The sequence below is a fragment of the Candidatus Odyssella thessalonicensis L13 genome (assembly GCF_000190415.1).
GTDB lineage: Bacteria > Pseudomonadota > Alphaproteobacteria > Paracaedibacterales > Paracaedibacteraceae > Paracaedibacter > Paracaedibacter thessalonicensis.
Genome location: NZ_AEWF01000004.1, coordinates 288,358 through 382,682 on the forward strand (window position 1 = coordinate 288,358; position 94,325 = coordinate 382,682).

The 94,325-nt window shown below is 42.8% G+C and carries 70 protein-coding genes, 4 tRNA genes and 1 pseudogene (1 of these 75 running past the window's edge); 39 read left to right on the top strand and 36 right to left on the bottom strand.

The features are described from left to right. A protein-coding gene (acnA, locus tag HMO_RS0108440; RefSeq protein WP_010301411.1) for an aconitate hydratase AcnA crosses the window boundary here: on the bottom strand, window positions 1–1,138 show its beginning. Its footprint begins 1,544 nt before the window's first position; 1,138 of the gene's 2,682 nt are visible here — the first part of the coding sequence; it begins with the start codon at window positions 1,136–1,138; the stop codon falls past the left edge of the window. 182 nt (window positions 1,139–1,320) lie between these two features. On the opposite strand from acnA, the gene HMO_RS0108445 reads away from it, so the two are divergent. After that, window positions 1,321–2,127: an RMD1 family protein gene (locus HMO_RS0108445; protein ID WP_010301414.1), complete on the top strand. Its 807-nt coding sequence runs from the start codon at window positions 1,321–1,323 to the stop codon at window positions 2,125–2,127. Window positions 2,128–2,161: 34 nt separating this feature from the next. Here HMO_RS0108445 and HMO_RS0108450 read toward each other — a convergent pair whose 3' ends face one another. Next, window positions 2,162–2,983 (bottom strand): uracil-DNA glycosylase, encoded by an 822-nt coding sequence (locus tag HMO_RS0108450; protein ID WP_010301416.1) that lies wholly within the window; start codon window positions 2,981–2,983, stop codon window positions 2,162–2,164. 123 nt (window positions 2,984–3,106) lie between these two features. Here HMO_RS0108450 and HMO_RS0108455 point away from each other — a divergent pair, with 123 nt between their 5' ends. The 6 genes from HMO_RS0108455 to HMO_RS0108480 all read left to right on the top strand — a co-directional run bounded on the left by HMO_RS0108455 (window position 3,107) and on the right by HMO_RS0108480 (window position 12,289). Then, window positions 3,107–4,708, top strand: coding sequence for an electron transfer flavoprotein-ubiquinone oxidoreductase (locus HMO_RS0108455; protein WP_010301419.1), 1,602 nt, complete (start codon window positions 3,107–3,109; stop codon window positions 4,706–4,708). 332 nt (window positions 4,709–5,040) lie between these two features. Continuing rightward, window positions 5,041–6,237: an efflux RND transporter periplasmic adaptor subunit gene (locus HMO_RS0108460; RefSeq protein ID WP_010301423.1), complete on the top strand. Its 1,197-nt coding sequence runs from the start codon at window positions 5,041–5,043 to the stop codon at window positions 6,235–6,237. Between the two features lie 16 nt (window positions 6,238–6,253). Next, on the top strand, window positions 6,254–9,472 hold the full coding sequence (locus HMO_RS0108465) for an efflux RND transporter permease subunit (protein ID WP_010301425.1): 3,219 nt from the start codon (window positions 6,254–6,256) through the stop codon (window positions 9,470–9,472). Between the two features lie 435 nt (window positions 9,473–9,907). Further along, on the top strand, window positions 9,908–10,645 hold the full coding sequence (locus tag HMO_RS0108470; RefSeq protein ID WP_010301427.1) for an NUDIX hydrolase: 738 nt from the start codon (window positions 9,908–9,910) through the stop codon (window positions 10,643–10,645). A 148-nt stretch (window positions 10,646–10,793) separates the two neighbouring features. Then, on the top strand, window positions 10,794–11,678 hold the full coding sequence (locus HMO_RS0108475; protein ID WP_010301428.1) for a 4-(cytidine 5'-diphospho)-2-C-methyl-D-erythritol kinase: 885 nt from the start codon (window positions 10,794–10,796) through the stop codon (window positions 11,676–11,678). Between the two features lie 152 nt (window positions 11,679–11,830). Beyond that, window positions 11,831–12,289, top strand: coding sequence for an OmpA family protein (locus HMO_RS0108480; protein ID WP_010301430.1), 459 nt, complete (start codon window positions 11,831–11,833; stop codon window positions 12,287–12,289). 353 nt (window positions 12,290–12,642) lie between these two features. On the opposite strand, the gene mutS is transcribed toward HMO_RS0108480, so the two are convergent. Next, window positions 12,643–15,300 carry a DNA mismatch repair protein MutS gene (gene mutS, locus HMO_RS0108485; RefSeq protein WP_010301432.1) on the bottom strand — a complete coding sequence of 886 codons (2,658 nt, stop codon included), beginning with the start codon at window positions 15,298–15,300 and terminating at the stop codon, window positions 12,643–12,645. A 375-nt stretch (window positions 15,301–15,675) separates the two neighbouring features. Here mutS and trpS point away from each other — a divergent pair, with 375 nt between their 5' ends. The 7 genes from trpS to HMO_RS0108525 all read left to right on the top strand — a co-directional run bounded on the left by trpS (window position 15,676) and on the right by HMO_RS0108525 (window position 26,674). Further along, on the top strand, window positions 15,676–16,674 hold the full coding sequence (trpS, locus tag HMO_RS0108495) for a tryptophan--tRNA ligase (protein WP_010301436.1): 999 nt from the start codon (window positions 15,676–15,678) through the stop codon (window positions 16,672–16,674). A 299-nt stretch (window positions 16,675–16,973) separates the two neighbouring features. Beyond that, the gene (locus HMO_RS0108500) at window positions 16,974–18,329 is read left to right on the top strand and encodes an MFS transporter (protein WP_010301438.1); all 1,356 of its coding nucleotides are present in this window, start codon (window positions 16,974–16,976) and stop codon (window positions 18,327–18,329) included. Between the two features lie 50 nt (window positions 18,330–18,379). Continuing rightward, window positions 18,380–18,961: a DUF1013 domain-containing protein gene (locus tag HMO_RS0108505; RefSeq protein WP_010301441.1), complete on the top strand. Its 582-nt coding sequence runs from the start codon at window positions 18,380–18,382 to the stop codon at window positions 18,959–18,961. Window positions 18,962–19,164: 203 nt separating this feature from the next. Then, entirely contained in the window at window positions 19,165–20,562 is a 1,398-nt protein-coding gene (locus HMO_RS0108510; RefSeq protein WP_010301445.1) for an NAD(P)H-dependent flavin oxidoreductase, read from the top strand. Further along, the gene (locus HMO_RS0108515; protein WP_010301448.1) at window positions 20,562–21,497 is read left to right on the top strand and encodes an L-threonylcarbamoyladenylate synthase; all 936 of its coding nucleotides are present in this window, start codon (window positions 20,562–20,564) and stop codon (window positions 21,495–21,497) included. The genes HMO_RS0108510 and HMO_RS0108515 overlap by 1 nt, the downstream gene beginning before the upstream one ends. Window positions 21,498–21,499: 2 nt before the next feature. Further along, window positions 21,500–24,343 (top strand): excinuclease ABC subunit UvrA, encoded by a 2,844-nt coding sequence (gene uvrA / locus HMO_RS0108520; RefSeq protein WP_010301451.1) that lies wholly within the window; start codon window positions 21,500–21,502, stop codon window positions 24,341–24,343. 363 nt (window positions 24,344–24,706) lie between these two features. After that, window positions 24,707–26,674 carry a hypothetical protein gene (locus tag HMO_RS0108525; protein WP_010301453.1) on the top strand — a complete coding sequence of 656 codons (1,968 nt, stop codon included), beginning with the start codon at window positions 24,707–24,709 and terminating at the stop codon, window positions 26,672–26,674. Window positions 26,675–26,942: 268 nt separating this feature from the next. Here HMO_RS0108525 and HMO_RS0108530 read toward each other — a convergent pair whose 3' ends face one another. Continuing rightward, complete coding sequence (locus tag HMO_RS0108530) at window positions 26,943–28,130, bottom strand: hypothetical protein (RefSeq protein WP_010301456.1); 1,188 nt, start codon at window positions 28,128–28,130, stop codon at window positions 26,943–26,945. A 151-nt stretch (window positions 28,131–28,281) separates the two neighbouring features. Between HMO_RS0108530 and HMO_RS14420 the strand changes: the two genes are divergently transcribed. Further along, complete coding sequence (locus HMO_RS14420; RefSeq protein WP_010301458.1) at window positions 28,282–29,142, top strand: transporter; 861 nt, start codon at window positions 28,282–28,284, stop codon at window positions 29,140–29,142. A 375-nt stretch (window positions 29,143–29,517) separates the two neighbouring features. Here the strand turns inward: HMO_RS14420 and HMO_RS0108540 are convergent, their stop codons facing one another. From HMO_RS0108540 to HMO_RS0108550, 3 genes are all read right to left on the bottom strand, one after another. Next, the gene (locus HMO_RS0108540) at window positions 29,518–30,114 is read right to left on the bottom strand and encodes a DUF2497 domain-containing protein (protein ID WP_010301460.1); all 597 of its coding nucleotides are present in this window, start codon (window positions 30,112–30,114) and stop codon (window positions 29,518–29,520) included. A 73-nt stretch (window positions 30,115–30,187) separates the two neighbouring features. Further along, a complete protein-coding gene (locus HMO_RS0108545) occupies window positions 30,188–31,867 on the bottom strand; it encodes a TolC family outer membrane protein (RefSeq protein ID WP_010301463.1) in 1,680 nt (559 codons plus the stop codon). 309 nt (window positions 31,868–32,176) lie between these two features. Further along, entirely contained in the window at window positions 32,177–32,497 is a 321-nt protein-coding gene (locus tag HMO_RS0108550; RefSeq protein ID WP_033444620.1) for a rhodanese-like domain-containing protein, read from the bottom strand. 69 nt (window positions 32,498–32,566) lie between these two features. Here HMO_RS0108550 and HMO_RS0108555 point away from each other — a divergent pair. Together HMO_RS0108555 and HMO_RS0108560 are read left to right on the top strand one after the other, a co-directional pair. Continuing rightward, a tRNA-Cys gene (locus HMO_RS0108555) sits at window positions 32,567–32,640 on the top strand. Between the two features lie 100 nt (window positions 32,641–32,740). Next, a tRNA-Glu gene (locus HMO_RS0108560) sits at window positions 32,741–32,816 on the top strand. A 4-nt stretch (window positions 32,817–32,820) separates the two neighbouring features. Here HMO_RS0108560 and HMO_RS0108565 read toward each other — a convergent pair. The 3 genes from HMO_RS0108565 to HMO_RS0108575 all read right to left on the bottom strand — a co-directional run bounded on the left by HMO_RS0108565 (window position 32,821) and on the right by HMO_RS0108575 (window position 34,737). Next, window positions 32,821–33,438: a hypothetical protein gene (locus HMO_RS0108565; RefSeq protein ID WP_010301469.1), complete on the bottom strand. Its 618-nt coding sequence runs from the start codon at window positions 33,436–33,438 to the stop codon at window positions 32,821–32,823. A gap of 553 nt (window positions 33,439–33,991) precedes the next feature. Then, window positions 33,992–34,318, bottom strand: a complete 327-nt coding sequence (locus HMO_RS0108570; protein ID WP_010301473.1) for a hypothetical protein — start codon at window positions 34,316–34,318, stop codon at window positions 33,992–33,994. Then, window positions 34,300–34,737, bottom strand: a complete 438-nt coding sequence (locus HMO_RS0108575; RefSeq protein ID WP_010301477.1) for an NUDIX hydrolase — start codon at window positions 34,735–34,737, stop codon at window positions 34,300–34,302. The genes HMO_RS0108570 and HMO_RS0108575 overlap by 19 nt, the downstream gene beginning before the upstream one ends. 29 nt (window positions 34,738–34,766) lie before the next feature. Here HMO_RS0108575 and HMO_RS0108580 point away from each other — a divergent pair, with 29 nt between their 5' ends. Next, window positions 34,767–35,333 (top strand): leucine-rich repeat domain-containing protein, encoded by a 567-nt coding sequence (locus tag HMO_RS0108580; RefSeq protein ID WP_010301480.1) that lies wholly within the window; start codon window positions 34,767–34,769, stop codon window positions 35,331–35,333. 203 nt (window positions 35,334–35,536) lie between these two features. Here the strand turns inward: HMO_RS0108580 and HMO_RS0108585 are convergent, their stop codons facing one another. From HMO_RS0108585 to aspS, 5 genes are all read right to left on the bottom strand, one after another. Then, window positions 35,537–37,273 (bottom strand): hypothetical protein, encoded by a 1,737-nt coding sequence (locus tag HMO_RS0108585; protein WP_010301482.1) that lies wholly within the window; start codon window positions 37,271–37,273, stop codon window positions 35,537–35,539. A 395-nt stretch (window positions 37,274–37,668) separates the two neighbouring features. After that, window positions 37,669–38,940, bottom strand: coding sequence for an HlyC/CorC family transporter (locus HMO_RS0108595; RefSeq protein ID WP_010301488.1), 1,272 nt, complete (start codon window positions 38,938–38,940; stop codon window positions 37,669–37,671). A gap of 3 nt (window positions 38,941–38,943) precedes the next feature. After that, window positions 38,944–39,537 (bottom strand): hypothetical protein, encoded by a 594-nt coding sequence (locus tag HMO_RS0108600; protein ID WP_010301490.1) that lies wholly within the window; start codon window positions 39,535–39,537, stop codon window positions 38,944–38,946. A gap of 13 nt (window positions 39,538–39,550) precedes the next feature. Continuing rightward, a complete protein-coding gene (locus HMO_RS14425; RefSeq protein ID WP_010301491.1) occupies window positions 39,551–40,600 on the bottom strand; it encodes a 3-dehydroquinate synthase in 1,050 nt (349 codons plus the stop codon). 14 nt (window positions 40,601–40,614) lie between these two features. Next, on the bottom strand, window positions 40,615–42,408 hold the full coding sequence (gene aspS, locus HMO_RS0108610; protein WP_010301493.1) for an aspartate--tRNA ligase: 1,794 nt from the start codon (window positions 42,406–42,408) through the stop codon (window positions 40,615–40,617). A 333-nt stretch (window positions 42,409–42,741) separates the two neighbouring features. Here aspS and HMO_RS0108615 point away from each other — a divergent pair, with 333 nt between their 5' ends. Beyond that, window positions 42,742–43,347 carry a tetratricopeptide repeat protein gene (locus tag HMO_RS0108615; protein WP_010301497.1) on the top strand — a complete coding sequence of 202 codons (606 nt, stop codon included), beginning with the start codon at window positions 42,742–42,744 and terminating at the stop codon, window positions 43,345–43,347. 154 nt (window positions 43,348–43,501) lie between these two features. Here HMO_RS0108615 and HMO_RS0108620 read toward each other — a convergent pair whose 3' ends face one another. Beyond that, entirely contained in the window at window positions 43,502–45,097 is a 1,596-nt protein-coding gene (locus tag HMO_RS0108620; RefSeq protein WP_010301499.1) for a long-chain-fatty-acid--CoA ligase, read from the bottom strand. Window positions 45,098–45,755: 658 nt separating this feature from the next. Here HMO_RS0108620 and HMO_RS14430 point away from each other — a divergent pair. Together HMO_RS14430 and HMO_RS0108635 are read left to right on the top strand one after the other, a co-directional pair. After that, the gene (locus tag HMO_RS14430; protein ID WP_139016863.1) at window positions 45,756–48,218 is read left to right on the top strand and encodes a sensor histidine kinase; all 2,463 of its coding nucleotides are present in this window, start codon (window positions 45,756–45,758) and stop codon (window positions 48,216–48,218) included. A 159-nt stretch (window positions 48,219–48,377) separates the two neighbouring features. Continuing rightward, window positions 48,378–49,091 (top strand): Bax inhibitor-1/YccA family protein, encoded by a 714-nt coding sequence (locus tag HMO_RS0108635; RefSeq protein ID WP_010301508.1) that lies wholly within the window; start codon window positions 48,378–48,380, stop codon window positions 49,089–49,091. Window positions 49,092–49,538: 447 nt separating this feature from the next. Here the strand turns inward: HMO_RS0108635 and HMO_RS0108640 are convergent, their stop codons facing one another. Then, window positions 49,539–50,657: a hypothetical protein gene (locus tag HMO_RS0108640; RefSeq protein ID WP_010301511.1), complete on the bottom strand. Its 1,119-nt coding sequence runs from the start codon at window positions 50,655–50,657 to the stop codon at window positions 49,539–49,541. A gap of 464 nt (window positions 50,658–51,121) precedes the next feature. Between HMO_RS0108640 and dusB the strand changes: the two genes are divergently transcribed. From dusB to HMO_RS0108670, 6 genes are read left to right on the top strand one after another with little or no spacing between them, the layout of a single operon-like run. Then, window positions 51,122–52,093: a tRNA dihydrouridine synthase DusB gene (gene dusB / locus HMO_RS0108645; RefSeq protein WP_010301514.1), complete on the top strand. Its 972-nt coding sequence runs from the start codon at window positions 51,122–51,124 to the stop codon at window positions 52,091–52,093. 9 nt (window positions 52,094–52,102) lie between these two features. Beyond that, window positions 52,103–52,393, top strand: coding sequence for a helix-turn-helix domain-containing protein (locus HMO_RS0108650; protein WP_010301516.1), 291 nt, complete (start codon window positions 52,103–52,105; stop codon window positions 52,391–52,393). Window positions 52,394–52,395: 2 nt separating this feature from the next. Then, complete coding sequence (locus HMO_RS14435; protein ID WP_010301520.1) at window positions 52,396–54,615, top strand: sensor histidine kinase NtrY-like; 2,220 nt, start codon at window positions 52,396–52,398, stop codon at window positions 54,613–54,615. After that, window positions 54,616–56,040, top strand: coding sequence for a nitrogen assimilation response regulator NtrX (gene ntrX / locus HMO_RS0108660; protein ID WP_010301522.1), 1,425 nt, complete (start codon window positions 54,616–54,618; stop codon window positions 56,038–56,040). It abuts the gene before it with no gap. Continuing rightward, window positions 56,037–57,413 (top strand): Trk system potassium transporter TrkA, encoded by a 1,377-nt coding sequence (gene trkA, locus HMO_RS0108665; protein ID WP_010301525.1) that lies wholly within the window; start codon window positions 56,037–56,039, stop codon window positions 57,411–57,413. The genes ntrX and trkA overlap by 4 nt, the downstream gene beginning before the upstream one ends. Continuing rightward, entirely contained in the window at window positions 57,388–57,570 is a 183-nt protein-coding gene (locus HMO_RS0108670) for a hypothetical protein (protein WP_010301526.1), read from the top strand. The genes trkA and HMO_RS0108670 overlap by 26 nt, the downstream gene beginning before the upstream one ends. A gap of 153 nt (window positions 57,571–57,723) precedes the next feature. Here the strand turns inward: HMO_RS0108670 and HMO_RS0108675 are convergent, their stop codons facing one another. The 10 genes and pseudogenes from HMO_RS0108675 to HMO_RS0108720 form a co-directional block, all read right to left on the bottom strand. After that, entirely contained in the window at window positions 57,724–58,515 is a 792-nt protein-coding gene (locus HMO_RS0108675) for a hypothetical protein (RefSeq protein WP_029448743.1), read from the bottom strand. 478 nt (window positions 58,516–58,993) lie between these two features. Beyond that, the gene (locus tag HMO_RS0108680; RefSeq protein WP_029448746.1) at window positions 58,994–60,841 is read right to left on the bottom strand and encodes an acyltransferase family protein; all 1,848 of its coding nucleotides are present in this window, start codon (window positions 60,839–60,841) and stop codon (window positions 58,994–58,996) included. Continuing rightward, window positions 60,838–60,960: a hypothetical protein gene (locus HMO_RS17575; RefSeq protein WP_010301533.1), complete on the bottom strand. Its 123-nt coding sequence runs from the start codon at window positions 60,958–60,960 to the stop codon at window positions 60,838–60,840. Before HMO_RS17575 ends, HMO_RS0108680 begins: the two co-directional genes overlap by 4 nt. A gap of 105 nt (window positions 60,961–61,065) precedes the next feature. Next, window positions 61,066–63,123: pseudogene (gene glyS, locus HMO_RS17345) on the bottom strand (glycine--tRNA ligase subunit beta). After that, window positions 63,090–63,959 carry a glycine--tRNA ligase subunit alpha gene (locus HMO_RS0108695; protein WP_033444622.1) on the bottom strand — a complete coding sequence of 290 codons (870 nt, stop codon included), beginning with the start codon at window positions 63,957–63,959 and terminating at the stop codon, window positions 63,090–63,092. The pseudogene glyS and the gene HMO_RS0108695 overlap by 34 nt, the downstream one beginning before the upstream one ends. 104 nt (window positions 63,960–64,063) lie before the next feature. Further along, window positions 64,064–64,140: transfer RNA gene (locus tag HMO_RS0108700), tRNA-Asp, on the bottom strand. 380 nt (window positions 64,141–64,520) lie between these two features. Next, complete coding sequence (locus HMO_RS0108705) at window positions 64,521–66,566, bottom strand: hypothetical protein (RefSeq protein WP_010301542.1); 2,046 nt, start codon at window positions 66,564–66,566, stop codon at window positions 64,521–64,523. 741 nt (window positions 66,567–67,307) lie between these two features. Beyond that, window positions 67,308–67,922 (bottom strand): 30S ribosomal protein S4, encoded by a 615-nt coding sequence (gene rpsD, locus HMO_RS0108710; protein WP_010301544.1) that lies wholly within the window; start codon window positions 67,920–67,922, stop codon window positions 67,308–67,310. A 69-nt stretch (window positions 67,923–67,991) separates the two neighbouring features. Beyond that, complete coding sequence (locus tag HMO_RS15665; RefSeq protein WP_010301549.1) at window positions 67,992–68,864, bottom strand: DMT family transporter; 873 nt, start codon at window positions 68,862–68,864, stop codon at window positions 67,992–67,994. Between the two features lie 115 nt (window positions 68,865–68,979). Then, window positions 68,980–69,879: a DUF898 family protein gene (locus HMO_RS0108720; protein WP_010301553.1), complete on the bottom strand. Its 900-nt coding sequence runs from the start codon at window positions 69,877–69,879 to the stop codon at window positions 68,980–68,982. Window positions 69,880–70,086: 207 nt separating this feature from the next. Between HMO_RS0108720 and HMO_RS14450 the strand changes: the two genes are divergently transcribed. The 6 genes from HMO_RS14450 (at window position 70,087) to HMO_RS0108755 (ending at window position 78,991) form a co-directional block, all read left to right on the top strand. Further along, entirely contained in the window at window positions 70,087–71,331 is a 1,245-nt protein-coding gene (locus tag HMO_RS14450) for an MFS transporter (RefSeq protein WP_010301558.1), read from the top strand. 234 nt (window positions 71,332–71,565) lie between these two features. After that, window positions 71,566–72,240 (top strand): SEL1-like repeat protein, encoded by a 675-nt coding sequence (locus tag HMO_RS0108730; protein WP_010301561.1) that lies wholly within the window; start codon window positions 71,566–71,568, stop codon window positions 72,238–72,240. Between the two features lie 54 nt (window positions 72,241–72,294). Beyond that, window positions 72,295–73,773: an F-box protein gene (locus HMO_RS0108735; protein WP_010301564.1), complete on the top strand. Its 1,479-nt coding sequence runs from the start codon at window positions 72,295–72,297 to the stop codon at window positions 73,771–73,773. A gap of 173 nt (window positions 73,774–73,946) precedes the next feature. Next, window positions 73,947–75,035, top strand: a complete 1,089-nt coding sequence (gene dprA, locus HMO_RS0108740) for a DNA-processing protein DprA (protein WP_010301567.1) — start codon at window positions 73,947–73,949, stop codon at window positions 75,033–75,035. Window positions 75,036–75,095: 60 nt separating this feature from the next. Then, the gene (gene topA / locus HMO_RS0108745) at window positions 75,096–77,501 is read left to right on the top strand and encodes a type I DNA topoisomerase (protein WP_010301570.1); all 2,406 of its coding nucleotides are present in this window, start codon (window positions 75,096–75,098) and stop codon (window positions 77,499–77,501) included. Window positions 77,502–77,953: 452 nt separating this feature from the next. After that, the gene (locus tag HMO_RS0108755) at window positions 77,954–78,991 is read left to right on the top strand and encodes a hypothetical protein (protein ID WP_010301577.1); all 1,038 of its coding nucleotides are present in this window, start codon (window positions 77,954–77,956) and stop codon (window positions 78,989–78,991) included. Window positions 78,992–79,048: 57 nt separating this feature from the next. Here HMO_RS0108755 and infC read toward each other — a convergent pair whose 3' ends face one another. Next, on the bottom strand, window positions 79,049–79,594 hold the full coding sequence (gene infC / locus HMO_RS0108760) for a translation initiation factor IF-3 (protein ID WP_029448755.1): 546 nt from the start codon (window positions 79,592–79,594) through the stop codon (window positions 79,049–79,051). A gap of 293 nt (window positions 79,595–79,887) precedes the next feature. Between infC and HMO_RS0108765 the strand changes: the two genes are divergently transcribed. Beyond that, the gene (locus HMO_RS0108765) at window positions 79,888–82,110 is read left to right on the top strand and encodes a prolipoprotein diacylglyceryl transferase (protein ID WP_010301583.1); all 2,223 of its coding nucleotides are present in this window, start codon (window positions 79,888–79,890) and stop codon (window positions 82,108–82,110) included. Between the two features lie 183 nt (window positions 82,111–82,293). Here HMO_RS0108765 and HMO_RS0108770 read toward each other — a convergent pair whose 3' ends face one another. Then, complete coding sequence (locus HMO_RS0108770; RefSeq protein ID WP_010301586.1) at window positions 82,294–83,097, bottom strand: undecaprenyl-diphosphate phosphatase; 804 nt, start codon at window positions 83,095–83,097, stop codon at window positions 82,294–82,296. A gap of 72 nt (window positions 83,098–83,169) precedes the next feature. Here HMO_RS0108770 and HMO_RS0108775 point away from each other — a divergent pair, with 72 nt between their 5' ends. Both HMO_RS0108775 and HMO_RS15670 read left to right on the top strand, forming a co-directional pair. Next, window positions 83,170–83,841 carry a glutathione S-transferase family protein gene (locus HMO_RS0108775; RefSeq protein ID WP_010301588.1) on the top strand — a complete coding sequence of 224 codons (672 nt, stop codon included), beginning with the start codon at window positions 83,170–83,172 and terminating at the stop codon, window positions 83,839–83,841. A gap of 168 nt (window positions 83,842–84,009) precedes the next feature. Continuing rightward, window positions 84,010–84,618 carry a WG repeat-containing protein gene (locus HMO_RS15670; protein ID WP_010301591.1) on the top strand — a complete coding sequence of 203 codons (609 nt, stop codon included), beginning with the start codon at window positions 84,010–84,012 and terminating at the stop codon, window positions 84,616–84,618. A gap of 152 nt (window positions 84,619–84,770) precedes the next feature. Here HMO_RS15670 and HMO_RS0108785 read toward each other — a convergent pair whose 3' ends face one another. From HMO_RS0108785 to HMO_RS17660, 4 genes are all read right to left on the bottom strand, one after another. Next, on the bottom strand, window positions 84,771–85,958 hold the full coding sequence (locus HMO_RS0108785) for an FAD-dependent monooxygenase (RefSeq protein WP_010301594.1): 1,188 nt from the start codon (window positions 85,956–85,958) through the stop codon (window positions 84,771–84,773). A gap of 682 nt (window positions 85,959–86,640) precedes the next feature. Beyond that, window positions 86,641–87,900: a hypothetical protein gene (locus HMO_RS0108790; RefSeq protein ID WP_010301600.1), complete on the bottom strand. Its 1,260-nt coding sequence runs from the start codon at window positions 87,898–87,900 to the stop codon at window positions 86,641–86,643. A gap of 63 nt (window positions 87,901–87,963) precedes the next feature. Next, on the bottom strand, window positions 87,964–88,149 hold the full coding sequence (locus HMO_RS0108795; RefSeq protein ID WP_010301605.1) for a hypothetical protein: 186 nt from the start codon (window positions 88,147–88,149) through the stop codon (window positions 87,964–87,966). Between the two features lie 278 nt (window positions 88,150–88,427). After that, window positions 88,428–88,802, bottom strand: a complete 375-nt coding sequence (locus HMO_RS17660; RefSeq protein WP_425358520.1) for a tetratricopeptide repeat protein — start codon at window positions 88,800–88,802, stop codon at window positions 88,428–88,430. Between the two features lie 861 nt (window positions 88,803–89,663). Here HMO_RS17660 and HMO_RS0108805 point away from each other — a divergent pair. Beyond that, on the top strand, window positions 89,664–89,921 hold the full coding sequence (locus HMO_RS0108805) for a hypothetical protein (RefSeq protein WP_010301611.1): 258 nt from the start codon (window positions 89,664–89,666) through the stop codon (window positions 89,919–89,921). 6 nt (window positions 89,922–89,927) lie between these two features. On the opposite strand, the gene HMO_RS0108810 is transcribed toward HMO_RS0108805, so the two are convergent. From HMO_RS0108810 to HMO_RS0108820, 3 genes are read right to left on the bottom strand one after another with little or no spacing between them, the layout of a single operon-like run. Further along, window positions 89,928–90,608, bottom strand: a complete 681-nt coding sequence (locus HMO_RS0108810) for an RlmE family RNA methyltransferase (RefSeq protein ID WP_010301615.1) — start codon at window positions 90,606–90,608, stop codon at window positions 89,928–89,930. 41 nt (window positions 90,609–90,649) lie between these two features. Beyond that, on the bottom strand, window positions 90,650–91,282 hold the full coding sequence (locus tag HMO_RS0108815) for a DUF2628 domain-containing protein (RefSeq protein WP_010301617.1): 633 nt from the start codon (window positions 91,280–91,282) through the stop codon (window positions 90,650–90,652). Window positions 91,283–91,292: 10 nt separating this feature from the next. Next, window positions 91,293–92,357 carry a Ppx/GppA phosphatase family protein gene (locus tag HMO_RS0108820; protein ID WP_010301620.1) on the bottom strand — a complete coding sequence of 355 codons (1,065 nt, stop codon included), beginning with the start codon at window positions 92,355–92,357 and terminating at the stop codon, window positions 91,293–91,295. Window positions 92,358–92,538: 181 nt separating this feature from the next. Here HMO_RS0108820 and HMO_RS0108825 point away from each other — a divergent pair. Next, window positions 92,539–92,612, top strand: a tRNA-Gln gene (locus tag HMO_RS0108825). Between the two features lie 366 nt (window positions 92,613–92,978). Next, window positions 92,979–93,854 (top strand): DMT family transporter, encoded by an 876-nt coding sequence (locus tag HMO_RS0108830; protein WP_010301626.1) that lies wholly within the window; start codon window positions 92,979–92,981, stop codon window positions 93,852–93,854. Window positions 93,855–94,325 lie beyond the last annotated feature (471 nt).

Genomic DNA, 94,325 nt, shown 5'->3' on the forward strand with positions numbered 1-94,325 from the left:
CGGCAAGAGAGGGCAATACGGTCGCTAAATCTAGTTCCACATATTCATCATACGCGGGGTCAGGGGTGGTGCTATCTCGCCATAGACTTTGGGCCTTGGCATAAGCTTCAACCAGAGCAATGCGTTCTGAGTCGCGGCCGGTAAATTCGAGATAACGCAGGACCTCTTGGTCAATTGGGAAGAATCCGCAGGTTGCCCCATATTCAGGGGCCATATTACCAATTGTTGCCCGATCAGCAAGGCTTAAGTGATCAAGGCCACTGCCATAAAACTCGACAAACTTTCCAACCACGCCCTTGGCCCGCAGGATGTTTGTGACTGTCAGGACCAAATCGGTTGCGGTAATGCCTTCCGCTAACTTGCCGGTTAACTTAAATCCGACAACTTTAGGTAGCAACATACTTAGCGGTTGCCCCAACATCGCAGCTTCTGCTTCAATGCCCCCGACACCCCATCCTAAGACGGCCATGCCATTCACCATGGTGGTATGGCTGTCGGTTCCTACAAGGGAGTCCGGATAAGCTACAATCTCGCCAGCTTCAGTCTCTTGGGTCCATACCACTTGTGAAAGATATTCAAGGTTCACTTGGTGACAAATACCTGTTCCAGGGGGAACGACGCGAAAATTCTTAAAAGCTTGCTGACCCCACTTTAAGAATTTATAGCGCTCAGCATTACGTTGATATTCAAGCTCAACGTTTTTCTGAAAAGCCGTTGAGTTGGCATAATAATCCACCATAACAGAGTGGTCGATCACCAGATCCACGGGGACGAGAGGATTAATTTTCTCAGGATTGCCCCCTAAAGCTTGCATGGCGTCGCGCATGGCGGCTAAGTCAACCACAGCCGGCACCCCGGTAAAATCTTGCATTAAAATACGCGCTGGTGAAAAGGCTATCTCATTGGATGATTTTCCTTCAGCAGGTAATTTTGCTGCCGAACGGATATCATCGACAGTTACGTTCTTACCATTTTCATTTCTCAGTAAATTCTCGATTAAGACTTTAATCGTGTAAGGTAGCTTTGAAATAGGACCCGTCCCAGCTTTTTCCGCTGTAGCTAAGCTGAAATATGTATAGGTTTTATCTCCTACTTTTAGCTGGCTTTTCGCTTTTAGCGAGTCTAAGCAGTGCGTCATTGATCGTCTTCCCCCAAAATTGTCTAAATAGAGCACAGTTAATAATAAGGTATAGCGATTCTGACTCGAACTCAAGTGAGAGCACATATCAGATTAACTTTCTAGGTCATGGTATTTAGGTTGTATTTATGGTAGGGTGAGACAACAAATAACCTTTTATTCTAATATTTTGAGCGTAATAAATGAGTCGCTTATGTGCATCTTACTGTCTTGCTGACCGTTATCAAATAGATGAGCTCGCAAGAATTTTTCGAGCTGAAGGTTTTGATCCAAAATTTTATGATGACGTTATTCATGTCCAATATGGTCAGGACGAAGAAAAAGGTCATGCATTTTTCTTTCCTTATGGCTGTGCCGTATTTTGGGGAATAAACAAAAAGCATATTGCCACTCTGCTAGATTTGGCCACCGCCGCTACCATCAAACCGGTGGCGGGGATAGTCTATGATGAGTGTTATTACCTCTATACAAGTCAGTCTCGCATTATTGAAGAAGAAGATATGATTGAGCTCGATGGCGACGATCCAGTCTTAAAGTTATCTTTATCTTATGGATTGTCGCAGTCTGTTAAGCTCACTGTTTTTGAAAATACCATTGCTGAGGCCATTCAAAAAAGCAAGCATTTACCAGAAGAGTTAGCCGTAAAAGGCAAAACCAGTTTATCACGCCAGCAATTATCCCGTAAAATTGGGGCGCTGTATGCTGAGCGCCATTCCATCAATTTGCATAGTGACCTTTTAGATACGCCGGAATTTTTTTGGCGACGCCCTAAATATGAGAGCTATTATCATATGGCCTCTGACTATCTTGACCTGCATATGCGCACCAATATTCTTAATCAGCGCTTATCAATTCTTCATGAACTCTACGAGATTCTCTCAGATGAGCTTAAGCATTTGCACTCGTCTCGCTTAGAGTGGATCATCATCCTGCTGATTGTCTCAGAAGTCGTCTTGACGCTGCTCAAAGACGTTCTTAAATGGCTGTAACTTAATTGTTTTTACAAACATTTAAATTCTTCTACTATTTTAAGCCAAGGCGCATCAGTTCATCTTCTATCATCAGTAAATCACGCCAGACGGTCGCTTTTTGACCCGGGGAGCGCAGAAGGAAGGCGGGGTGATAAGTAGCCAGGGTCTTGATAGGCTCTTGCATTCGCTCAGTTTTAAACTCATGCCATCTGCCGCGGATTTTCATAATACCTTCATTGGTATTAAGGATCGTCTTTGTGGACGTTCCCCCTACTAGGACCAAGATCTTGGGAGCCACAAGCTCAATGTGGCGCTCAACAAAGGGCTGACAGATAGCCATTTCATGGGGCGTCGGGGTGCGATTGCCCGGGGGGCGCCAGTTGATGATATTGGTAATGTAAACATTGTCTTGCCGGCTTAAGCCAATGGTTTGCAAGGCTCTGTCCAGCAGTTGTCCGGATACTCCAACAAAGGGCCGTCCCTGACGATCCTCATCAGCGCCGGGCGCTTCGCCAATCACCATAATCTTGGCCTCAGGGCTGCCATCACAAAATACTGTGTTGGTCGCCGTGGCTTTTAAATCGCAGCCATCAAAATTGAGAACAGCTTGCCGCAGTTCCTCTAATGTCTGACAAGCAGCGGCAATGGCTTTAGAGTTGCTGGCTTGTTTCGTGTGAGCAGGCTTTTCAGGTAAAGGCTCTACATGGGCTCGTGTTATCGGTGCCGCTGCGACCGTCACCGGAGATGGCTTTGGTCGCGCTTGCTTATGATTGACCGGCTGGTCGCCAATGGCAACTGTCATGCCGATATCCGTATACCATTCCAGAATATCAGAAATGGGGTTGGAGGCGGAATTGTTGTGCTTATCCTTCATGCCCGCAGCTTATCATACTTTATCAGGATAAGTCTTTAATCTTTTTAACCTAATTTTTGTTTTAATTAAAAGGGCTGTTCGCGTAATCTGGGAATAAGTTGCTAAGATTAAGAGGGTAAGCAAATGTCATCAGAGTCGATGAATTATGATGTGGTCATTGTCGGTGGAGGCCCGGCTGGATTATCAGCTGCCATTCGACTAAAACAATTAAACGCAGATATAACAGTTTGCTTGCTCGAAAAGGGATCAGAGATCGGCGCCCACATTTTATCCGGCAATGTCTTTGAGCCGCGGGCCCTGAATGAATTATTGCCCAACTGGAAAGATTTAGGGGCTCCGTTGTCGACCCCTGTTAAAGCAGATCGTTTTTATTTCTTATCTAAGACTAAAAAGTACCGTTTGCCAACGCCGCCGCAAATGCATAACCAAGGAAATTATATCATCTCTCTGGGAGCTTTATGCCGCTGGTTAGCCGAGCAAGCGACTAACTTAGGGGTTGAGATCTATCCTGGCTTCCCAGCCGCTGTTTTACTCAAAGATGATTCCGGTACTGTCATTGGCGTCAGGACGGGGGATATGGGCGTCGACAAGGAAGGCAAGCCCACTGAGTTGTATCAACCCGGCATGGAGATTTTTGCCAAACAAGTTATCCTGGCGGAAGGGTGTCGCGGTTCCTTGTCCGAGCAAGTTATCAAGGACTATCAGCTGCGTGATCCTGAGAATCCGCAAACTTATGGCATTGGCTTTAAAGAAGTCTGGCAAATTGACCCTGAAAAACATCAAGAAGGGTTGACAGAACATGGAATCGGTTGGCCCTTGGATCAAGCGACTTATGGTGGCTCGTTCATTTACCATGCTGAAAATCATCAAGTCTTTGTGGGATATGTGATCGGTCTGGACTACCAGAACCCTTATATGTCCCCTTTCGAAGAATTTCAACGCTTCAAAACTCATCCTAAAATTCGCACTCTCTTTGAAGGCGGGAAGCGCATTGCTTATGGGGCCCGGGCCCTCAATGAAGGTGGATGGCAAGCAATACCTAAGCTGACTTTTCCGGGTGGGGCTTTGGTTGGCTGCAGTGCCGGCTTTGTTAACGTGCCTAAGATTAAGGGCAGCCACACCGCCATGAAATCCGGCATGTTAGCGGCAGAGGGCGTCATCGAGTTCTTTAAAAATGGCCATAATCCTTATAATGAATTATTAGAATCCAGCTGGGTGGCGGAGGAATTAAAAGCAGTGCGCAACATACGCCCAGGTTTCCGTCATGGGCTCATTCCTGGTTTAATCAATGCCGCTTTTGAAACCTATATTAGCCGCGGTAAATCCCCGTGGACACTTAAGAATCACAAGGACAATAAGAGTCTGCGCTTAGCCGCTGCGGCTACCAAAATTGATTATCCTAAAGCTGATGGCAAACTGACCTTTGATCGATTGAGCTCTGTTTATTTATGCAATACCAGCCATGATGAAAACCAACCGGTGCATTTAAAATTGCGCCAGCCAGAGATGGCCATTGCGCATAACTATCAGCTTTATGATTCTCCGGAACAACGCTACTGCCCGGCAGGGGTCTATGAAATTGTGAAAACCGGCCCTGAACCATATTTGCAGATCAACTCAGCCAACTGTATTCACTGCAAAACCTGTGATATTAAGGATCCGCTTCAGAATATTCAATGGGTCCCTCCTGAAGGCGGCAGTGGCCCAAATTATGGGGCAATGTAATTTATTCTTACCTTTATGAGCCAGTGGGACGCCTTGAGCCCGGGCTGCCTGTGATTTCCTGGCGCCCCTTTTTTATTTGGCTTATGTATTAAGTCAGATTGCTGTTAGACAGAAAAGGGACTGTTAACTGAGAGAGACCTAAACCCTTATAATTGGGGGAAAATGAAGGGGCTCTAATTCTTTTTATCCTGTCTATCTGTTGAGAGTAAGACCCCTTAGCCTATTCCAAGCATTAATCTCTAATTTAGCTTTATTTTAATAAAAAATTAGATCATCTCTTTATACCATAAATTACAAGTGAGAAGAGTTTAATCAAAGTTAAAGGATAATTGATGCAGATTAACCACAAAGTAGGCGTCCTGGGTACGGCGCTTATAATTGGAGGCTATTTAATATATGCTAAAATTACCTCAACTATCCCCCCTTCACCCCCTTCTCACGAGGAGAAGAAAGAAGGGAGCCATGAAGAGAGGATGCTGATTATTCTTGATGAGCAGAAAATAAAGAATCTTGATCTTCAAATCCTCAAAGTCGCTGATGCTCACCATCGAAGAAGAATTACTTTTCCGGGGCAAGTTTCCTTAAATGAGAATGAGGTTATCCATGTCAGTACTACTATTCCCGGCATTATTAAGAAAGTTTATAAAAACCTTGGTGAAGAGGTTAAAGTAGGAGATGCCCTTGCGCTTATTGAAAGCCGTGAAATGGCTGAAGCAAAGTCTGCCTATATATCTGTCTACAAAGAGTTGATCCTAAAAAAGGATCTTTTAGAAAGAGAAGAAAGATTATGGAAGATGAAAGTGAAGCCAGAAACAGAGTTCCTTAAAACTCAGAACATGTATGAGATAACTAAAATTGACTTGGAACAGAAAAAACAAAAACTCTTGGCTCTCAACATAAAGGAGTCAGAAATTGAGAAGCTTCCCTTTCAAAGTGCCCCTTTAAACTCCTATGCGATAGAAGCTCCTATCAACGGTAAAGTATTAGAACGTCATGCTTCGCTGGGAGAAATAATAAACAGTGACCGCCAGCTTTTTGTCGTCGCTAATCTTGATAAAGTTTGGATTAATATCTCTATTCCCGCTCAGGATCTATCAACCATAAAGAAAGGTCAGCATGTAGATATATATGCGAGCAATGGAGCGCCTTTCCTATCTTCTACCCTTATGTATGTGAGCCCTGTTATTAGTGAGGAGAGTCGCACCGGACGGGCAATTGTCGAACTCGATAATACTCGCGGAGCCTGGCACCCGGGAGACTTTGTATCGGCGCAAGTTATATCCAATGAAATCTCTCCGTTTATAAGCATTCCGGCAGCAGCGGTACAGAAGATTAAAGGAGAAGCCTATGTCTTTGTTAAAACAGGGGCAACTCAGTTCGAAGCTAAAAAAATAACCATACATGGAACAGAAAACGGTCAATTTTTCGAAGTGAAAGAAGGGGTAAGTCCAGGGGACGAGATTGTTATGACTAACACGTTTTTATTAAAAGCAGAACTTGGCAAAAGCGAAGCAGAACATTCCGATTAATAGATAGGATCCTTAAATGCTCGAAGGAATTGTTAACTATTCGACTCAAAAAAGATATCTCATTATTTTCCTAACTTTCATAGGGGTAAGTTTTGGCATCCTATCTCTTAAGCATCTCCCCATTGATGCCGTTCCCGATATTACAAACAATCAAGTTCAAATTAATACCCTTGTGCCAGGATTTTCTCCCTTTGAGATTGAAAAGCAAGTTACTTTTCCTATTGAGACAGCGCTAGCGGGAATCCCTGGTTTAATATCAACGCGGTCGTTATCTCGAAATGATTTTTCTCAAGTTACCGCCATTTTTGAGGACTCAGTTGATATATATTTTGCCAGACAACAAGTAAGCGAAAAAATTGCAGAGGCAAAAGAAAGTCTTCCTAGGGAGGCTGAGCCCAAGATGGGAGCAATTTCGACTGGTCTGGGTGAGATCTATATGTGGACGCTGCAGTATGCGCACGATGCTTCAAAAAGATTTGAGGATGGTAAGCCGGGATTTCAATCGAATGGGACCTATCTAACGCCAGATGGCCAAGTCTTAAAAACAGAAGTAGAAAAGTTGGGCTACCTGCGGACTGTCCAAGACTGGATTATTAAACCTAAACTCAAAACAGTTTCTGGCATAGCCGGTATCGACTCTATTGGGGGCTATGTTAAGCAATACCATGTTCAGCCCGATCCAAATAAACTTATCGCCTTAGGGGTTACATTTGAAGATATTATCAATGTTGTGGGGAAAAACAATATTAGCTTAGGAGCGGGCTATATCGAAAAGAATGGAGAGTCTTTAACTGTTAGAGTAGATGGGCGTATAAAAACCATCCAACAATTGGAAGATATCGTAATTACCTCTAAACATGGAACACCTGTTTATATTAGGGACATAGCAACTGTTGCTATTGGTAAAGAGCTGCGCACAGGCAGTGGCAGTGAGAATGGTGCAGAGGCGGTAGTGGGGACAGCTCTCATGCTTATTGGCGCGAATAGCCGAGACGTAGCTGCAGCAGTCGAGCAAAAATTTTCAGAAATTACTAAAACGTTGCCTGCCGGAATTATCGCACAAACAGTCTTAAACCGCACTAAGCTCGTGGAAGCAACCATTGCCACAGTTAGTAAGAATCTAACGGAAGGGGCTTTGCTTGTCATTGTTATTCTTTTTTTAATGCTAAAAAATTTTCGGGCCGCTCTTATTACGGCCTCGGTTATCCCTATCACTATGCTCATGACCTGCATAGGTATGCTAACCACAAAGACAAGTGCGAACTTAATGAGCTTAGGTGCCTTAGACTTTGGTCTATTAGTGGATGGAACAGTTATTATCATTGAAAATTATCTAAGACGAATTGCAGAAAGAGCACAGCAGCTAAACAGACCTTTAAACTTGATAGAACGTTTAAAAGAGATCGTAGACTCTACTACAGAAATGAGTCGCCCTACACTGTTCGGCCAAAGCATACTTATCCTTGTCTATCTTCCCTTATTTACTTTTACCGGTGTTGAAGGAAAGATGTTCAAACCCATGGCTATAACAGTGATTATTGCCCTGATTTCAGCCTTTATCTTATCAATTACCTTTATCCCCGCAATGGCAGCCCTACTGATAAAAGGAGGGCATAAGGAAGAGCATGATAGCTTCTTTAAGACAGTCGAAGCCTTTTATCAAAATTGGTTGGTTTATGGGCTGCGTCATCCCAAACAAATTCTTGCTGGGGCTGTAGGCGTTTTTTTAATCTCTGTCCTGACCTTTTTTCAGTTAGGTCAAGAGTTTATCCCAACTCTTGATGAAAAAGATATCGCCCTGCATGCCATGCGTATTCCCAGTACGTCGCTGACTCAATCTCAATCCATGCAATTTGAGGTAGAGAAGACTGTTGCCACCTTTAAAGAGGTGGCCTGCGTTTTTTCTAAAACAGGAACGGCAGAAATGGCCACGGACCCCATGCCCCCCAATGCGTCTGACACATTTATAATCTTTAAACCTCGAACAGAATGGCCTGTTTCAACCCTTCCCAAGCAGGTGCTTATTCAGAAAATTGAAGACGCTGTTCAAAACGTTATCGGGCATAACTATGAATTTACTCAGCCTATACAGATGCGATTCAACGAGCTGATTGCCGGGGTAAGAAGTGATGTCGCTATTAAAGTTAGTGGAGATGATTTCGATACTCTCAATACTTATGCGAATCAAACAGCTGAGCTATTGAAAGCTATCCCGGGAGCTGCAGATGTGAAGGTTGAACAAACAACGGGGCTTCCGATGCTAGAGTTTAAATTAAATCGCAATAAAATCGCCCGCTTAGGCCTCAATGTGAGTGACGTTTTAAATGTTATTAGCATTGCTATTGGCGGAAAAGAAGCAGGCGTTATATTTGAAGGCGATCGACGCTTTGACATCATGGTTAAGCTGCCAGAACCCTATAGGCAAAACCTAGAGATTATTGAGAATCTTCCGATCTTTTTCTCTAAACCCCTTATTAAAGCAGATCTTATCACCAATAAATCAGAAGAAAAGATTGCCTCAATTCCCTTAAAAGAAGTTGCAGAACTTGTTGTGACCGATGGACCTAACCAGATAAGTCGAGAAAATGGTAAGCGGCGGATTGTTGTCCAAGCCAATATTAGAGGAACTGATATGGCTTCCTTTGTTATTAATGCTCAAGCTAAGATAGACCAAGCAGTTAAACTGCCTGCAGGTTATTGGATAGAGTGGGGAGGGCAATTTAAGAACTTAATTGAAGCTAAAGAGAGACTAATGTGGGTGGTGCCCCTATGTTTCCTTATGATTTTTATGTTGCTTTATGCAGCTCTAAATTCAGTTCGAAGTGCATTATTCATATTTACCGCAATTCCCTTAGCTTTCACAGGCGGAATTTTAAGTCTTTGGATTTGTGGAATCCCTTTTTCAATTTCAGCAGCTGTTGGATTTATTGCTCTTTCAGGGATTGCTGTGTTAAATGGGCTAGTTATGGTAACAACAATAAATCAATATCTGCGAAACAAGGCTATGGATAAAGCTATTATTGAGGGGGCACTAACGCGTTTGCGGCCGGTACTGATGACGGCCCTGGTCGCCTCTTTAGGCTTTATTCCAATGGCAATTTCAACAGGAACGGGTGCAGAAGTTCAAAAGCCACTGGCAACGGTTGTAATCGGTGGTTTGATAACCTCGACTCTGTTAACCTTGATGGTCATTCCAACGCTCTATAAGATTTTCAATACTGAAAAAGTTGTTTAGTGCTGAGTAGAATCTATCCGCTTAAGATAAATAAGAGAAAGCATATAAAATGGGTATATGCTCAAAAAACTCGCCAGCATAATTACTTTAAGATTAATTGATTGAACTAATAGTCCTAAATTACTGGATCTCAACTTCAGGCCTTTTTCTTGTGCATATGCTGTTTTTGCAAGTCTTTATTCCTATGTATTCAAAGTCTTTCTCTCTAATTATTATAGTGAAACTTTATCCGCTTTAGACGCTTCTCTGCCTTAGTAACTCCTTTGACAATTCTTGCCTATAAAACGGCCCATTAAGGCTGTTAGATGGTTTGGTCAGACGCACTAAAGTAGAATAGCGATCCTATCCTCCGGTAAATATGGGAAAATTCGCATTGACTTCTGTAATAGGGGTAACCATCTGTAAGTTATGAGTTATAGTTAAGGGTCGTAAGCAATGGGTTTAAGAAAAGTATGGGGCAGTTTAATCTTCCTAGCCAGCCTAGCTACCTCTATGTGCACAGCAATGCAGGTGACCTCTCTTTCGTGTAATGGGGATTATAAACTACCTGGCCAAAAGCCGCAGGGAGTTGCTCACCATGATATAAAGCGGGTTGGGGTCTTACTTGTCAAAGATTATGGACAGGATGACAAACAAACAAATGATCGTTATTCGATTATTCTTGGGCACGATAAAAATCTATCTGTTTATCTTCCTCAAGCAGGTAAAGTTGAAGCTCAAGATAAATATTCTTCTGAGACTGCAGCAAGAGAGCTGGAAGAAGAGACAGGCGGGCTAATCAAATATACGGCTGGCCAAGTTTCTAAGCTTCCTTATCTTTATGCTGGAAGTAAACAATTATTTATTCTGCTTGATCCAACGAATACAAATATCTCTGTTAATGCCATCTCTAAAGCTTGCAAAGGTACCCAGACTCGTAATTTGCCTCAAGCCTTTAAGGAAATAGATTCCACTAATGCGGTCTCTTTGATCGATTTTATGAAACTTGCTGAACAAATCGATAATGGGACGGTGCCGGTTGGTAAAAAGTACACCCTTAAGACTCGCAGTGGGCGCCACAATATTCAGGTCGAGGGATTTTATATGCAAGTTTTTGGCCATCCCCGTGATCGTGGGCGTTATCAACGAGCTCGTTTAATGTTTAATAGCTTGTTAGGGGTTAACCTATTTTAAGAAATTCTTAGAACTGCTCTTTATCACTCTGTAAAGAAAGGCAGGACCCAAAGGTACCAAGAGGAATACCATTAGGTTAGTTTCTCCTTATCAATGAACTTAAACTAAGGTAATCTAAGGATATTCAATATCTGCGAGCAATAAAGCTATGAGTCAGTCTTTTCACTTAACCGCCCACGCTAAAGTTAATTTAATGTTGCATGTGACCGGTAAGGGGCCAGATGGCTACCATAATTTGCAATCAGTATTTGCCTTTACCACCCTTGAAGATCATTTACACATAACACCCACAGCGACCACTTCTGTAAGCTTTGAGGGGGAGTTTGCTGGCGCAGTTAGGTCCGGTAAAGATTCCATCACCCAGGCCTTAAGTTGGTATTTTTCTCACATGAATTTGCCGCCGCGCCATTATCGGGTCATAGTTCACAAGAATATTCCTGTGGCCGCAGGCTTAGGGGGCGGAACCAGTGATGCCGCTGCTGTTCTAGCTTGGTTGTATCGCCAGGATTATCCACAGAGCAGTGAAGCGCAGGCTTGGGAATTTATTAAAAACACCGGAGTTTTAGGAGCGGATGTGCCGGTCAGTTTAGCTTTTCATCTAGGGCTAGGACAGGTTTTTTGGCTGGAAGGGAGCGGCCGCGAAGGAAATTGTACTCCCTTAAAAGCTGAGGGGCTGGGCCGGCAGTTGGTGCTAGTTAATCCAGGAATTGAATTGTCGACCGCCTCTGTTTTTAGTGCCTTAGATGGCCGCTTTGATCCGCCGCTGGAGCGTCCACAGGTTTTAAATCAAAAATTTCTCCAGCATAGCCGTAATATTTTGCAGGGGCCCGCCCTGAAGCTAGCTCCAGAAATAGGGAAAATTTACTTAATGTTTATGTTGGATCAGAGTTTTCACTACTTCCGGTTGAGTGGTTCAGGCTCCTCAAGCTTTGTGGTCTACAAAGATCGTCGTCAGGCAGATGCTATGGCGGAAAAGCTGGCTAAGAATAATCGCGGTTGGTGGATCCAACGGACCGAGCTTATCCTAAGATAGATCCAATCTTTTCACAAATGTTGCAAAAACTCTACAGGTGTGAAAAATCGGTTTTAATCAGTGCTGAAAATATTTCAAAGATTTTATAGGTTTGTTAACCTACAATTGGTTTAATAGACTAGTAATTAACCTATATTTAGAGGCAAATAGTTATGCGTAACAAGTTACTTTCTGCAATCGCATTAGGTGTTCTCCTTGCAGGTTGTGAATGCTCACCAGAAGCTAGCATGGAAGCAGGTTCTGCTCCAGTTCCAGGTTCTGCACAAGACTTCACAGCAAATGTTAAAGATCGCGTTTTCTTTGGATTCAACAAGCACAATGTTTCTGCTGAATCTGATCGCGTTCTTGAAGCTCAAGCTGCTTGGTTCAAAACCTATCCAAATACAACAGCTACCATTGAAGGTCATGCTGACGCTCGCGGAACCCGCGAATACAACTTGGCTCTCGGTAAGCGCCGTGCACACGCCGCTCAACGCAGCCTAGCTAAGCATGGTGTTGATGCAAAGCGTCTGAAGACCGTTTCCTACGGTAAAGATCGCCCATTCGTTGCTGATGCAAGCACAGAAGAAGCACACGCACAAAACCGCGTTGCAGTCACAGTTGTTAACTAATAGCTGCTGTCTTAGCGATTTTAAAAAACCCTGCAACTGCAGGGTTTTTTATTGAGCGATTAACAGCTAGGCTTGCTCTCAACTTTTTGGACGCCAAGTTTATTGCTTAAAAGGCTCTTTAAATCGACTGCTCATCCTTATGATATACCAGATCCTAGGGTGACTTTTGCTGCATCACCTTTTTTGCTATCTATAAATCTTGGTAACCTTTTTCCCTCTTTCCTCTGCTTTTAACCGCGCTAAGTTAAAGCTGTACTTTCCCTCCTTCAATAGTTTAGGAAATAAGCCCTTTAGGATCCTGCCAAGCCTAAGAATAAACTTTGCTCACACAGCGCCGCTGGGGTGCTTCAATCCTAGGCCACTTTGCGCTTCAGTTGATATAAACAATCCAAAGCCTCGCGCGGAGAAAGGCTATCCACATCAAGCGTTAAAAGCTCCCGTTCTACGGGGCTGATGACTGGAACAATAGCTGCTGTCGGCTCGGGAATAGTAAGCTCGGCTCGGTCAGACTCTAAGGAGTGGAGGATGGCTGTGGCCCGTTGGATAACTGGTGCAGGAAGGCCTGCAAGTGCGGCCACGTGAATGCCATAAGATTTATCCGCCGCTCCTTCAATAACTTCATGCATAAAGATGACTTTGCCTTCCCACTCTTTGATGCGCATGGTTAAGCATTTTAAGGTCGGTATTTTTTCTTGCAGTTGCGTGAGCTCATGATAGTGGGTGGCAAAAAGCGTGCGGCATTTATTCTGGTCACAGATATATTCAGTAACCGCCCAAGCGATAGACAGCCCATCAAAGGTTGCGGTGCCGCGGCCAATTTCATCCAGGATGACAAACGATCTTTCGGTGGCTTGATGCAGAATGGCGGCTGTTTCTACCATTTCCACCATAAATGTTGACCGCCCTGAGGCTAAGTCATCGGACGCGCCCACTCGTGAGAATATTCGGTCCACAATTCCAATATGCGCACTTTCAGCAGGCACATAGGAGCCAATTTGCGCTAAAATCGCAATTAAAGCGTTTTGACGCAGATAAGTACTTTTTCCGGCCATATTGGGGCCCGTGATTAGGAACATCTTCGTTTCATTGTCCATATGACAGCCGTTGGAGACAAAAGTATTTTCTCCCCGCTCTTTCAACAGACAGGCGATCACAGGATGAAATCCGCCTGCGATCTTAAAGGTAAGAGAATTGTCAACAATAGGGCGGCAATATCCCTGACTGTAGGCAAGCTCAGCTAAAGCGGCGGCCACATCTAAAGCTGCTAACGCTCGGCAACATCTTAAAATGTCATCAGTTACCAGTTGCACATCATTGACCAAATCATTGAATATTTGGGTTTCCAACTCTAGGACTTGCTGGGCGGCAACGGTAATCTTTCGTTCTAACTCTGCAAGTTCAGGCGTTGAGTATCGGATCGATGAGGCCAGGGTCTGGCGATGGATAAAGTCTTCCGGAACCTTGCTGGCATGACTGGGGGTAATATCAATATGATAGCCAATAATATTGTTATGTTTGATTTTAAGGCTATTAATCCCCGTCCGGGTGATATAGTCAGCTTGTAACTGCTCGATATGTCCTTTGGCATTATCGCGCAGATAGCGATAAGTATCCAATTCACCGTGATACCCTTCAGCAATAAAGTTTCCTTCCCGTGTATAGAAAGGCAGCTCTTCCGCTAAGGCTCGGGTTAACTTATCGATCAGATCTGCATGGTATCCCAGCCGTTGTAAATGCTTGCTCAGCCCAGAAGGTAGTGCTGCGGGTTCACTAAAATGCTGCTTGATACCCATAGCCACCGAAAGGCCGTCGCGTAAACTGGCAAGGTCGCGGGGCGAGCCACGCATCATATTTAAGCGCGAAAGGGCGCGCTCCATATCAGGGGCCTGTTTGAGCGTGCCACGTAAGTATTGGCGGACATCTGGATGATCAACAAAATAGCTAACATTATCTTGGCGTTCCTGAATCATATCCAGCTGTAACAAAGGGGCGGCTAGCTGAAGGCTGAGTAAGCGACTGCCCGCAGAGGTGACGGTCCTATCAATTGTATCCATTAGGGAGCCTTGCCGTTGCCCTGATTGAGTCAAGTGCAGTTCTAAGCTACGGCGGGTAGGTGTATCAATTGTCATAATTGATTGAGGCTTAATCTGCCGCGGACGATCAATTAACCGCAAAGCAGCTTTCTGGGTTACTTGAATATAATCAATTAACGTACCGGCAGCGCGAATTTCCGCGGGACAGAAGTTTCCAAAAGCATCTAAGGTTTTAACCTGATAGGCTGTTTCTAGTCGCAATTTGCCATTTTCATAATCAAACCGCGCTAAAGGCAGCGGCGACAGCTTTCTTTTCCATTGATTGAGAGCTTCGTATAAGGAAGGCTCCATGATCAGCCGGTCGGGCATAATAATTTCTGCCGGGTTAAGGCGAGCTAACACCCCCGGCAAGTTTGCCATGTCGGTTGCTTCTACAAGAAAAGCCCCGGTGGAAAGATCAATACAAGCTATCCCAAGCTGTTGGCTGGTTAACGGCGATACGGCCATTAAGAAATTACTTTGTCGGGCCTCCAGCATGCTTTCTTCAGTGATGGTGCCAGGGGTAACGACGCGGACAACGTCTCGCTTTAATGGCCCTTTAGCACCGCGCTTTTTAGCCTCGCTGGGATCTTCAAGCTGCTCACAAATGGCCACCTTGAAACCCTTTTGAATCAAGCGGGCAAGATAGGACTCATAGGCATGTACCGGAACACCACACATGGGGATGGGCTGCTCCTCATTTTTTCCACGTTTAGTTAAGACAATATCGAGGGCTTTAGCCGCGGTGACTGCATCTTCGAAAAACAGTTCATAAAAATCACCTAAACGGAAGAACAGTAAAGCATCGCCATATTCTTTTTTCATCTCCAGATATTGGGTCATCACCGGCGATAATTTCGCTCCCGAAGGTTGCGGTTGCTCTAAAGGAGAAAGATCAGGTGTGGGTGCTTCAGCAAAGCCTAGGTTTAATTGTGTCATTATTCTTTTCAGTAAACTTATCAACTATGAAACTTTGCTTATTTTTACGACAGCTCTGGCTCATAACGCAAGGCTGAATATTTGCAATGTAAGCGTAAATGAAGAGGTAAGGAAGAGTAAGACACTACAGGATAGAGACGAGGGAAGAGAAAAAGGCTTAAGCGAGCTGAAAGGCAATCTTTAGCGCTCAATTAAGAAATAAGCTTAAAAACATGATAGTATCACCTCTAAGCTGGAAAAATAGTTTGTATATTCGCGCCTTTTATGCAAAGAAGTTTGCATGATTGTGCATAATCTGCAAAGATATTTGCATCATCAGGCCATAATCGGCAAAGAAATTGCATCAGTATTATCAAGGTTATTAGGAAGACAACAATGCAGCGAGTTCTATCGGGTGTCAGACCAACTGGCGGGATACATTTAGGTAATTACTTAGGCGCCATTCGTAACTGGGTTGCGATGCAGCACCAGGCCCAGGAAAGCTTATTTTGCATCGTTGATATGCATGCATTAACAACCTTGGAGGGCACTGATGATCTGGCCGAAAATACCTATACCATTGCAGCTGCTTATCTGGCCGCAGGAATTGATCCAGCTAAGGCTTCAATCTTTGCTCAAAGCCATGTCCCCGCCCATACAGAATTAGCTTGGCTATTTAGCTGCCTGACCCCTTTGGGATGGTTAAATCGCATGACGCAGTTCAAAGAGAAAGCCGGTAAACATAAAGAAATGGCCTGCCTGGGGCTTTATGCCTATCCGGTACTCATGGCAGCGGATATTTTATTGTATAAGGCCACCCATGTGCCTGTCGGCGAAGACCAGAAACAGCATTTGGAGCTTGCCCGTGATATCGCTGGCGCCTTTAACCGTCGCTTTGGCGAGGGGTTGTTGCCTATTCCTGAACCCATGATCCTGGGGGCAGCGACCAGGGTTATGAGTTTGCGCGATGGGTCTTCTAAGATGAGTAAGTCCGATATCTCTGAGTACTCGCGGATCGAATTAATGGATTCGGCCGATACCATTGCCCTTAAGATCCGTAAGGCTAAAACGGATATGGAGCCGCTTCCAGAGAAGTTTAGTGATCTCGAAGGCCGCCCCGAGGCTCAAAACCTGGTCAATATCTTTGCAACATTAGCTGAAATCACCCCCGATGCTGTCTGTCAACAGTTTGTTGGCTCTAACTTTGCGCCATTCAAGCAGCAATTAGCCGATTTGATGGTGGCAACAATTGTGCCCATTGGGGAGCAGATGCGTCAATACTTGGCTGATAAAGCGACCTTGCACGCGACTTTGCAGGCGGGGGCACGCCGGGCTAATGAGTTAGCGCATCTGCATATGAATGATATCCGTCGCGCCATTGGCATGATTCAGTAAAAGAGTAATTTTATTTTTTTTTGGGCTGGAGGTAGAACAAGTCAGTTAGAAATTTTAGGCCAGAGGCACGCTGCTCTGCCTTAATCCCGGAGAGCTTAATATCGGAAAAGCATAATTAGTGCTCCTAAACTGAAGATTTTAAACAATAAAAACACGCTACGAAAATTTTTTTATGAAATCTATTGATCTATAAGTTTAAAATTGGCTACTATCACAAAGAGTAAAAAATTACCTGGTAGTTTATAAAACTGCAAATTGACACCGGTAGTTATTGTTCCTTTTGTTTATGGGAGGTATCCATGGCCCAAGCACATCAAAAATCAGATGCGTCTAAATTGCCAGTTGAATCACCTCCGCAGTTATCCAACCTTAATTCCTGTTTGCCCCAGGATTTTTTTTTATCTAAAGCCATGAAAACTACACATAAAGAAAAAAAATCAATCCCTTCCACCGTTTGGATGATTGGATTGATTATGTGCCTCATCAATATTTCCTATATTGTTATCTATAGCTTATCGGCCTTGTATTTAAATACATCGCTGGGCGTGGATATCCGGTTGATTGGTATCTTGGAAGGAAGCGCTGAAGCCATATCCTTTATTATGAAATTGTTTGCAGGTGTGATCAGTGACTATTTTCGCCGCCGTAAACCTATTATGGTGATCGGATATTTTATGACAGTTATCAGCAAGCCAATGATGGCTATTTCTGCTAACTTTTATAATGTCTTTGCCGCCAGACTGCTAGAGCGAATTGGCAATGGGATTCAAGCAACACCACGTGATGCAATTGTCGGTGATGTGGCACCTGTTGAACAGCGAGGCGCCAGTTTTGGTCTAATGCGCTCCTTAGGAACCGCTGGTTCCTTCTTGGGAGGCGGTCTTGGATTCTTGGCCATGTGGTATACCGCCAATAACTTTCAACAAGTCTTTTGGCTGGCTTCTATTCCGGCCGTTGTCGCCTTTACGTTGCTGGTAATCTATATTAAAGAGCCGCAAACTCACATCGATAATGATGGCAAGGTGGTTGCGCTGAAAAAGTCGCGTCGACCAATTAAAATGGCGGATCTTTTGTCCTTAGGAAAGAATTACTGGACCTTAATGATTATTGTATTCATTTTTATGTCGGCTAGATTTAGTGAAACTTTAATGGTTCTTTATTCTCATAATAGCTTTGGTCTTGATAAGACGTATGCTCCTTTAATTATGAGCTTATACAACTTAACTTATAGCTTTTCTTCTTATCCAAGTGGCGTATTAGCTGATAAATATGGCCGTAAATCAGTTATGATTTTCGGAACAGCAGCTTTAGTCTTGTCGGATTTCTTTATGTATACTGCTTCAGGGTTACCGACCTTCTTTGTTGGTGTCATGATCTGGGGAATTCAATTAGGCATAGTCCATAATATGTTTGTTTCATTGATTACCGATTATGCTCATGAAGACGTACGGGGAACCGCAATTGGAACTTACTATTTAATTGCTGCTATTGGTTCTTTTGCTGCTGGAGCTGGCGGGGGATTTGTTTCCCATTACTTTGGGATTCAAACGATTTTCCTAGGCAGCTTGCTGATAGGACTTTCAGCTTTAGGAGCAATGATGGTGTTGTTGCCGTGGGGTAAAAAACCTGTGGTAATTTCGGCTAAAACCCAGTAGAACTGATAATAAGTTTGAAATAATAATGACTTAAATTGTGGAGAGAGAGTATGACTGCCCCACTAATGCCAAAAGCGACAGCTATTTGGCTAGTTGAAAATACAAGGCTAACCTTTGATCAGATTGCAACATTCTGTGAGTTGCATATTCTGGAGGTTCAAGCTATTGCGGATGGTGAATCCGGAACGAATATGATTGGCTTGAACCCAATCACAAGTGGACAATTATCGGAAGAAGAAATCAAGCGCTGCGAAGAAAATCCTAATGCGCGCTTAATGCTTAACCCAATTGTTACTGCTGATAGTGTTCTTGGAAAGAAAACGCGTAAGTATACACCTGTTTCAAAACGGCAAGATCGTCCAGACGCAATTGCATGGCTGGTTAAGTTCCATCCTGAACTGCCTGATGTGGCAATTGCCCGTTTATTGGGAACGACCAAAAATATGATCAACTCGGTTCGATCAAAAACCCACTGGAATAGTCAGAATATTAAACCGCGTAGTCCGGTTCATTTAGGGCTCTGCCGACAAGTGGAACTAGATGCTGCGATTGCAAAAGCTTTAAAAGATGCTCCAAGAACGGATGCAGCTTTCGGGGAAGCTAATCCTTCAGAAGACGAGCATAATGCTTAAATTATAATTGCAGCTCAATATTTTTCTAAGATTTTAACAATAAAGTGATCTTTTTCACTTTATTGTGAAGATTTTAAAATTGTATAGAGCAATGCAAATACTATAATAAAGAATTAAAGGCAGATGCCAGACTAGTCCTTTAAGAACACCTTAAGAAACGGATAATCGTTTCTAACCATAACTGCATAATAAGAGGAAAAATGATGACGATTCTCACTCCTACACTCATGTCAGGTAAAGAAGTCTACCCACTTGTTGAAGGGGGTAAAGGGATTGCTGTATCGACGGGCCAAAGCGCAGGTGCGTGGGCGGCGGCAGGTGGAATCGGAACTTTTTCAGCAGTTAATGCCGATGCTTATGATGCCCAAGGAAATCTTATTCCTGTCTTTTATAATGGTCGCACCCGCCGTGAGCGTCATCATGAATTGATATCTTATGCCATTAAGGGCGGTATTAGCCAAGCCAAAGTGGCCCATGAGATGGCAAACGGTAATGGGCGTATCCATATGAATGTACTGTGGGAAATGGGGGCAGTAGAGCCGATCCTGCATGGTATTCTCTCACAGGTCAAAGAACTCGTCCACGGCGTCACTTGTGGGGCAGGTATGCCGTATAAGCTAGCTGAAATCTGCAGTCATTATCGAGTTTTCTATTACCCTATTGTTTCATCTGCTCGAGCTTTTTCGATATTATGGAAGCGGGCCTATAACCGCTTTACAGAGTATTTAGGGGGGATCGTGTATGAAGATCCTTGGCTTGCAGGTGGGCATAATGGCTTATCCAATACTGAAAATCCTGCTATCCCTGAGCCACCGTATGATCGGGTGCGTGAGCTGCGAAAAGCTATGGTGGAGGTCGGTATGGCCGCTACTCCCATTATCATGGCGGGCGGTGTCTGGTGGTTAAGTGAGTGGCAAGATTGGATAAATAACCCAGAAATTGGGCCCATTGCTTTTCAATTTGGAACGCGCCCCTTGTTAACTCAGGAAAGTACCATTTCACCTGCTTGGAAACAGAAACTCTTAACTTTGAAAGAGGGCGATATTTATCTTAATAAATTTAGTCCCACGGGCTTTTATTCTTCGGCGGTAGAAAATAGTTTTCTGCGCGATCTAAAGGGACGGTCTGAACGACAAATTCCCTTTACCAGTGAAGCCGTCGGGGATCATACCGAATCATTAGCAATCGGTGCGCGCGGGCGAGTGGTTTATGTAACGGCCCACGATAAAGAAAGCGCTCTTAAGTGGATTCATCAAGGTTTTACGCAGGCAATGCGAACGCCCGATTCTACTTTAGTCTTTGTAACCCCGGAATCGGAACAAACTATTTTAAGGGATCAAATTGATTGTATGGGATGTTTATCCGCCTGTAAGTTTAGCAACTGGGCCCAAAATGAAGCCGGAACCACGGGCCGTAAAGCGGATCCGCGTTCTTTCTGTATCCAAAAAACCCTCCAATCAGTTAGCCATGGCGGGGATCCGGAACATGAGTTACTATTTTCGGGACATCAAGCTTATCGTTTTGCAACAGATCCGTTCTATGCAAATGGCAATATCCCAACTGTTAAACAACTGGTGGATCGAATTTTGACGGGATATTAATGGTGACAATTGCCTCTTTTTCTCCGGAAGTTCTCTCTCAGGCCTGTGAATTATTATCATCAGGTGATGTAGTCGCTATTCCCACTGAAACTGTGTATGGTTTAGCAGCAGATGCCACTAATGATAAAGCGGTGGCTAAAATATATGCAATAAAACAGCGTCCTGAATTTAACCCTTTAATTATTCACTGCCATAGTGCGCAACAAGCCAAAAGCTATGTTCAATTTGATAAACGCGCTGAAAAGCTAGCTGATGCTTTCTGGCCAGGTCCAATTACTTTTGTCTTAAAACGTTATCCAGATTCGGCAATCTCCTTTCTAGCCAGTAGTGGCCTTGAGACCTTAGCGGTACGCATTCCTGCCCATCCCGTTGCTCAAGCATTAATCAAGGCTTACTCAAAACCTTTAGCGGCCCCCAGTGCGAATTTATCGCAAACTATTTCTCCCACATCGGCAATTGATGTGCAAGCCTCCTTAGGGAATCGGGTGCCTCTGATTATCGATGGTGGACAAACCCGCGTTGGCGTGGAATCCACAATTATTGATCTGACGGAAGCAATTCCTCATATATTGCGACCCGGGGGAATCTCCGTTGAACAGATACAAGCTGTGATTGGTACGGTCGATTTATCTAGACGCGCCGGAATAAAGGCTCCCGGTATGATGGCGCGCCATTATGCCCCTTCAGTGCCGATGCGTCTTAATGCAGCCGCCCCCTTGAAGGGAGAATTATTCTTAGGCTTTGGGTCTATGGACTGTGACTATAATTTAAGCCCCTCTGGGAATCTGGAGGAAGCAGCTGCCAATTTATTTCGCATGATGCGGTTGATGGACCGGCAAAATATTGCAGGAATTGCCGTTGCTCCTATCCCTAAGCATGGATTAGGATTGGCTATTAATGATCGATTAATGAGAGCTGCAACACGAGAGGAGTGAGTATGACCTCCATAATTTCTATTCGCGGAGCCAGAGAGCACAATTTAAAAAACATTAACGTTGATATACCGCGCGATAAGCTGGTGGTAATTACCGGGTTAAGTGGATCAGGCAAGTCCTCGCTGGCATTTGACACCTTGTATGCTGAAGGCCAGCGACGTTATGTTGAAAGTTTGTCGGCTTATGCACGGCAATTTCTGCAGCTTATGCAGAAACCGGATGTGGATTCAATTGAAGGGTTAAGCCCTGCTATTTCCATCGAACAAAAGACCACGTCTAAGAATCCCCGTTCTACGGTTGGCACTGTCACAGAACTTTATGATTACTTAAGGTTATTATTTGCCCGCATTGGCATTCCCTATTCACCTGCCACCGGTTTGGCAATTGAGGCCCAAACTGTTACCCAGATGGTCGATCGGATCCTAAATTTACCGGAAAAGACTCGTCTGATGCTGCTGGCTCCTATTGTACGTGGACGAAAAGGCGAGTATAAAAAAGAGATCCTAGAGCTACGCAAAAAAGGCTTTCAACGCATTCGTATTGATGGCACGGTTTATGATATTGAAGACACTCCGGATCTTAATAAGAAGGTTAAGCATGATATTGATGTGGTGGTCGATCGCATCGTGGTCAATCCTGATGTGGCCACACGCCTAGCTGACTCCTTGGAAACAGCCTTAAATCTAAGTGATGGGTTAGTGTATGTAGAAAATGTTGACACTCAAGACAGCTTTACGCTTTCGTCAAAATTTGCTTGCCCCGTATCAGGATTTACTCTTGATGAAATCGAACCCCGTTTATTTTCTTTCAATTCCCCCCATGGGGCTTGTCCCACCTGTGATGGGTTAGGGGTTCAGATCAATTTTGACCCTCGTTTAGTGGTGCCTAACCCTCATCTGAGCTTGCGGCAAGGCGCGATTGCTCCTTGGTCAACCTCTGATAATACGAGTAAGCGCGCCGCTTATGTTTATGAGTGGTATATGCAGACCTTAGCGGCCGTGGCTGAGCATTTTGGGGGCGATATGGATACTCCCTTTGCCGACCTGAGTGAGGCATTGCAGAAAGCGCTTTTGCATGGTTCAGGGCGCCAAGAGATTCCTATGCTTTACGATGATGGGGTTCGCCGTTTTAAAGCAAGTAAACCGTTTGAAGGTGTGATTCCCAATCTAGAGCGGCGTTGGAAAGAAACAGAAAGTGATTGGATGCGAGAGGAGCTGTCTAAGTACCAAACGGCAATTGCTTGCCATTCGTGTCAGGGCTATCGCTTGAAGCCTGAAGCATTGAGTGTTAAAATTGCCGGTAAGTCCATTGGCCAAGTCACCGAGCTTTCGATTCAAGACGCCGCAGAATGGTTTAAAGGCTTAGAATTAACTCAAAAACAGCAAGATATTGCCCATCGTATCCTTAAAGAGATTAATAGTCGTTTACAATTTCTAGTTAACGTCGGTTTAGATTATTTAACGTTGTCGCGCTCAAGTGGGACTTTGTCAGGCGGCGAAAGTCAGCGCATCCGCTTAGCGTCCCAGATTGGTTCTGGCCTTACGGGTGTCCTCTACGTTCTGGATGAGCCTTCCATCGGTCTGCATCAACGGGATAATGATAAGCTTCTCGATACTTTGCGGCACTTACGCGATATTGGCAATACCGTGGTGGTGGTAGAACACGATGAAGACGCAATTCGCCTGGCTGATCATGTGATCGACATGGGGCCGCGCGCAGGGGCTCACGGTGGGCAAATTATTGCGCAAGGTACTCCTCAAGATATCATGGCTAATGGTGAGAGTATAACCGGCGCTTATCTCAAGCATGAAAAGAAGATCCCGGTCCCTACTAGCCGCCGACCCGGTCACGAGAATAAAAAACTCGTGCTTAAGGGGGCGACTGTTAATAATCTAAAAAATGTAAGTATAGAAATTCCTTTAGGGACTTTTACGTGTATTACGGGTGTTTCAGGCGGTGGAAAGTCCTCGCTTACCATCGAGACTTTATATAAAGCTTTAGCCAACAAGTTAAATGGCAGCCGCGACTCAGCTGGCAATTATACAGAGTTGCAAGGTATTGAACATCTAGATAAGGTAATCGATATTGATCAGTCGCCGATTGGCCGCACCCCCCGATCCAACCCTGCTACTTATATTGGGTGTTTTACCCCCATCCGTGAATGGTTTGCAGGTCTACCTGAAAGTAAAGCACGAGGCTACTCGCCGGGACGTTTTTCTTTTAATGTTAAGGGTGGGCGCTGTGAGGCGTGCCAAGGCGATGGCGTCATCAAAATCGAGATGCATTTCTTGCCCGATGTCTATGTTCAATGTGATCAATGTCATGGTAAACGTTATAACCGCGAAACCTTAGAAGTTACCTTTAAAGGGAAGTCGATTGCGGATGTCTTGGATATGACAGTTGAAGAAGCAACAGCATTTTTTGAGGCCCATCCTGCTGTTCGCAATAAACTGGAAACTCTGCAAAGGGTGGGGCTAGGGTATGTTCATGTTGGCCAACAAGCCACCACCTTATCAGGCGGAGAGGCGCAGCGGGTTAAGCTGGCCAAGGAGCTGTCTAGGCGTGCGACCGGCAAGACCATCTATATTCTTGATGAGCCAACCACTGGATTACATTTTGAAGATATTGCCAAGCTTTTGGAAGTATTACATACGCTGGTAGATCAAGGGAACACGGTGATTGTCATTGAGCATAACTTAGAAGTTATTAAGACTGCTGACTATATTATCGATATGGGGCCTGAAGGCGGCCACAAGGGCGGTAAAGTTGTGGCCTGTGGGACCCCTGAAGATATTATTAATGTTCCTAACAGCTACACAGGACACTATTTAAAAGCATACTTGTGAGACAAAAACTAAGGCTTTTTTTAGCCCTCTTACCGAGGGCCTTAAAGTCGTAGTCATCCGATAATTCTGTGCAGAGAGGCTGTAAATTCTTTTCAGCGAGCTCCCTATAGTTTTGACGTTCGTTCTGATGTAAAAAGGCAGGCTGCCTTTAAAGCGTCAAATTAACTGTTATAGCCAGACCTTTCTCTTTTGTAATATTTATGGAGAATATAGTCCGCTTTTAATTTAAATAAGATCTTTGTTGATGTTTAAATTATTTGTTGACCCTTAACATTACTAATATAAAAAGTGATAGTAAGTTGTATTTTACTTATAGGTGGAATATAACTACATTAGCGAAAAAATATAATCAATGGATAAATAATGAAAAAAATATTAAATTTATCAGGGCTTTTAGCTTCTCTTAGCTCTGCCATGGATGCTCCCAGAGAACAGCCTCTTCAACTAGCCGCCTTATCTCAAAGCAGCTCAATCGAGATGGCAACGGCACACAGCTCTCAATATAAAACTTATGTTAGCGATCAAGAATGGGGGCTAATATATTCTTTCATGGAGAATATTTTTGCTGCTCCTCAGATCACTTCAAATCCCGGCGCACGGGCTTTTGCACAACGCGACTTAACCTATGCAAGAGAATATTTTTCTTTATATAAAAAATTATATGGTTGCTTAGATAAAAATTGTCTGTCGGATATTAATCTTAAAGAGCTTATTTCAAAGTTAGGTAATTTCACTCTTATCTTTGAACAACATTTGATTCTGCAGCAGGAGCAACACGATAAGAAGACAGTAGGTGAGGTCTCTAGTATTAGTAATCACCTTTTTCCTATACTTCAAAAGACTTATAATACCTATATGTGGGCCTATGAAAAGCTGACCAACAAACCTTTAGGGAATGTTGGGGATCTTAATTTTACCCAACGGGAAGCAAGTATACCTAAAAACTTTCCCAGACAATATCTGCCGCAAGTAAAGAACCTTATGCATGTAGACAGTTATGCGTATTTATTTTATAGCCGGAATGAGGATGGTTATATAATATGTAATCTAACAACCTCTAATAAAATTGATGATAATCTATATTACAAACAGACTAAACATTATTATGGTGGCGATCAATCAAAAACGAATCTATTGGTGTTTACAGTAACTCCTTCTAATAAGGCCGTTATTATCAATAATAAAGGGTGGAATATTATCAAAGAAGATAATAACTATTATATAACCTTTTACACCGGTAATACAGGTGAGGCTCCTTTTAAAATGAAAGGGGGAATAACCTTTTCTGATCCTCGAGCAAATGAAGTGGATGGTGCTTTCAATAAAAAGTTATCCATTATAAAAGATATAGACCAGCGTATTATTGATATGGTTCGTCACCTTAATCAAGCACCCGATCCAGAAGAAGGAGATAAATTATTAGCTTCCATCACTAGAATGCAAGCTCAGCAAAAGAAAAATAAGGAAAATATTTTGCGGGAGGCCGAAGCTAAAGGGTACGATGTCGATAATCTAGCAGCAACATTAAAACATACTGGCATTACAAGCTCAGGCCAGATAATGGATGTGAGAAAAACATTTTCAGGGGTATTTGCCAAGAACATCTATTCTATAGTGGATAGTCTTTTGGGAAACAAGAAAAGAGCATTTATAGGCTTCCCCACGCTTCCATTAGAAATATTGGAGATAGAGTATCTTTTTATCAGAAGCCTTCTTGAAAATTCAAGTAAAGAAAACTTCGAAACTAATGAATTTTCTCAGCAATATATTGAGGCTTGCTTTCCGGATCAAACATTAGAAGGGCTCGTAGAACAGTATGAAGCAAAACTTTTGGACTATTACGTAGCGGAAGAAAAAGAAAAGTTAGAGGAAAGCTCAAGAGAGCCTGAGGCTTCAGCGTCCTATGAGGAGGAGTGGGCACAAAGAGCTAGAATGGTAGCTCAAGGGGAGCATAATAAAAAGGCACCGCGCAAGAAGAATCATAAAAAACGTCCCCAATCTCAAAAACCCGGAGCAGCAAAGAAAGAAACGCAAAAGAATCTCCACGATCAAGCAGTAAGAGCCGCTAAACAACGATTAGCAGATTTATCAAATAAACCGATAAAATTCAAAAACTATTTAAAGTTGGTCAATAAAGTAACGCAATTATTCAATGAAGCGGGGGTGAAAGTATCCGGTCAATTAAATGCAAGCAGCCATGGTTGTTTGGTTGTGGGGGATAAAAAGATCTCTATTGTAAGGCCCCATGGACGTCATGATACAATTCATCCAAAAGCCTCACACAGTATCTTAGAAGAATTAATTAACAGTTATTTAAGCATTAAAAGCTAAAAATCGAAAACAAGGAGAGGGCATCGCCAACCCTCCCTTTTCCTATAGCTTTAAAATTAAGTGTCACGAGCTTATGATATACGCATTTTGGTTAGCTAACAGATGAGATAATTTAGCGGGGGGCTATTAGTGATGTTTGTCATTTTAAAAATGGGCCCCTTTAACTGTTTGGTTAGGCTTGCTGTTACGCGAGTATTCTCATTACAGGGCATACAATAGCTATTATCACTTTAGCCCTCTTATGGAGGGCTTTAAATTACCAGTAACCTTATAATCTTGTGCGGAGATGCTGCAGGTTCTCTTCAGCGAGCTCCAAATAATATCGGAGCTCTGGCTGAAGTAAGAGAGCTGGGTACTTTTTAAAAATCACATAAATTGTTAGCCACTCGACTGTGGAAATAGATTTCTCATAAGTTATCTTAGTTGGTAAATCTTGTGCAGTTCCTGCTTGCTGAAAGTGATCCACATCATTGATCAGTTGAATAAGAAAGAAAATAAGGTTGTTTGGTGGAAAATTATCGGAGGCTAGGTCTTGAGAGGCTATCGATCTTACGAGAACTACGTTAACAAGGATGCGAGAGGCCTTTGTAAATTCTAAATGTGCTATAAATTCTTCTTTCTTGCGGGAAATCTTGTTTAAGTAAGAAGTAAGGCTTTTATCAAATGCCGTGGCTAATTGTTCAGGAAATTTCTCATGATCTCTTATTAATTGGAGGCTCTTTCTTTCTCCTGACTTATGCTTAAGCTCATCCTCTAAAATTAATAACAGCGATAAATAAATACAGCACACCGTTTTCTTGTCTAGAGTATAGTTGTTAAGGTCTAATTTGAAGAGATCCATATAATCGACTAAGTGTTGGTATTGACGATTAAGGGGATCTATAATCTCTGGTAATGTTTTAATGAGCGTCTGAATGCGGTTTATTTGGTCCCAATGCTGAAAGAGGGGGCCTAACCTTAGATCTCTTGGTTGCTGGCGCGCTTTTGGGCCCAGATAACCGGGAGCTTTGGTAAAATTACTTAAGAGTTGTTTATTATTCTCTATCTTCTCATTTAGAAACAGCAAAGGCGTTACCGCATCCAAGAAATACCTTATAAAGTGATCTGAACATTCCCAACTTATAACTGTACATGTTAACCCTAAAGCACCTAAATAATTAGATTGCAAGAAATTTCCTATAAAGGTCTCTTTCTTGGGGAAGGAGACGGTTGTTAGGCCTTTTGCTTGAAAACATTTCTCAAAGTAATTCTTTAACTTTGAGCGTGCAAAAGAGACATCAGATTCAAATTCAAGCTCTTGTAGCAATCTATTTTCAAGCTCACAAAGAATCTTCTCTTTTTTTTCAGTTTCCCAACTCTTGACCTCTGTTTCCGAATAAAGCTGCAGGGGGAAGGGCAATTCGGTTGCATTGAGAATGGAAAAAGCTGCCATCCATACAATTATCAAAAATTTCATAAAAGGCTCCTTGTCATTTTTAAGGCTAATGGTGAGATGCTTTTCCCCTAACACGCCGCAAATTTTCCGGTTGTATGCTACCTAGTTATAAGAATATGATTGTTTTTAGTTTTAGTAAAATTTATTTAAATATTTTTTAAGGATAAACGTTATGCGTCGAATTGGTCTTTTTCTGACTACCTTAAATTTATTAGGTTCTGGAGCATGGGCTGAAGTAGAACAGATTGATAAGTCTAAATATAGTTTTTTTCGCCCCGTTCCCTCTAAATATTTAAGAGATATGACAACGGATCGTCCGGATAAAACAGAGAGTCCTTTCACTATTGATCCGGGGCATTATCAGCTTGAATTTGATGCCGCAACATGGACCTATGATCGCAATAAACGCGATAACACCCGCACAAGATCTTATACAGTGTTTGCTCCTAATTTTCGAACGGGCTTAACAGATAAATTAGAATTTGATATAGCAATGACCAGTTTTACCTCGGCCAGAACTCAAGACACTCAAACAAGAAAATGGAGTCGCCAACAAGGGTTCGATGATACGCAGCTGCGTTTTAAGTATAATTTCTGGGGCAATGAAGGTAAAGATTCTTCCGCCATAGCAATCATGGTCTTTGCCAAGATTCCAACCAATCAGGACAAGCTTGGGAATTCTTCTTATGATGGCGGCGTGATTGTACCGCTTAAACTTAACTTTACGGATAAGTTAGCGCTCACCTTAATGACTGAGATCGATTATCAGCGCGGCGAGAATGTACGCCGTCATATAGCGAACTTCGTCAACGCTGGCTCCCTTGGCTATGAATTCTCTGATAAAATCTCGGGCTTTATCGAGCTTTATGCGGAGCGGAGCTGGGAGCGAAAATCGCGGTGGAAAGTAACCCTTGATATGGGCGGATGTTACAGTCTAACTGATAACATTCAATTGGATGGCGGGGTTTATATCGGGCTTTCGGAAAAAGCTGATAATGTGACTCCCTTCTTAGGGATGAGCTGGCGATTCTAAAGGGATAATAGAGCTACAGCTTTCTTTTGAGTTGTTCTAAGATTCTACTGCTCAGGAGATAAGTTGCAGACAAATAAAACGTTCGGTCATTAATATTCTAAGTGCTCTTGCATGTGGCTAATTTTTAATAAGCTTTGCATAAAGACAGCAACATACACGGAGCACACCGAAGGTCTATTGTTCTAAAGCTCTTAAGAGGGGAGCGTTCCTCGTACAAATTGCTGTAGTGATGGGGTCAGTTTTAGGGGGATTAAGGTTTATATAGAGAAAACTCACAGGCTAAAAAGGGACCTTGCCGTCCCCGAAAAAAATTTAAATATAAATTAGATGTATTAGTATTAAAGCTGTGTCTTATGGGGCTCTAAAGGCCGTATATTAACGGCCACCTGTCATTTTAGCGATCTCTTCCGCGACCATCTGTTCAACAATTTTAGGCAGATTTTGATCTAGCCAGCGCTGAATCATGGGGCGAGCTAACTCACCAATTAATTGGTCTAGAGTTAAATTTGTCCGTGTCGAAGACGGGGATGTAGAGGTTTGCGCCTCTTTTTTAGTGGCTTCAGCTAGGCGTGCAAAGGGATTCTGAGTCGGCATATCTGACTTTTTCTCAAAGTGAGCACCTTGTTGAGGACGGGGCTTTAAGGTTTCCCGAGTGATCGGATAATCTTCCGGGAGATCCTCTTGACTCGCCGCATTAAATAGAGAGCTGTCCTCAAAGGTATTACGAGGTACAAATACTGACTCCTCATAGGCCTCATTAGAAGAGGCAGAACGCCGGGAAGATCCCATACCTTCTTGGCGGTAAGAAGACTCAGCTTTTGCAAGTGTCTGCTCTACAGGGCGTTCAGTTGTTTCTTTAGCTGTGGTCTCTTCAGAGACATATTTGCGAATGGAGGCAAGGATTTCCTCCATCGACATATCTTCTTCCTCGTGCTGTACTTGTGCTTTTTTGCTGCCCCAACCTAATACCATCTTTTTATCCTTTTCTTGAGCTTAATCTACTCTTAGATTACCTTGAATCAGGTTTCAAGAGAACATTAAAAAATCAAAAACTATTTGTCGTTTCCCTATAATGGATGTCTGGATCATATAGGTCAACTTTCAATCCCAATGATTTTGCTGTCAGCTCGCCCACCGCAGCCATCAGTTCATAGGCCGCTGCCAGATAGTTTTGTTCTGCGCCAATAAGGTTTACCTGAGACTCAACTAAGACTTTAATGGCATTCAACACATCGAGAAGAATTTTCGAGCCCACTAATAATTCTTGCTGGGTTCCATCAAGGCTAATCAGATTTGCTTCAACTTGTTTTCTATATTCAACAACTTGAGCCTCTGCGGTTTTGAATTTGCTCCACGATGCCACTGCTTTTTCCACAATGCTGCGACGGGTTTGCTCAATTCTGATGCGAGCTTGTTCTGCATTTTCTGAGGCTTCACGCCGTTGAGAGCGGGTAATTCCAGCTTCATAGAGCGGAATCGTCATTTTTAGCTGTACAGAGTTATTAACTTGGCGGTCTTTTGCAGGGTTGATCCGATTCGGATTGTCCTGGTTATAGCGGCTTTTAGCTTCTGTTTTAGATGCTGAGCTTGAGGCAATTAAATCTACGGACGGTAATAGTGCCCCGGTTACCCGATCAACCGCATAGCGTGCTGCCCGTTCTGCTTCCATAGCCTTAAGAAGAGCCGGTGCATTCTTGCGAGCTCTTTCTAAAGTTTCTTCAAGGCTAGCTGGTAAGTTTTTAGGTAAGGATGGCCGCGACAGTTTGCCAGGCTTGCGGAAAGTTAATGTTTCAAAGGATGCTTTAAGTTGATCTAACTGATTTTCAGCCGATATGCGCTTGGCAATACCGTCTGCCAGCTGTGCTGCCGCTTGCGCCACGCTGGTGCGTGTTTCTTCGCCGACATCAAACTTGTCCTGTGTCACTTTTAGCGTTTCCTGCAGGTTAGCTTCATTGCGCTTCAGGAGCTCAATTTCCGCATACTTTGACATCAAGGACATATAAGTGGTGGCCACCTTGAGCAATAATTCTTGCTCTGTGTTCGTGAGGTCCGACTTAGCTGCCTTATAGTTGGAGGTTGCTTCTCTGACCTTATTAATTGTTTGTCCACCCGCAAAGATATTCTGTCTTAATTCGACACCCACACTTGCCGATTCGCTTTTCTGTGAAGCAGCGGCATAGGAGCCTGAGCGTTGGTTAGTACTATCCCCTTTATCCTTTTGCTTGGATAAGTTAGACGTTAGAGATCCATTAATGGTTGGACGCCATTCACCTTTCGCTTGAACAGTCTTTTCAACAGAGGCTCTTAAGGCAGCAATCTGCTCTTTGATGACCGGGCTGGTGGTGTACGCGTCAGCCATCGCCTTTGACAGAGAATCTTCCTTAAGGTCTGATCGGTTCTGAAAGATTTTTTGGGCCAAGCTTTCGATATTATAGTCTTTATTTGCCAAAAACCCTTCAGCACCCGTCTGATTAAAATGGCTCCCGATATCTGACGAAGTGGTCGTGTCGTTGTCTTTAAGAGGGGGGTCTTGCTTCTCTGCCTTTAGTGTGTCGGGAGCAGATTTGCCTGAGCGGGACGAGGGGGCATTTAGAATGGGATCGTTAAGCGGATCTTTTTTCTTTGTTTTTGCGCTGCTTGTTGAGAGAGAATCATTGTCAGCCTTGTCTGGTGCTGCACTTATAAGTGATGCTGACGACAAGAGAATTAAAAGTTGTCTAAACACAGTGTACCTCGAGAACATACTGTAATCTGTTCTAAGGCTATAATGTTTTCAAGATATTAACAAGATTATTTCGTTAATAAAGCGTTAAAATCGTGTAAATTAACCACGCAGTCTACTTTTAGCTTAGCAATGACTGGAAAAGGCACTCCATTGTGGAATAAATTATCTTCAAAACTACCCTGAAGCTATCACCTGAGTGCGGCGTATATGCTAATCCTTAACTCATATGTCCTTAAGCCTGCCGTTTAACGACATCTCTTTCATCGTCTTTGTAAGCCGAGTAAGGGCTTGTGAAGCCTTAGGGCGTTGTTAATAACGCTTCATAGACGCATCGACGTCTTTAGCCCAGCTGTCAATGCCCCCTGACAGGCAGAAAACTTTTTGAAAACCACATCCCTTTAAAAAGGCGGCGGCTTGGCGGCTGCGCGAACCATGATGACAAATCATAACAATAGCTTTATCTTCAGGTAGAGCATGCATATGCACGGGAAGCTCTGCCATCGGCACGCTGATACTGCCTTCTATGGCACATAATTGTTGTTCCCAGGAGGGGCGCAGATCGACCAAGGCGATATCTTCTCGCACTTCAAGCATTTTCTTTAATTGCGGGGCTGTAATTTCTTTCATCATGATTAATCCTCCTAACGAATATCTTGACGGTAAGGGTTATTTGCGTCTAATATCACAACATACTTATGAGGCCGGGTGGCAGAGTGGTTATGCAGAGGACTGCAAATCCTTGGACGTCGGTTCGATTCCGGTCCCGGCCTCCACATATCTTTAAATTTCCACACCATTTCCTTGTTCTCCAAAAAAATTAAAAAAATGTGTTGCAACAGTAATCCTTTTTAGGTATATAATCGGTATTATCCAGTCCCCATCGTCTAGAGGCCTAGGACACCGCCCTTTCAAGGCGGCAACACGGGTTCGAATCCCGTTGGGGACGCCATTTTTCATCCAATTATCCACGAATTAATTAGCATTAAATATAAGCTTGCGAGTCTGCCGGCAAACCCCGGATAGCAGCCACCCCCAGTTTCACTATTTTCTCTTAAGCTATGCAGTAAAAATTGACGAGCGGCAGAACTTGTCTCGAAGATATTGCCTGGCGCTCGCCGCTCTTCAAAGCTGCTGAGATACCAGATTCGCGATAACAATTCCTTTACATTCGCCCCTGTCTCGGCTGATTCCACGGGACTATGGCTAAAATGATTCCTTAATATCGTCAAATTTTGGCGCACTGATTGCTGCGCTTGAGGAGACAAATCTTCAAATTCTCGACACCACAAGATACTTTCCGCAATGAGGTCAGGCGCAAAGTTTGGATCAGAATACAAATATTTGTTATCAAACTGATATAGGTCAGCTAATACCTGACGCATATTAAGGGTGCGATTAAAGGCATGGACATCCATGGTGCCTTTTTGCTGCTGTGATAAGCTCAGATAGGCCTGATAATGCTTCTGCACCCTTTCAATATCCTGTAGCGGAATCTGAGTCGTAACGTCCAAACATCTTGAATCGCTGGTAAAAAGAAGTGCTAATGCAACGATCATCGACTGATAGAACATAATATTTATCTCAAATTATACTTATATAATTTAACATTAGGGAAAATGTCGTTAAAAAATAGTTAAAATAGTAATTGTTAAATATTAATTATTAAACCCAATTGGAAGGGTATTAGAGTCTGGGTTAAGTAGAAAACTATTATCAAGCCTTTTTAAAAGAGGAGAGTTAATCGAATTGCTGTTGAAAATTTTTAATTTAACTTCTTACTTTCTGTTGGTTATATAATACTTCGGGGTTGACTAAATAATAAGTTGTTGCCTTACACTTGAATTGGGGTAATCCCTTTGACAAAGGGAGGTCAGGAGCATCTTCTCTATTATAAAATGCTCTAGACTTACAAATCTATTTACAGGGAATTGTTGCTTAGGTTGTTAAATTCAGCACAAACTGCGGATCACTATTTAAAACTGAGACGTATATTCAGACGATTAGTCACCGCAATAAGAGGGAAAATAGTGCCCTGTAGTCATAGCGGCGGCGTATGCAGGCCAATTGTGTATTGAGAGAGAGGACGGCCGAGGCCCCCCTCATCTTCCCTCAGGTTAGCTAAAGTTAGCGCGGAATTGTAAAGTTAGCCCCTGGGCACAGGTTATTAAACTGTTTGACTGCCCATTCTAAGTTATAGGCGAGGGCGAGTACATAGAAAACATCTAAACGCGTTGGCTGGCCTTCACGGCTGTGTATAATATAATTACGGTCACGTGTCGCCGGTCCTGGAAATCCTGCCTTTCTGATGGCAGCCGCAGCATTAATGAGGTTTTGAACTGGAATAGCGCGACAGGCATAAGTTTCTTGTTGATCACGGCGCAAGGCAGGGTTATTGAGAGCAGCCTGCATTGCTTTGGTAATTTCACGAGCACTTACACTATCATCGCGCACAAAGAAGAGTTGGATAGGACTGCCTTGGTTAAGTCCCCTATCGGATATAGGTAAGGCGTCTTATGCGGTGTCACAGGTATAATGATATGGAATTCTTCCTCAGTTTCACGTTGGGCTGTCTCAGCTGAATTTGTATCTTTTTTAAAATCACACTTGCCGCCTGGAAAATTCCATAAAGAGATGCCTCCATTTTGTTTGCAACGCACATGGCTATGCCTGTCCTCGCCAACTAAGACTGCATAATCATTGGGTCCGTATTCTTTAATTAAGAGTAAGCCTGCTCTAGCAACTTCTCCCCCTCGTCCTTGTTCGCCGCCATGATGGCATTTAAAATCAGGTTGTACTTGCATAGCGTTTAGTGAGGTCATCGTGCAAGCAAGAAACGCTCCCACAAGATACAGTTTATTCTTCAAAGACATCCTAGAAATCCTTCCTTTATTTAAATGGAATGCTTTTACATCTTATAGATGGGGTGATTTTTTTTATTTCAAGTAAAAAAGATAAGTATTTTTATACAGTTACATTAATAAGTATATTTTTGCTCTCTTCTTTCTTTAAAAGATCTTGCCATAATGCCTCTTGCAGAGAAGGTAGAAATGATATTAGTAAAGAGTGCGCGACAGCTATAAGCACTTTACTGGCAAATGATCATGGGAGTAGCCTTAAATTTTTATACTTGGATAAGAATCCGTTAGAAGATGGCGTAAGCATGATCGCTGAAGCACTTGTAAACAATACTTGCTTAACTGCTTTATGCTTAATGGGAACTAATCCTGATATATCTTCTTCAAAAGCTTTAGCAAGAGCGTTGGAAAGCAATTCGACTCTTACCTATTTAAGCTTAGGTCAGAATTCTACTGACCATGATCTAGAGGTAGTCGAAGCTTTTCAAAAAGCTTTATCACAAAATTCTACGCTTGAAACTTTAGTGATAGCAGTAAGTACTGAGAATAAAGCCGCAGTTCAAAAGTTAAAGGAGTCTCGCCCGACGTTAACAATAATTCCAAGCGTATAACATCTCATAACGAAGAAGCTTCAGCTTTCCTCTGTTTTAAATAGGAGCTGGTTTCTATCTAAAGCTTCTCTTTACTCCTGGATGCTTATATTTTAACTGTTATCAAGTTGTCTATTTTCTTAATTTAAGGAGAAGCTTATTGCTTCTCCTTCCGTGTTAACCTTGGCGCCAGAGGAAGTTACCTTAAATGTTCAGACCAATAATTAAAAAGAGACTTGCGATTGTATTTGCTGAAGATATTTCTCTACCAGTGCATTGTACTCCTTTTCACCGATAATCTTTGCCAGCCGATAGAGTTGGCTCTCATTTAAGAGGCCTAAATCTATATTGCTGCTAGCTCGCAGAATAAAGTGATGCAAATGAGGATCCTTATTAAACTTAACAATTTCGCGAAAACGAGAGACGAGTTTTGGATCACAATGACGGGATTGGCGCATCTCTTCTCGAATGGTCTCAGTTAAATGCCCCAGACTAATATAGGTAACGGCAAAATTTTTGAGCAATTCCGGACAATGTATGGCAATAAAACTCAAGTGATGCTTGCCTAAGAGAGCAATAAAACTGTCATCTGCTTGGAGCATATTCTGACACATGGCCTCTTCCCTTACAGGACCAAACACAGCTTCGGCTGCTCCACATACTCCCCGCGGGATTTTATTTGAGCGATCATATTGATCAATAGGAACAATTTCGAAGCCTAAAGCGTCGGCAAACTGAATCTTCTGTGTATAAAGATGTGCTCCGACAAAGGGTTGATTGAGAGCTTTTGGCAGCGCCTCATAAAAATGCTGGCCCGGAGCCTCAAATAAAAGTTTGCTAATCCCTAAAGAGCGCGCCAGTTTCATCAACGCCGTAAAGGCTAAGAAATGGGACATTTGATCATGCTCTTCGCCAACAATTAAAGCAAATTTCTTACCGTCAGGAACGGCACTATACTCTGTCAGGATTATCTTCACAATTTCTTGCGAAACGTGATCAATTTCCTGAAATGCATCACAGTAAGCAGCCAAGATAGGGGGGGTGCTGCAGGCTAATGATAAAAATGGATTATTTTGCAAAGGCAAAGGAAAGGGGAAACTGGGACAGGTCCCATTGCGCTGGTAATCTATAATATTGGTATCTAAGCTTCCATCTAAGAGATGATTAAATTTATTGGTCTCAATATAGGAAATGTCTCTGGCTAGAACCTCTGCTGAAACCGTAGTGTCCATTATCCCTCCGGCCGTTAGGCTTAAAAGAGGGGGCTGGAAAGAAGAGAGCCGTGAGGAGACAGCACGTATTTGTGTCCTATTGTCAGATGACTCTGGGAGCAGGGAAGGGATCAACGTATTATAAAGTTGTCCCATTGTTCTCTTGAGATTATTGGCAGTATACCAGCCCGCTTTACGGCAGCAATAATAGGTTAGAGCCTCATACACGTGTTTATGGCTCTTTAAGAGAGGATTATGGGCTGCAATTTGGTCTGCTAACAAGAGGCCTAGAAAGCCGAAACTATAGCTAAGTGCCTGTTCTAAAGGATAAGTATAGCAGTCATACAGATGCAGGAGCGTAATCGCGGTGGTGGTAAGGCTTCTAAAAGCGGGCTTGAGGGCAGCGGGCAAGAAAACCTCACAAGTTTTGAAGATGGCGGTGGGTGCATTATGTTGGGCAATGCGATAAGTCGCATCGCCTAAAACTCCCCACGCTCCCAGAGCAGAATATTTTAATAAACTTGTTGAAGCAATTTCAGTCGCCAGGAGGCTGCGATAAGTCCAAGAATTCTTAATTTCACTTTCACGTTTAAATAGGTCCTGGACGGTGGCGACCACGCCTCTGTCTGAAAGGATTGGCGAGGCAGTGTGCTCGGCTGAGATCGAGGCGCATATTATTGAAAGAGCTATCACAAGAGAGAAAATGATTCTAGTAATTTTAAGCATTGAATTCGTATCTTCTGATTGCATAACTCGATATCCTTTTAATGAATTTAGACTACATTATCTCTCCTTGAGACATTTAAGAGGAGATAAATCTGAAGTAGAATTGGCTAAACATATACGCCTAAGTATCAAGTGTGATCTAGGTGATAATTTTGCAAGTTATTTTTTGCATTGTTACTAAGGTGAAGAGCCAATAAAAGCACGGGGTTTAAAATTCTGGCGGGCAATACTTGGGGCGGCAGAGGAGATAAAGTTATTTCTACGACAAGAAGGATATTGGGCTAGCCGCTTTCCTATAAAACATGGCTGTTCCTTATTTAAGGAGCACGGCCTCATGCTTGCTTGCAGCCTCAGCGATAGCAGATCCTACCTCACTCCCTCAAAGCGATGGTCAGAGAGGTACGCTATGCAGTCACAAATCAATTCTTAGGATTATTATCTTTAACCTTTAAGAGCGTAATTTGATTGCGATGACGGCGAAGAATTTCAAAATAATATCCATGAATATTGAAGGATTGGCTGACCTCGGGGATGGCACGAATCTCATAAAGAATTAAGCCTGCCATGGTTGAAGCTTCCTCATCGGGCAAGTCCCAGTTAAGTTGACGGTTTACGTCTCTAATCGTAACTGTACCATCAATAATGAAGGAGCCATCTTCTTGGGGGCGGATACCGCGCACCGCAATATCATGTTCATCCGTAATATCACCAACAATTTCTTCCAGAATATCCTCAAGCGTTACAATACCATTGAACGCACCATATTCATCAACGACGATGGCAAAATGCTCCCGTCTGGCCTTGAAAGCTTGTAACTGTTCAATAAGGTCAGCTGTTTCAGGAATAAACCAAGGCGTTGAGGCCACGGACATAATGTTAAGTTTATCAAGGCTGCCTTTATGAGAATTAACTGATCTCAATAGAGCTTTGGCATGAATGACACCGACGATGTTATCGGGATTATCCTTATAAAGGGGAACACGCGTAAACGGGCTTTCAAGGACTTGCTTAACAATTTCGGACGGTTTGTCATCGGCATTAATCATAGTAACATTTTTGCGGTGCGTCATAATTTCTTCAACGGTTACTTCACGCAGATCAAGAATACTTTTAAGCATCGCCCGTTCATTATTAGCATCGGGCTTGGCATCGGCAAAATGCATGTCTATGGCGCCTCTGAGCTCTTCTAAGGCGGCATATTCATCATCGGCGCTTGATTTTATGCCAAACAATCTTAAATGGGCGCGCGCAAAATTGTTAATAGCAAGGGTAAGGGGGCGGAACGTCTTATACACAATCCATAAAGGTCGAATAAGGAGCATGAGGACTTTTTCGGGACTGTTGACAGCAATAATCTTGGGTAAGGTTTCGGCGTAGACTGTGATAATAACTGTCATGCCGATAGAGACAAAAATGATAGCCTCTTTACCAAATAAGTCGGCAGCTATATCACCAATATTATTGTTAACGATGGTCAGACATAAAGTATTAAAAAGTAAGATTGTCGACAAAGATAAGCCAACGTTTTTTTGTAACTCAAGCACCAGTTTAGCTTTCGAATCACCTTTTTTGGCTAAACTGTGCAGTTTGGCTTTTGATACTGCAGTTACCGACGTCTCTGCCGAGGATAATAAGCTTGCCAAGATGACGAGCAATACTAAGACTAAAAAAATAACCGTTAAAACCGACATAAATTATTCGACCTCTCTCAGTTTATCAAATCCGTGGCGTTTGCCGACATCAATTGGCACTGATATTGACATTTCTATAGGAGCTTCTATGTCGTCTTCCCTTTTGCTTTTTTTTGCAGGCGCATGGTCTGCACTCCCTGTTAAAGACGCATTATCTCCATCCGAAATTGTGACCCCCTGCCACTGTTTCACATCAGGTTTTATGGCCGAGGCAAGGTGAAGACGGCGCTCAAGCAGTAACATTAAGTCATGTTCTTGTTTTAGCTTATCTAAAGTTGCATCGTGCGACAGTTCGCCGGTTTGGATTAATGTTTGAAAGTTTTCCGTTTCCGCAAGTAAAAATGCCGCCTCCTTATCATTGGTAGGCATCATTGACTGTAGCTGCTTAATATGGCGTGCATAAAGTTTGATTACTTTTTTGAGGTAACGATCAAAATCAGACAGATTTTTCTTAAATTGCATTATTGTCAGCCGATTGATTGCTGTCTCTCTTTTTTCAGAGAGGTTTTTCTTTGCAGTAGCAGAAGAAATAAGGAGTAATAGAACGCAGAGCGTGGTTCTTAGGAAAGATATTAATTTGTTATTTGGATGTGCCATAATAAAAATCTTATCATGATCTTAAGTTAGACACAAATACTCTAATATCTTCGGCAGTGAACTTTAAGCAATAACCCTGGCCAGGCGCCGTTGCCACAACCATTTGCAGGATATGTTTGTAAGTTTTTTTATCTTTGAGTATATAGGCTATAAGTTGCTCACTATTCTTTAGATAGTCCTGATAATTTGTCTTAAGGCCGACCCTTTCTAGCGTTTCTTTTAGTTGCGCAATTGAATGAGAGGATTGAGTGAGCATCTCTGCAAGCTCATGCTCGGCAATTAATCCTAAAGCAACAGCTTGTCCATGCGATATTTCAGGATATAGGCGCTCAATGGCATGGCCAAAAGTGTGTCCGGCATTTAAGAGAATACGTCCCGTATCCTCAAGTTTTTCAAACCAATCTCGACTCACAATTCCAAGTTTTAACTTAATTGCATACGCAATAAGCTGATCAATATCTTGGTTCAAAAATGTCTGCCACTTCTCAGCGTCCAGAATCCAGGCCATTTTAATGATTTCCGCTAATCCCTCACAATAGCGGGATGAGGGTAGAGTGGCTAGAAAAGAAGAATCGATGATGGTCTTATTAGCGGGATAGAAACTGCCAATAAGATTCTTAACATTATTAAAATTAAGGCCGGTTTTGCCGCCAACACTCGCATCTACCATCGCCAATAGGGTGGTGGGAACTGCCCACCAGGAAATCCCGCGCATGTAAATACTTGCGGCTAAGCCCACGACATCTAGAAGGCTGCCGCCGCCGACTGCAATCACGGTGGTCTCACGGTCAGCTTGATAATCAGCTAAGAATTGAAGAATAGTTTGTAATCCTGAAAGGCTCTTCGTCGCTTCCTTTGATTCTAAAGGTAAGGTGGGAAGAGGATGCGACGGCAGCTGAATAATAGGATCACAAATGATAAGAGAGTTGGCAGGATACAGCTCAGGTTTAAAAGCTAAAAATTCAATTGACCCTTCAAAAACTTGACTGCAGAAAAACTTGATATGGCTTTCAACCGAGGGGGCAGGAGAGCGTTTTTGGTGCCTGGGGGAAGAAGCTCTCACTGCTCTGCCCTCGCTTAATTGACAGCCGGGGCTGGCTTGAAGGGTAAACGCACTTCAAGACACAATTCTTTTAGTCGCTCTTTATCGACAATTGATGGTGCTCCCATCATTAAGTCTTGCGCTTGCTGGTTCATTGGGAAGGCAATAACTTCACGGATGTTGGGTTCATCTGCCAAAACCATAACAATACGATCCACACCTGGGGCGCTGCCACCGTGGGGAGGGGCACCAAATTTGAATGCACTCAGTAAACCACCAAAGCGCTTCTCAACGTCTTCTTTAGTATAGCCTACAATTTCGAAGGCTTTATACATTACCTCAGGTAAGTGGTTGCGAATGGCACCGCTTGATAATTCAATGCCGTTACAAACAATATCATATTGGAATGCTTTAATTGTTAATGGGTCCTGGGTGAGAAGAGCCTCCATTCCCCCTTGCGGCATGGAAAAGGGGTTGTGAGAGAAATCAATTTTACCTGTTTCTTCATCCTGTTCGTACATTGGAAAATCAACAATCCAGCAGAATTTAAAAGCATTATTCTCAATGATTTTTAAATCTTGGCCAATGCGGGTTCGCGCCAGGCCCGCCACTTTTGCGGCAATTTTAGGCTTATCACTGACGAAAAATACTGAGTCCCCTTCTTTAAGATTAGCCACTGCTCGTAGTTTTTCTAACCGTTCCTCTGTTAAGAATTTAGCAATTGGTCCTTTGGCAGTACCCTCGGTAAAGGTGATGTAGCCCAAGCCCGGCAGACCCATCCCCCGCGCCCAATCGTTCAATTTTTCAAAGAAACTACGCGGCTGTGCTGCGCTATTGGGAGCTGGAATAGCACGGACGACCCCCCCCTCACTCACAATATTGCTGAACACTGCAAAATCAGACCCTAAAAAGATCTCAGATACATCAACAATTTCAATGGGGTTGCGTAAATCGGGTTTGTCATTTCCATACTTGAGCATTGATTCTTCGTAGCTGATACGCGGGAATGGATAAGGGGTGACGGATTTACCGCCAGCAAACTCCTCAAAGACGCCATATAATACCGGCTCGATTGCCGCAAAGACATCTTCTTGCGTCACAAAGGACATTTCGAAGTCAAGCTGATAGAATTCACCAGGGGAACGATCGGCTCGAGCATCTTCATCTCTAAAGCAAGGGGCAATTTGAAAGTAGCGATCAAAGCCGGCAACCATTAAAAGCTGCTTAAACATTTGTGGTGCTTGTGGTAACGCATAAAAGCTGCCAGGATTAAGGCGGCTTGGTACGAGAAAGTCACGGGCACCTTCCGGAGAAGAAGCTGTTAAGATCGGTGTTTGGAATTCCAAGAAGCCCTGCTCAATCATCCGCCGCCGCAGCGAGGTTATGACTTGGGATCTTAAAATAATATTCTGGTGAAGCTTTTCTTTGCGTAAATCTAGGAAGCGATAACGCAGGCGTGTTTCTTCAGGGAAGTCACTATCACTGTTAACTTGAAGGGGCAGGGTTTCCGCGGTTGACAGAATTTCAATGTCACTGACTTGGATTTCAATTTCACCTGTATCCATTCTCGGATTAACCGTATCTACAGCGCGCTCAACAACGATTCCATCTAAACGGATGACACTCTCATTGCGTACAGATTCGGCAATTTTAAAACTTGGTGTGTCTGTGCTGACAACACATTGTGTTATTCCGTAATGATCTCTAATATCGATAAATAAAAGGTTGCCATGGTCCCGTTTGCGATGGACCCAGCCAGATAGACGAACGGTTTGCCCCGCATCTTTTTTCCGGAGTTGGCCACAGGTGTGGCTACGATAACTGTGCATTTAATTTATCCAATTTTATTATTTGGTTAACCTGCTCTAAAAGAGACATAATCGGCAAATTTTGTCAAGCAAGCCTTGCGATCTGGAGGAAGAAGATTTTAGAGAATCATTAGGAAAAACCACGAAAGAAATAATTTATTTTAATTTTTTGAGGGTTAATAGTTAACGGGTATTATAAGGAGACGCTGAAAGCATTTTTAACCATCGAGAGAGATGGGCTTTTTAAAGAGATTAGCAATTTTGGATGCTAGCCCTTTTTATTAGTGAAAGTCGTTGAATTTTGCCGTAATCTTGAAAACTATTAATAATAGATGATGAACGGTAGAGGTTACTGTGCGCATTCTAACTTTCTTATTTGTCTTTATAATAGCATCTAAGGTTGCTGCTAATCCAGCTAATCAAGGAATAAAACTTATTTATCAAGGTAAAATCGGTGAGGCTTTAAAAGTGCTTGAACCCCTAGCCCAGAAACATCAGCCGAAAGCCGCTTTCTTTTCTGCTTTATTACTGCTATTTGGTGATAAGCCTGAGCCATCGAAGGGCCTGCAATATTTAGAGCAAGCGGTCAAGGCGGGTTATGGGCCCGCCTTGGATACCTATGCTGGCTTATACTTGCATGGTGATTTTATGCCGAAAGATATCCATAAAGCTAAGATGTATTACGAAATCTCGGCACGGCGGGGTTATGGACCTTCACAATTTAACTATGGGATTATTTGTAAAAATGCTGAAGGTGTACCGCTAGATCTAGAGGCTGCTTATATCTTTTTAAGTCTAGCCTCAGAAAACTACTCAGATCTTGGGGAGTTAACTTTGGATGCACGAGAATTCCGCGATCAAGTGAGAGAGCAATTGTCACCGTCTGCCTTAGAACGAGCGCAACAAAGCTTTTATCGTCTAAGAAAAGAAATTGCTGCTAAGAAAATCAATAATGATTGAGAAGTGCTGACAGCGAATTGTCTTATTAAACTTTCGCGCTCCGCCCTTAGCCTTTAAGAACAGGGGAGCGACTCTAACTAGGAGAGTATCCCCGCTAAGAGCAAGCTTTTCGCCTTCGTCAATTTTAAGGTTCTGTTACTCTCAAGGAAGGGGGCTACTTCTTTTGCTTAGAGCGCTCTTCCGCCTTCAACTCTTTTTTAGAGAGCTTGCCAATCATTGTTTTAGGCAACTCGTCTCTGAACTCAATGAATTTTGGCATCTCAATCGGTGACAGTTTGCCTTGTAAAAAGTTGAGCAGTTGTTCTTCGGATAATTCAGCACCTTCTTTGAGTTTAACGAACGCTTTTACGGTCTCACCGCGCTTTTCGTCAGGAATACCAATTACGGTAACTTCGGCAACACTGTGATGGCGATAAATAACTTCTTCGACCATGCGCGGATAAACATTAAAGCCACTGCATATAATCAGATCTTTTATACGATCCACAAGGAAGGTGTAGCCATCCTCATCCATATAGCCGACATCGCCGGTCAAAAGGAAGTCGCCCACAAATACCTTTTCAGTTTCATCAGAACGGTTCCAATAGCCCAGCATCACTTGCGGGCCTTTAATAGCAATTTGTCCGTTTTCCCGGATCTTCATCTCCTTGGCAGGATTGTCAAGAGACAAAATCTTGATCTGTGTGCCGGGGAACGGGATGCCAATAGAACCTATTTTATTGATTCCATACACAGGGTTAGACGTCGCTGCAGGGGAGGTTTCACTCAACCCGTAGGCTTCGACGAGCTTGCAGCCGGTTAAGCTTTCAAAATCTTCTTTGACTTTTATGGGCAAGGGGGCGCCGCCTGAAAGGCAAATCTTTAGAGAGTTTAAATCCATCTCCTTAACCCGGGGATGATTGGCAATCATATTATACATCGTGGGCACACCAGGAAAGAAGGTGATTCGATGCTTTTGGATAGCCTTCATTGCATCCAAGGGATTGAACCGTGGAAACATCATCACAATCTCAGCCGCTGTTTGAATAGCCAAGGTCATGACAGCTGTCATAGCATAAACATGAAATAGCGGCAAACCGGCCAGTATCTTTTCTTGACCGTAAGTAATGCCTTCAAACCACGTGCAGGCTTGTACAGAGTTGGCGTAGACATTGTAGTGGCTTAACATGGCCCCTTTGGGCGAGCCAGTGGTACCGCCGGTATACTGTAATAATGCAATATCCTTTTTAGGGTCAATTGCCGGCAGTTGCGGGTTTCCAGCATTATTGGTAAGGCTATCGAAGGAGACAATAGTATGATTGGTGGGGACCTTGGCTATTTCCCCTCTTTTAAACAATTTGAAGAGAATGTTTTTCGGAAACGGCAAGCTGTCGGCAACAGAGCAAACAATCATTTTTTTAAAATTCGCGGTACCCAGTTGAGGAATAAGCTTATCACATAAAACCTTTAGGTCTAAAGTAAACATGATCTCAGTATCAGAATCTTTGATCTGATAATTAACTTCATGATCAGCATAAAGAGGGTTGTAATTGACCACTATGCCGCCGGCTTTAAGAATGGCAAAGTAAGCAATGACAAAATAGGGAGCATTCGGCATAAAAATGCCGACCTTTGTGCCCTTTTTCACGCCCAGTTTTTGCAAACCTTCTGCGGTTTGATTAACAAGCTGATTAATTTCTTGATAAGAATACTTCTTTCCTAAAAAGTCGATGCAAGGTTTATCAGGGGCGTTGGTTGCAGCCTCCTCCATAAGCGACCAGAGGGGCTTTGCAGGTATGTCTATATCCCATTTTAATGTTGATGGGTAAGAATGAAGCCACGGAAACTCGGGTGTACGGTTGGCTTTGGCAGAAAGGGCCGAGTTACTTTTATCTTTTTTAAGGCCAGGCTTCTTGTTAACTGCTGTGTTCTGGGGGCTGGATGCGACAGCTGATTTTACGCTTGTAGACTTTGACGGTTTCGCTTTTTTGGCGGGGGCAGTGGTAGACGGTGCTATCTGCTTGCTAGTCTTTGTCTTTAAAGCAGAGGTAGGCTCTGGCTTGCTCGGGGACGCTTTTGCATTTTTAGCCTTAGTAGGTGCTGCCGTCTTGATTGTAGTGGCATCGACAGAAGCTTTGCTCTTTTTCGTAGCTGCTTTTGGCGAGGTTAAAGATGGTTTCTTGGAATTTACCGTTTTTTTAGAGGAAACTTTAGATGGTGGGGGCGAAGTCAGGTTCTGATTCTTTGGTAACTTTGATTTCTTTGTTCCCTTGTTTGCCTCGGTCATAATGATAAAATCCGATTGAAATGTTTCTCCTAAAATTAAATGTAACATTAAATTATTGATAAAGTATAAATTTTTTTAATGTAACTTCTTGCTTTATATTGATACTCTTAAAGAAGAGGATGGCAGTTTTAAAGGGTCTCCGGTGCTGGATAATCTTATATTCTGGATTAAACAAGAAAGTTTTGATCCATTTTATAGTGCTATTTTCTTGTTTATTGCTGGTATGCTTGCTAGCATTACGCCCACATTAAAATATATCTCTAAGCTCAGGCAAAAGATTGCTCGCCTTAAAGATCGACATTATATTTATAAACTTTTAATTGATGGTGCCATCGAAGCGCGATGCTGGTGGTCTAAAGAAAGTGGCGAGCTTGAGTATTCGTATAGCCTCATCCCCCTGATGGGCCTGGATCCTTATCAGCCTGTCTCTCTCCAAGATATTATAAATCAGTTTAATGCTAATGATGCCTACAAATTAGATGAAGCGCTTCAGCAACTTCAGGATACCAATGAGCCATTTGAGATCAATCTAATGCTTATTGATGAACGAACGGTCTTAAAAAGCGTGGGCTACTCTTTTACTGAGAATAAACATAAATATATTGTCCTAGCTTTCGCAGATATAACGGATGAAGATTTTATCCTCGATAAGTTGCATAAGCAAATCTCTAAATTAGAAAGTGAAAAGAGTTTTTATCGGGATATCCTGAATAATATTCCGGTTGCTTTATGGGGCCGGGATCGAGACGCAAAGATTGTTTATTGTAATCAGGTATTTGCTGGGATTCTTGATTCGACGCCTGAGCTTGTTATCAAAGAAGGACGAGAACTGATTGATAATGCGCGCTCTTCAAGCTCGCACTCCTTAGGCCAGCGCGCAATGATGGCTGGTCTCATTCAATCAAAACGCTGCCATGTGGTGGTTGACGGGCATCGACGCCTGATTGAGATGACAGAAATTCCCTTAGCAGACCAGGCTGGAACAATTGGCTATGCTATGGATTTCACAGAGCAAGAAGAAGCTCATGCTACTCTGGCCAAACACGTGGCCGCTCACCAAGAAATTCTTCATAATTTGTCAACACCTATCATTGTTTTTGGCGCCGACACCAGGCTGGAATTTTTTAATAAAGCTTATGAGAAGCTGTTTGAGTTCGAAGAAAGATATCTTTATTCAAAGCCAACGTTTAATGAATTAATGCAAAACTTGCGGGATCGCCGGAAGCTGCCTGAAGTTTCAGATTTTACAGCGTACAAGAATTATCAACTTAATCTGTTTAATGCGTTAATTGATCCTATCCAAGAATTGGTTCATCTGCCTGATGGTCATACTTTACGAATGGTTATTTCTCCTCATCCCATGGGCGGCCTGCTGTTCTTATTTGATGACGTTACTGACAAATTAGCTATGGAACGGCGATATAATACATTGATTGCCGTACAAAAAGAAACGCTAGATCACCTGTATGAAGGGATTTTAGTGTTAGGCAGTGACAATCGTTTGCGCTTGTCTAATCCGGCCGTCTCACAAATATGGCAAGTGGAGAGCGTGGAATTGCAGCCGGGACGTCATGCAGGGGAAATCTTATACGGGATTCGCCATCGTTTCATTGGCTACAGCCATTGGGATCATTTCCGGCAAAAAGCTCTTGAGATGTGTAATGCCCGTCAACCGGCGAGCGAGAGGCTAATTCTGGCCGATCAATCGGTTGTTAATGTTTCTTATGTTCCTTTGCCCGATGGATCGCATATGCTAGGCTTTGTTGATGTCTCCGATAGATGGCGCTTTGAAGAAGCGTTAAAGGAACGCAATGAAGCGCTGGAGCAAGCTGATCGCTTTAAATCCGACTTTATCTCCCATGTTTCCTATGAGCTGCGTGCTCCTTTAAATACCATTATAGGATTTACCGAGATTTTACTAAATCAATATTTTGGCGGACTGAATGAGCGGCAGATTGATTATTGTAAGGGGATTAATGAATCCTCCCAGCGCCTGCTTTCTCTGATCAATGATATTATTGACTTTGCCAGCGTTGAGGCCGGACAACTGACCCTCAAAATTCATCCCATTGAGCTAACCCCGTTTCTAGAGAGCTTGGTGGCCTTAGTCTATAATAGGTCGAATGATCATGGCTTAGAGATCATTTGTGAAAACCATACCCTCGTGGATCGATTTTTGGCTGATGAACGGCGTTTAAAACAGGCACTTTTTAACCTGCTCATAAATGCTATAAAATTTACGCCATCAGGCGGTGTCATACAGTTAACAGCATCTCTAGAAAGTGAAGAGGACGGCGATTATCTGATTTTATCTGTCAGTGATAATGGAGTCGGGATGGCCGATGATATAAAAGAACATATCGCTGAATTGTTGGCTTCGACCAGTGGTAACGGAAGTAGCTTTGGGTTTAAGGGGGCCGGTATAGGGCTTCCCCTCGTTAAAAGTTTCATTACCCTGCATGGAGGAAATATTCGTCTTAATTCAAGTAAAGGCCTGGGCACCACAGTTTCTTGTCGTATTCCCTTGATTCAGGAGCCAGGAATGGCTGAGCTTAATTTGGTTTCAAGGCCAAGTGAACTCGACGCACCTGCTCATCTTTCCTGAATCAAGAGCAGCCTTAATATAGATTAATTCAATCAATACAGAATGCTTTTGCCAGGAAGACTAAGGGCAATGGAGAATAGATTGCTTTTCAAAGGCGAAAAATGTATTATATCTATAGGTATAATGTATTTCTAGTTGCTTTAACTTGAGAGGTTACGCATGTCATATGAAAATCGCACCGTTACTCGCTCTGGTCAGTTTGCTGCTTTTGAAAGTGGTCTGCGTGGCTATATGCAGCGAGTTTTTGCCTACATGGGCCTGGGATTAGCTGTAACAGGGGTAGCTGGGTTTTTGGCGGCTACTGTTCCTGCTTTGCACTCTGTCCTCTATGCTTCACCGATGCTCTATGTTGTTCTTTTTGCGCCTTTAGCTCTTGTTTTCTTTTTAAGTTTTCGCATTGAGCGGCTCAGTCTTTCAACTGCGCAGACGTTATTCTGGGTGTATGCTGTTTTAGTCGGATTCTCTTTAACGCCGCTTGTAAGCCAATATACAGGGGAAAGCGTCACGCGAATCTTCTTCATTACTGCAAGTACCTTTGGCGCCATGGCTTTGTATGGTTATACAACCCAAAAAGATCTGACTTCCATGGGGTCCTTTATGTTTATGGGGCTAATGGGAATTGTTATCGCTTCGCTCGTCAATATCTTCTTGAAAAGCAGTGCTATGAGTTTTGTCTTGTCGGCGCTCTCGGTCATCGTTTTTACAGGGTTAACAGCTTATGACACTCAGCGAATCAAGGATCTGTATTATGATTCAGACTCTGCTGAGACTGCAGGAAAGAAGGCTGTTATGGGGGCACTGACCTTATATCTCGACTTTATTAACATCTTTATTTCACTGTTACGTTTGTTTGGTGATCGTCGGGATGATTAATTAGTTAGCTAATTCCTTCCAAAAGCCGGAACTATTCCGGCTTTTTTTATGAGGTAGATTTATAAAAGCAACTCCTTAAACATAAGGTTAAATAAACGACTATATAAGTATTGGAGGGGGCGGATACAAGGCGCGGGCTCAAGCAGTTTTAATGCTAACACAGTAGGGCTAATTTCGCTTCACAGCTTTAAGTTTGTAAGGTCATTGTTTGCATTTGCAATGTGAGGTGCTCCTATTCTTCCCACGGTTTCAACATTATAGTTTGATATGTTTTACTATGTTTGCGTGAAAAAGCAAGGTTGGTCGGGACAGAAAGGAAATATGATGTTTTGAAGAAAGAGCGTCCAAAATCCAATGCTAAACAAAAAATACTTTAGATTTTTATCAAAGGCCTTCTTTATCACAGGGTCTTGGAGCGCTTTTGGAGTGAGGTTCCTTGCTTTGATTTCAGTCTACTAGCAAGGAAGAGCCTGCGGAGATTTGCTTTTCTCCAGTTTCTTCTTCATCTTCTGAAAAATCTGATAATAAAGCTGCCTGTGCAAACTTTTGAGCTAGTTTATCATCTACAAGCTGGCGGGGTGAGTTATGATCCTCATCGGTCGAAAAACCTGGAGCGATCCAAAGAAACCGTCCCAACGTGGTCTTCTCGCTGATATCCCAGCCAATAGAGGTATGTAGAAGCTGTTGGTAATAAAGGGGTGACTGCTTTCCAAGAATGACACGGGTAACAATTCGCTGGGATAAAGGGGATGTAAATGTATATTCTACCGTTTTAAAGTCAATCAGAGGGACTTCTAGATTCTGCAGTTTGCGAGTCTCTATCACAACCTTCATAATTCCCTCTTCAGTAATTTCAATAGAATCAAGGTAGGTAAAAATTTTTCTTCCAGGTTTAACATCCTCATAGTTATAGTCTGTATCTTTTGTATTTTTATGCCTTCTTAAAGCTCTTAAAGGAGTTTTCTGATCAGTATGGGGTAAGTCTAAGGCCTGTGTTAGTTCTTGGAGGACAGTAAGTCCCGAACGTGGCCTATAGGTTAACGCAGCTGAAATAACCTGCATCGGAAAAGAGGGAAGAATATAGTTCGTGTCTTTTAAGGTTAGGAATTTGCCAAGATTGGTGACTGCAAATTCGCTCTCCTTGCCACCGAGCAGCTGAGTAAAGAAATGAGTGAGGTGAACGGCGTCTAGCTCGTTAGCGAAAATGCTTAGAGCTAAATGCTGTACCTTCATGTTGCAAAATACGAAAACTTCTAGTTTATTTCTAAAAATAGTTCCGACATGAACGTATAAGTTCTTACTGGCTTCAGGATTACTTTGATAGCCAATTCTAGGAGCATATAAGCTCATACTAGATGGAAAGTTATGGTGATAGCCAAAATCCAAATGTGCGATAAATTTATGATAAAGCTTATCGTCACCAGTATTCTGCTCAAATGGGATGGATGATTCTGATTCCACTTGCGGATGTTCCCTTTCTCTAACAGCACTGTCTGGCCTTTCCATCGCCAACAAAGGAGTCGCGGTTAGGAAAGTTGCAAGTAAGAATTGAGTTAATTTATGCATGGTGTTTTCCTAATCTATAGTCTTGTGTGGTGTTAAGGGGCAGCTTTTCTTAGTCACTATAGGTATAGATGGTTATGAAAATAAAGGAATCAATAAAATAATGCTGAGTTAGTTGATGTCCTTAATAAAGTTAGTAAATATCCAAGTATTTAAAAACAGGGAGCATTAAAAATAGCTTAAGATTTAGCCTCACCAGAATTTAGTATCTATGGCTATAATCTTCTCTGCAACCAAAGCGCAACCGGATAATAGCGAGAACTATAAGTTTAATACCTCAACAAGGAAATGAAGCTAGTAAGAGAGTGTGCCTAATTATTGCGCACATCCAAAAGTTAGTGTATGGTGTCTAACAAGGTATTAAATGTTGGATAGAGAGAAAGACGCTTTAAGCAAAAACCTACATTCACTATTTTGGTAGATGGGATCAGTAAGTATTTGCCAAGTTCTAAAACATGGAACTCAAGATGACGATTAGAATAGATAAAATTGAGCTGGAGATGCCCGTTATCTTAGCACCTATGTCAGGTGTTACGGATATGCCTTTCCGCCGACTGGTAAAACGGATGGGTGCAGGATTAGTTATCTCCGAGATGATTGCTAGTCAAGCCATGGTTCGCCAAGTGCGCCAGACAATGAAAATGATTGAAAAGTCGCCAGAAGAATTGCCGATGGCCGTGCAATTAGCTGGGTGTGAGCCATCAGTGATGGCAGAAGCGGCCCGCCTGAATGAAGATCTAGGAGCCCAGATTATTGATATCAATATGGGCTGTCCGGTAAAAAAAGTGGTGAATGGTCATGCGGGCTCCTCGTTGATGCGCGATGAGGCTTTAGCTGCCCGTATTATCGAAGCGACGGTGAAGGCTGTAAAGGTACCGGTCACTTTGAAAATGCGAACAGGATGGGATGACAATACTCGAAATGCGCCCCGATTAGCTAAGATTGCTGAAGAGTGTGGCATTAAAATGATTACAATACATGGCCGGACACGCTGCCAACTTTACAATGGTCGGGCAGACTGGGCCTTTATCCGTCAAGTCAAAGACGCCGTAAAGGTACCAGTTATTGGTAACGGTGATGTAGTGAGTATTGAGGATGCTCAAACTCTATTGCAGCAAAGTGGAGCTGACGGCGTTATGGTCGGGCGAGGATGTTATGGTCGGCCTTGGTTTATCAATCAAATTGGCCACTTTTTGAAAACTGGAACATACCTGCCGGACCCAGACTTAGCAACACAGCGACTTATTGTGAAGACTCATTTGGATGATATTCTATCGCATTATGGCGTTGCTACAGGAATCAAAATTGCCCGTAAACATGTGGGTTGGTACAGTAAGGGGCTAACCAATTCTACGGATTTCCGTGTTAACGTCAATCGTGTAGAAGATCCCACCACTATGCATCAACTTATTGATGAATTTTATCAGCCGTTGATTTAGGAGCCGGTAATGAGCGTCGCAAAAGAAAACAATACAGAGGTTTTAACCATGAATCCAACTCGCGGTCTAGGGGGGATGGTTGAAACGTTCATCGATAATTATTTTAAAGCCCATGAGGGAGTGACGCCGGTTTCAGGCTTATATGAGCGCGTTATCCAAGAGGTAGAGCGCCCCTTACTGAAGGCTACGCTCAAGCTAGTGGGCGGGAATCAAAAAAAGGCTGCTGAAATACTTGGCATTAATCGTAACACATTAAGAAAGCGCCTAACTGAACTCCAAATAAATCTGTCTGAGTTATAGTAATGGCCGAGGCAGGGCTTCTCCAAAATTTAACGAAATGGTTAGGTCGCGCTGTCCATAATGATATATGGCTGCGCCGTCTAGGCTTAGTGTTGAGCGTTGCCGCGATCTTATCGGGCGTAGCTACTTATTTGGTATTAACAGGCACAGACGACTTTGCGGATAAATCGAGTCACGTATTACCGTTAATCTACCTCGATTTAACTTTAATGTTATTGTTGTCAGTCGTTATTGCTAAACGGCTTATCGAGTTATGGGCAGAACGACGCAAAGGTGCTGCGGGATCAAAGTTACATGTTCAGATCGCAGCTTTATTTGCATTTGTTGCGATCACACCCGGAATTTTTGTTACCGTCTTCTCTGCTCTGTTTTTCAACGTTGGTGTCGAGGCCTGGTTCAGTGAGCCGGTCCGTCAGGCGTTAAATGAAGCAAAAGTGGTGGCCAACGCGTATCTCTATGAGCGGGCCAAGTCGATTGAGAAGGATGCGGTGGCGATCTTAAATGAAATTGCTCCGACCATTGAATCGCAGGTGCGTTTTCCAGATTTAATATCGGAGAGATTAACCAAGATCACGCGTGAGGACCGAGGCATTGATGAAGCTTTAATCTTGGATGAGTATTGCAATGTGGTGGGACGAGCATTTCTAACGTTCGCTCTAGAGTTTGAAACCGTCCTCGTCGAGGCATTCGAGCGAGCAAAGGCAGGCGAAATTGTTGTCTTATCCAATGAAAAGGATGATCGCGTTAGGGCCTTGGCCCGTATTGATCCCCAAGGTCACTACTTTCTTTATATTGGTAAGTTAATTGATGCGGATGTTTTACGCCATGTGAAACAGACAGAAAGTGCTATTGCAGAGTATGAGCGCCTTGATGCTCAACGTTCGGGCTTACAGATTACCTTTATTTTGTTCTTCTCGCTTGTGGCACTATTGCTATTGCTGGCTGCTATTTGGGCAGGACTAACTGTCGCTAATTTGTTTGTGCGGCCGATTAGTCGCTTGATTACTGCATCTGATGCCGTCAGTCAAGGCAATCTGGAAGTGCAGGTTGAGGCAGAAGGGTCTATTAATAATGAGCTGGGGATTTTAGCTGAGGCCTTTAACCGGATGACATATCAGCTGCGGCATCAACGCCAAGATCTGGTGAATGCCAGCTTGCAAATCGATCAGCGACGCCAGTTCATGGAAGCAGTTTTATCTCGTATTTCAGCCGGCGTAATCAGCGCTGATCATCAAGGAGTGATTAGTCTTATCAATCGACGGGCGCGAGAATTATTTGATATAAAAGATGAATCAGCAAGTTTAAGTTTGACTCAACTGCTGCCAGAGGTTAAACCGTTAATAGAGCAGGTCTCTAAGGAGCCCGATGGCGTGGCTTCAAGCCAACTAACTTTGATGCGTCGCGGCGTCACGCGGGTATTGCAGCTAGTGGTGGTTACCGATCATTCTGGGCGCCGTAAATCGGGGCTGATTATAACGATCGACGATGTAACCCCCCTCCTTTCCGCGCAACGTAAAGCAGCCTGGTCTGATGTAGCTCGTAAGATTGCTCATGAAATTAAGAACCCATTGACACCCATTCAGTTATCGGCGGAAAGGTTGAAAAGAAAATACTTGAAAGAAATACAAAGCGACCCTGAAGTATTTAAGACATGCGTTGATACAATTGTCAGGCAGGTGGGGCAAATTGGGCGCCTGGTTAGCGAGTTTTCGTCTTTTGCCCGTATGCCAGAGCCAATCCTAACCGTTGATAATATGGTTCAGATTTGTGCGAATGCTCTTGCTTTGCAGATTCAGGCCCATAGTAATATTAAATTTTCATTAATAGCTGGTGAAGGTGAACTGCTTGTAGATTGTGATCCCTCACAAATGAGTCAAGTGCTGACAAATTTATTACAAAATGCTATTAATGCCGTAACGCTCGATGAAATTGCAGGATTAAAGAAGCCTCTTCACCCTGAAATATCCATTACTGTGGCCCAGCTTGATACTAAAGTATGTGTCATGGTCGATGATAATGGGCCCGGTTTGCCAGTTAACGGCCGAGAACGGCTGACAGAGCCGTATTATACGACTCACTCGAAAGGGACTGGTCTTGGGCTTGCAATTGTGTCTAAAATTATAGAAGATCATCGAGGACGACTAGAGCTAGGAAATAGTCCTCTGGGGGGGGCTCGCGTGCTTTTTGAATTGCCACTGGTAACAAAACGGATGAATGGATAGATGACTCAAGACATTTTAATCGTTGATGACGAAGCCGATATTCGAGAGTTAGTGTCAGGCATCTTATCGGATGAAGGGTACGGAACTCGCGTCGCAAAGGATGGTACAGAAGCACTGGCAGCCATTAAATTTAGGCAGCCAAATCTGGTAATTCTGGATGTGTGGTTAGGCGATGGTGAAAGAGATGGTATCCGCATCTTAGAAATGATCAAGCGTGATCATCCCTATGTGCCGGTTATTATGATGAGTGGTCATGGGACTATCGAGACCGCGGTTTGCGCAATTAAGCGAGGTGCTTATGACTTTATTGAGAAGCCCTTTGAAGCAGAACGGATGTTGTTGGTCATTAACCGGGCACTTGAAGCTGCTAAGCTGCGCCGAGAGAATGAAGAATTAAAAGTTAAGACTGGGGGAACAGAACTGTTGGGCTCCTCAACAGCTATCTCGCATATCCGCCAGGCGATCGACAAAGTTGCTGGTAGCAATAGCCGTATTTTTATTGGTGGCCCTTCAGGGTCCGGCAAGGAAGTCATTGCCCGCTTAATTCATCAGCAATCAAAGCGAGCTAATTCACCTTTTATTCATATTAACTGTTCTGCGATTCATCCGGATCATATAGAGGCTGAATTGTTTGGCACGGAAATCATTGGTCTCGATGAGTCTCTTCCGCGCAAGATTGGCTTAATCGAACGAGCTCACGGGGGAACTTTATATCTTAATGAAGTTATGGATCTGCCGTTGCCAGCTCAGGCTAAACTTATTCGTGTTTTACAAGAAGGCGGCTTTTGTCGGTTAGGGGATAATCAAAGGATCGAAGTTGATGTCCGTATTATTGCTGCTACTTCCAAATGTGTCGCAGAAGAAATAAAGGAAGGACGTTTTCGACAAGATCTTTATGATCGGTTAAGTGTTATTCCCATTGAGGTCCCGCCCTTAACAGAGCGGCTGACAGATATTCCTGAGTTGGTTAACCATTTTATGTATCAGGCAAGCCGATCCCATGGACGGGCTGTGCGCACTTTAGCGCCCGAAGCCTTAATTATGATGCAATCTTACCCTTGGCCGGGGAATGTACGACAGTTAAAAAATGTGGTGGAATGGGTGTTGTTAATGGCACCCGGGGATGCGCGAGAGCCCGTGACATGTGAAATGTTGCCACCGGAGATTCGAACTGATGTTAAAATGCCAAGTTTAGGAAATCCATCCATTGTGATTATGCCGTTAAGGGAAGCCCGAGAAGCCTTCGAACGGGAATATTTACTGACTCAAGTCAACCGATTTGGGGGAAACATTTCAAAAACAGCTCGCTTTATTGGAATGGAAAGATCAGCGCTTCATCGCAAGTTACGAGCATTGGGGGTACATGAAGGACGCTCTGAGGTAGACGAGGATGAGCTACAAGACAAGGACGTAAGTATAGCATGAAGGTGGTCATCCTCGGCGGCGGGCAAGTTGGATTTAACATCGCACGCTATTTATCGGGTGAAAATAATGACATTACCATGGTTGACCAATCAGGGGAATTGTTGCGCAAATTAAGCGACAGCATTGATATTCAGCCGGTGGTTGGATACGCTTCTCACCCGGATGTTTTAGAAAAGGCTGGTCTTTATGAAGCCGACTTGTTGATCGCCGTCACTGCCTCTGATGAGGTAAATATTGTTGCCTGCGAAGTGGCTAACTCCTTATTTAAGGTTCCCAAGAAAATCGCGCGTATCCGTAATAAAAGTTATCTAGACCCTAATCTGCATTGGCTTTTTGATCCTGATCGCATTTCTATTGATCATATCATTTCCCCTGAATCAGAAGTGGCCCAAACAATTAGCAGCAGCTTACAAGTGATGGGGGCGTTTGATGTAAAGTCCATCGGCAGTGATGAAGTCAAGATTGTAGGGGTGAGGTGTGAACATCCCTCGGCGATATTAAATACACCCCTGAAATTCCTGCCTAGCCTCTTTCCAAAACTAGAATTCATGATCGCTTGTATTTATCGCCAAGATTCTATGTTTATCCCCTCAGGGGAAGATAAAATCCTGATTGGCGATGAGGTATATTTTGTGGCGCACCAAAATTATATTCCCGAGATCATGCGCCATATTCATCAAGATTCAATTTATGGTAAGCGAACCTTAATTGTAGGGGCAGGCAGTATTGGTTTAGCCTTAGCTCAAGAAATGGAAGCAACGCTAGGGCAACAGACAACAAAGATTATTGAACGCAATGCCGCCCGAGCCGAATTTGTTGCACGTCAGTTACGCCAAACGGAGATACTGTGTGGCGATGCGCTAGATGCTGAAATTCTGACAGAGGCTAATATCATTGAAACCGATACCATTGTCTGCGTGACTGAGGATGACAAAGTCAATATTCTCGCCGCTCTTTTAGCGAAACAAGAAGGAGCGACCCGCGCCCTAATCTTACTAAATAATATGGATTACGCTCCCTTGGTAACTTCTTTGGGCGTTGATGCAATTATTAGCCCCCATGCCATTACGGTTTCGACCATCCTTAAGTATGTGCGCCAAGGTCAGATCCGGGCGGTTCACTCGCTTAAGGAAGGGCAAATCGAAATCATTGAAGCAGAAGCGAAAGAAACAACCAATGTTGTCGGCTTAACCTTAGAAGATATAACCATTCGCGATCAAATCGAAGTCGCGGGTCTATACCGCAGCGGACAATTTTTTATTATGCCGAGCAAGACCACCATTCGCGTCGGCGATCGCTTAATTTTAGTGGTGGCAGAAGCATCGGTCCCTAAAGTTGAGCGTCTTTTTGCGCAACGGCCAGGATATTTATAAAAAACAGCTTTTAGAGCTTCAAGATAAATTGTCCCTCGATTTAATAGAGTATCTTAAAGTGCTATGGGTGGAGCTACCTATTCATGAGCGTCTCGACACGGCTTCTCCGGAAGAGTTTGCCACCAAAATCTTGGCAATGCTTAAAAGGAAAAATTAGGGATCGAATAGTCTAAAGAGTCAAGCTTAAACTTGATTCTTTAGGCCTATGAGCTGAGTTCTAGAAGCCTAAAATCAGTTTAATTCTGAGGCTCTGACATTTCTATGAATTGAAAACAAGCGCAGCATCAAACACAGGGCTGCGCTGTTTGTTTTACACTACGCCCAGAGCTATATAGAGGGCAATATGGTCTGCAGTATTATAGGCAGGGCGATAAAAAATATTCATCAAATTACCCGCATAATTAACCATTACTGTCTTGTCCGCTAAAAGGTGATAACGGTGAGCAAAGGATTGAACTGTCTCTTGTAACGGTAATTGGTTAAGAGGATCCTCAAAAAACGCTTGGCGCACTTCATAGGTTTTCCCATCCTGCATGGTAATAAGCTGCCCAACTGTGGAGGATATCAGCCAAGAGCTAGAACTGCCTGCAAACTGAGGAAGCTTGTTGAGAATTTCTGCTAGAGTATAAGTAGGAGCATCTTGTACAATCAGATCAGGATTAATCTTAAGTGGTGCAATGGGGCAGACATTTGTCTCTAATCTATTGGACTCTAAAGGCTGAGGGCGGATGCAAAAATAGAAGTAATGCTCATCATTATTGACATGATACATGAGCAGAGGGCCATAGCCTTGATTGATGACCATCGGCTTCATTTCAGCTAATCCTTTACTATGTATATAGTAACTGAGCGATTGTTCAGCGCTGTCTTGCTTTTTATTCTGGAAGTAAAGACTGCGGATTTGATAGTCACGTGCCTGAAGATTTAGCCTCTGACCGGTTACTGTTGCTATCCTGGGATTAGGTAAGATATTGCGTATTGCCGGCACTGCGTCTATCGCTTCTCCAAGTGTAATTCTTTGATATTTATTATTTGTCACTTCTAAAGCTGGAGCTTCAACGTTAATCCCCAAGAGCATTAATCCAAAAAAAAGATTTTTCATTAAATCCTCATTTAATCTATTAAACATTTTAGATAAGCCATCAGCATGGATTTTTGCGGCAGCATACCCCCTTGCTCTTTGATAACGGAATGAAGCCAAGCTGTAAACTTAATAATTAAAATTTTAGTAAAATTTTTATTATGGTTGTGTGGGGCAGATTGAGAAGGATATATAATTTAAAATTTAAACCCGCAGGAACGCAGTAGAACTAAGCTCGCAATTAAGGCTACTTGCGGCAGCTGACCTTGTCAGCGCGATAATTCTTTTACTTAAGATATCAATTTGATTTATAGCCAGAGTTATCAGTGCTGTTAAAGTAAGAGATTGTGGCTTACAAGTGAGCTTTGATGGTATCCGAGAGACAGTAAATTCTGAGCAGGCAACCTTTACCACAGTAAAATAAAAGAGTTATAGAAAGCCACAGAATAGAAGGGTAAGAGCATTTTATTGTGCTTCAAACCCCCTCTTATCATCTTAATTAAAACAGCACTTGATCTAAATAGGTGACATGGTTCTCAACAAAGGTAGGTCGCAAATGGCAGCCGTCTTTATAGATAGGCTCACCTGTGACTGTGAGTACTTGGCATTGTTCCTTATCACATAGAGAGAGGGTCGGATCAATAACCGTGACTCCGGCTTTTTCGGCGACCTTTATAAGTTCAGAGTAAGAAATCGCAGCTACAGTGTGCCACTCTTGAGCGGGTAACACCGTTGGCTGGTAGCTGATTGAGTCAAAAAATTTTCTCTCAAGCATATGGATGGGATCACATTTGAAACTAACAGGCATATTCAGAACTAAGTAGACCTTTTTGCCACTATCAACCCAAGTTTTCAGCATAAGCATGAAGTCATGACAGGCCCGGCTCAAGCCGATGTTTCCTTGCTCAAGAGTATGCTGGGTATTACCAGATCTATAATAATAGCTGCCTTTCTTGCCAAGATAGCCCATCCATTGGCCTCCTATTACGATGACGTCGACGTCAGGTCGGGAAGCATATTTTACTGCTGTCCCTACGAAATCCTCAAGCTCGGGACGTTTGTCATCGTAGACATTGGGAAGAGGGGGGCAGCCGCCGTATGTTATAAAAGTAGCGGAACGTTTTACTTGAGGGTTCTCTAAGATAAGCTTTTTAATGCGAGGCGCATATTGTTGTATATTGCTATCGCCAAAGAACAAGGCTCTCTTAGACTGAGAGCCTAAGGTATGTATCTCCCGACCATTAAATTTCTCCATTGTTAAACCATTAGGAAAATCCCATTCACCGATGGCCTTTACCACTTGTGCTGTCGCTACATTCGTTGCAGCATGGCTTTGGTGATAGTGGTGCTTGACTGACCACGCAATCAGAATCGTGGGGATCATGCCAAGGCCCAAAGGTAAGGCTATCCAGTTTTGTTGTCTGCGCGTTGGGCTCTCAATAAATTTGTAGGTGAGATAAGCGAGAACAAAGCTCAATCCTAAAGCTTGGCAAGTCAATTGATAAGGGAGACTCTCGCCTTTAATAATATGGCAAAATGATAAAATTGGCCAATGCCAAAGATAGAGAGGATAGCTGATAAGCCCAATGCCGCGCATCAATTTATTGCTTAACACGGTGGTGTTGAACCAAGCCTGCTGGCCAGCAAAAATAAGCAAAAAAGCTCCCGCTGTAGGGAGGAGTGCCCACCATCCGGGAAAAAGGCTCGATTGATTAAGACATGCAACACCGATACCAATGAGAAAGCCCCCTAATAAAGAACTTAGGTTCTGAATGGTTGCTGTATTGACATATTTATTCAGACAATTTTCCAGCTTGCCCATGCTTGAGCTTTTATAAGTGGTTATATAAGCTAATGCTGCCCCTACCAATAGCTCCCAGAAGCGCGTTGTCGGCATATAGAATGCATAAGAATGGTTATGGTAAACATAGTAAATATTGAGAGAGAATGAAAATATAAGTCCTGCTAAAATTATTGTTCCGACCGGCAGCTTTTTTCTCTTTAAAAAGTAAAGCATTAAGGGCCAGATAAGGTAGAATTGTTCCTCAATGCTGAGCGACCAAAGATGCAATAATGGTTTGCAATTTGAAGCTACATCAAAATAGCCGTTTTCTTTATAGAGAACAAAGTTATTCATATAAACACTGCTTGCTGCGGCGTGCTTGGTCAGTAGTCTATATTCCTCCGGCAAGAGCACGAACCAACCATAAACAATGGCAGTGATCAAAACAATCATTAAACTCGGATAGAGCCTTTTTATACGCCGAGCGTAAAAGTTCGTGAACGAAAATTTATTTTTATCCATATCCTCAAATAAGATACTGGTTATCAGATAACCTGAAATCACAAAGAAAATGTCGACACCAATAAAACCACCTGGCAGTCCGCCAGGGAATGCATGAAAAAAATGACCAGAAGAATCGAAAGGGCTCTCAGCCCTTCAATATCCAAGCGATAAGCTTTCATTATGAACTCTTTCCAATTAATTAAGATATTTGATGATGAGAAGGATATAAGAATTGGCGTCTATTACTTATTGTAACTTGTGCCAAGCTATTAATAACTGAGCCCTTAACCCTCCAGCTTGGAAAAGTCAGCAATGATCGCTGTTTGATGAATCATTAACTGTAGCAAGGCAAGACGATTATTGCGGATCATGTCATTTTCATCATTAATCTTTAGATTGAAAAACGCATCTATTGGATCCCGCAGATGGGCGAGTATCATCATTAATCGCGTATAATCATGGTTTTCAAGTAAGGATTGGCAACGGCTATTTACAGTTTCCAGCTCCTCAAAGAGTGCCTTTTCTTCATGCTCTGTAAAGAGCTGCGGTTGTACTTTAAGGGCTTCGTGATCTTTGGGAAGAATACCATAAGCCCTGCGGAAAGCCGCTCTTAGAGCATAGCCGGCCTCACTGGTTAAGTATTCATTGAGGGCCTTTATACGCTCAACAATTCCACAAATATTATCGCCTCGATTAGCAGACTGCAGCACGGCGGCAAGGGTATCAGGACGTAGGCCTTCGGCTTTTAAAGAATGGCCGAGACGTTCCATGATAAAATCTAAAACAGCGGGGGCACTAAAGCGTTCATTGATCTGCAAGCCTTGCGCTTGATAAGCGCTTAAGGCTTGGGTGATTTTATCCAGAAGCCGCCAATCTTGAAGGTTATTGTCGCGGACAATGCGAATAATTCCTAAAGCAGCACGGCGTAATGCATAAGGATCTTTAGATCCAGTGGGCAGTTCACCAATCGCAAAGAAGCCAACAAGAGTGTCGAGCTTTTCAGCAAGAGCCAGTTCCATCGCAGCAGGATTATGAGGGCTGGCATCTTGAGGACCCACTGGTTGATAATGCTGAGTTATTGCTTCAGCAATTTCCGCGGTTTCCTGTTGCGCTTGCGCATAAACACCGCCCATATATCCTTGTAATTCCGGAAACTCGCCAACCATACTGGTTACAAGATCACATTTGCATAACTCTGCCGCCCGCTTAGCAGCGGTCGAAGATACCAAATTCATTAAACGTTAACCCGCTGACCCAAAGAAGCCAAGTTTAGTATGGAAGATGATCGAATCCAGTTGGGGCAGATAAGCCTGCAACGGGGTTTTTAGATCTTGATCATAAAAGAAGCTAGCATCGCTCAATCGAGCCCGTAAAACACGTTCATAACCGCGCAGCATAGTGGTTCCGTTATCACTGGCAACTGTATTGGCCACTAATCCGAATATGGGCGCAATATTTCCCAAAGAATCTGTAAACGTGAAGTATTTCTGATGTACTCGCATGGAAGTTGATAACACTTTTTTAGGAAGTCGTAAGAAAGAGCCTTCGATTTTTCCTACCAGAGGCTGCGGATATTCTGATAAACCAGCGACTTCTTCGAGTAGTTTCTCATCGTGTTCTAGAGAATATCCTTGCTGTTGGCCAAGTTCTATAAGCTTATTAAGGATAAGTTTCTGACGCTGTTCATGGCTTAAGATTACAAAGTTTTTTTCCAAATTGTGTTGGTAATCACTGAAGCAGGTAACTTCAAACTCCCCAGAAGCCAAGAAACGGTGACCTTTTGTTTTATTGCTGGACACTAAATTGAACTCAGGTACTTCAAAGATTAATGGCTTCCCTGCCAGAACTGCTAAGATGCCGCGCACGGGGCGGACCCAAGTATGAGGGGCACCATGCCAACGCATTGATTTAGGCCAACTAAAACTACGAATGATTTGGCGGCATATATCGGGAAGGATACAGGAGGTTGGTTTAGCCTCCGTAATAAGATTGGCATACCAGTAGCCATCTTTTTGAATAAGCTGTTCCTTTGTCTGACCACTCGACTTTAAAAACCCTTGCAGAGCTGCTTCAGGGGCCTCTAAACGCGGGCCTCGCCGCTCTTCGGTTGTTGCTTGGGTTGCTGATGCTAATCCAGAAATGGTGGCAACAAGACGACGGGGAGTAATATAGGTTGTTACAGCTTCAAATGAGAGGCCCGCCTCTCTTAAACCAGTCTCAAAGGCTGCCTTGAAATCCTCCGCAGCTTTAACCTGCATGCGAGCCGGAATTTCTTCTGACAAAATTTCAAATAAAAATTCTTGTGACATTAAACTTGGTCCTCGACATAAGCTTGACAACATCCCTTAGCTAGAGTGCGAACACGACCAATATAGCTGGCCCGTTCAGCAACACTAATGACGCCCCGGGCGTCAAGAAGATTAAATAGATGGCTTGCTTTAATACACTGATCATAGGCAGGAAGGGCTAATTTGTGCTCAAGTAATTTCTGGCATTCTTGCTCGGCATCTTTAAAATGCTCAAGCAGCTTCTCTGTGCTGGCATGCGTAAAATTGTAATGGGAGAATTCAATTTCACTGCGCTTAAAAATATCTTGATAGGTAAGCTTTTTATCCCCGTGTTGACCATTCCAATTGAGCTCATAAAAGCTATCTACGCCCTGGGCAACCATGGCGATACGCTCTAAACCATAGGTAATTTCTACACATACCGGATCGCATTCAATGCCACCCACCTGTTGGAAATAAGTAAACTGCGTTACTTCCATGCCATCGCACCACACTTCCCAACCCAGTCCAGCTGCACCTAAAGTAGGACTTTCCCAATCATCTTCGACAAAGCGAATATCATGTTTGGTTAGGTCAAAGCCGATGGCTTTTAAAGATTCTAAATAAAGGTTCTGCGGATCCGCCGGGGCAGGCTTTAAAATGACTTGGAACTGATAATAATGCTGCAGACGGTTGGGGTTTTCCCCATAACGGCCGTCGCCAGGGCGACGCGAAGGTTGAACATAAGCAGCGTTCCAAGGTTGCTTGCCTAATGAACGCAGAGTTGTAGCCGGGTGAAAGGTACCAGCCCCCATTTCAACATCATAAGGCTGCAGAATAACGCAGCCCCAGTCAGCCCAGAACTGTTGTAATTTCAGGATCATATGTTGGAAAGATTCTCGCGGATTCATGACCATATTAATAATTGAATTGATTAATACTTCAACCTAGCCAAAATGTAAGAAATGGTCAAGATATTGATTTGAAAAGCGGGGTAAGGAAAGTATGAAATGAATGGCGGGAGTGACGGGACTCGAACCCGCGACCTTCGGCGTGACAGGCCGACGCTCTAACCAACTGAGCTACACCCCCGCTTTATCGGGATGTCATCACTGATGACTTCTATTTTCTAACGTACTCTGGGGGGAACTGTCAACAAAAAACTTATCAATTTTTTAGGAGACATTAAATAAACCTAATTATAGTAAAAAAAACGCCTAGGGATGGAGGGCGCTGGCCTGCCCGGGTAACAAGAAAAAGGTGGTGGTTTAAACTGTAAACAATTTATAATCCTACTCAATTTCCCGATTTATGTTTTCTTGAAACAGCCCATGTTGTGGCGCTTGTCTCTTAGAGAAACTAAATTTATAAGATTTAAGGGGACTCTAGAGAATAATGGGGTTGCCATCGAGAGCACCCCTTAATTCTAACAGGGGCGGCTGCAGAAGGTCTTGCTGTTAACTTGACTTGCTTTATTCCTGTATATAAACGCCTGCATCAGTAATCAGCTTACGTAAAGAGGTAATCCGTCCGCCATCAAGAATTCCATTATGAGCATTATGCAGATGTATCGACATTTTCTTTTTGTTCAGTTCAAAAGCTATGCGTGAGCCGCTGTGGCTGTCATCAATTTTCCCACCCAGCCCCTTAAGGAGTCTTTTAACCAAGCTAAAACGCAGATTATTATGGAGGTAAGTAATAGGGGTGTGCATTAAAAGCAAATAATCAGCCTCATAATTCTTCGGTATTAGAATGCCGTAGGTCTTCTTCTTGTTGACTAAATCTGCTTGCCTTAAATCGTTCAATCTTTGGGCTAAGGTGTGAGTGGCTTCTTGTATCCCAAGCAGAACTTGTTCACCATTATTTTCCAGGTCTATAAGGAGATGGCGTGCTTTATTAAAGATAGACACATAATTACCCGGCTTTTGAGCCGTTTTTTGGAGGAGACCTTGTAGCCACTTAGTGCATTCTTGAATCAAATTATCTGATTTAGGCTCTGCTATCATTGCAGCAGCCGCGGCGTTCTGAAAGGGTGACGGTAGCATTGAATCAGATGCTGCTGTGATGGGAGAGAGAGAAGCTGTCTCCGCTTTAGGTGTACTGTGTGTTTCTTTGCTTGGTGTAGCAGCTTGATCAATGTCGCTTGCAGTAGTTTTTGCCGCCAGCGTAGAAGAAGGTGCTGAGGTGGAAACAATAGGGAGAGGAAAATTGATCAGGCTTTCAGTTGCGGCGCCTGGCGTCGCAAAGAGATGCTTTGTACCTTCTCTCTCTTCCGGAGAGACAAGAGGTATTCGGAGCTGCTGCTTTGCTTTCCGTCTGTTAGTATTACTCTGTTTGGATCGAGACTTTTGCTTGGTGTAAGGTTTATGGCCGTTTCTATGGGAGGGCTTGACTTGCGCTAATTTCTTGGAGGAAGATACGGGCTGCTTATTACATCTATTTTTTAAGGATCGGTTTTCAGCTTCTATGCTAGCAGAGTTCGATGCAGCTAGCATTGACTGTAATGTTTTAAGATTTTCCGTCCTCTCCACCTCAGAAAGCATTACGCATTCTTCCTCTGCATAAAGATCATAGTACTCAGGTAATAATAGATGCCTGTTATGAAATCTGTGATTGAGAAGAGAGAAAATAATATTATAGGCGGTATGAATGTTCATATAGTTCTGAATATAACCAAAGTTGAAAGGGAAGCCATTTGCAATAACAAGATTGATGTTGGATCTCTTCACCATCTCTACGAGCTTCTTTTCACGGAAAAATACATTCAATTCACCGCGCAACTTATTTAAGTGAGTTTCTAGCAGAGCCTTATAAGGAAGATTAGTTAAATTAAGTTTATTCAGATCAATTTTATCTAATAAGTTGAGGACATTTTTAAAGCCTCGATTGAGAATATTAATCAACCTTACATGGCTTAGTCTGATATCATCAGCACTTCTAATATCAATAAACTCAGTTAAGAATACGTCTGTCGGTGGTAGTGCGTTCTTTAATTTATGATCAACAGCTTCTTGAAAGGTGCGGATTATGAAAGGTAAAAGCTTATCTTTCTCCAGCGGTTGAAGCATTGCCAACTTCTGAGAGAAGGATAAAAACTTGGCATATCTTATAAATCCTAAACCAAATGTATCTCTTTTTTGCTGTATATTCCATAGAATTGGTCGTTTATAGAAAGAGTATATTTCCAAAGACTCTTTAACTATCTTAAGGGCTTGATTGTTCAGTTTTAATGCTTTACGCCAACGGCTGTAATCCGACCCATCTGCTTCTTGTACCTGAGATTCTTCTATTTCTTTAATATTATTTTCAATTGCTGTCTGTACGGCAATAAATTGGTTGTGGATGTCTTCTTCAGTTTTTATAAGGACAGAGGCTTCATGAGTCATATTGTCAAAGGAAAGACAAGGATCTAAGAAAGGTGGAGAAAGGGCTGGCTGCATCGCCATAGATGTGCTGAGTTGTAAATTGACCGTCAGGAATAAGAACGAGATTTTAAGTTGAAGAGTTTTTAGCTTCATATTTATTGGTTATATTTGAGGGCTCTATAAGGTATAGATGCGGGTAGTAAGAATAATTTTCAACAATTATCCATTGCTAACTATTTTAATATTGCTGTCTACCATTATTACTCGTAATTTTGAGTCAGTTTTTATGCGACTAGAGCTGAATTAAAACTGTAGTCTGTACTCTTTCAGATTTGCGATTGCCAGAAACTCAAATTAAACCGGGTTGAGAAAGCGTCTAAAGTCGCTTAATAAGTTTTTGTCCTTTTCAGGGGCAGAATGTGCCAGTGTTTGCTACATTCCTGGTGACTCTAATTTAGATAACAATTATGCTGGTCTAAAATTCCAACGTTCTGAGTTGAGATAAGTTGAAACGTGCAGCCATACTGTTTTCAGTGACTATCTTATATTGGCGCTTTAAGACGTAGAGCCGTTGCAAGTCTTAGAGCGTTCCACCCAGATGCGAGGACCAAGAATCTCGCAAAAAAAAATTCTTTAAATTTTATAAACAAGAAAGCACTTTCTCAGAAGATAGCATTTTGCATCATTCTGTTGAATTCTCACCAATAGCTTGCAAATTCTAGAGGGATGGCTGGATGTTATCTGTTTCTTCCAGTAAATTAGCAATGCTTCAGACGCGGCTAGCAGAGTACTTTTTAAATAGGTAGGGCGGAAAAAAGGGGAGGCTATATCTTTCAGGCAATAAAAAAACCTTCGCAAAACGAAGGTTTTCTTGAGAATCTATGACCTGAAAGCTTATCGAGAGTAAAATTCGATAACGAGGTTAGGTTCCATATGGACCGGATAAGGAACTTCGGTGAACTTTGGTCCACGAATATACTTTCCTTCCATTTTCTTATGATCAACTGTCATGTATTCTGGCACATCACGCTCATTTGATTGCGTAGATGCGATAACATTAACATTTTCTTTAATCTTCCCGATCAGAGAGATTTCGTCACCATCTTTAAGTTGGAAAGAGGGGATGTTAACGCGCTTGCCATTGACAGCAACATGGCCATGGTTAACGAGTTGGCGAGCTGCAAACGGTGTTGCGACGAACTTCATGCGATAGACGACTGCATCTAAGCGACGCTCTAGCAACTCAATTAGATTTTCAGAGGTATCACCGCGACGACGGATCGCTTCTTGATATAAGCGGCGGAATTGACGCTCGCTGATATTACCGTAGTAACCTTTGAGCTTCTGTTTAGCCCGAAGTTGCAAACCATAATCAGAAGGCTTGGACCTTTGTTGGCCATGTTGACCCGGGCCATAGCTGCGACTGTTTACAGGACTCTTTGGACGACCCCAAAGGTTAACACCTAAGCGGCGGTCGATTTTATATTTAGCGTTAATGCGCTTTGTCATTAAATTACCTATGTACCAAAAATAAATACAAATCTTAACGAACAACCTATACTATCTGCATAGCCAGTGTCAATTCGTTTGTTTAATTTGGATGATTTTATCCTTTAAAATCATCACTAATCCTGCCGCGATAATTAAACCACATCCAGTATACAATGATTTCGAAGGAATTGCATCAAATAAAATTATATCGTAAAGAATGCTCCAGACAATCTGACTGTAAATCAACGGCGCCAGGGTTTGGCCAGGTGCTAAACGTGTAGCAGTAATAAGCAGATATTGACCAATGCCGCCCCCTATCCCTAAGACAATTAATACAATTAGGTCATAAGTGGAGGGCGTCGTCCAGACAACAGGCAAGCCGATGGCGGCAAAAATGGCTGCAAACAAGGCATAATAGAAAGCTATAGCTGAGCTGGAGTTTGTAGCAGAGATGAGGCGGCTATGAGTTAGGATAAAGCCTTCAGCGATTGCAGATAAGAGTCCACATAGTACCCCTAACTTTAGGTGAATGCTATCTGGTTTTGCCGCAATGATGACGCCAGCAAACCCTATAAGGATCGCCAGACAAGCCATTAAGGAGACTTTTTCTTTCAATAATATCCATGAAAAGATGGTGATAAAGAAGGAGGAAGCAAAAGAAATAGTGACGGCCTCAGCTAAGGGGAGCAGGCTAAGCGATTGAAACAGCATTAATAAGCCGACCACTCCTATAGCTCCCCGTAGGATATGAGGTTTGAAATCGCTAATCTTTAAACTGGCCCCTTCTTGGCGCGCCCATAGAACGATCAAGCAGGGAATAAGGGCGAAGAAATATCTAAAAAATACGACTTGTAGCGGGTGATAGGAAAATTCAAGCGTTTTAAAGATGGCATTAACACTGACAAAGCTAAACATTGCGCCTAGCATATAGAGCGTCCCTTTAAAGAGATGGTGCTGCATTAGCCTGATGATTCCTTTCTTGCTTGCTATTAGTCCTAGTATTTCATGAAATATTAAAAGATTGAATGCTAGAGTGATTAACTAACACTTTCTTCAGTGCACTCATAAATTAGGTTTAACCTTTAATAAGACGCTTGCGGTTTAAATCGCCCACAATGCAAAGATGCTCGGTATAAAATTTAAGTGAACGGTTGACAGCAAATGGAATGCCGAGACCGAGACTAGCTATAATGATAATAAGATTACTTAGATAAAGGCTAATTAAGCCGGTGGGACGCATGGTGTTACGGAATTCGAGATCCATAAATTTCATATGGTCAAAAATAAAATTATGTAGCTTAGCCTGATACCATAACCGCGATAATCCCAAAGTCGGAATAAGCAAGAGTAAAGAGATCAGATGGGGCTTTAGAAGATTATGTGTTTCATATTGGAAGCGATATTTTTGGTCCCCGTAATAAAGCTGATTTATTAGAGAACCATAAATTTCCAGCGTTGATTGGGGGACCGTAAAGCTGCAAGTGATAATATTTAAGAATGATTTCTTTAAACATAACTTTGTAAATTCCCAACTTGAACCTGCTAATTGATAACGGACTCCCTTCCACGCCAGGCGCGAAAAATAATAGATAAGAGAGCGATGCACTCCGTAAAAAAGCAGCCCACTGAGCACAATAGCATTTATCCCAAAAACGGTCTGAATAAACAAGTCACAATTCCAACCAATTGTATGGATGCCGTACCATAAAATGCCATAATTGAAGAGGAGATAGCCCAGGCAAACACAGCAAAACCGCAGGAAGCTGAGACATAACTCTTTTCCTGTGCCCAGATACTGATAGGGCGTCTGATTAATTAAAATAGATCCTATTGTGTAGCGTAGAATAGCGACCCGTCCCCAAAAATAGTAAATGCCACCCGTTAACAGACATCCGCCCAGCAGTTGCGCATAGAGCATGAAAAGGGTAAGGGAGTCACCTTTATATTCTAACTGGTTTATAGGCGTATTTGACATTATTGATTCCTACTCTGCTGATATCTAAATTTTAAAAACCCATCTATTAAGAAACAATTAATCTAAATTTTTCCTTAAAAAGGGGCGGACTTAATGGGGCAGAGTGATAATTTTAATGGGGGATAATAAACTTCACAGTATCTAAACACCAATAATCAAGCTATGATGATAAACGGCAGCCCGAGCAGGCATCTTTAAGGAGAAAAAATGACAACAAAACTTGCTGCAAAACCTTTGCTTTTTGGCTCATTGGCAACAGCATTTGAATGGTATGATTACGCACTATTTGGCTATTTTGCTAATATTATCGGTCAACAATTTTATCCGAGCCATGACCCTGTCAGCTCTTTGCTTGCTACGTTTGCCGTTTTCGCTTCTGGATTTGCCATGCGACCTTTGGGGGCTATCTTTTATGGCTATATCGGTGATCGGGTTGGGCGTAAATATGCTTTAGCGGCGTCGTTGCTGATGATGGCGGTTCCGACCACTTTGCTGGGCTTACTGCCTACCTATGAAACAGCGGGAATTTTTGCCAGCATTGGATTGGTGTTAGTGCGATTACTTCAAGGCTTGGCTGTGGGCGGCAATTATGGAGGCTCTTTCATCTTTGTCATTGAGCATGCACCCAAAGGACGTCAAGGATTTGCGGGCAGCTTAGCATCCTTTGGGACGCTTGGCGGCTTGTTTTTAGGGTCCGGGGCCGCCACGCTATTGGCTTCGATTTTATCGCCTGACGATCTAAAAAACTTTGGTTGGCGTATCCCCTTTTTACTAGGAAGCCTGTCTGCTGTTGTCGGTTTTATGATTCGCAAATATATTCCGGAGCAATCGCATGGGCAGCCGACTTTGCAGCAATTACCGGTAAAAGAGATCCTTCAGGATTATAAGGCAACTTTGTTGCGGGCCATCGGCATTATCCTCTTGGATGGGGTAGGCGTTTACGTGGTCTTTGTATTTATGACTACTTTTGCCACCCTATTTTTAAAGCTCCCTGAAGAATCGGTTTTATTCTGGAATACCGTGAGCATGGGGAGTCTGGTTATATTTATTCCCTTGTTTGGCTGGCTGGGTGATCGCATGGGACACAAGAAGATTCTAAGTGGGGTCTGCCTGGGGTTTCTCTTGCTTGCTTATCCTTTATATCATTATGTGATAACCTCCTCGCAAATAGGGGCCTTAGCCGTGCTGCAGCTGGTTTTCAGTGTGTTAATGGGGGCCGCTTATGGAACCTTGCCGATCATGGTGGCGACGGCTTTTCCCCAACATGTTCGTTACACTGCCGCAGGACTATCTTTTAATATGAGTGTGGCCTGTTTTGGTGGTACGGCTCCGTTTATTGTGACCACTTTAATAGATAAAACAGCGAGCCTTTATGTACCAGCAATTGTCCTGTCGATTGTGGGGGCTATTGGATTGGTTTGCCTAAAAGGGATGAAGAAAGCTGAGAGCTAAAATAAGGCTTCTTCTAACTGCATACTAAAGATAATAAAGCTATAGTCATCTCCCCTGCCCAAGGAAAGCTACCTGCAAATTAATCCTTTGGAGAGCTTTTTTGAAAGGCCCATTGCTATATAAAAGGCAGCAAATTCCCTTTTGCTTTAATAAGAAATAAATAATAAGATTTTGGATCGCGCCGTAGCAGTCCCTAGAATACATTAATAATAAAAAAATTAATGGAGCAAAAATATGAAAATATATGCATTTCTTGCCTTAGTTCTTACTGGAAAAACTGGGTCGCTTGCCGGGTGGGCTATGGACGTGGACAGGCCGCAAGCGGTTTCCTCTTATTCACATGTATTACCGCAAAGGGATGGCGAGCTTGCCTTTAACCCTTTTCGGTCCCTATCTAATTCTGATTTAAGAAATTTACGCTTATCATGCCGAACTTTTAACGAGCTGGTTTTACAGCATTATCAAGTATGCCAGCCTGTCTCGGGGAAAAAACAACATATTCCTTTGAATAAAGCTGAAAAGTTTTATTCCTTGGCAAAGATTATTCGTAATGAGTTCCATAAAATTGGACTAAATTGGTTTAATAACTTTGGAAGGATTTGGTTGGAAGACAGATATAAAGAAAGAAGAGATTCTTACTTTCAGTTAGGGGAGATGTATTGGCAAGGGCTGCGCAATTCTCCTAAATACTATAAGGCCTTGGACTGCTACTTACAAGCTTATCGCCTAGGCTCGGAGGAGGCTATAAAGAATTTGGCAGGCATCTATGAGGGTGGCCTTGAACATAATGGAATAATAATTGTCAGCAAAGATAGTAATAAAGCTAATCAGTTACTTTCTAGGTTCAGTAAATCAGAGATTTATATCTCTGGACAATTACATCGGCACCCCTTAGCTGAAGATTCTTAAGAAGTACGCGAAGAAAACCCTATTAAGAGGCGGCGGCTGTGTGAGCCTCTTATTATGAGAACAGAAAATGATTTATCTTTCCTAATTTTTCCTGGTTTGCCGATAGAAATTATCTTAACTGTCGTCGATTTTTTACCTAACTCTGACTTATTGAATTTGCGTCTTGTTTGCCATAATTTAGATGCCCTTATCTTAAGCGAATATGAGATCTGTCAAACAGTTACCGGACGTAAAGAATGTGTGCCCCATAAGAAAGCAGCCTATTTTAAAAAATGTACAAAAAAACTCCAAGATGAATTCAGTAAAGAAATAAAGATAGCAGCTGAGGCAGAGGGAGAGAGGCTACATGCATATGTGGCTAGACATTACTTTATGTTAGGTAATCTATACTGGGAAGGCCTTCGTAGGGCTCCTAATCATGATCAGGCTTTATACTACTATGGAGAGGCTTACCGACGACTCGATAAGGCAGCTTATTTACGATTAGGCATAATTTATGATGAAGGCGTCATCCTTACCAAGGATAATGAACGAGCTTCTCATTTGTACAGCAAGTATCTTGGGGGACGCTGGTACACTAATGAATGTAATAATGCTGCTGACGCTTACTATTACTTAGGTAGACATTTTGTTAACAGTTATCAAGCTTCTGAAGAAGAAAAAAAGAAGGTTACTCTGCTTAGCAAAGCTGCTTCACAAGGGCATTTACAGGCACTCTTCGAACTTGGAAAGTTTTATTACCGAGCAGAGGAGGGAAGCAAGGATTTTCCTAGAGCCATCGAATGTGTTAGAAAAGCAGGAGATTTGGGTCATAAGAAAGCTTATTATTGGTTAGCTAAGACCTTTGAAGCCAGAAAAGATATTTACCAAGCTGTAGAGTTCTATAAAAAGGCAATACCATTTATGGGATTTTATGAGACAGGACAACTGCATCCAACAGGGGTAGTTTATGATTTATGCAAGGTATATCTTAAGCATCAAAATATCCCTGGTTATCTTAAAGATACAGTGGATTTGCTAAAGCAAGCAAGCGATCAAAATATCAGCTGGGCTGAGTATCAGTTAGGAAGACTGTATTTAAAAGGACAAGGTGTTGAAAAGGATACTGTAAAAGGTGCTGCTCTTTTAAAAAAGGCTGCTGATAAACCATACTGTTTACATCATGATCACGATATAAATGTAAGAATGAGGGTAGGGATTGACTACTATAAAGGCAAACATATTGGCAAGAATGACCAACAAGCCTCTCAGCTCTTGAAATTTGATTTTAGTTTTGCCTCTCGATATTTTAGGGCTTTTCTTTATCGTGCCAAAATGATGTATGAAGGTCGCTGGTATGATGAAGAGAAGGCGTGTTTCATACAGGATACTCGCCAAGCTGTGTCATTGCTGGAAAGATTAGCAATAAAAGAGAATTATGCAGAAGCTCAATTCTTTCTAGTTCAGATTTATCTGTCGGATATTAATGTCATCCTAGATAACGACAAAGCATTAGATTTATTGAGAAGGGTAGCTGATGAAGGCAGAAGTTAAAGCCTCCTCTGTGTTGTAAGTGCTAGCAGCAAGCTAGTTAGATGCAGCTATTCTTTAAGAGAAACTCTCCTTAAAGAGAGCCGATAAGGAAAAAAATAGTATCTCTCAACCAAGGCTCGAGCGGCAAACAATAATGCTTCTAAAACTGAAATAAATCTGTTAGCTTTCCTACCATGAATGATAAAGACTTAATTTCCTGGCTAAAGCTTGCCTATTGTAAGAATGTGGGCCCTATAACATTTTGGCAAGCTCTATCCAGATTTGGGTGCTGTGAGGAAGCCTTAGCGTGGCTAGCGCGCAATAATCGCGCCAATATTATTCCTGAAGAAAATTGGGTAAAGCAGCTTCTAGAGCTATGTAATAAAAAAGGCGTTACGATCGTAACCGGCAAGAATAGCAGCTATCCTGTACAGTTAAAGCAGCTGCGAGATGCGCCCACCCTGTTGTTTGTTAAGGGGCAGGTCGATGTCTTGCAAAAAGATATGGTCGGGATTGTCGGGGCGCGCAATTGCTCCTTTGCGGCCAAGAAGCAAGCGCATCTTTTGGCCCAGGATTTGGGGAAAGCTGGCTTTATCGTGGCTTCTGGTTTAGCACGGGGTATTGACCGCTCAGCACATCTCGGGAGTTGTCAGACGGGAACCGTTGCAGTAGTGGCTGGGGGCGTGGACGTTATTTATCCACCCGAACATGAGGATCTCTATAATGATATTCAGCGGCATGGCTGTATTGTCAGCGAGATGCTCATCGGCACTAAGCCATCGCCCAATCATTTCCCACGACGTAATCGGATTATTTCTGGCTTAAGCCGAGGTGTCGTCGTGGTTGAAGCGGCAATCCGCTCAGGATCCTTGATAACAGCACGTTATGCAATTGAGCAATCCCGTGACCTGTTTGCGGTGCCGGGGTCGCCTCAGGATCCACGGTGCCATGGCAGCAACCTGCTTCTTAAACAAGGGGCCCATCTTGTGCAATCCGCGGACGATATTCTGCAAATCCTTAAGCCTGAGTTTAATTTAACCATGTTGTCAGAACCTGAAGCTGAGGCTTATGTTGCCTCCGTTGAAGACTTCTCTGTTCCAGCGTCCCTAAAAGAAGAAATTTTAAGGGGACTGAGTGAGACACCGATTGAAATAAACTTTATTGCTCAAGATTTTAAGCTAAATTCTCAAGAAATTATGGCGATCATTTTAGAATTAGAACTAGAAGGCTTGATTGTTCGCCAGGCAAATGGTACTGTTTCAATTTCCACCCAAGTGTTGTGAATGATGACTTGCTACAAGATTGAAAATACAGCAGAATAAAAATTAGAGAGGTGTGGCATCATGAAAAGTGTCGTTGTTGTTGAATCGCCAGCAAAAGCTAAAACAATCAATCGTTATCTCGGCAACGATTATATTGTCTTGGCCAGCTATGGGCATATTCGCGATCTTCCCTCTAAGAATGGTTCTGTTGATCCTGATCACGATTTTAAGATGGTTTGGGAAATGCAAGATCGAGCCAAAAATAAAGTAAATGAGATCCTAAAAGCAGTCAAAGGCGCTGATCAATTGTTGCTTGCCACCGACCCTGACCGTGAAGGGGAAGCCATTTCTTGGCATGTTCAGCAAGTGCTCAATGAAAAAAAAGCCTTAGTGGGTAAAGAAGTTAAACGTATTGTTTTCCATGAGATTACCAAAGGCGCTATCCAGAATGCGATTCAGCATCCGCGTGAAATTGATAAGAAATTAGTGTCAGCCTATTTGGCACGACGGGCTCTCGATTATCTGGTGGGTTTTACCTTGTCTCCGGTGCTGTGGCGCAAACTGCCGGGGGCTCGTTCCGCCGGGCGGGTGCAATCGGTGGCTCTACGCTTAATTGTCGAGCGTGAACAGGAAATTGAGGCCTTTATTACTCAGGAATATTGGTCGATTGAAGCGGCTTTATTGAATGCAGCAGGTCAGGCATACAAAGCCCGTTTAACACATCTGCACGGCAAGAAACTGGATAAACTAGCTCTAAAAACAGAAGTAGATGCTCAAGCCGCTTGTGCTGCGATCCGAAGCCGAAGCTTCTTAATCGGAGAAGTGGAAAAGAAACAAGTAAAACGCAATCCAGCTGCTCCTTTTACCACTTCTACCTTACAACAAGAAGCTGCCCGTAAACTTGGCTTTAGTGCTAGCCGGACTATGCAAGTCGCCCAGCGTTTATATGAAGGTGTGGAAATCCAAGGCGGCTTAACCGGTTTAATTACTTATATGCGTACCGACAGTATTGCAATTTCCAATGAAGCAATTACGGAAATGCGCCAGCATATAGATAGTGTTTATGGCAGTAAGTACTTACCCAGCTCGCCTCGAGTTTTTAAAAGTAAGAGCAAAAATGCGCAAGAGGCCCATGAAGCGGTGCGACCGACTTCTGTTTTACGGCGCCCTGAGGATGTGCGTGCTTATTTAGATGATAGTCATTACAAGCTTTATGAATTAATTTGGAAGCGTACAGTTGCTTCACAAATGGAAACAGCACTTTTTGACCAAGTGGGTGTCGATATTCTCTCTGAAGATCGCCAAGTTATTCTCCGAGCCACGGGCTCTACGATGACCTTTGATGGCTTTATGAGGCTGTATTTAGAAGGTAAAGATGATGCTAGTGGTGATGAAGATGAAGAGCGTCTCTTACCACCGTTAACCGAGGGCGAAGCCGCACCTATTCAACAGGTAACGCCTAATCAGCATTTTACTCAACCGCCGCCCCGTTATTCGGAAGCGAGTTTAGTTAAAAAGTTGGAAGAATTAGGGATTGGCCGCCCTTCAACCTATGCGTCAATTATTCAAGTGCTTCAAGATCGGGACTACGTACAGCTGGAAAAGCGTCAGTTTATCCCAGCCGAACGCGGCAGATTAGTTACTTCTTTCTTAACAAATTTCTTTAAGCGTTATGTGGAATACGATTTTACTGCCAACTTAGAAGAGCAGCTGGATGATATTTCTAATGGTGCGGTTGCCTGGAAAGAGGTTTTAACTCAGTTCTGGGGCTCTTTCAAGCAGACGACTGATTCAACCCAAAGCTTAACCATGACAGAAGTCATTGACTCTTTAGAAAAAGACTTAAGTCATCATCTCTTTCATGGGGATGAAGCCTCTCGCGTGTGTCCACAATGCCAAAAAGGCCGCTTGAGTTTGAAGTTAAGTCGTTATGGGGCCTTTTTAGGGTGTTCTGATTATCCTGAGTGTAAATATACAAAACCTTTGAGTGGGGATACGCCTGAGGGCGAGGGGGACGAACCCCCTATCGTTCAGGACGAGCCTAAGGTAATAGGTCACGATCCTGACACCGGGGAAGAGATTACTTTGCGTAAAGGCCCGTATGGTCCGTACTTGCAATGGGGCGAAGCAAAAGCAAGTCCTGATAAGGAGAAACAGAAAAAAGGTAAGGCGAGTGCAGGCAAGCCAAAACGAGTTGCGTTGCCGGCCGGCTTTAATCCAGAAAGTGTTACCTTTGAGACGGCGATGGCTCTTAAGGCTCTGCCTAAGACGGTGGGGCCTCACCCAGACACAGGGGAGATTATGTCCATAAGTATTGGGCGATTTGGGCCCTATGTGAAATGTGGTAGCACCTTTGCCTCAATTCCTAAAAGTGAAGATATGTTTGCTATTACATTAGAACGAGCTGCCGAACTCGTCACGCAAAAGCAGAATAAACCTGCCTCAGGCCGTAGTTTTGGTCGAAAGAAAGCAAATAAAAGCGAATAATTCTGAACCTCCAAGGGCGGGCAGTTGCTTGTCCTTGAACGGCTTATAGGTTTTCTTAGTCAGTTGCTAACAAATAACTCTTAAAAGAGATTGCTTTATTATTAGCTGGGAAGGAAACTATCTGATAGGTGGTCCTTGAGGGTAAGCTTGGGATGCAACTGAGAAAACTGATGCCGGAAGATACCAAAAGCCCTCAAGCTTTACCTACAAATTATCTTAAAAAGAAACTGCCAAGCACGGGCGGTAGCAAACTTCAGCAGAGTATATTCTTCTGTTTTAGATAATTATGGAAATATATTTCTTAATCTTTAAAAAAACTTTACATTGTTACAAAAAGGATTTAAAAATTGTAACTTATGGTGCGTTTTTTATAATAAAAAATAATTTAAATAAAACTAGCTAAAGGGTTGCAATGTTGCTTTGCAGCCTTTTCTTATATTAGAGGAGCGAAAATGAGGAAAATAATCACTACGGCTTTTGGCTTGCTTCTTATCCAATTGTCGAGCAGCGCTATGGAAGGGGGCTCTGCTGCTGAAATTAATCTTTGCCAAGCAATGGGAACCTTAAAGGCTGGTGAGCTGGTGACGGACAAGCGATTAATAGGCGAGAGTCTTGAGTCTTTTAAAGAGATCGCTATTGAATCAGTGAAGCAAGATAATGTAGGAAAAGATACTCCTGTTCTTTCTATTATAACACTCTGGTCTTTAAAGACTCATCTCTCTAAACTTTATGATGATCAGTATTTTAAGACTTTGTCTTCTACAAAAAGAACAAGCTATCTTTTTGAGATGCTAGCCAAAGCTTGTATGCTGAGTAAGAAGATAAAAGGTCTTCTTTTGGAATACAGTGATCCTGCTACGCAAGCGCAGCTATATTTTATAAAGGTTCTTTGTAAACGCAAAACCTTTGAGTTGAATCGGCGCTTTTCTAAGCAAACAGGGTGGGGTGCAAATTTACTGTCGCAACGCTTAGCAAAGATTAATCGTGCCTCAGCCAAAGCTCTGTCAAAGGTCGTCAAGTTTATTGCTACTCTACAGCGGCCAACGCTTCCTGAATTTACCCTCCAAGCAATAGCTTTAAAGAATCTTGAGGCATTAACAAGTTATAGGATTAAGAAGGTAAAGTATCTTCGTCGGTTAAGGGAAATCGTCATAAATATACTGGCTGATGATGATTTTGATGCTTTCTTTTCTAAGGTCCCTAACTTTGAGCTTATTGAAGGGACGTTTGAAACTGTCGGCAATTCATTAACCCGGTTAGGATTTTATGATCAAGTGGTCAATAAAAAGAGGGCAGTAAACATTAATCTATTATATCGGGACTATCCTAATTTAATTTTTGAATCGATTGAGGAAAGAATTAAACAGCTAGCAGGGGGGCTTAGTAAGGCGATGCATGTGAGGGCCGTTAAAGGGCCCTCAATAGTGGGAAGAAAGGAGTGTCCTGGCACTAAGGCAATTGACATAAAACGAGATTCTAGCGAAATATAGAGGATAATAAAAGAGCAGCTTAAAGCTGCTCTGGGAATTTCTTCTTCAAGGAATGGCTTACTTTGGCGCTGCCGGAGAGAGAATCATTAAGATCTGGCGCCCTTCTAGCTTAGGAGTTTGGTCAACTTTTGCTATTTCTGACACGTCCTCTTTAACGCGGTTAATAACTTCCATGCCCAGGTCTTGGTGCGTAATTTCACGGCCGCGGAAGCGGATAGCAACTTTAACCTTGTTGCCTTCCTCTAAGAAACGACGGATAGCTCTCAGCTTAACATTAAAGTCATTCTCATCAATGACGGGACGCATCTGAATTTCTTTGACTTCAATAACTTTCTGATTCTTTTTCGCTTCAGTTTTTTTCTTCTGCTGCTCGTACTTATACTTACCGTAGTTCAGAATTTTACAAACCGGTGGCTCTGCATTCGGTGACACTTCAACGAGATCCAAGCCAGCATCTGCGGCCAATCGAAGGGCTTCACTGCGACTGACAACGCCGACCATTTCTCCATCGGCTCCGACCAGGCGAACTTCTTTTGAGGTGATTTCTTGGTTTACACGAGGACCATCTTTGGGTGATGGCGCATTATTATTAAAGCGAGCTATGCGAATTTCTCCATTGAATGCGAACTAATTCTATATAACTACAATACCTCATTTTATTCTTGTGCACTAGAAAAAATAGCAATAGTTGTAAAGTTTAGCCTTCTAGCCGAGGCGATTTAAAGAGTTATATTGCTTATCAGGAGCAGCATAAGGGGGGGATTGGCAGGATTTTAGCTGTAAGAGATAAAATCTAACCGATTTTCTTGAAAAAATAGTTAATCAGCACCACTTAAAGTGAATAGAACCATTCAATAAACAAATTTCAAGCGACGCAATAATAAGAAGGCATAATTATGAGGAAGAATTTAGTAAAAAACTTGTTAGCAACAGCGCTTATTCCATTAAGTCAGTCTACTTCTGTAATCGCGTGCGATTCTGATGCTTTAGCTGAGAGTATGGCAGGTCCATTGAGTATAAGGGAGGAGAGAGTCTCTAAAGAAACGCTCAGACACGGCCTGCTTCAACAAGTTAGCTCTTTGGTCCCTATTCTAGAAGCTAATATTGATTTTTCCCAGACCTATATTGATTGTTTAAAAGAAATCTCTCCAGCTACGCTAGAGACTTTGAATATTGAAATTTCGATATTTTTAGAACAATTTGCTCCCAGATATCGTCAAAACAAATATGAGCCTTTCAAAAAACAGCATCTGCATCTTACAAATGCTTATGAGGTGCTGGCTTTCGATGTGATTGCTAACATGTACCTTCTTAAGGCATTGAAACAAATTTTTAACTTCATGGATGAGCCAAAAGTGCCAACCACTGTTATGCAAAAATCAGTAAAAATACTTCTAGAAGAGCTTGTGGAGTTAAATCAGAAGACAATCAATGAAATTTACCAACTTTGTCTTGATAGTGCAGGTGAGGAATACGCAATATTAATTAAGCGGCTAGATAATGGCTCTACGGCACTCATTGCTCCCTTAAATCATCGCAATGACCCTCCCTTAAGCGAACTTATCAAAGAATTAGGTATCTTAAGCGCAGCTTCCTCAAGATCTAAGGCATATGATGTGGCCTGTAAATTAATCCCAAAATGGTTTAAGAACAAGGGCCAGTTCACTTCCATGTATTCTCAGCTTGAAATCGGATTGCTATATAATAATTTAGAGGGCATCCTTGCTAATCTTTATCAGCATTTAGCATCTATAAATGGAACTTTCGATGAAATTTCTTACCAGTCCAAAACTGACATCGCTAGTATTATTGTTTCAACTCCCAGCAGAGATAAGTTTACTAATCAAATTATAGGCTTTGTAAGTAAAAAGCTAATTCCTTATACGGAAGATTTAGAAGCTTTAACAAAAATTCAAATTGCTAAGCAAGCGACTGCAAGTTCTATGGTGCCAAAAGGCAGGATGGCCAAGCCTAGAGCCACTACTAAAAGCGTTAGAGAACGGCTTTTAGAGAAAAACATTCAAAAATTTGAGAGCCAAGCCTCCTTTGAAAGTTGTTTTGTTACTATGACAGAGATAGAGCATTTCGTTAACAACCATATTCAGTCCTCTCCTATCGGTAAATACCTTAAATCTTTAAACACTAAAGCTTTACCACTTAAGCCTTTAAAGTCGCCGCTGGATATCTATCAAAAAAGGGAGAGTAAGCCTCTCAAAACTTTTCAAGTAAAACCAACTGTGATCCCTCCAGCGTCAGGTGCTAATGTTCAGGTCGCTTCACGAGATGAGTTGCAAGAAAGTGCCCCAAAAACTGCAGTAGAGTCTCCAGAGCAAGAAATCGTTCAATCTGGGGTTCCTACTGCCTCTGATAGCACCAACATCGCCGATCCTGAAGGCGAACCTACTTTAGAGGAGAAATTTGGGGTGCCGGAGAGTAAAGCCAACGCTCGTGTCCAAGAAACCGCTCAGGGCATGCTTCCCGCTGCCTCCGCTAGCATTAACACGGCAGATCCTGAAGGCGAACCTACTTTGGAGGAGAAGTTTGGGCTGCCGGAGAGTGAAGCCGACTCTCCTGTGTCTGACTTTGTCAAGGAGACAGAAGCAGGGGCGGATGCTGTCGACTGGAGCCGTCCTCAAGATTTTCCTAAAAAAGACAAGGTTTCAATACCCGTCGAAAGCGCCTCACTTGCACCCGCTGCTTTTAATCCTTGGCAAAAGCTGCAAGGGCAAGCCTTAAAGTTTTATAAGGCAGTTTTTGGGTTAGGCGCCCATAATGTGAAACGTGAAGATTTCAATGACTTTCTCAGGCAAGCAAAGGGAGGTAAGCTAAAACAGACAGCCCAGGGTCTTAAAGAAGTACCGATCACAGATGCCTCTGTTTTATGCGTTTATCGCTTGCCCGATCTTTTTAACCCGGGGAATAATAAAATTTTTAAGGTTCACCAGCCCCATGGGAATGAATCTTTTCCTTACAGAACACTGCGAAGATTCTTCGAACATCATCTCATCGCCGCTGGCTATGCTCCTCCTTCCCTAAAGATTGATATACAGAAAGTATCCGACAATAAACAATCTTTGCCATCCAAGAACAAAGGGCGTAAAAAGGGAAAAAAAGGATAGGGGGGCACCTCCCCCATCTTTAGCCATACCATCATTGGAGATATAAGGTAGCCTTAGAGTTGATAGTTTATATCAGAACCTATAAAGCGATCTGCAGGATAGGACATCTTGCCGGGCAATAAAGTTGTTGGCAATTGATCGAGCCCGATATGGAGAAGTCCGCGCGAGGCTCATTTAAGATAGCTAGAAAATAGCAAGTAGGATAATTCCTAAAATAATCCGGTATAAGCTGAAAATTCCGAGACCAAAGCGGGTCAAAAAGGTTAGCATAAAATGGATAGCAATCACGCCAAAGAAAAATGATAGGGCGAAGGCGCTCCCAAAGGCCGCATTAAAGATATCGTGGCCCTCTTTGATGGCATCAATAGTTGTTAAAATACCGGCCCCTAAAATAGCAGGAATGGACAACAGGAAAGCGAAACGGGCACTGGTAATGCGATCAAATTTCATACTGCGTGCCGCGGTCATGCAAATTCCAGATCGGCTTGTTCCCGGTAGCAGCGCAACCGCTTGGGCCAGTCCAATAATGAAACCTGCTTTCCAGGTTAATTGTCGCAGGCCCAAAAGTTGAGGATTGCGATCGGCTAAGTACATTAAGGCGCCAAAGATAATACTGGTGGAAGCAATCAACGGCACATTGCGCACTAAGTCCATGCCTAATTTCTTGAGGGTAAAGCCGACAATGACAGCTGGTAGAGTGGCGACAATAATAACCAGGCTCAAGCGAGTTTCATCAGTAAATTGGTCTTTCTTAAACCCTGAGCCTAAATATGTTAAGAAGTGTAATAGCATATCCCTAATATCATGACGGAAATAGAGAACAACTGACAGAAGCGTGCCTAAATGGACGGCCACATCCATTTCTACTCCTTGGTCAGCCCATCCCAAAACTTTAGGGATAAGAATCAAATGACCGGAAGAAGATACAGGTAAAAATTCTGTTAGACCTTGAATAAAACTCAGGACAAGAATCTCAATATAGGACATAATAGTAACTAAGTTGTTTGCGATTATGGTTTGACTATTACACACATCTCATAAAGTTAAAAGGTTGTTTTGATGCGTACGCTATATCAATATATGCTTTGTCCTTTTTCCCGCAAAGTTCGCCTTGTCCTGGGGGAGAAACGCTTAGATTTTGATGTGGAGCAAGAACGGTTCTGGGAGAGGCGTGAAGAATTTATTTCTTTAAATCCTGCTGGTCAAGTTCCTGTTTTTACGGATTTAAATGGCACTATTGTCGCAGATAGTTATGCTATTTGCGAGTATTTAGAAGAAGCTTACCCGGAACGATTGCTGCTTGGGCAAGGCATCGCACACCGGGCTGAAGTCCGTCGCTTAGCCGCGTGGTTTGATGATAAGTTTGCACGTGAAGTCAGCTTGCCTTTAATTTTTGAAAAGACCCTGCGCCGATTTATGCGAAATGTAGGGCCGACGAATTCACAAGCAATCCGGCAAGCAAAAAGCATGATTGGCTATCACTTAGACTATATCTCCTGGCTGATTGACCGACGGCGTTGGTTAGCGGGCGATGAACTTTCCTTAGCTGATTTAGCGGCCGCTGCCCATTTGTCGGTTATTGACTATTTAGGGGATGTTCCTTGGGATGGGTACGAAGTGGCGAAAGATTGGTATATGCGCATTAAATCGCGCCCCAGTTTTAGGCCTTTGTTACAAGACCGCTTAGGGGGGCTGGTGCCGGCACAACATTATCAGCAGCTGGATTTTTGATTGCTCGCTTATGCAGAATTTCGGCATGCACATGTGGTAAGAAATAAGCTGTGCCTTAAGCTCTCGCTAGGCGGCGCTGCATCAAGACTTAGGCGATCAAAATCTTCTGGCAGGCACTAAAGGAATCGAGTAAATTAGCTTTAACTAAAAAGAACGGAGAATTGTGAAATGACCTCCTATTGTTCAGCCATCGTGATGTTGTTTGCTGCTAGCTTAAGTTTTGCTCATGCAACCCAGAAACTTATCCCTTATAAAGATGCCCGTACAGGCTTATATGGCCTTAAAACTCCTAAAGGTAAGAGAATTATTCCTGCTCAGTTCCAAAGGGTGACGGAAAGCGGCGCCGATGAGACTTTGATCCCCGTTATCAAAGATGGCACCTATTATCGCATGGACCTCAATGGCAACTTAAAATTTGAATCGGTCTTCTATGATAATGGCTGGGATTATTATGAGGAAGGCTTAGCTCGATTTCTTAAAGATGGCAAAGTTGGCTTTCATGATAAGAAAGGCAATATAGTCATCCCGCCTAGCTACGACTTTGCTAAATATTTTGAGAAAGGTGTTGCCATCGTCTGTAATGGCTGTTGGGCTTATTATCCCCAAAGCCCAAAATGGCGTCCACTTTCCTCTGGCCATAATATTACTATCCAAGAAGCCTACCTAGACATAACTGGTGGCAAGTGGGGCGCAATTAATCTTAAAGGTGAGATTGTCGTTCCGATTGAGTGTACAACCGCCGAGGAAGTGGCCGAAAAGCTTAAGCCCCAGGGTTAGTGGCTAATCATATATCCTCTCATAAGTAGAGCCAAGAAGGGGGAGGGCCGCTTAGTAAGTGTGGAGAGATCATTCAATGATGCTCTCACTGTTATAGTTTTGCTGCTTTCTTAAATCGCCGGCAATTTGTAGTAATCTGCAAAGCGGAGCTCTTAATTTATCCCCATGGCACGTTTCATGAAGAATCTTTTTAATGGTGGTACCTTGTTTACAATGCCTAGGCCCATGCTGCGAATGGGGGACAGAATCTTAGAATTATTGCTGTAGAGCCGTACCATTCCATCGGTCATCGCGAAAATGGAGTAGGCATCAAGCCGTCGTCCGCGCTGATACTGTTTTAGAGCGGTCATATTGCCGAGATCTAATCCGAGCTGCTTATTACGTGTTAGAATTGTAGTTAATTCGTGGGCATCGCGCCAGCCAACGTTAACGCCCTGCCCTGCAACGGGGTGGCAGATATGGGCAGCATCACCAATAATCACGAAACGGTTGTCGATAAAACGGTCGACAATTTGCGCCATAAGCGGATAGGACCAGACATCTGTAAAGATTTCCATGGCCCCTAAGTGCGGAAACAATCTATATAATTGCTCGGCGATAGCCTCCTTTGATGCTTGTGTCCATTTATCTGCTTCAGCGACAGGTAATGTCCAGACCACCCCAGAACGGTAAGCGCCTTCTGGGCTTTCTAACATCGGCAGGAAGGCAAGGGGGCCAGAAGGGTGAAAAACCTCCCAGGCAATATTGTGATGGGGGCGATCATGATAAACTGAAAAGACTAATCCTTTTTGGTCATATGAAAACTGCTTTTTATTGATCCCCGCTTCTTCTCGGCTCGGGGAATGGCGGCCTTCAGCACAAATTATTAGTGATGTTTCAATCTCACAGCCATTATCCAGATAAACGGTAGCTTGAGTCTGATTGATTTTCTTTGTCAGTGTCTTTGCTGGCGCTTGCCAGTTAATCAGCGGGTGGTTTAAAGCTGCCGCAAAAATGGCCTGACGAATATAGCGATTCTCGACAATGTAGCCCATGGGGTCCGCGCCAAGATCGCGATGATCAAAATTGATCGACCACGGCTGGCCGCCTTCATACACTTTGATGAAGTTAATAGGTGCCGCATAATTTTGTATAGAGTGCCATAAGCCAATCGCAGAAAAAAATTGAGCAGAGGCTAGGTTGACGGCAGTAGTGCGACCATCTAATTTTTGGTCTAATAGGTTTTCCGGTGTCTCAATATCTGCAACAGTTACTGATAACCCCGTGTGAGCTAACGCTAAGGCTGTTACCCCTCCAACAAGGCCGCCACCTAAAATACATACGTCTGACTTATGATGCATAATATTATTGATCAATGGTATAAAAACTTATTTCTAGAGTAGCCTTAATGGTATGAAAACTGCAATAAGCATCTCAACAAAAGGTAGACTGTAATCAGAGTAAATTTATTGAGAGCGTACTTTCGATTAAGAGAAGGGGCGCCGAATGACTCGGCTTTCTTATTCAAAGGTTGTCTATCGCTAAGCTAAAGTTGGATATAAACTCAGCTGGCTGTTGCTTTAGTAATTACTTGCAGCTGCCTTTTCAGACCATTCAACTGCTAACTTATCATTTCTTTCGACTCCTTTACCACTGCGATGCAGGAATGTTAATTGGCGTTGAGCTTTTGTATTTCTCTGCTCCGCGGCCCTAAGATATCACTTAAATGCGAGTTCGCTTTGATAAGCTTGGATGACACCCTTATCTCTTTCATACCATTGATCTAAGTTATGAAAATTGCACCCAATATATACAGCTGAAACGATGCTGATCTTTTAAGTAAATCTGCTCAGGGGATAGTAGGAGGGATCTATTCAAGAAAGCGGGTCGTTGTTGCGGTAATGCTGGCTCTCTTTTCTTAAAGCATCTCATGGATGCTGGTTGACTATAATTACAATTCTTTGGCTATATAGTCGCTTCCCTACCTCATTTTCTTAAAGAAGCAGGGGAGCGCTGTTACGTTTATCCTTTAGGCTTATCCAATTACAGTCCTTCAAACAAATTGATTTCATCCAGAGACGGACGCAAATCTAAATAAGAGGCTATTTGCTTTGCGCTGCGATAATATCTTATTAGCATATTGCTTGCTCTTTTCTCGCGGGTACTCCCCTGTAAAAAGGAGTAGCCGGGAATACTTTCAAGTTGGCTCAATATATGTTGAGCATCTTTAATTGCCTCATTTTTAAGATTTTCACGTGGATCACCCATTAATTTAGTAAGGTACCCTTTTGTAAAGGAATAAGGCTTGGTGGACGTTTCTGGCAAATTGTAAAATGACTTTAGGACTTCAAGAGTTTGAGTCGACCATTTTTCACCAGCACCATTAATAGTTTTTTCGGCCAAAAAAGCAGCTGCTTCGCCTCTGGAAATTGCCCCAGCTGCACTGGCGAGCGGATGTAATAATGTTGTCATATAGCCTTCAAAGAGGTCATGAGTGGGCGCTAACTGTTCTAACACCAGATGTTTTAAAGCTGTTGTCGGATCTAACAAGGCGACTGGAAATTGAGAGCTTGTGACCCGCTTAAGGCCTTGCGCTGACTGTCTGGTGACAAAACTTGACACAGGCGCCGTCCCCCCAGTAAGAGCCAAGAAGCTTCCATCGACCGCTGTCCCTACCTTCCCGTTAAAGTAAGAGGCCGTGATCCGAGGCATAAAAATCTCATTCATCTTTTCAAGAATAGCTTTTCCTGCTTGCTCGCCGGCATGGATGGTCACATTATGAGCGAGATTTTCTATCCCTTGAAACAGATGGGTCCAAAAGTGCTCTAGATAAAAGAGACGATTTATGGCCTGATCATATCGCCAACGCATAGGTTCATCAGTAAAATCTTTAAGAGAAAAGTGCTTTAAAGCGAAATCGTTTAAAGGAGCTAAAATAAACTTATTACATAGCAGCTGGGCCCCCATGCCAGTACTATGAAGAGTGGTGTTATCTGCCGCGGCTTTGCCATACTCTGTCCACGTTTGCGTATCTTGAGCTGAAATATATCCAATCTCCTCTTGATAGCTTTTGAACTTTTTCATAATTGTCTCACTGAGAGAAGAGATATGTGCTGCAATAAAACATTCTGCATTGACACGCCCAAATGCCTGTAATGGTTGGGTGGGATCATTCTTTAAGGGAGGCAATGTCAGCAATCCATTGACCAGGTCGTCAGATGAACTGGCCGCTTGAACGTTCAGCATAACTGTATTATAAAAAGTAACTGCTTGATCGACAGAATAAAGGGTAAGATTGTGCAAAGCTGTTTGAAGCCCTCGGGACGCACATCTGACAAAGTCCTTTAAAAAGGATCTGGCGTGGTCTTAGGGCACATGGCTCCAAAATTGCTTAATTCTTGCCTGCATCTCGGGGATTGGTTGAGTCGATCCTTCCTCCTGAAAGATGGTAGGGATTTTGACGTCCTGCTTAGGCACTTCCATGGCTTGACAGGAAAATGCTGCCCCAAATAAAAATGCTATTGATAAGGATCGGACTGGAAAACTGCTCATAATGTAAAACCTCAAAATTACTTGTTGCAATACATATGGAAAGCGTTTCTTTTTTTGCCGTAACTTTTAGGCTGTAATGCCATAATAATTTTAGTTTTACTAGTATTTAAATAGGTAAAACCTTTCTCATCAGTCATCAAGTAAGCTTCCCATAAATAGTATTAGCTGAAGAGACTTTAAGAACAGCTTAGAAGATGCTGATCCTTTAAGCAAATCTGATCGTTAATTACTGATTTGATAAACGAGCATTAAAGATGCAGCCTGTCTAGGCTTCCTCTTCACCGTCTTAATAGTGCCAAGCTAGTTTTACCTATTAGCTCAGCTAGACTGAGCTCAAATGCTCGCTCATAATCCTGATCTACTCCTTGACCAAGCTCGTACAAAGTTCCTACTTGGCGTTGAGCTTCTGTATTTCCTTGCTCTGCCGCTTTCAGATACCACTTAAATGCTCGTTTATCACTGCGCTTTACTATTAAGCCCACATAATAAAAGTGGTCGACATGAAGTTGAGCGTCTGCGTCATCGGCTTTAGCCGCCCTGAGATACCACTCAAATGCTAGCTTATTATTCCTAGTAACACCTTTACCTTCTTCATAACATTTACCGAGCGCATATTGAGCCTGGGGGTAACCCTCCTTTGCCTGCTCGAGGATCTCAGCAAAAGTATATCCCGGAAAACATTCATTCTCCTATTTAACAACAGTTTTGTTCTGGCGGTCCGCTTTTAAGGAAGACGGTTTCGGATCTGAGAGGCTAGGAAAGAGGAAGTTTTCAGAAAGCAGATCAGTCGTAGCAGCGGATGTAGCTTCTGAAGGCGTGAAGTGTATAGCTCTCTTTCTTAAGCCTTCATTACTTCCTAATGTTTCACTTGCTGACCCTATGTCAGTTAAGGCTAGGACTAATAAACTGCTTGCTAATAAATGCTTTTCGGGTAAAATTTTTATTTATATTTCTTTCAATTATTATGTGTTTATTTTATTAATATAAAATTGTATGGTATGTCTGGAGTAAAATCTATTAAAATCAATTCAGCTTTTATATAAGCTCTACCCGGGCTTGCCTCCCTAATCCCCTTGCAACACATGGTTATGAAAAAGCATGTTCCTCTCTAGTTGGGAATTGGAAAAAGAAAACAGGTGTAAGGCCTTTGAGAGCAATAAAGCTTCCCTTATGGTCAAGGTTATGAAGGGCAAGAGTTAAGATTAAATAACCATTCTTTCAACGAGTTGTTTTCTGATAATTTATCTTTAATTTTGTATTCGTAACATTGGATAGAGATAATTAAGGCTCAATTGTTAAGAAATGCCTGCTTTTATGTTAACTTCTCCTTAAAACTTAATGGCTATTATTGATAACGATTTCTATGGTTAGATGACCGTTTTTCTAGAGTTTTCTTTAATTAGTAGGGAATACTTAGTTCAGAGGAGGGTAACGGCGGGGATTTATGGGTTGCGCCCTTTTGGGAGATTAATATAAAATTTTATTATAAATGAACAGGATGAGCATAGAATCATATGGCAAAATGTTGTTTAGTTTGCGGTGAACAGGAACAGGTAGCTCTTATAGTGACGGGAGAGATTTATCGTCTGGAATGTAAATGGTGTTCTGCCCGCTTTCGCATCACACGAAACTTATTTGAGCAGTTATCCTTTGGAAGGCAAAAAGTCAAAGGATTTGAGGCATTCTATAAGAGTAGATATAGCTCTAAAGTGGAAGCTCTTGCTTATGGGCAGCCTTTGCCAGTGATAGGGCTTGATGTAAGTTATGATTAAAAGCGTTTAACCTTTAAAGCCAATGCCAATGACATACATTTCCGCTGAATCTTTGCGGCTGGCTGGGGGCTTAAAGTGAGTTACTTTTTGAAAGGCAAGTTTAAGACGCTTTAAAAGATTTGCCTCGGTTCCGCCGCGTAGAACCTTAGCGACAAAGGCTCCTCCAGGGGCTAAAATATTTTCTGCAAAATTAAAAGCTTCTTCTACCAGCACCATAATCCGAATATGGTCCACATCTGTCATCCCACAAGCAGGTGCGGCCATATCACTCAGAATAACTTGTGCTTTGCCGTCAAGTAATTCAATCAGTTTTGTTTGGGTTTCTTCTTCGGTAAAGTCGCCTTGAAAAACCGTAGCGCCGGCAATAGCTGCCATTTCCGTCAAATCAACACCAATAACGCGCGCTTTAGGGTTAGTCTGGGATTTAACACGTTCGACCGCCACTTGCGTCCATCCTCCAGGACATGCTCCTAGGTCAATAACTCTTTGACCTGGCTTTAAAATCTTGAACTTCTGATCTATTTCAATAAGTTTGTAGGCGGCACGAGACCGATAACCATCTGATTTTGCTTGCTGAACATAGGGATCGTTCAACTGACGTTCTAACCATGCCCGTTGCGAGGTTGTGCGTTTCTTGTTGCTAGCTAGTTTGACTTTAAGGCGTCTGGTAGGTGTTTTGTTGGTCATGATTTTCCTGCTTACCCCATCTTGATGAGTTCTGCTATTTATTATTCGGCTTCTTCTTTATAAGGCATAATACGCCACAGATAAATACATAACCAGAAGGAAATGAAGGCAAGCCAATTTAAGCCTAAATATTTTGGCACTGAAATAACCCTGTACCCACTTCCTCTTAGAACTTGCTCTGCTTCAAACTGAGCAATCATTATCAGGAAGGTGGCAATTGTTATAATAGCAATAAAAGCAACAGTTGCTAAAGCTGCTGGAAGATCTGTTGGTGGGCTTATGGAGGTGAGCTGGCTGCTCGTATTCACTCTTTTTAAAATAGATCTAAAATAGTGGTTATTAGCTTGGAATGCCATTGCAAAAAAGAGAAATATACTGAGGAATAAAGAGCTGCCGATTAAACTTGTTGGGTAAAGAATCTCTAAGGTAGTAATAACTTGACTTAGCAAGCTAAGACCAAAGGCTAGCTTATATTCGCGACGATACATTAACCATATGGATTGCAGAAAAGCTGCCGCCCAATTCGGAAGAGGAAATTTGTTAGCTAGAATGTTGGTAAAAGACCGGTCATAGTAATGAGTATTACGATCATCGGCATCGGAGGAGGTAGCATAATAAGGCCTTATTTGCTTGATAATCTTAAAACTCTCATCCTGATCTAATTTCTCATACATAAACTGCACTTTACTTCTTTAAAAATTTGGGATGAACGGATCGAGAAGGATAAATCTCCTTAACGAGTTCCATCAAAATGCCTTCTCGCACGCCTCTGTCTGCTACTCTTAGCCGTGGTACGGGCCAGGTATCACAAATTCCTTCAAGAATGGCTGTTCCCATAACCACCAGATCAGTACGGCCAGTGCCAATACAGGGATGATCTGCCCGTTGATCGTGATTCATCGCAAAGATCTCGGAACTCATCTGATGGATGTCTGGCAGCTCCAGGAAAACGCCATCAATCATACGCCGGTCATATCGTTCTAGATTCAAGCTGATCGCGGCTAAGGTGGTAACAGTGCCCGAAGTGCCGATCATTTGCACTTTTTGGCGGTTGAGTGCAGAGTGAATGTTATGCTTTGACGAGAAATCTTGAAGTAGATCTTGGATTTCTTGTCGGATCTCGTTGTAAACCAGGGGATTATACGATTGGTTATTATAGCGATCACACAAAGTAACAACCCCATAGGGCAAAGAGATACAATCAATAACTTCGATGACAGGAAAGCGACGGCGATGTAAGCGGCGAGGCTCATTAATCCTTAACCACATGACCTCTGTGCTGCCGCCACCAATATCAAAGGCGAGGGCAAAAGGAATACGGCTGTTAAGGACGCCGGCGCATCCTGATAAGGCCAGACGAGCTTCTTCTTCGGGCGAGATGATATCAATTGATAATCCCAGCTCTTTAAGGGCGCGCTTGACGAGCTCATCACTGTTTTTAGCGCGGCGGCAGGCTTCGGTTGTTACGGCTCGTAAATGGCAAACTTTGTTATGTTCGATCTTTTCTTGGCATATACGTAAGGCATCAATTGTGCGTTCAATGGCTGCTTCGGTCAAGAGATTGGTGGAGTGGACTCCTTCACCAAGCCGCACCACACGCGAGAAGGAATCTATGACGCGAAAAGATTGCCCTTCGACCTTAGCAATCAAGAGGCGACAAGAATTGGTGCCAAGATCAATCGCAGCAATAGTCGACTGCTCCCGAGACGGGGATGAGGATGTATGACTGCGATGGCGTGACCTTAACATATAAACACTTCTCAATAACAGATGTTACCCATGTAACGACTTCGTTCTCTTTATATTTGATGACAGTGTAACAAAGTTTCAATAAAAAAAGCCGCAAACTAATCATTTTTTTACTTGGAAGATCGAAAAAATTTGTGTATCCCTATAAATGAAGCCTTAAAATACTGAGGGTATCTCGTTTTGGGGGATAGTTTAGTGGTAGAACTCCCGGCTCTGGACCGGGCAGCCCAGGTTCGAATCCTGGTCCCCCAGCCAAATTAACTAATTGCAATCCCAAGCCCGCCTGCTTATATCTCTAACAAACTATCCTTAATAATCATTACTTGGATTATCATAAAAAGATTAGCCAGCACGGCAAAAACCATATTTTTTCTTATCAACTTATGGTTAAGGAGCCGTGGCTAGCGAAAGAGTCAACGGTTGAGTATACTGGCAATCTATATAAGATCGCAAAGAGTATCTTTATAGAGGTCTCTCAAGATCATATTATAATGAGACAAAAGGATTAATTAACTGGACAAAGCGGTTTTTTGCCTCTAATAAGGATGGGTTTTGGTATTATGACTTTGCTGGCATTGGAGTAGCAAAAATAATAAGCTTTTTATTTAAGTAAGGAATTAAATGAACCTACAACATTGCCGTTTTCGGGCTATCTTCTGGATTTTTTTATGGTCTGCGCTGTTCTCGGTGGCCATGGCAACCGCAAAAACACTTGATAGTTCTATTAATCAAATCAGTTTAATCTTTGTCCGTAGCCTGGTGGCTATGATTGCGGCTCTACCCTTATTCATGCGTTCTGGCTTTAAAGTTCATTTTGCCACCTCTCGGTTAGGTCTTCATCTTATAAGAATTATTCTGGTATTCTGTTCTATGGGCTGCACCTATTATGCTTATCGACATCTACCGATTGCTTATGCTGCTTCTATTGGCCAAACAGGTCCTCTGTTTACGACAATTCTAGCAATTCTTCTGCTTAAAGAGCAGGTTTCAACTGCTAAATGGTTGGCTTTGATCTTGGGGTACGGTGGGGTGATTGTTATGGTGCGCCCCAATGAAGGAGGAATGATCGACCTGGCGACGTGGGTGGCTTTAGCGGCTAATTTACTGGCAGGACTGACCATTATCGTTGCCAAGAAACTAACAAAGACAGACTCCTCAGAAACAATTCTATTTTATGCGACCTTTGGGGTGTTGGCTGTAAGTGCCCTTATGAGTATTTGGTTTTGGCAAACGCCGTCGGTGGAAGATTTAGGACGATTATCTATTCTCGGCATTGCGGGGGTGCTCTCCCAGTATTGTTACCTGAGGGCTCTGAAGTGTGCGCCCGCTTCTTTTATTACGCCGTTTGAGTACACGCGCTTGTGTATGAGTATTCCCATTGGTTATTTTATGTTCTCTGAAATTCCAGATCGGTGGACGATCGCTGGAAGTTTGATCATTATTGTCGCTATTGTCATGTTAACCTTAGCCGATCGTGAAAAAGGAACAGAGTCTTAATCGTTGAGGTTTTTATCGTCTAACCCATAGTCAGATCCTTAGATGTGGATCGTCAAAGAAAGAAGGCCCCGAGATGCTGCTCATTTAAGCGCAGACAGGGGCCTTTTCAATTTTGGATAAATGTTTCCCAGAGTATTCGCTCCGAGTACTAAAGGTGTTGTATCTTAACAGTGAGCGGGCACTCTCTAAAAGGGCATGCAGAGCTTTTTCCAAGAATAAAGAAGCTATAGAAAGTAAGAAAGGTTACGTTTTACCTGTTAGTAACAAGATATGTAGCCTTAGCCATAAGGATGGAGCATTAAGAAAATTGCGGTGAGTGTAAAAAGAATAGAGATAATTCACCTTGTGAGCGTTAAGAGAAAGACGTCAGTTTAACGTAGTCTCCTCTCGCTGAGCCTTAAAAGGGCACAAAAGACAGCGAAAAAGATAGCTAAAACGTTGAGAAGAAACGAAGAGATAACTTTTTTTCAA

What these genes read in the sequence shown, in the direction of transcription:
- HMO_RS0108445 (WP_010301414.1), top strand. Translation starts at nt 1,321, where the DNA reads ATGAGTCGCTTATGTGCATCTTACTGTCTTGCTGACCGTTATCAAATA.
- HMO_RS0108450 (WP_010301416.1), bottom strand. Translation starts at nt 2,983, where the DNA reads ATGAAGGATAAGCACAACAATTCCGCCTCCAACCCCATTTCTGATATT.
- HMO_RS0108455 (WP_010301419.1), top strand. Translation starts at nt 3,107, where the DNA reads ATGTCATCAGAGTCGATGAATTATGATGTGGTCATTGTCGGTGGAGGC.
- HMO_RS0108460 (WP_010301423.1), top strand. Translation starts at nt 5,041, where the DNA reads ATGCAGATTAACCACAAAGTAGGCGTCCTGGGTACGGCGCTTATAATT.
- HMO_RS0108465 (WP_010301425.1), top strand. Translation starts at nt 6,254, where the DNA reads ATGCTCGAAGGAATTGTTAACTATTCGACTCAAAAAAGATATCTCATT.
- HMO_RS0108470 (WP_010301427.1), top strand. Translation starts at nt 9,908, where the DNA reads ATGGGTTTAAGAAAAGTATGGGGCAGTTTAATCTTCCTAGCCAGCCTA.
- HMO_RS0108475 (WP_010301428.1), top strand. Translation starts at nt 10,794, where the DNA reads ATGAGTCAGTCTTTTCACTTAACCGCCCACGCTAAAGTTAATTTAATG.
- HMO_RS0108480 (WP_010301430.1), top strand. Translation starts at nt 11,831, where the DNA reads ATGCGTAACAAGTTACTTTCTGCAATCGCATTAGGTGTTCTCCTTGCA.
- mutS (WP_010301432.1), bottom strand. Translation starts at nt 15,300, where the DNA reads ATGACACAATTAAACCTAGGCTTTGCTGAAGCACCCACACCTGATCTT.
- trpS (WP_010301436.1), top strand. Translation starts at nt 15,676, where the DNA reads ATGCAGCGAGTTCTATCGGGTGTCAGACCAACTGGCGGGATACATTTA.
- HMO_RS0108500 (WP_010301438.1), top strand. Translation starts at nt 16,974, where the DNA reads ATGGCCCAAGCACATCAAAAATCAGATGCGTCTAAATTGCCAGTTGAA.
- HMO_RS0108505 (WP_010301441.1), top strand. Translation starts at nt 18,380, where the DNA reads ATGACTGCCCCACTAATGCCAAAAGCGACAGCTATTTGGCTAGTTGAA.
- HMO_RS0108510 (WP_010301445.1), top strand. Translation starts at nt 19,165, where the DNA reads ATGACGATTCTCACTCCTACACTCATGTCAGGTAAAGAAGTCTACCCA.
- HMO_RS0108515 (WP_010301448.1), top strand. Translation starts at nt 20,562, where the DNA reads ATGGTGACAATTGCCTCTTTTTCTCCGGAAGTTCTCTCTCAGGCCTGT.
- uvrA (WP_010301451.1), top strand. Translation starts at nt 21,500, where the DNA reads ATGACCTCCATAATTTCTATTCGCGGAGCCAGAGAGCACAATTTAAAA.
- HMO_RS0108525 (WP_010301453.1), top strand. Translation starts at nt 24,707, where the DNA reads ATGAAAAAAATATTAAATTTATCAGGGCTTTTAGCTTCTCTTAGCTCT.
- HMO_RS0108530 (WP_010301456.1), bottom strand. Translation starts at nt 28,130, where the DNA reads ATGAAATTTTTGATAATTGTATGGATGGCAGCTTTTTCCATTCTCAAT.
- HMO_RS14420 (WP_010301458.1), top strand. Translation starts at nt 28,282, where the DNA reads ATGCGTCGAATTGGTCTTTTTCTGACTACCTTAAATTTATTAGGTTCT.
- HMO_RS0108540 (WP_010301460.1), bottom strand. Translation starts at nt 30,114, where the DNA reads ATGGTATTAGGTTGGGGCAGCAAAAAAGCACAAGTACAGCACGAGGAA.
- HMO_RS0108550 (WP_033444620.1), bottom strand. Translation starts at nt 32,497, where the DNA reads ATGATGAAAGAAATTACAGCCCCGCAATTAAAGAAAATGCTTGAAGTG.
- HMO_RS0108565 (WP_010301469.1), bottom strand. Translation starts at nt 33,438, where the DNA reads ATGTTCTATCAGTCGATGATCGTTGCATTAGCACTTCTTTTTACCAGC.
- HMO_RS0108575 (WP_010301477.1), bottom strand. Translation starts at nt 34,737, where the DNA reads ATGTCTTTGAAGAATAAACTGTATCTTGTGGGAGCGTTTCTTGCTTGC.
- HMO_RS0108580 (WP_010301480.1), top strand. Translation starts at nt 34,767, where the DNA reads ATGCTTTTACATCTTATAGATGGGGTGATTTTTTTTATTTCAAGTAAA.
- HMO_RS0108585 (WP_010301482.1), bottom strand. Translation starts at nt 37,273, where the DNA reads ATGCAATCAGAAGATACGAATTCAATGCTTAAAATTACTAGAATCATT.
- HMO_RS0108595 (WP_010301488.1), bottom strand. Translation starts at nt 38,940, where the DNA reads ATGTCGGTTTTAACGGTTATTTTTTTAGTCTTAGTATTGCTCGTCATC.
- HMO_RS0108600 (WP_010301490.1), bottom strand. Translation starts at nt 39,537, where the DNA reads ATGGCACATCCAAATAACAAATTAATATCTTTCCTAAGAACCACGCTC.
- aspS (WP_010301493.1), bottom strand. Translation starts at nt 42,408, where the DNA reads ATGCACAGTTATCGTAGCCACACCTGTGGCCAACTCCGGAAAAAAGAT.
- HMO_RS0108620 (WP_010301499.1), bottom strand. Translation starts at nt 45,097, where the DNA reads ATGGAGGAGGCTGCAACCAACGCCCCTGATAAACCTTGCATCGACTTT.
- HMO_RS0108635 (WP_010301508.1), top strand. Translation starts at nt 48,378, where the DNA reads ATGTCATATGAAAATCGCACCGTTACTCGCTCTGGTCAGTTTGCTGCT.
- HMO_RS0108640 (WP_010301511.1), bottom strand. Translation starts at nt 50,657, where the DNA reads ATGCATAAATTAACTCAATTCTTACTTGCAACTTTCCTAACCGCGACT.
- dusB (WP_010301514.1), top strand. Translation starts at nt 51,122, where the DNA reads ATGACGATTAGAATAGATAAAATTGAGCTGGAGATGCCCGTTATCTTA.
- HMO_RS0108650 (WP_010301516.1), top strand. Translation starts at nt 52,103, where the DNA reads ATGAGCGTCGCAAAAGAAAACAATACAGAGGTTTTAACCATGAATCCA.
- HMO_RS14435 (WP_010301520.1), top strand. Translation starts at nt 52,396, where the DNA reads ATGGCCGAGGCAGGGCTTCTCCAAAATTTAACGAAATGGTTAGGTCGC.
- ntrX (WP_010301522.1), top strand. Translation starts at nt 54,616, where the DNA reads ATGACTCAAGACATTTTAATCGTTGATGACGAAGCCGATATTCGAGAG.
- trkA (WP_010301525.1), top strand. Translation starts at nt 56,037, where the DNA reads ATGAAGGTGGTCATCCTCGGCGGCGGGCAAGTTGGATTTAACATCGCA.
- HMO_RS0108675 (WP_029448743.1), bottom strand. Translation starts at nt 58,515, where the DNA reads ATGAAAAATCTTTTTTTTGGATTAATGCTCTTGGGGATTAACGTTGAA.
- HMO_RS17575 (WP_010301533.1), bottom strand. Translation starts at nt 60,960, where the DNA reads ATGAAAGCTTATCGCTTGGATATTGAAGGGCTGAGAGCCCTTTCGATT.
- HMO_RS0108695 (WP_033444622.1), bottom strand. Translation starts at nt 63,959, where the DNA reads ATGAATCCGCGAGAATCTTTCCAACATATGATCCTGAAATTACAACAG.
- HMO_RS0108705 (WP_010301542.1), bottom strand. Translation starts at nt 66,566, where the DNA reads ATGAAGCTAAAAACTCTTCAACTTAAAATCTCGTTCTTATTCCTGACG.
- rpsD (WP_010301544.1), bottom strand. Translation starts at nt 67,922, where the DNA reads ATGACAAAGCGCATTAACGCTAAATATAAAATCGACCGCCGCTTAGGT.
- HMO_RS15665 (WP_010301549.1), bottom strand. Translation starts at nt 68,864, where the DNA reads ATGCAGCACCATCTCTTTAAAGGGACGCTCTATATGCTAGGCGCAATG.
- HMO_RS0108720 (WP_010301553.1), bottom strand. Translation starts at nt 69,879, where the DNA reads ATGTCAAATACGCCTATAAACCAGTTAGAATATAAAGGTGACTCCCTT.
- HMO_RS14450 (WP_010301558.1), top strand. Translation starts at nt 70,087, where the DNA reads ATGACAACAAAACTTGCTGCAAAACCTTTGCTTTTTGGCTCATTGGCA.
- HMO_RS0108730 (WP_010301561.1), top strand. Translation starts at nt 71,566, where the DNA reads ATGAAAATATATGCATTTCTTGCCTTAGTTCTTACTGGAAAAACTGGG.
- HMO_RS0108735 (WP_010301564.1), top strand. Translation starts at nt 72,295, where the DNA reads ATGAGAACAGAAAATGATTTATCTTTCCTAATTTTTCCTGGTTTGCCG.
- dprA (WP_010301567.1), top strand. Translation starts at nt 73,947, where the DNA reads ATGAATGATAAAGACTTAATTTCCTGGCTAAAGCTTGCCTATTGTAAG.
- topA (WP_010301570.1), top strand. Translation starts at nt 75,096, where the DNA reads ATGAAAAGTGTCGTTGTTGTTGAATCGCCAGCAAAAGCTAAAACAATC.
- HMO_RS0108755 (WP_010301577.1), top strand. Translation starts at nt 77,954, where the DNA reads ATGAGGAAAATAATCACTACGGCTTTTGGCTTGCTTCTTATCCAATTG.
- HMO_RS0108765 (WP_010301583.1), top strand. Translation starts at nt 79,888, where the DNA reads ATGAGGAAGAATTTAGTAAAAAACTTGTTAGCAACAGCGCTTATTCCA.
- HMO_RS0108770 (WP_010301586.1), bottom strand. Translation starts at nt 83,097, where the DNA reads ATGTCCTATATTGAGATTCTTGTCCTGAGTTTTATTCAAGGTCTAACA.
- HMO_RS0108775 (WP_010301588.1), top strand. Translation starts at nt 83,170, where the DNA reads ATGCGTACGCTATATCAATATATGCTTTGTCCTTTTTCCCGCAAAGTT.
- HMO_RS15670 (WP_010301591.1), top strand. Translation starts at nt 84,010, where the DNA reads ATGACCTCCTATTGTTCAGCCATCGTGATGTTGTTTGCTGCTAGCTTA.
- HMO_RS0108785 (WP_010301594.1), bottom strand. Translation starts at nt 85,958, where the DNA reads ATGCATCATAAGTCAGACGTATGTATTTTAGGTGGCGGCCTTGTTGGA.
- HMO_RS0108795 (WP_010301605.1), bottom strand. Translation starts at nt 88,149, where the DNA reads ATGAGCAGTTTTCCAGTCCGATCCTTATCAATAGCATTTTTATTTGGG.
- HMO_RS0108805 (WP_010301611.1), top strand. Translation starts at nt 89,664, where the DNA reads ATGGCAAAATGTTGTTTAGTTTGCGGTGAACAGGAACAGGTAGCTCTT.
- HMO_RS0108810 (WP_010301615.1), bottom strand. Translation starts at nt 90,608, where the DNA reads ATGACCAACAAAACACCTACCAGACGCCTTAAAGTCAAACTAGCTAGC.
- HMO_RS0108815 (WP_010301617.1), bottom strand. Translation starts at nt 91,282, where the DNA reads ATGTATGAGAAATTAGATCAGGATGAGAGTTTTAAGATTATCAAGCAA.
- HMO_RS0108820 (WP_010301620.1), bottom strand. Translation starts at nt 92,357, where the DNA reads ATGTTAAGGTCACGCCATCGCAGTCATACATCCTCATCCCCGTCTCGG.
- HMO_RS0108830 (WP_010301626.1), top strand. Translation starts at nt 92,979, where the DNA reads ATGAACCTACAACATTGCCGTTTTCGGGCTATCTTCTGGATTTTTTTA.